The sequence below is a fragment of the Pandoraea eparura genome (assembly GCF_902459725.1).
In the GTDB taxonomy this organism is placed as follows: domain Bacteria; phylum Pseudomonadota; class Gammaproteobacteria; order Burkholderiales; family Burkholderiaceae; genus Pandoraea; species Pandoraea eparura.
The window spans coordinates 115,344-230,686 of the sequence record NZ_CABPSH010000003.1 but is presented as its reverse complement, the minus strand read 5'-3'; the positions used below and the strand labels follow the sequence as shown (position 1 = coordinate 230,686).

Annotated in this window: 89 protein-coding genes, 2 tRNA genes and 4 pseudogenes (2 of these 95 cut by a window edge); 47 read left to right on the top strand and 48 right to left on the bottom strand. The window is 62.4% G+C overall.

Translation table 11 applies throughout. The features are described 5' to 3' along the window. The 3 genes from PEP31012_RS09005 to PEP31012_RS08995 all read left to right on the top strand — a co-directional run. Nucleotides 1–920, top strand: partial view of a CaiB/BaiF CoA transferase family protein gene (locus PEP31012_RS09005; RefSeq protein ID WP_150589017.1) — the 3' portion only. The gene continues 277 nt to the left of window position 1, outside the view; 920 of the gene's 1,197 nt are visible here — the last part of the coding sequence; the start codon falls outside the window, past its left edge; it ends in the stop codon at nucleotides 918–920. A gap of 77 nt (nucleotides 921–997) precedes the next feature. After that, nucleotides 998–1,960, top strand: coding sequence for a hydroxymethylglutaryl-CoA lyase (locus tag PEP31012_RS09000; RefSeq protein ID WP_150589016.1), 963 nt, complete (start codon nucleotides 998–1,000; stop codon nucleotides 1,958–1,960). Between the two features lie 60 nt (nucleotides 1,961–2,020). Beyond that, nucleotides 2,021–3,001, top strand: coding sequence for a D-2-hydroxyacid dehydrogenase (locus PEP31012_RS08995; RefSeq protein ID WP_150589015.1), 981 nt, complete (start codon nucleotides 2,021–2,023; stop codon nucleotides 2,999–3,001). A 64-nt stretch (nucleotides 3,002–3,065) separates the two neighbouring features. Here the strand turns inward: PEP31012_RS08995 and PEP31012_RS08990 are convergent. Both PEP31012_RS08990 and PEP31012_RS08985 read right to left on the bottom strand, forming a co-directional pair. Beyond that, nucleotides 3,066–3,248, bottom strand: a pseudogene (locus tag PEP31012_RS08990) (IS3 family transposase); the annotation flags it as partial. 170 nt (nucleotides 3,249–3,418) lie between these two features. Beyond that, nucleotides 3,419–4,519: an NADH:flavin oxidoreductase gene (locus tag PEP31012_RS08985; protein WP_150589014.1), complete on the bottom strand. Its 1,101-nt coding sequence runs from the start codon at nucleotides 4,517–4,519 to the stop codon at nucleotides 3,419–3,421. A gap of 103 nt (nucleotides 4,520–4,622) precedes the next feature. On the opposite strand from PEP31012_RS08985, the gene PEP31012_RS08980 reads away from it, so the two are divergent. After that, nucleotides 4,623–5,519 (top strand): LysR family transcriptional regulator, encoded by an 897-nt coding sequence (locus tag PEP31012_RS08980; RefSeq protein WP_150589013.1) that lies wholly within the window; start codon nucleotides 4,623–4,625, stop codon nucleotides 5,517–5,519. 73 nt (nucleotides 5,520–5,592) lie between these two features. On the opposite strand, the gene PEP31012_RS24205 is transcribed toward PEP31012_RS08980, so the two are convergent. From PEP31012_RS24205 to PEP31012_RS23950, 3 genes and pseudogenes are all read right to left on the bottom strand, one after another. Continuing rightward, nucleotides 5,593–5,940, bottom strand: coding sequence for a hypothetical protein (locus PEP31012_RS24205; protein WP_343039895.1), 348 nt, complete (start codon nucleotides 5,938–5,940; stop codon nucleotides 5,593–5,595). A 162-nt stretch (nucleotides 5,941–6,102) separates the two neighbouring features. Then, nucleotides 6,103–6,576, bottom strand: a complete 474-nt coding sequence (locus PEP31012_RS08970; protein WP_246171235.1) for a GntR family transcriptional regulator — start codon at nucleotides 6,574–6,576, stop codon at nucleotides 6,103–6,105. A 15-nt stretch (nucleotides 6,577–6,591) separates the two neighbouring features. Continuing rightward, nucleotides 6,592–6,801: pseudogene (locus tag PEP31012_RS23950) on the bottom strand (GntR family transcriptional regulator); the annotation flags it as partial. 240 nt (nucleotides 6,802–7,041) lie between these two features. On the opposite strand from PEP31012_RS23950, the gene PEP31012_RS08965 reads away from it, so the two are divergent. The 6 genes from PEP31012_RS08965 (at nucleotide 7,042) to PEP31012_RS08940 (ending at nucleotide 13,367) form a co-directional block, all read left to right on the top strand. After that, complete coding sequence (locus PEP31012_RS08965) at nucleotides 7,042–7,431, top strand: carboxymuconolactone decarboxylase family protein (RefSeq protein ID WP_150589011.1); 390 nt, start codon at nucleotides 7,042–7,044, stop codon at nucleotides 7,429–7,431. Then, on the top strand, nucleotides 7,428–8,339 hold the full coding sequence (locus tag PEP31012_RS08960; RefSeq protein WP_246171209.1) for an NAD(P)-dependent oxidoreductase: 912 nt from the start codon (nucleotides 7,428–7,430) through the stop codon (nucleotides 8,337–8,339). The genes PEP31012_RS08965 and PEP31012_RS08960 overlap by 4 nt, the downstream gene beginning before the upstream one ends. Nucleotides 8,340–8,579: 240 nt before the next feature. Beyond that, nucleotides 8,580–10,256 carry an MFS transporter gene (locus PEP31012_RS08955; RefSeq protein ID WP_150589010.1) on the top strand — a complete coding sequence of 559 codons (1,677 nt, stop codon included), beginning with the start codon at nucleotides 8,580–8,582 and terminating at the stop codon, nucleotides 10,254–10,256. 92 nt (nucleotides 10,257–10,348) lie between these two features. Then, nucleotides 10,349–10,963, top strand: a complete 615-nt coding sequence (locus PEP31012_RS08950; RefSeq protein WP_150589009.1) for a nitrile hydratase subunit alpha — start codon at nucleotides 10,349–10,351, stop codon at nucleotides 10,961–10,963. Nucleotides 10,964–10,973: 10 nt separating this feature from the next. Continuing rightward, complete coding sequence (gene nthB, locus PEP31012_RS08945) at nucleotides 10,974–11,597, top strand: nitrile hydratase subunit beta (RefSeq protein ID WP_150589008.1); 624 nt, start codon at nucleotides 10,974–10,976, stop codon at nucleotides 11,595–11,597. Between the two features lie 363 nt (nucleotides 11,598–11,960). Next, nucleotides 11,961–13,367 (top strand): amidase, encoded by a 1,407-nt coding sequence (locus tag PEP31012_RS08940; RefSeq protein WP_150589007.1) that lies wholly within the window; start codon nucleotides 11,961–11,963, stop codon nucleotides 13,365–13,367. Nucleotides 13,368–13,513: 146 nt separating this feature from the next. On the opposite strand, the gene pyk is transcribed toward PEP31012_RS08940, so the two are convergent. The 4 genes from pyk to PEP31012_RS08920 all read right to left on the bottom strand — a co-directional run bounded on the left by pyk (nucleotide 13,514) and on the right by PEP31012_RS08920 (nucleotide 19,365). After that, nucleotides 13,514–14,944 carry a pyruvate kinase gene (gene pyk / locus PEP31012_RS08935; RefSeq protein ID WP_174978193.1) on the bottom strand — a complete coding sequence of 477 codons (1,431 nt, stop codon included), beginning with the start codon at nucleotides 14,942–14,944 and terminating at the stop codon, nucleotides 13,514–13,516. A gap of 418 nt (nucleotides 14,945–15,362) precedes the next feature. After that, on the bottom strand, nucleotides 15,363–16,316 hold the full coding sequence (locus PEP31012_RS08930) for a D-2-hydroxyacid dehydrogenase (RefSeq protein WP_150589005.1): 954 nt from the start codon (nucleotides 16,314–16,316) through the stop codon (nucleotides 15,363–15,365). A 2-nt stretch (nucleotides 16,317–16,318) separates the two neighbouring features. Next, on the bottom strand, nucleotides 16,319–18,316 hold the full coding sequence (gene tkt / locus PEP31012_RS08925) for a transketolase (RefSeq protein WP_150589004.1): 1,998 nt from the start codon (nucleotides 18,314–18,316) through the stop codon (nucleotides 16,319–16,321). 161 nt (nucleotides 18,317–18,477) lie between these two features. After that, nucleotides 18,478–19,365 carry a LysR substrate-binding domain-containing protein gene (locus PEP31012_RS08920; RefSeq protein ID WP_150589306.1) on the bottom strand — a complete coding sequence of 296 codons (888 nt, stop codon included), beginning with the start codon at nucleotides 19,363–19,365 and terminating at the stop codon, nucleotides 18,478–18,480. A 179-nt stretch (nucleotides 19,366–19,544) separates the two neighbouring features. On the opposite strand from PEP31012_RS08920, the pseudogene PEP31012_RS23945 reads away from it, so the two are divergent. Continuing rightward, nucleotides 19,545–19,676 (top strand): annotated as a pseudogene (locus PEP31012_RS23945) (glycerate kinase); the annotation flags it as partial. 59 nt (nucleotides 19,677–19,735) lie between these two features. Here PEP31012_RS23945 and PEP31012_RS08910 read toward each other — a convergent pair. Next, nucleotides 19,736–20,626 carry a LysR substrate-binding domain-containing protein gene (locus tag PEP31012_RS08910; protein ID WP_246171208.1) on the bottom strand — a complete coding sequence of 297 codons (891 nt, stop codon included), beginning with the start codon at nucleotides 20,624–20,626 and terminating at the stop codon, nucleotides 19,736–19,738. Between the two features lie 745 nt (nucleotides 20,627–21,371). Between PEP31012_RS08910 and PEP31012_RS08905 the strand changes: the two genes are divergently transcribed. The 4 genes from PEP31012_RS08905 (at nucleotide 21,372) to PEP31012_RS08890 (ending at nucleotide 26,393) form a co-directional block, all read left to right on the top strand. Further along, entirely contained in the window at nucleotides 21,372–22,217 is an 846-nt protein-coding gene (locus PEP31012_RS08905) for an alpha/beta fold hydrolase (RefSeq protein ID WP_150589002.1), read from the top strand. A 46-nt stretch (nucleotides 22,218–22,263) separates the two neighbouring features. Next, nucleotides 22,264–23,280 (top strand): TRAP transporter substrate-binding protein, encoded by a 1,017-nt coding sequence (locus PEP31012_RS08900; RefSeq protein ID WP_150589001.1) that lies wholly within the window; start codon nucleotides 22,264–22,266, stop codon nucleotides 23,278–23,280. Nucleotides 23,281–23,302: 22 nt separating this feature from the next. Further along, nucleotides 23,303–25,162: a TRAP transporter large permease gene (locus PEP31012_RS08895; RefSeq protein ID WP_150589000.1), complete on the top strand. Its 1,860-nt coding sequence runs from the start codon at nucleotides 23,303–23,305 to the stop codon at nucleotides 25,160–25,162. Nucleotides 25,163–25,293: 131 nt separating this feature from the next. Beyond that, a protein-coding gene (locus PEP31012_RS08890; protein ID WP_425494941.1) for an IS3 family transposase occupies nucleotides 25,294–26,393 on the top strand; the annotation gives its coding sequence in 2 pieces (ribosomal slippage) (nucleotides 25,294–25,549 and nucleotides 25,549–26,393; 1,101 coding nt in all). Nucleotides 26,394–26,566: 173 nt separating this feature from the next. Here PEP31012_RS08890 and PEP31012_RS08885 read toward each other — a convergent pair. The 10 genes and pseudogenes from PEP31012_RS08885 to PEP31012_RS08840 form a co-directional block, all read right to left on the bottom strand. Then, entirely contained in the window at nucleotides 26,567–27,571 is a 1,005-nt protein-coding gene (locus tag PEP31012_RS08885; protein ID WP_150588998.1) for an aldo/keto reductase, read from the bottom strand. A 170-nt stretch (nucleotides 27,572–27,741) separates the two neighbouring features. Then, the gene (locus PEP31012_RS08880) at nucleotides 27,742–29,064 is read right to left on the bottom strand and encodes an MFS transporter (protein WP_150588997.1); all 1,323 of its coding nucleotides are present in this window, start codon (nucleotides 29,062–29,064) and stop codon (nucleotides 27,742–27,744) included. Between the two features lie 115 nt (nucleotides 29,065–29,179). Further along, nucleotides 29,180–30,028, bottom strand: coding sequence for an NAD(P)-dependent oxidoreductase (locus PEP31012_RS08875; protein WP_150588996.1), 849 nt, complete (start codon nucleotides 30,026–30,028; stop codon nucleotides 29,180–29,182). A 13-nt stretch (nucleotides 30,029–30,041) separates the two neighbouring features. Further along, a complete protein-coding gene (locus PEP31012_RS08870) occupies nucleotides 30,042–31,073 on the bottom strand; it encodes a transketolase family protein (protein ID WP_150588995.1) in 1,032 nt (343 codons plus the stop codon). Next, nucleotides 31,070–31,957, bottom strand: a complete 888-nt coding sequence (locus tag PEP31012_RS08865; protein WP_150588994.1) for a transketolase — start codon at nucleotides 31,955–31,957, stop codon at nucleotides 31,070–31,072. The genes PEP31012_RS08870 and PEP31012_RS08865 overlap by 4 nt, the downstream gene beginning before the upstream one ends. 551 nt (nucleotides 31,958–32,508) lie before the next feature. After that, the gene (locus PEP31012_RS08860) at nucleotides 32,509–34,011 is read right to left on the bottom strand and encodes an AAA family ATPase (RefSeq protein ID WP_174978174.1); all 1,503 of its coding nucleotides are present in this window, start codon (nucleotides 34,009–34,011) and stop codon (nucleotides 32,509–32,511) included. A 1,132-nt stretch (nucleotides 34,012–35,143) separates the two neighbouring features. Continuing rightward, nucleotides 35,144–35,389: a hypothetical protein gene (locus tag PEP31012_RS08855; RefSeq protein WP_150588992.1), complete on the bottom strand. Its 246-nt coding sequence runs from the start codon at nucleotides 35,387–35,389 to the stop codon at nucleotides 35,144–35,146. A 431-nt stretch (nucleotides 35,390–35,820) separates the two neighbouring features. Continuing rightward, complete coding sequence (locus tag PEP31012_RS08850) at nucleotides 35,821–36,123, bottom strand: addiction module antidote protein (protein WP_150550072.1); 303 nt, start codon at nucleotides 36,121–36,123, stop codon at nucleotides 35,821–35,823. A gap of 5 nt (nucleotides 36,124–36,128) precedes the next feature. Then, nucleotides 36,129–36,329, bottom strand: a pseudogene (locus PEP31012_RS08845) (type II toxin-antitoxin system RelE/ParE family toxin); the annotation flags it as partial. Between the two features lie 136 nt (nucleotides 36,330–36,465). Further along, nucleotides 36,466–38,145, bottom strand: a complete 1,680-nt coding sequence (locus tag PEP31012_RS08840; RefSeq protein WP_150588990.1) for an ABC-F family ATP-binding cassette domain-containing protein — start codon at nucleotides 38,143–38,145, stop codon at nucleotides 36,466–36,468. A 549-nt stretch (nucleotides 38,146–38,694) separates the two neighbouring features. On the opposite strand from PEP31012_RS08840, the gene PEP31012_RS08835 reads away from it, so the two are divergent. Then, nucleotides 38,695–38,949 carry a ParD-like family protein gene (locus PEP31012_RS08835; RefSeq protein WP_150588989.1) on the top strand — a complete coding sequence of 85 codons (255 nt, stop codon included), beginning with the start codon at nucleotides 38,695–38,697 and terminating at the stop codon, nucleotides 38,947–38,949. After that, nucleotides 38,949–39,797, top strand: a complete 849-nt coding sequence (gene map / locus PEP31012_RS08830; protein WP_150588988.1) for a type I methionyl aminopeptidase — start codon at nucleotides 38,949–38,951, stop codon at nucleotides 39,795–39,797. The genes PEP31012_RS08835 and map overlap by 1 nt, the downstream gene beginning before the upstream one ends. Nucleotides 39,798–39,838: 41 nt before the next feature. On the opposite strand, the gene PEP31012_RS08825 is transcribed toward map, so the two are convergent. The 6 genes from PEP31012_RS08825 to PEP31012_RS08800 all read right to left on the bottom strand — a co-directional run bounded on the left by PEP31012_RS08825 (nucleotide 39,839) and on the right by PEP31012_RS08800 (nucleotide 49,862). Then, nucleotides 39,839–40,666, bottom strand: a complete 828-nt coding sequence (locus tag PEP31012_RS08825) for a hypothetical protein (protein ID WP_150588987.1) — start codon at nucleotides 40,664–40,666, stop codon at nucleotides 39,839–39,841. 301 nt (nucleotides 40,667–40,967) lie between these two features. Beyond that, the gene (locus PEP31012_RS08820) at nucleotides 40,968–42,089 is read right to left on the bottom strand and encodes an HPP family protein (protein WP_150588986.1); all 1,122 of its coding nucleotides are present in this window, start codon (nucleotides 42,087–42,089) and stop codon (nucleotides 40,968–40,970) included. 588 nt (nucleotides 42,090–42,677) lie between these two features. Then, nucleotides 42,678–44,303, bottom strand: coding sequence for an efflux transporter outer membrane subunit (locus PEP31012_RS08815; protein ID WP_150588985.1), 1,626 nt, complete (start codon nucleotides 44,301–44,303; stop codon nucleotides 42,678–42,680). A 12-nt stretch (nucleotides 44,304–44,315) separates the two neighbouring features. Then, nucleotides 44,316–47,501, bottom strand: coding sequence for an efflux RND transporter permease subunit (locus PEP31012_RS08810; RefSeq protein WP_150588984.1), 3,186 nt, complete (start codon nucleotides 47,499–47,501; stop codon nucleotides 44,316–44,318). 64 nt (nucleotides 47,502–47,565) lie between these two features. Then, nucleotides 47,566–48,924 (bottom strand): efflux RND transporter periplasmic adaptor subunit, encoded by a 1,359-nt coding sequence (locus PEP31012_RS08805; protein WP_150588983.1) that lies wholly within the window; start codon nucleotides 48,922–48,924, stop codon nucleotides 47,566–47,568. 29 nt (nucleotides 48,925–48,953) lie between these two features. After that, nucleotides 48,954–49,862, bottom strand: a complete 909-nt coding sequence (locus PEP31012_RS08800; RefSeq protein WP_150588982.1) for an alpha/beta hydrolase — start codon at nucleotides 49,860–49,862, stop codon at nucleotides 48,954–48,956. Between the two features lie 240 nt (nucleotides 49,863–50,102). Between PEP31012_RS08800 and PEP31012_RS08795 the strand changes: the two genes are divergently transcribed. The 6 genes from PEP31012_RS08795 (at nucleotide 50,103) to PEP31012_RS08765 (ending at nucleotide 55,799) form a co-directional block, all read left to right on the top strand. Then, the gene (locus PEP31012_RS08795) at nucleotides 50,103–51,116 is read left to right on the top strand and encodes a LysR family transcriptional regulator (protein WP_150588981.1); all 1,014 of its coding nucleotides are present in this window, start codon (nucleotides 50,103–50,105) and stop codon (nucleotides 51,114–51,116) included. A 392-nt stretch (nucleotides 51,117–51,508) separates the two neighbouring features. Next, entirely contained in the window at nucleotides 51,509–52,354 is an 846-nt protein-coding gene (locus PEP31012_RS24140; protein ID WP_281355425.1) for a collagen-like domain-containing protein, read from the top strand. 151 nt (nucleotides 52,355–52,505) lie between these two features. Then, the gene (locus PEP31012_RS08785) at nucleotides 52,506–53,648 is read left to right on the top strand and encodes an adenine nucleotide alpha hydrolase family protein (protein ID WP_246171207.1); all 1,143 of its coding nucleotides are present in this window, start codon (nucleotides 52,506–52,508) and stop codon (nucleotides 53,646–53,648) included. A 5-nt stretch (nucleotides 53,649–53,653) separates the two neighbouring features. After that, entirely contained in the window at nucleotides 53,654–54,211 is a 558-nt protein-coding gene (locus PEP31012_RS08775; RefSeq protein ID WP_150588980.1) for a DUF6445 family protein, read from the top strand. A 33-nt stretch (nucleotides 54,212–54,244) separates the two neighbouring features. Continuing rightward, the gene (locus tag PEP31012_RS08770) at nucleotides 54,245–54,607 is read left to right on the top strand and encodes a hypothetical protein (RefSeq protein WP_150588979.1); all 363 of its coding nucleotides are present in this window, start codon (nucleotides 54,245–54,247) and stop codon (nucleotides 54,605–54,607) included. A gap of 25 nt (nucleotides 54,608–54,632) precedes the next feature. Beyond that, complete coding sequence (locus PEP31012_RS08765; protein ID WP_150588978.1) at nucleotides 54,633–55,799, top strand: radical SAM protein; 1,167 nt, start codon at nucleotides 54,633–54,635, stop codon at nucleotides 55,797–55,799. A gap of 109 nt (nucleotides 55,800–55,908) precedes the next feature. Here the strand turns inward: PEP31012_RS08765 and cphA (PEP31012_RS08760) are convergent, their stop codons facing one another. Further along, a complete protein-coding gene (gene cphA / locus PEP31012_RS08760; RefSeq protein WP_150588977.1) occupies nucleotides 55,909–58,485 on the bottom strand; it encodes a cyanophycin synthetase in 2,577 nt (858 codons plus the stop codon). A gap of 152 nt (nucleotides 58,486–58,637) precedes the next feature. Next, the gene (gene cphA, locus PEP31012_RS08755; RefSeq protein ID WP_150588976.1) at nucleotides 58,638–61,268 is read right to left on the bottom strand and encodes a cyanophycin synthetase; all 2,631 of its coding nucleotides are present in this window, start codon (nucleotides 61,266–61,268) and stop codon (nucleotides 58,638–58,640) included. A gap of 297 nt (nucleotides 61,269–61,565) precedes the next feature. Between cphA (PEP31012_RS08755) and PEP31012_RS08750 the strand changes: the two genes are divergently transcribed. From PEP31012_RS08750 to PEP31012_RS08740, 3 genes are all read left to right on the top strand, one after another. Beyond that, nucleotides 61,566–64,004 carry a cyanophycin metabolism-associated ABC transporter gene (locus PEP31012_RS08750; RefSeq protein ID WP_150588975.1) on the top strand — a complete coding sequence of 813 codons (2,439 nt, stop codon included), beginning with the start codon at nucleotides 61,566–61,568 and terminating at the stop codon, nucleotides 64,002–64,004. 18 nt (nucleotides 64,005–64,022) lie between these two features. After that, nucleotides 64,023–64,490 carry a cyanophycin metabolism-associated DUF1854 family protein gene (locus tag PEP31012_RS08745; protein ID WP_150588974.1) on the top strand — a complete coding sequence of 156 codons (468 nt, stop codon included), beginning with the start codon at nucleotides 64,023–64,025 and terminating at the stop codon, nucleotides 64,488–64,490. 78 nt (nucleotides 64,491–64,568) lie between these two features. Further along, entirely contained in the window at nucleotides 64,569–65,477 is a 909-nt protein-coding gene (locus PEP31012_RS08740; RefSeq protein ID WP_150588973.1) for a recombination-associated protein RdgC, read from the top strand. Between the two features lie 97 nt (nucleotides 65,478–65,574). Here PEP31012_RS08740 and PEP31012_RS08735 read toward each other — a convergent pair whose 3' ends face one another. Further along, complete coding sequence (locus PEP31012_RS08735) at nucleotides 65,575–66,279, bottom strand: SDR family oxidoreductase (protein ID WP_150588972.1); 705 nt, start codon at nucleotides 66,277–66,279, stop codon at nucleotides 65,575–65,577. Between the two features lie 224 nt (nucleotides 66,280–66,503). Here PEP31012_RS08735 and PEP31012_RS08730 point away from each other — a divergent pair, with 224 nt between their 5' ends. Beyond that, complete coding sequence (locus tag PEP31012_RS08730) at nucleotides 66,504–67,106, top strand: TetR/AcrR family transcriptional regulator (protein WP_150588971.1); 603 nt, start codon at nucleotides 66,504–66,506, stop codon at nucleotides 67,104–67,106. A 60-nt stretch (nucleotides 67,107–67,166) separates the two neighbouring features. Here PEP31012_RS08730 and PEP31012_RS08725 read toward each other — a convergent pair whose 3' ends face one another. Next, nucleotides 67,167–68,072: a LysR family transcriptional regulator gene (locus PEP31012_RS08725; RefSeq protein ID WP_150588970.1), complete on the bottom strand. Its 906-nt coding sequence runs from the start codon at nucleotides 68,070–68,072 to the stop codon at nucleotides 67,167–67,169. Between the two features lie 184 nt (nucleotides 68,073–68,256). On the opposite strand from PEP31012_RS08725, the gene PEP31012_RS08720 reads away from it, so the two are divergent. Then, nucleotides 68,257–68,970, top strand: a complete 714-nt coding sequence (locus PEP31012_RS08720) for an SDR family oxidoreductase (RefSeq protein WP_150588969.1) — start codon at nucleotides 68,257–68,259, stop codon at nucleotides 68,968–68,970. Nucleotides 68,971–69,444: 474 nt separating this feature from the next. Here PEP31012_RS08720 and PEP31012_RS08715 read toward each other — a convergent pair whose 3' ends face one another. After that, a complete protein-coding gene (locus PEP31012_RS08715; RefSeq protein WP_017234163.1) occupies nucleotides 69,445–69,633 on the bottom strand; it encodes a hypothetical protein in 189 nt (62 codons plus the stop codon). Between the two features lie 350 nt (nucleotides 69,634–69,983). On the opposite strand from PEP31012_RS08715, the gene minC reads away from it, so the two are divergent. Genes minC through minE form a run of 3 tightly spaced genes read left to right on the top strand, consistent with a single transcriptional unit; the run spans nucleotide 69,984 to nucleotide 71,872 of the window. Further along, the gene (gene minC / locus PEP31012_RS08710; protein WP_150588968.1) at nucleotides 69,984–70,745 is read left to right on the top strand and encodes a septum site-determining protein MinC; all 762 of its coding nucleotides are present in this window, start codon (nucleotides 69,984–69,986) and stop codon (nucleotides 70,743–70,745) included. Nucleotides 70,746–70,788: 43 nt separating this feature from the next. Then, nucleotides 70,789–71,604 (top strand): septum site-determining protein MinD, encoded by an 816-nt coding sequence (minD, locus tag PEP31012_RS08705; protein WP_150588967.1) that lies wholly within the window; start codon nucleotides 70,789–70,791, stop codon nucleotides 71,602–71,604. A 13-nt stretch (nucleotides 71,605–71,617) separates the two neighbouring features. Beyond that, nucleotides 71,618–71,872 (top strand): cell division topological specificity factor MinE, encoded by a 255-nt coding sequence (gene minE / locus PEP31012_RS08700; protein WP_010808102.1) that lies wholly within the window; start codon nucleotides 71,618–71,620, stop codon nucleotides 71,870–71,872. A gap of 192 nt (nucleotides 71,873–72,064) precedes the next feature. Here the strand turns inward: minE and PEP31012_RS08695 are convergent, their stop codons facing one another. The 7 genes from PEP31012_RS08695 to PEP31012_RS08665 all read right to left on the bottom strand — a co-directional run bounded on the left by PEP31012_RS08695 (nucleotide 72,065) and on the right by PEP31012_RS08665 (nucleotide 82,293). Then, complete coding sequence (locus tag PEP31012_RS08695) at nucleotides 72,065–73,117, bottom strand: DUF1571 domain-containing protein (RefSeq protein ID WP_150588966.1); 1,053 nt, start codon at nucleotides 73,115–73,117, stop codon at nucleotides 72,065–72,067. Nucleotides 73,118–73,131: 14 nt separating this feature from the next. Beyond that, the gene (locus tag PEP31012_RS08690) at nucleotides 73,132–74,847 is read right to left on the bottom strand and encodes an AMP-binding protein (protein WP_150588965.1); all 1,716 of its coding nucleotides are present in this window, start codon (nucleotides 74,845–74,847) and stop codon (nucleotides 73,132–73,134) included. A 117-nt stretch (nucleotides 74,848–74,964) separates the two neighbouring features. Further along, complete coding sequence (locus PEP31012_RS08685; protein WP_150588964.1) at nucleotides 74,965–76,284, bottom strand: acetyl-CoA C-acetyltransferase; 1,320 nt, start codon at nucleotides 76,282–76,284, stop codon at nucleotides 74,965–74,967. Next, nucleotides 76,281–77,264: a MaoC/PaaZ C-terminal domain-containing protein gene (locus tag PEP31012_RS24135; RefSeq protein ID WP_150588963.1), complete on the bottom strand. Its 984-nt coding sequence runs from the start codon at nucleotides 77,262–77,264 to the stop codon at nucleotides 76,281–76,283. The genes PEP31012_RS08685 and PEP31012_RS24135 overlap by 4 nt, the downstream gene beginning before the upstream one ends. Before the next feature lie 2 nt (nucleotides 77,265–77,266). Continuing rightward, nucleotides 77,267–78,706, bottom strand: coding sequence for a 3-oxoacyl-ACP reductase (locus PEP31012_RS08675; RefSeq protein ID WP_150588962.1), 1,440 nt, complete (start codon nucleotides 78,704–78,706; stop codon nucleotides 77,267–77,269). 48 nt (nucleotides 78,707–78,754) lie between these two features. Continuing rightward, nucleotides 78,755–81,253: an acyl-CoA dehydrogenase gene (locus tag PEP31012_RS08670; RefSeq protein ID WP_425494945.1), complete on the bottom strand. Its 2,499-nt coding sequence runs from the start codon at nucleotides 81,251–81,253 to the stop codon at nucleotides 78,755–78,757. Between the two features lie 209 nt (nucleotides 81,254–81,462). Next, a complete protein-coding gene (locus tag PEP31012_RS08665) occupies nucleotides 81,463–82,293 on the bottom strand; it encodes a TetR/AcrR family transcriptional regulator (protein WP_150588960.1) in 831 nt (276 codons plus the stop codon). A 451-nt stretch (nucleotides 82,294–82,744) separates the two neighbouring features. On the opposite strand from PEP31012_RS08665, the gene tig reads away from it, so the two are divergent. The 8 genes from tig (at nucleotide 82,745) to PEP31012_RS08625 (ending at nucleotide 91,801) form a co-directional block, all read left to right on the top strand. Beyond that, the gene (tig, locus tag PEP31012_RS08660) at nucleotides 82,745–84,085 is read left to right on the top strand and encodes a trigger factor (RefSeq protein ID WP_150588959.1); all 1,341 of its coding nucleotides are present in this window, start codon (nucleotides 82,745–82,747) and stop codon (nucleotides 84,083–84,085) included. A 126-nt stretch (nucleotides 84,086–84,211) separates the two neighbouring features. Next, nucleotides 84,212–84,865, top strand: coding sequence for an ATP-dependent Clp endopeptidase proteolytic subunit ClpP (gene clpP, locus PEP31012_RS08655; RefSeq protein WP_150585583.1), 654 nt, complete (start codon nucleotides 84,212–84,214; stop codon nucleotides 84,863–84,865). A gap of 236 nt (nucleotides 84,866–85,101) precedes the next feature. Further along, complete coding sequence (gene clpX / locus PEP31012_RS08650; protein WP_150588958.1) at nucleotides 85,102–86,382, top strand: ATP-dependent Clp protease ATP-binding subunit ClpX; 1,281 nt, start codon at nucleotides 85,102–85,104, stop codon at nucleotides 86,380–86,382. 195 nt (nucleotides 86,383–86,577) lie between these two features. Then, nucleotides 86,578–88,998, top strand: a complete 2,421-nt coding sequence (lon, locus tag PEP31012_RS08645; protein WP_150588957.1) for an endopeptidase La — start codon at nucleotides 86,578–86,580, stop codon at nucleotides 88,996–88,998. 302 nt (nucleotides 88,999–89,300) lie between these two features. Next, nucleotides 89,301–89,573, top strand: a complete 273-nt coding sequence (locus PEP31012_RS08640) for an HU family DNA-binding protein (protein ID WP_150588956.1) — start codon at nucleotides 89,301–89,303, stop codon at nucleotides 89,571–89,573. A 56-nt stretch (nucleotides 89,574–89,629) separates the two neighbouring features. Further along, nucleotides 89,630–89,705, top strand: a tRNA-Val gene (locus PEP31012_RS08635). 14 nt (nucleotides 89,706–89,719) lie between these two features. After that, nucleotides 89,720–89,796 (top strand) — tRNA-Asp (locus PEP31012_RS08630). Nucleotides 89,797–89,878: 82 nt separating this feature from the next. Next, a complete protein-coding gene (locus PEP31012_RS08625; protein ID WP_150588955.1) occupies nucleotides 89,879–91,801 on the top strand; it encodes a SurA N-terminal domain-containing protein in 1,923 nt (640 codons plus the stop codon). Nucleotides 91,802–91,857: 56 nt separating this feature from the next. Here the strand turns inward: PEP31012_RS08625 and PEP31012_RS08620 are convergent, their stop codons facing one another. Next, nucleotides 91,858–92,502: an arylesterase gene (locus PEP31012_RS08620; RefSeq protein ID WP_174978173.1), complete on the bottom strand. Its 645-nt coding sequence runs from the start codon at nucleotides 92,500–92,502 to the stop codon at nucleotides 91,858–91,860. Nucleotides 92,503–92,554: 52 nt separating this feature from the next. Here PEP31012_RS08620 and PEP31012_RS08615 point away from each other — a divergent pair, with 52 nt between their 5' ends. Further along, nucleotides 92,555–93,313 (top strand): ABC transporter ATP-binding protein, encoded by a 759-nt coding sequence (locus PEP31012_RS08615; RefSeq protein WP_246171206.1) that lies wholly within the window; start codon nucleotides 92,555–92,557, stop codon nucleotides 93,311–93,313. Nucleotides 93,314–93,338: 25 nt separating this feature from the next. Here PEP31012_RS08615 and pgi read toward each other — a convergent pair whose 3' ends face one another. The 3 genes from pgi to PEP31012_RS08600 form a co-directional block, all read right to left on the bottom strand. After that, nucleotides 93,339–95,006 (bottom strand): glucose-6-phosphate isomerase, encoded by a 1,668-nt coding sequence (gene pgi / locus PEP31012_RS08610; RefSeq protein WP_150588953.1) that lies wholly within the window; start codon nucleotides 95,004–95,006, stop codon nucleotides 93,339–93,341. A 114-nt stretch (nucleotides 95,007–95,120) separates the two neighbouring features. Further along, on the bottom strand, nucleotides 95,121–96,731 hold the full coding sequence (locus PEP31012_RS08605; RefSeq protein WP_425494944.1) for an NAD(P)H-hydrate dehydratase: 1,611 nt from the start codon (nucleotides 96,729–96,731) through the stop codon (nucleotides 95,121–95,123). A gap of 513 nt (nucleotides 96,732–97,244) precedes the next feature. Continuing rightward, entirely contained in the window at nucleotides 97,245–98,519 is a 1,275-nt protein-coding gene (locus tag PEP31012_RS08600) for a D-amino acid dehydrogenase (RefSeq protein WP_150588951.1), read from the bottom strand. A gap of 253 nt (nucleotides 98,520–98,772) precedes the next feature. Between PEP31012_RS08600 and purL the strand changes: the two genes are divergently transcribed. Next, nucleotides 98,773–102,804, top strand: a complete 4,032-nt coding sequence (gene purL / locus PEP31012_RS08595) for a phosphoribosylformylglycinamidine synthase (RefSeq protein ID WP_150588950.1) — start codon at nucleotides 98,773–98,775, stop codon at nucleotides 102,802–102,804. Nucleotides 102,805–102,912: 108 nt separating this feature from the next. On the opposite strand, the gene PEP31012_RS08590 is transcribed toward purL, so the two are convergent. The 6 genes from PEP31012_RS08590 to PEP31012_RS08565 all read right to left on the bottom strand — a co-directional run bounded on the left by PEP31012_RS08590 (nucleotide 102,913) and on the right by PEP31012_RS08565 (nucleotide 107,644). Further along, nucleotides 102,913–103,707: a peptidylprolyl isomerase gene (locus tag PEP31012_RS08590; RefSeq protein WP_150588949.1), complete on the bottom strand. Its 795-nt coding sequence runs from the start codon at nucleotides 103,705–103,707 to the stop codon at nucleotides 102,913–102,915. 62 nt (nucleotides 103,708–103,769) lie between these two features. After that, the gene (locus tag PEP31012_RS08585) at nucleotides 103,770–104,033 is read right to left on the bottom strand and encodes a BolA family protein (protein ID WP_150588948.1); all 264 of its coding nucleotides are present in this window, start codon (nucleotides 104,031–104,033) and stop codon (nucleotides 103,770–103,772) included. A 22-nt stretch (nucleotides 104,034–104,055) separates the two neighbouring features. After that, complete coding sequence (locus tag PEP31012_RS08580; protein ID WP_150588947.1) at nucleotides 104,056–104,589, bottom strand: septation protein A; 534 nt, start codon at nucleotides 104,587–104,589, stop codon at nucleotides 104,056–104,058. Nucleotides 104,590–104,781: 192 nt separating this feature from the next. Then, nucleotides 104,782–105,201 carry a YgiW/YdeI family stress tolerance OB fold protein gene (locus tag PEP31012_RS08575; protein ID WP_150588946.1) on the bottom strand — a complete coding sequence of 140 codons (420 nt, stop codon included), beginning with the start codon at nucleotides 105,199–105,201 and terminating at the stop codon, nucleotides 104,782–104,784. A gap of 337 nt (nucleotides 105,202–105,538) precedes the next feature. Further along, entirely contained in the window at nucleotides 105,539–105,961 is a 423-nt protein-coding gene (msrB, locus tag PEP31012_RS08570) for a peptide-methionine (R)-S-oxide reductase MsrB (protein ID WP_150588945.1), read from the bottom strand. A 153-nt stretch (nucleotides 105,962–106,114) separates the two neighbouring features. Further along, complete coding sequence (locus PEP31012_RS08565; protein WP_150588944.1) at nucleotides 106,115–107,644, bottom strand: protein adenylyltransferase SelO; 1,530 nt, start codon at nucleotides 107,642–107,644, stop codon at nucleotides 106,115–106,117. 359 nt (nucleotides 107,645–108,003) lie between these two features. Between PEP31012_RS08565 and PEP31012_RS08560 the strand changes: the two genes are divergently transcribed. From PEP31012_RS08560 to PEP31012_RS08535, 6 genes are all read left to right on the top strand, one after another. Then, nucleotides 108,004–109,632 (top strand): 3-(methylthio)propionyl-CoA ligase, encoded by a 1,629-nt coding sequence (locus PEP31012_RS08560; RefSeq protein ID WP_150588943.1) that lies wholly within the window; start codon nucleotides 108,004–108,006, stop codon nucleotides 109,630–109,632. 248 nt (nucleotides 109,633–109,880) lie between these two features. After that, on the top strand, nucleotides 109,881–110,873 hold the full coding sequence (locus PEP31012_RS08555) for a branched-chain amino acid ABC transporter permease (RefSeq protein ID WP_150588942.1): 993 nt from the start codon (nucleotides 109,881–109,883) through the stop codon (nucleotides 110,871–110,873). After that, nucleotides 110,873–112,153 (top strand): branched-chain amino acid ABC transporter permease, encoded by a 1,281-nt coding sequence (locus tag PEP31012_RS08550; RefSeq protein WP_150588941.1) that lies wholly within the window; start codon nucleotides 110,873–110,875, stop codon nucleotides 112,151–112,153. The genes PEP31012_RS08555 and PEP31012_RS08550 overlap by 1 nt, the downstream gene beginning before the upstream one ends. 5 nt (nucleotides 112,154–112,158) lie before the next feature. Continuing rightward, on the top strand, nucleotides 112,159–112,995 hold the full coding sequence (locus PEP31012_RS08545; RefSeq protein WP_246171204.1) for an ABC transporter ATP-binding protein: 837 nt from the start codon (nucleotides 112,159–112,161) through the stop codon (nucleotides 112,993–112,995). Continuing rightward, complete coding sequence (locus PEP31012_RS08540; RefSeq protein ID WP_150589304.1) at nucleotides 112,988–113,710, top strand: ABC transporter ATP-binding protein; 723 nt, start codon at nucleotides 112,988–112,990, stop codon at nucleotides 113,708–113,710. Before PEP31012_RS08545 ends, PEP31012_RS08540 begins: the two co-directional genes overlap by 8 nt. 115 nt (nucleotides 113,711–113,825) lie before the next feature. Continuing rightward, nucleotides 113,826–115,343: the 5' portion of a 3-hydroxyacyl-CoA dehydrogenase NAD-binding domain-containing protein gene (locus PEP31012_RS08535; protein WP_150588940.1), read on the top strand. 579 nt of this gene lie beyond the right edge of the window; the window shows 1,518 of its 2,097 coding nt (coding positions 1–1,518); it begins with the start codon at nucleotides 113,826–113,828; its stop codon lies off the right edge, out of view.

Here is a 115,343-nt window from a genome sequence, read left to right as displayed (position 1 = left end):
TAATTGAAAATTTCAGACCTGGGACTCTGGAAAAGTGGGGCTTAGGTTGGGACGTGCTTCATCGATTGAATCCGCGGCTGATTATGCTTCGGGTGTCTGGCTATGGCCAAAGCGGTCCCAAACGTGACGAGCCTGGCTTCGGCGCGGTAGGTGAGGCTATGGGGGGATTGCGATACATCACGGGCGAATCGGGCCGTCCTCCTGTACGTGCTGGCGTGTCCTTGGGGGACACTTTGGCTGGATTGCATGGCGCGTTGGGCGTGCTCCTCGCTCTTTACCAGCGGGACGCTAAGGGTGGCGAAGGGCAAATGATCGACGTAGCCCTTTATGAGTCCGTCTTCAATATGACCGAGAGCTTGTTGCCCGAATACTCGGCATTCGGCGTATCACGTGCACCAGCGGGTGGGGCGTTGCCGGGAATCGCACCGTCGAACGCGTACCCATGCGCAAATGGGGAGTACATCCTGATCGCAGGTAATGGCGACTCAATTTTCAGGCGCCTTATGCAGTTGATTGACCGAGTTGATCTTGGAGATGCTCCGGACCTTGCCGGGAACGATGGCCGAGTGGCGCGTGCCGAAGAGCTCGATGCCGCAATTGGTGCTTGGACGGCTCGCCTTATGCCTGATGAAGCACTGACTCGCTTGAAGGAGGCAGGTGTGCCGGGAGGCCGGATCTATAACGCGCAGGATATTGCGGAAGATCCGCACTATCGTGCGCGGGGCATCATCGAACGCGTACGTGATGCGGATGGACTCGAAGTAGACGTCCCCGGAGTTGTTCCAAAACTTTCGGCGAATCCGGGACGTATCCGTTTTCGGGCGCCGGCGCTAGGAGAGCATACCGAGTCCGCAATGCGACGAATGGGGCTGACGAGCGAGGACATCAACCGCTTGCGAGGCGAACGCGTCATCGCCTAAATGGCGCGCCGGAATCTGAAGGGAACCCGATGCCGCACGGAACACATATTTGCGTTCCTGATGAAATGGAGAAAACTATGAAGTATCCGAAAGATCGAGTCTACATCCATGAAGTCGTGACCCGCGACGGCTTTCAGAACGAGGCGACCTTCATTCCCACGGATGAGAAGATCTCGTTGATCAACCGGCTCGGTCGGTGCGGCGTTGCCAAAATCGAAGTGACGTCTTTTACGTCGCCGAAAGCGATTCCCGCGCTAAGAGATGCTGAAGCAGTGATGCAGCAAATCGAGAGAAGCCCTGATGTTGTCTACACAGTGCTTGTTCCAAACATTCGGGGTGCGGAGCGGGCATTATCATGTCAGCCGAATGAAGTCAATCTTGTGATGTCGACAAGTGAGTCACACAACTTGGCAAATTTGCGCATGGGGCGAGACGCATCTTTTTCTCAGCTAGCCGATGTCATTCGCTTGGTCCGGCAGACGTCTGTTGCCATCAATGTGTCGCTGTCGACAGCCTTCGGTTGCCCGATGGAGGGCGACGTCTCCCCTGCGGAAGTGTGCAAATGGGCTGAACGGTTTGCTGACTTGGGGGTGCAGGGCCTCACCATTTGCGACACGACCGGGATGGCGTATCCCGCGCAAGTATCGCACTTACTCGGTGATATGCGTCATCGGTTCCCCTCGCTTGAGCTGACGGCTCACTTTCACAATACCCGCGGGATGGCTCTGGCGAATTCAATTGCTGCCATGGAGGTAGGCATCCGCCGATTTGACGCTTCGCTTGGAGGGCTTGGTGGATGTCCGTATGCGCCTGGGGCGACGGGCAATGTGTGCACAGAGGACTTGGTGCATATGTTTGAGCTCAATGGCGCGAACACGGGGGTCGACCAGCATGCATTGCTTGACGTCGCAGGTATGCTGCGGGCCATCGTGATGCGGGACACACCTGGTCAAGTGCTTAAGGCAGGAATGCGACTCGATTTGCATCCGCTGCCAGCGCATGTTGCGCAAGCCTTAGCTTTGCGTCGTGAGCACCTCTGATTGCACGCCATCGTCTGCACGCTAGCGGATCCCATTTGCTTTATTGAAATTTTATTCATCATGGAAGAAGTTCGCCCACTGAGGGTGGTCTTTCTCGATAGCGACAGTATTGCGGGCCGCATCAATCTGTTGCAACTGGCCTTCCCTCATGACCTCGTCGTACACGGGCACACGTCGCCGAGTGAGGTGGCTGCTAGGGTTGAACATGCCGATATCGTAATCACGAACAAGGTTCGCCTCGATACCACAGCCATCACCGCGGCGACGCGTCTGAAATTGATAGCAGTCGCTGCGACCGGCACAGATGTACTTGATCTCCAGGCGTGCTTTCACCGTGGCGTTCAGGTTTCGAACATTCGCAACTATGCCGCATGCACGGTGCCGGAGCATACTTTTGCACTGATCTTCGCTTTACGTCGCAGTCTGCTGTCCTATCGTGACGCTGTTAGAGCTGGACGATGGCAAGAGGTTGGGCGTTTCTGCTTCTTTGATTTCCCCATCCGAGATCTACACGGTTCGACCATCGGAATCATTGGTGACGGTGTTTTAGGACAAGCGGTTGCGGCGATCGCGCGCGCCTTGGGAATGTGTGTTTTGCGTTCCGAGCGGAAGGGAGCCACTCGTCTTCGTGATGGTTTTACGCCCTTTGATGAGATGCTGTCGCGCAGTGAAATTATTTCGCTTCACTGCCCGTTGCTGCCCGCAACCTTCAACATGATTGGCGCCCCAGAGTTTGCAAGAATGGAGCAAAAGCCACTCCTGATAAACACGGCACGCGGTGGGTTGGTTAACGAATTGGCGTTAGTGGAAGCAATCAAGTCTGGAGTTTTGACCGGAGCTGCGTTTGACGTGGCGACGGAAGAGCCGCCATCGCCAACGCATCCGTTCCAAGAGTTACGAGATTACAGTAACTTCATTCTGACGCCGCACATTGCATGGGCAAGTGAGCAAGCCATCGAGGGATTGATAAGGCAATTGAGTGAGAACATCTCGTCTTTCGTTGCAGGCAAGCCTCGCAATCTCGTGGCGCTCTCACGCTAGGACGATATGTAATAGGTGGTGATCTGACCTTGCCCCTGTTTCACGAATCCCATAGCTGAAGTCATCAGGCCGCTTGCCCTCGTTGAGCGGCGCCCCAATTCTTCTCGAACATCATGGGACTGACGTAGTTCAATGTCGAATGCAGCCGGCGGGCACCGGCGAAACCAAGTCCGTCGACGATTTCACCCATCGCAGCATGCCGCGTCGCGAAGTGCCGACCTTGCAGTCGTGCCACCTTCAGCAAACCCCTTGCTGCAAAAGGTCAGTTTGCCAAAAAACTCGCATCGCGGCTGGTCCGGATTTAGCCGAGCAGATCAGTTCCCACCGGCGTTGGAAGACGATGCTCTTGTGATCCCACTGACATGATGCTCGGTCGCATGGCAGCTCAAGGCAAACATCGTCCATGATCTGCGTCGCTTACACGACTTCGGCAGCTTTGATGTCAGCAATCGGAGCCAGCAAATCCCGATCGAACGTGGATAGTGCCATGTCTCCAGACACGCGGTGAGGCCAATCCGGATTGCTCAGTGCTCCGCGTCCGAGCGCGATTACATCTGCACCATCGCCCAGCATCTCGAGCGCACGAACTGGATCGTGCAGGTTGCCGTTTGCAATGATCGCAACGCCGGGTGCATATTTTCGAGCAAGCGATACGAGGCTATGGCCTTCTTCGCCGAATGCCGGCTTCCAAGCTTCGAACTCCGTGACGTGGATGTAATCGACACCGGCTTGCGCAAGCGTCCCGAAGATCAGTTCGGCGCCAGCTTCCGTTTCGCTCCAGCGGTGCATGAAGTCGTTCACCTTACCTTGCGAGATACGAATGCCAACCGGGGTTTGCTCGCCCACCGCGCACCTGACCGATTTCGCCACTTCTACGCTTACTGAAAGGCGTCCCTCGACATTCCCCCCCCACCGATCATGTCTCAGGTTGGTGTAATCCGTCAGGAATTGGTCAAGCAGGTACCCGTTGGCGCCGTGAATTTCAACACCGTCGAATCCACCATTCTTGATCGCGAGCGCAGCGGCTCGCCCAAAGCTGTTGATGACGTCAATGATTTCTTCGTCGGACATTTGGCGCGGCGTCGGATACGGGCCTTCGCCGCGATAGAAGTTCATCTGCTCGCCCCTAGGCTGGACGGCAGACGGTGCGATCGTTCCGTCACGATACCGGTTGCCTTGTGAAAGAGCCCCGGCATGCTGAATTTGCGCGACAGCCCGCGCGCCATATGCATGGATCGCATCGACAATCGGGCTCCAACCCGTTGCCTGTTCAACATTGGCCAGGCCTGGCTGATACGCGTAGGTCTGAGAGAACTTCTCGTCGATGAAGCTTCCCTCTGTGATGACCAACCCAAATCCACCACGCGAGAAGCGCTCGTAATAGCGTCGCATTGTTTCCGTGGGCACACCCTCCTGAGTGGCGGTCACGCGCGTCATAGGTGCGACTGCCAAGGTGTTGGGGAGCGTTAGATTTCCGATCTTTGCGGGCGAGAAAAGACTTGGGTATTCGTTCGGCATGAGGCGTCTCGTCGATAACAACGAAACAAAATATAATTCTAGAAGGATTTAGCGTGTAGCCTTCCATTCTGGGATGCCGGAATAACGATTTTCGTTTCAATCTATGGATATCAAGGACATTGCTGTGTTCGTCGCAGCCAACGCGGGCGGAAGCCTTGCTGGAGCTGCTCGGCAACTTGGATTGACGGCAATGGCCGCCTCGCGAAGGCTCGCCGCGCTAGAGGCAGATCTTGGTGTGCGTCTAATGCACCGCACAACGCGCGCGGTTGCCCTCACCCCGGAAGGCGAGGAGTTTCTGACGTACGCTCGTACGATGTTGGAAGCCTCAGAAGAGGCGCGCACGCTACTGGCACCCGCCACTCATGGCGCAAGAGGCCTATTGCGTGTGACCGCCCCTGCAGCATTCGGCAGGATCGAGGTGATGCCGGTAATTCCAAAGTTGCTACACGAGAACCCCGAGCTTCGCATCGAGCTGCAAATGAGTGATGCAATCGTCGATATCGTGGCCAGTGGTTTCGACGTGGCAATTCGAGTGGCTCCGCTGCGCGACTCAGAACTCGTCGCTAGATCGATCGCGCCGAATCCGCGAGTCCTTTGTGCTTCACCGGGCTACATCTCAGCGAACGGCAAACCGTTGACGCTGGAAGACCTGGGCAGTCACGAGTGCTTGTCCCTTGCCAATATGGCGTCGTGGCCCTTTCGCGTGGACGAAGCGGTCCGGAATTTCAGACCAAAAGGTCGGTTTGTTTGCAGTAGTGTCGAGGGGCTTAGAACCGCGTGCGTCGACGGCATGGGGATCACCATGTTGACGTATTGGGACGTGCGTGAGGAACTCGCCAGCGGGGCGCTTGAGGTGCTGCCCCTCGTCGACGCATTGCCGGAAGACCTGAGCATCTGGGCCGTACTTCCGACGCGTAAGTATGTCCCGATGCACGTGAGGTTATTTCTGGATGCATTGGAGAAGAGGCTTTCTAAGTGCGCTCCGTTGGTCCGCCCCTAGGCCGGCTCCGACAGCATGAGCTTGCCCCCGAAAAACGAATTAGGCTGGCAGGCTCGCAAGCGGCCAACCGGCTTCAGACCGAGGATTCAGGCCTTGCCATCGGTGGCGACGTCGAAGCGACAACGGGGTTGTCTTCACGAGTCGAGCCTACACGGCCCTGGTACGCGGTTACGGACTGCGCCAGGAATTCATCACGCCACACTGACCACAACAGAACGGTATGGTCGAGCGCGTGATTCGCACGCTCAAGGAGCAATGCGTACATCGTCACCGCTTCGAAACGCTGTAACACGCCAACCGTGTGATCGGCGACTGGATCCAGTTCTACAACCATCGACAGCCGCACCAAGCGCTGAAGATGACGACGCCGGCCGAGGCCTTTGCTTTGGCCGCCTGACCTGAGCAGATTCCGCTGGGTCATTACAATTCCGTCTACGAGGCTCCTCGAACAGTTGCCAATTGGCGCGCAGTGGATTTCCGTCACAAGAGAGTCGAGCGCTGTCTTGTGCAACGATGGACTGTGAGTCAGAAAACACTCGACGCGTAGGCGAGAACAACCCGAGCCTATTAGATATCTTCGATGCTAAGTCTGTCCGTTTGGGATCGCGGCGGCTTGGCTATCCCTCGCTCGGAGAATGTCAATCGCGATGTCGGCAGCTGCCTGAACATGCGAGCGGCATGCCGCCGCCGCCGCCACTGGATCACGCCGGTCGATGGCATCCATAATTTGGGCTAATTCTCCGATTGTGGCCGGCAAACGGTTGCTGCTGGAGAGTGATGTTGCCCGCAACTGGGCGTTGCGCGTCAGCAATTGATCTAGCATTCGCGCAACCAGCGTGTTGCGGCATCCCTTAGTCATGATTTCGTAGAAGCGTCGCTTTATATCGAGTAGACCCTCTCGGGTGACCTCCGAACCGACACGTCGCAATTCGTCAAACACTGCATGCAGTTCTGCGCGTTCCGCGTCATCCGCGCGAATGGCAAACCCTTCTCCAGCCAGAGCCTCAAGCGCTGCACGGACCTCATAAATTTCGGTGGCTTCTTCGATCGAGAGCATCGCTACGAATGGACCTCGATTGGCGTGCACCGTCACCAACCCCTCGGCCTCAAGGCGCCTGACCGCCTCGCGAACAACGCTACGGCTGGTGCCAAACACCTCACACAGAACTCGATCGGGCAAGTGCTCACCAGGGGGGAATCTTCCTGAGACGATTGCTGCCCTGAGTCCATCTTCTACTTGGCGCCGCACAGATTGCGGGACGACTTTTAGTGAGTTGCTCATAAGTGGGGTGAGGTTAGTGGACGGCGCATTTTACATCACAGTCGTAAAAATGTCGGATTGACGGACAATTATTTTAATGTCATATTGTCTGACAATTTTTCCGTAAGGCGAAATTTACCTCTATCTGGGACAGTCGTTTCCGCCGTTCGATGTGTTATCTCATTGATTTTTGATGAGCGTCGGCAAGCGGGCTTGTGCGGTTGCTTACCCAGAGGAACCACTATTAAGGAGATTTTGAATATGTCTGAAGATAATGCGCTGTTCGAAAAGGGCATGCCTATCCGACGCGAAGTCCTGGGGCCCGAATATGTCGATGCCTCGATGCAGAAGGCTGATCCGTTCATGATGTCCTTTCAGCGGGCCACGACGGCATGGGCTTGGGGCTGGGCCTGGGGTGACGAGACCTTGGATCGCAAGACGCGTAGCTTGATTAACCTCGCAATGCTTACCGTCACAAGCCATTCCGATGAACTGAAGCTGCACGTGAAAGGTGCGCTCAACAACGGTGTGACCGTCGATGAGATCAAGGCAGCACTACTGCACGCCACTGCGTACTCCGGGATCCCTTGTGGTCTGACGGCGTTCAAGGCGGCGCATGAAGTCCTCGTAAAAGAGGGGGTGCTGTCGTGAGCGCCGACGGGTTCAACAAGGTAGCTTTCATTGGTATCGGGAATATGGGCTGGCCCATGGCAGCGCGCCTTGTGGAGGCGGGTTTTCATTTGTCCGTCTACGACGTCACTCCGGACCGAGCCAAGACATTTTCCAGTGATGTTGGCGGGGTGGCGGCCGAGACGCTTGAGCACGCGGTGGCGGGTGCGAACGCTGTCATCACGATGTTGCCGACCAGCAAGCATGTGGTCGAAGCGCTTGAATCAGTCCGATCCTCGCTTTCGGTAGGGGCCTTGGTCATCGATATGACTTCAGGCATGCCGAGCATTACCAAAGACGCTGCGTCGTCCCTGCGCGCCGATGGTATTTGCATGATCGACGCTCCGGTTTCTGGTGGTGTTTCGAAGGCAAAGACCGGTGAGCTTGCCATCATGACCGGAGGCGCTCCTGAAGACCTCGCGCGCGCGAGGCCCTTGCTCCAAGCGATGGGGACCGCCATCACAGAGGTGGGCTCTATTGGTGCGGGCCAAGCTATGAAAGCGCTCAATAATCTCGTCTCTGCCGGCGGTTTTCTAATCGGTATCGAAGCGCTTCTCATCGGTCAGAAATTTGGGCTAGACGCGGGCAAGATGGTCGACGTGATCAACGCGTCGACAGGTGTGAACAACAGCACGCAGAAAAAGTTTCGACAGTTCGTTCTCTCGCGCGCGTTCGACAGCAATTTCGGCCTTGATTTGATGGTGAAGGACATTGGCATCGCGCTGGAAGTGGCGAATGAAGGTGGGGTCGTCACGCCGTTCTCCGCACTGTGCCGGGAACTATGGAGCGGGGCAGCAAAGACTCTGGGGCATGGCCGCGATCACACTGAAATCGCGCGCTTCTGCGAAGCGTTGACCGATATGAGGCTAGGAGAGGACTCCATCCAGTAGGTCGGACGCCCACCTATGGGCTAAATTTTTGATCAAACAGTCGGTCGTTCGCATGGATCCTTTCGTAAAGAACGAATTCACGGCTTTCTGTTTGGTCGTTCATCGATTGCCGCTCTCAAATTTCGGCTGCGTCGCCAATATAGAGATTGTCCCTAGCTAGCCATTTGTATTTGACATTGCGATACTTATACAACATTATCAAATCTATGGCGGCGTTCAGCCAGGACAATTCTCCCCATCATGAACTCATCTCCGGTACACCTTCCTCCTCTGGCAGAGAATCAAGAACTGAGCCGCACTGAGGAGCGGCAAATTGTGCTCGCCTCGACGCTGGGCACCCTGTTCGAGTGGTATGACTTCTTTATTTATGGTTCGCTCGCCGTCTTCATGAGCGCGATCATATTTCCACCTGATAATCCGATGGTCTCGCTGCTGGGAGCACTTGCTGCGCTCGCGGTTGGCTTTGTCATCCGGCCCCTTGGCGGAGCAATCTTTGGATATCTCGGTGACCGTTTCGGTCGCAAGTACATGTTTCTCGTCACAGTCGTCATGATGGGGGCCAGTACGGTCTTGCTCGGTTGCCTGCCTAGCTATTCGGCTGCAGGTAATCTTTCCTGGATTTTGCTTCTGGTGCTGCGTGTTATTCAGGGACTTGCTGTAGGGGGCGAGTACGGTGGGGCAGTGGTGTATATCTCGGAACACTGTTCGCCCAAACGCCGAGGCCTATTGACCAGTTGGCTTCAGTCCACCTGCATGCTCGGGCTTCTCGCTTGTACTGTTGTGATCGTACTTTGCAGGACGGCTATAGGCCCCGATGCCTTCAAGGCATGGGGCTGGCGTGTTCCGTTTCTCGCTTCGATCGTTCTGTTGAGTATCTCTGTGTACATCCGTGCGCGTCTTCATGAGTCGCCGGTTTTCTCTCGGATGAAGTCGCAAGGGCGCTTGTCGAAGAATCCGTTGCGCGAAGCACTGTCGCAATGGTCGAACTTGAAGCTCATTCTGATTGCTCTTTTCAGCATCAATGCGGGGACCGTTGCATCGTTCTATACAGGGCAGTTTTACGTCGTCATTTTTCTGCAGCAAGCCGTGGCTGTTGACCAGTCGCTGGTGTACAACCTATTGTCGATTGCCTTTTTGATTGGTGTCCCGACATACGTATTTCTCGGGTGGCTCTCGGACAGGATTGGGCGAAAATGGATCATGATTGCGGGGATCTTTCTTACCGCACTTACGTTCCGACCGATGTTCGAAAGCCTTATTAGTGCGGGCAATCCTGCGTTGGTAGAGGCCACGATCGCGAAGCCCGTGACGCTGCACGCATCAACAAATTCCGAGGACTGCTCGTTCAGTCTTGGCGCCGCGCTATTGAGCAGTCATCCAGACAACAAAAAAGCGTGTGTGAAGGCAAAACAGTATTTGGTGCAGCATGGCGTGAACTTCACGTATGTACCGCCCGTCAACGGGCTGCCGGTTGCGATGTCCGTCAACGGACAGACAATCTCGGGATTTGATGCGAAGGCATATGGCGCTGCACTGCAAAGTGCGGGCTACCCCGAGAAGGCTGATCCGGCGCGAATCAATCGCACGAAAATCCTGCTCATCCTAATCGCTATGACCGTCATAGCGGCTATGACCTACGCCTCTCTTGCTGCATATCTAGTTGAGCTCTTTCCGGCGCGGATTCGGTACACGGCGATTTCGTTTCCCTATCACATTGGAGCGGGGATTTTTGGTGGGCTGCTGCCTTTTATCGCGACCTACCTCACTTTGTCTGTAGGCGACGTGCTTGCAGGACTTTGGTATCCGATTGGCCTGAGCGTAATTTGTGGCATCGTCGGGACGATTTTCCTTCCGAGCGGACCTCGGACTAGCGCGGCAACGAGTGCTGCGGACGCCAATACGCCCACGGCCCAGTAGGTTCGAGTACCGACTCCACCCTTCCGCGGTCAACGAGCAAGCCGCTAAGTAACTTGGAACGTTGACCGCCCCTTCACTTCAGGAGGAAGAAAATGAATATCGATATGTCTCGCCAGGTTGATGCGTTGGGTTCGCTGCTCAAGGAGAAAGGTCTGTTTGATGATCAGACACATGCTGATTACGAACACAAGGTGACCGAAGAGTGGCTGCCAAAAAACGGGGCTAAGCTGTGTGCCAAGGCGTGGACCGACCCAGCATTCAAGGCATTTCTATTGGCCGACGGCAAAGCGGCAGCGGCGTCGCTGGGTTTCATGATGCCCGAGCATCATGGAAGCCTGGTGGTGAAGGAGAACACCGCATCGTTGCAAAACGTTATCTGTTGCACGTTGTGTTCTTGCACCGCGTTTACGATCATCGGCATGGCTCCAGGCTGGTACAAGGACCTCGACTATCGCGCTCGAATTGTGCGCGAAGCACGCAAAGTGCTCTCGGAAATGGGGCTAACGTTGCCTGAGCGCATTGACATCAAAGTGTGGGATACCACTACGGACACGCGTTACATGATTTTGCCGATGCGTCCGCCGCAAACGGAAGGCTGGACGGAAGAGCAACTGGCCAGCCTGATTACTAAAGACTCACTAATCGGTGTAACCCGCCTAGAGCCACCGTTCTCCCAGCTTCCCAGTCTCAACGACGTGTCTAAATAACAGGAGTGTAATGATGGACGGATTTCACGACTTGGGCGGGCGCCAGGGATTTGGTCGGGTCACCAAAGACGGTAAGGCCGACCCATTTCATGAGGCGTGGGAAATTAAGGTGAGCGCTATCACCGGTGCCTTGGTGGGGCGACATCTGTATAACATGGACGAGTTCCGTCACGGCATCGAACGAATGGATCCCCGGCATTACATTGGTGCGTCCTACTTCGAGCGAACCTTTGCGGCAGTCGCCACGTTGTGTATCGAGAAAGGTATCTTTACCTACGAAGAGCTATGTGCAGCAGTGGGAGAAGAGGTTCGTCTGTCCCTTCCCAGCAAAGGCGGCCGCATTGCGGCCGATCCGCTGCCGCAACTCGATATTGGGGATGTGGTTCGCGTAAAGGCAGACTTCGTACCTGGTCATATTCGCCTGCCGGCATACATCCGCGGTAAGAAAGGAACTATCGTTGGTGTCTCGCCGGAGTATCCGTTTGCGGACGCGGCAGCGCATGGATTGGAGTCTCCCAAGCAGCGTAGCTACGACGTCAGCTTCAAGACTAGTGACATTTGGCCCAAGGATTCTGGAAGCCACGAGGTCCATGTCGGAGTATTTCACAGTTATCTCGAAAAAGTGATCGAGTAACGCCATTTCAAGACGTCGCTCCAACGCGTTGGAGCGACCGATTGTCACCGTACGTTAGGTGCCATAAAGGCCGAGATCCATGCCTCAGCGCTCTCAAGTATCGGCCTGTACGCTTTTTAGCCGCTCCTACGCGGACGTGGGTAGCTACGTATTCGCGCATCTGCGAAAGTTCATGAAACCACTGAGTGCTCCATTTGTCCTTGAGGCCTTTGCTATATCGGGTCTGACACCGTCACTACCGCCAGAAGTTATCTCAAACGCGGTGGCTCCGATGCTCGTAGCCGCGGAGGCAGAGTTTGCTTTGCTTCCGTTTAGCTTGATGCCCGGGGAGTTTGAGGCTTTGCTTGTGAAGGGGGACACGTAATGTCCGTATTGCAGATGTCTCTGCGAGAAGTCTCTTTGGCACTGACGGACCGAGAGATCTCGAGTGCCGAATTGATGGATGTTGTTTTGGATCGAGCGGAAGAAGTAGGCACCAAGCTCAACGCTTTCCTTCATATAGATCGCTCCGCGGCGTGCGCTGCAGCTCGGGTAGCCGATGCTGACCGTTTCGCGGGCCGAATCAAGGGGCCGCTGCATGGCGTTCCTATGGCCCACAAGGACATGTTTTTCCGGGCGGGGGTACGTTCGTCATGTGGATCTGCGATCCCGATGCCGTTGGCAGACCGCACTGCAACGGTGCTCTCTCGGCTTGATGCTGCGGGAGCAATACAATTCGGCGTTCTGAACATGGCGGAGTTTGCCGTCGGTGGGTCAGGGCATAACAAAACATTTGGACATTGCCGCAATCCCTGGAACGCCGAACGGATTTCCGGGGGGTCTTCGAGTGGGTCTGCTGCGTCCGTCGCTGCTAGAGCAAATTTTGCGGCGTTGGGCTCAGATACGGGGGGGTCGATTCGAACGCCGGCGTCCGTTTGCGGCATCACTGGGCTACGCCCTTCCTTTGGCAGGGTAAGCCGTGCAGGCGTAATGGGACTCTCTTCGACGCTCGATACGGTGGGGCCTCTAGCGCGAACCGCCTATGACTGCGCGATGGTGATGAACGCAATTGCCGGCATAGACGCGGACGACCCTACTACCGCGGCGGCGTTTTCCACAGATTTCCTTCATGGCATTGATGACTCGATTCGCGGTTTGCGGATCGGCGTGCCTACCAACTATTACTCGGACGCAGTTGATCCTGCCATAAGCCATATCCTGGATGAGTCGCTGCGGGTGCTTCAGGAATTGAATTGTGTCGTCACACCGATTGAACTGCCCGACGTCAAGGCAATAGATGCGGCTGCCGCAATCGTATTCGCATCCGAGGGGGCGGCACTTCATGCTGCTCAATTGAGAGCGCATGGTGAAATGTATTCAGAGCAAGTCGTTGCGCGGCTAGAGCGAGGGTTCGTGATCCCAGCCCCGACATATCTCAATGCAGTTCGTTACAGAGCGGTGGCCGCGAAGGAGTTCTTGCAGCGAGTCTTTTCGCAAGTCGACGTGATCCACATTCCAGTACTCCCGATTCCAACGCCGACCATTACAGAAACGGACGTTCGGGACGGAGACAAGATCGACGACATGCTGGGAAAATTGGTCGGATTAACTCGCCCCATAAGTTATCTGGGTTTTCCCGCTTTGTCGGTTCCAGCTGGCTTCACTGAGGATGGAATGCCAGTCGGAATGCAACTCGTAGGACGCCCAAATGCGGAAGCAACTTTGCTTCGAATTGGACACTCGTTTCAGGGGGCCACGGACTGGCACAAGCGGGCGCCAAATATTCTGTGATGTGTACGATTGCGCTCATTGCTTGACGAGAAAGAAGCTGGTGGGCGCCGCGTAGACGGTTGCTACGCGAGCGCCACGCCCATCATTTGCATTCAGCTGTCCGTCCGCAGGCCAGGCTTTTGAGTCATAGTTTGCCGACGGCAGCGTTACTTCGAGGCGCTTTGCGTAGGGAGCACGAATCGCAGAAAGTTCGTGGAACCCGGCGTTCCAAACGGCATCCCGGCCACAATCGCGAATGGCCGAGATTCCGGTTCGAATCCTTCCGCACGAACGACCTCGGTGGCATGCTGAACCATGTCCTCGACGCTCTTGGCGTCATCGCCAAGGACAGCATGAACACCCCACACAACCGCCAACCGGCGCGCGGTCCCGATTTTAGGAGTCATGCCCACGATGGGCACGTTGGGGCGTTCGTGGGCAACGCGCAGAGCGCTGGAGCCGGACAGCGTGTATGTCACGCAAGCCGACAGTGGCAGGATTTCTGCTGCTGTGCGAATGGCCGCTCCAATCGCATCGGTCGCGTCAGCGTGCCGAGTTGCAGCAATGGCGCCCATGGTGTCTCGCTGCAGCCGGTCCCGTTCGGTGTTTCGGATGATTCGAGACATCATCTGGACTGCCTCAACAGGATACTCTCCGCTGGCCGACTCGGCAGACAGCATCACCGCATCAACGCCGTCGTACACAGCTGTTGCGACGTCAGATGCTTCGGCGCGGGTAGGCGCCGGCGAACTCACCATCGAATCGAGCATCTGCGTCGCTACAACGACGGGCTTGCCAGCTTCGCGACAGAGTCGGGTCAGACGCTTCTGAATTGCCGGTACTTCTTCCGGCGGCATTTCGACCCCCAAGTCGCCACGTGCGACCATAATCGCGTCGGTCGCAGCAACAATTGCCTCGATGTCGGTCATGGCGGCAGGCTTTTCAATCTTCGCCATAATCCCGACGCTTGAACCGACAATTTCCCGGAGTTCTTCGATGTCGCGAGCCGTCTGAACAAAGGACAATGCCACCCAGTCGACGCCGAGTTGGAGCCCGAACTTTAGGTCTCGATGGTCCTTCTCCGTCAACGCCGAGAGTTGCAGAGCGCAGTCAGGGACATTCACGCCCTTTCTGTCGGAAACCTTGCCGCCCGTTTCAACTACCGTCTCAGCGGAATCCGGCCCGCACGAGGTCACCCTAAGGCGCACGCGGCCGTCATCAATGAGAAGTGCGTTCCCTGGCGACAGTGCCTCGAAGATTTCGGGATGGGGTAGCTGTGCGACTTGCCAGTTGCCAACCACAGGAGCCAGTTGCAGTCGAAATTCTTGCCCGGCCGTGAGCTTTACGGGGCCGTCGGCAAACGTCCCAAGCCGCAACTTCGGTCCCTGCAAGTCCAACAGCACGCCGATAGGCCGGCCGACGACAGACTCTACTTCCCGAATTAATTTAAGGCGCGCGGCATGGTCTTCATGCGAGCCATGGCTGAAGTTCAGGCGAAACGTATCCGCTCCTGCTTGGACCAGTTGCAGAATCTTTTCTGCAACTGACGAAGCAGGACCCAAAGTTGCCACAATTTTTGTATGACGCTCGCGGCGCAGGCTCATGAAAATCTCCGATGCTGATACTGCAACGCCCAGTTTTCAGGGCGAAAAGGTCCGGCCTACGTTGCCCCCTCTGAGTGCATCTATTTGAAGAGGCGGCGAAGTAGGAGTTGACAGGAGTAGGATGGCGAAGAATCAGCAACGCACGTCCAACTAATAAATTGTGGACGTGGCCGGAGTTGGGGCGCACGTCCGAAGCCACCGAGCAAAAGGAACCAGGAGGAGAACCTTTGCGCGGCGCGGAGTTTGAGAAAATTCAATGATGGTCTAATGGCATGATGCGTAAACCGATACAACAAGAGGCGTTTGATTGGGGTTGTCCCGCTTCTTGTTGGGGTTGTGGTAACAGGCCCGTCGAACCGGCGAGGTCGCGCGTCCGCTTGCGGAGTGTGCCTACGGACGCGTGCTGTATTGGTCAGCCCACTTGATTGACGGGCTTGCCGGCGAAAAACGATTCAATGTTGTCCACGAGCTGGTCAGCCAGACCTTGGGTTGCTTCTTCGCTTGCCCAGGCCACGTGCGGGGTGAGGATGAAGTCTGGACGTTCCAGCAAGGCATTGAAAGGATGATTCGGCGGGGGCGGTTCCACACTGACCACATCGAATGCTGCGCCGGAGATGAGGCCGGCATCGAGCGCGGGTCCGACAGCTGACTCATCAACGAGACCGCCACGAGCCGTATTAATCAGGAGCGGCTTGCGCGACATAATTGCAAACTCGTTGGCACCAATCAGGTTGCGAGTCGACGGCATCAGCGGACAGTGAAGCGTGACAATGTCCGACTTAGCGAGGACTTCTTCGAATGGGGTGTACAAGGGCCCCATGTCGTTCCGACCCTTGTACGTCGAGAAGAGGACCTTCATGCCCAATGCCCGGCCCATCGTGGCGACCGATTGCCCAAGCACGCCATCGCCAATGATGCCGAGCGTCGAGCCGGCCAGGTCGCGGATGGGGTAGTCGAAGAAGCAGAACTGGCCCGACTCCTGCCACCGTCCCTTTCGGACCGCATCCTGGTATGCAGTGATGCTACGACGAAGAGCAAAAATCAGCGCGAAGGTGTGCTCGGGCACCGTGTTAATCGCGTAGTTTCGAATGTTGCTGACAACGATGCCCCGCGCGGAACAGGCAGGCACATCCACGTTGTCGTAGCCGGTTGCTGCCACGGCAACGAGTTTCAGTCGCGGCGCATCTGCGATGGCGCTTGCGTTCAGCTTTGACTTGTTTAGGATAACGATGTCGGCATCTGCAATGCGGGCCGGGACGTCCTCTGGCGCCGTGTATTCGAACACCTGGAGGGTGTGCGGGAAGTTCGGCGTCCGTAGGATGGTTTTCGGGGGAAGCGTCGCGCTGTCGAGAAAAACGATTTTCATGATTACTTGGCTCCAGCAGTTTCAAGGAGACGCTGGGCTTCAAGAACCACTGCGTCAGGCGTGATGTTGAAAAGGCGATAGAGAGCGTCAGCTGGGCCAGGCGCTCCAAAGCCCTTCATCCCGACAAATCCACCTTCAATCCCCAGATATTGGTCCCAGCCATACCTCACCGCGGCTTCGATACCAATCCGCACTCCGTCCCTGCCAAGGACAGTAGCCTTGTACGCGGCGTCCTGAGCATCGAAGAGTTCCCAGCAAGGCAGCGAAACGACTGCTGTGGCGATGCCGAGCGCTTCCAGTCGCTTCTGCGCTTCGAGCGCCATCGCTACTTCGGAGCCAGTTGCCAAAAGCGTGACCTGGCGCTTGCTGCTCGACGCCTCGGAGAGTACGTACCCGCCTTTCCGGCTGAGATTTTCTTCAGTGTGGGCTTGTCGCACGCGTGGCAGCTTCTGGCGCGCAAACACCATGCTGACCGGGCCAGTACGATGCGCCATCGCAACCTCCCAGCACTCCACGGCTTCGGTCGCGTCGGCGGGACGCATGACAAGCATGTTTGGCATGGCTCGCAGCGAGGCGAGAATCTCCACCGGCTGGTGAGTGGGGCCGTTCTTGCCGATGCCGATTGAGTCGTGACTGAAAACGAACTTCACCGGCAGGCCCATGAGCGCGGCCATCCGCATTGCGGGTCGCTCATAGTCAGAGAAGGCTAGGTACGTGACGCTGAGCGGCACAACGCCACCATGCGCGGCCATGCCGTTTGCCATGGAGCCCATCAGATGCTCCCGGACGCCACAATGGACATACGAGCCGCTCCGATTGGTAGCTGTGAACGCCTGCAGCAGTCCCTTATGGCCTGTCGGCGCTTCCAAGTCTGCACATCCAACCATGCGCTCGGGCATGACTTCGGCAAGCGCTTGATTGATTGCTCCGGAAATCTGGATGCCGCCAGGGAAATCGTCGGAATCGAAACACTTGCGCTTGAAGTCGTGCAGGACTTGTTCCCAACCCGCAGGCAGTCTGCCGCGCATAATGCGTTCGAACTCGGCCCGCTTTTCCGCCGGAAGAGCCGCCACGCGGGCCTTCCAGTCCTCATAGGTGCTCTGGTTGCGTGCACCGAAGCCGCGCCAACCCGAGAGGATGTCTTCCGGAATTTCGAACTGGCCATGCGGCCAATTGAGCAGCTCGCGAGCGGCCTTGGCGTCCTCTTCGTACAGGCGAGCACTGTGGCCGCCGCGTTGGCCCTGCACGCGCGGAATGCCTTTGCCAATGACCGTACGGCACGCAATCATCGAAGGGCGCGGGTCAGCGTTGGCCAGCTCAAGCGCTTCGGAAACTTCAGCGATGTTATGTCCGTCGACTTCAATGACTTGCCAGCCGGCGACTCGGAACCGTTCTGCGACGTTCTCGCTAATAGAGAGTTCAGTCTTGCCGTCGTCCGTAATCTGGTTGTCGTCCCACAGCAGCGTGAGCTTCGACAACTTCAGGTGACCGGCCAGCGAAATCATTTCTTGGCCGATGCCCTCTTGCAGGCAACCGTCGCCGACGAAGGCGTAGGTGCGGTGGTTGACGAGGTCATCACCGAAGCGGGCATTAAGGAAGGCTTCAGCGACGGCCATACCAAAGGCATTCGCGATGCCTTGGCCGAGAGGTCCAGTGGTGACCTCGATACCAAGCTTGGGGTCGTACTCGGGATGGCCGGCGCAGTGGGACCCGAGTTCGCGGAAGCTTTTCACCTGGTCAAGTGTGATGTGCTCGTAGCCGGTCAGATACAGCAGCGAGTAAAGCAGCATGGAACCGTGGCCGTTAGAGAGAACGACGCGGTCGCGGTCCCACCAAGTGGGGTCTTGCGGGTTGAATTTAAGTTGCTTGCCGTAGAGAGCAGTGGCAATCTCGGCCATACCTAGGGGAACGCCTTGGTGCCCCTCAGTTGCGCGGACAATCGCGTCGATGGAAAGAAAGCGAATGGCATGCGCCAGTGGCTGAAGTTCATGTGCGGTCATAGCGGTATGCACGCCGAGCGGACTTACTCGGCCGCTTTGTCTCCGTTGTAGTTTGTCGGAAGAGGACTTAATTCTTCGCGACAGTATCTACGTGAGGCAAGCGATGAAAATTCAGGGATTATTGAATATCTGTCATGTAAGAAGTCTGTGGCGGAGGAAAGTCATTCAACGCCAGTGAGACGACTTTCCTCCCGCAACCATTCGAGGAAGCAAACCACCTCCGGGCGTGCGGCGTGCCGAGCAGGATAGACGACATGGTGCTGCACGATATCGAGACCAAGCTCCTCGTCAAATACGCGGCAAAGGCGACCGGCCTTAATGTGCGCTGCAGCTAGCTTTGTGCTTTCAAGCGCAATTCCGAGGCCTTGGACTGCCGCATCAATACTCATCATTGAGCGGTCAAAGCGAAGCGGAATCCTCTCAGCATGCAGGTCCGGAGCGTAGTCCGCGAACCACGCCGGCCACTGTACGAGACTAATACGGGAGTGAATGAGGGGAGCTTGGACCAAGTCTTCGGGAGCCTGGACCGGGTGTCGGCTGAGGAAATCCGGGCTGGCAAGGGGGACAACCCGCTCCGAGAACACCGGCTCAATTTCCAAATCAGGCCAGTTAGGCAAACCATAACGAATGTCGATATCAACCTGCCCAATTTCGAAGTCCGAGTGCTCGGGAGACGCCGATAGTCCTAGCGAGATTTCTGGATGGCGACGCGCAAAGTTGGCGATTCTGGGCATCAGCCATAGGCTGGCAAAGCTAGGACTGGAGTGAATGTAGAGCGAGTCCTCGACACCGTGTCGCAAGTCTTCGGTCGCGGAATTAATGGCGCCAAGCGCACCGGCGACGCGTGAGAGATAGGTTTGCCCCGCAGGCGTCAGCTCTACGCCCCGCGTGGAGCGCTCGAAAAGCCTGAGTCCAATCAGCTTTTCCAACCGAGCCACCTGATGACTAACTGCCGACGGCGTCAGATGCAGTTCTGTCGCGGCAAGGGCAAAGCTCTTGCGGCGTGCAATGGCTTCAAAAGCGAGTAGAGACGTCAGCGGAGGAATCATGGCAGCCAACTGGTAAAGGCAGTGTTGCGATGCAACATGCGGGGGGCGTAAAGAATGCATGACATTTTATCGTTTGCCGGGCGGATTGCTGTAACCCAGAATCACTGCGCTCGCAGCCAGATTTCCTTCAATCGGCATATTGGCGTTGCCGCGCTTGGTGGCGCCAGTTCGCCTGGTAGTCGCGCGTTGTTGGGACGGTGCATGCAGCGCTTGCACGTGCCGTCTCCAAACGAGGTGAACTCCTCTCACTGCCCTGCGTAATTCTGTCGGGAGGCGAGACCACAGTCACCGTGCGTCCTCGAGAGTCGGGACAGGTCTGATGTCTCTTCTCTGACCTGAAGTTGAGCTAGGGCCGGCGACGCGTCGAGCATCAGTCATTATTCAGACTCGGACTCTCCGCCAGTGCTTGCATTAGCCACTCCCGGAACAGACGCATTTTCGGGAGGTGGCCGCGACTGGAGAGATAGTTAAGGCTATGGCATTCGATGCGAGGGCCCTCTTTGCCGAAGGGAAGTACTAGCACGCCCGATGCAAGCTGCCGCTCCACCAACAGCATGCTTTCCAAGCACACGCCCAAGCTATCGATTGCAGCAAAAATCGACATGAACGAGCGGTCGAAGCGGGGCCCCCGCTCTAGGTTCAGTTGCACACCAGGATGGTCTGCTTCCCAGTTTCGCCACGTGTAAAGATTTACCTCCGAATGGATAAGCATCTGATGTGAGAGGTCCGTGGGGGTGCGAAGGCATGGGTTTCCTTCAACCAGATTCGGTGAGCAAAGAGCCACGATAGGCTCGGGCGGAAACATCTCTGTCTCTATCCCTGCTCGTGCCAGTCCCGCCCCATAGCGAATATCGAAGTCCACCATGCCGTCCTCGAGGTCAACCTTTTCGCCCGAGGCGGTAATCCGCACGTCCACATCTGGGTACATCGTCGTGAAGCGCGCGATTCTTGGCATTAACCACTGGGCGCCAAGGCTGGGTACAACGTGCACATTAATAAGGTCACTCTTTCCGGCCCGGGAAATCTCTTGAACGCCTGATTCGATTTGACCAAAGGCATCTCCGACGTTCCTTGCAAACTTCCGGCCCGCGTCGGTGAGGATGACAGAGCGGTGAATTCGATGGAAAAGTTGAATGCCGAGAAGCCGCTCCAGTTCCCGAATACGGTGACTCACGGCGGACGGCGTCAAATGTAGCTCTTCCGCGGCGCGGATGAACGAGCCCAAGCGCGACGCCGCTTCAAAGGCTTGGAGGGTTGCCAACGGGGGGATTTTGCGCACAATAAGAATGAACTCATATCACCGATTAAACCTTTTAAAGCTGTTCCCTGCATGCGTCAAGGCGAATTGCGAAGTGCGGCGCACCTACGGGTAAACGCTTGCTCTCTACCGAGGTACGGTCCTGGATACACGGCCGCCGGCGGATATCACTTTCACCGCCCCTTCAATTTGCACTTTTTTTGAGCACAATTGCTTGGCATGTCGCCTAACCCAAGGGCGTTAGGGCTCTAGATGGCCACGAAGCGTATGAAGCAGAGCATTTCCTTTGGTTTGGTCCCGGTTACCAATCAAGTCTCCCGTTGGTCGGCGAAACGGTGAACACAGCTCACTCATAATCGATTTTTATTCTCTTGACCGCATCATTTCTGTAAACCAACATACCATCAAGAGGCCAGACAACGCCCTATAAATGGAAGCACGTCCACCGCCGTCGTGCTCTGGAGACAACATGAAAACGTCGAAATTCTTTTCAAAATTTCTAGCGCGAAATTGAGCTTTATTTAAAGCGAAATATTCAGGCGCGAAGTCAATCTCTTATATTTTCTGAGCCATCGCTGGTAAGCGGCGCGCCGCAAGAAGTTCGCGGTGCTGCTTTTCTGGTTGCCTTTATGTCTTCCCTGCTGTCAGTGGCCAGGGCAAGGGGCGATGAGATGGCTCTGCAGTTCTGTGTCACTTCGCGGCTGTGCCAGACGTCAACGCCCAGCCCGCTGCCTTCTAAGGAAATAAAATGACCCAAGTTTCAAGTCACTACGCCGACCTAGATGATGTCACCCTGCACTACCTCAAGGCAGGCGAGGGGTTCCCCGTGGTACTGCTGCACGGCATTCCGCAGACTTCGTACGAATGGCGCTTCATTATTCCGGAGCTCACCAAGAAGTACTCCGTGATTGCTCCCGACCTGCGTGGACTCGGCGATTCCTCCAGGCCTGGCTCCGGCTACGACAAGAAGACGGTCGCCAACGACGTCTGGCAATTGCTGCAAAAGCTCAACATCAAGGAATTCTTCCTTGTTGGTCACGACTGGGGCGGTCCTACGGCATTCTCGCTGGCCGCTCAGCATCGGGAGGCGGTGCGCAAACTCGCAATTCTCGACGTCGCGATTCCGGGCGACGGGCACGATTTCTCACAGAACGGCCGGCGTTGGCACCACGCGCTTTTCCGCACCCCCGACTTTCCTGAGGCGCTGTTCCACGACCGCGAACACCTGATTCTCAACTGGCTGTTTGAAAACTACGGTCATCGCCCGACTTGCATTTCCGAGGAAGACAAGAGGGAATACCTGCGCACCTACGCCAAGCCCGGTGCCATGCGCGCGATGTACTCGTTCTATCGCGCGTTGCCCCAAGATAATGAAGACAACAAGGCAATGCTGGAAGCCAACGGCAAGCTCAGGATGCCTGTCCTCGCTCTGGGAGGAAGCAAAAGCTTCGGCCGCGGTATGGACACGATTGATTCCGTGAAGCGCGTTGCAGAGGACGTCCGTGGCGGCTTGATTCCGGACTGCGGTCACTGGGTCACTGAGGAACAGCCGGAATTCATCTCGCAGCAATTGATGGAGTTCTTTGGCGAGTGAAGGTCACGGTTAGGTAAAACGATATTAAACGAATTAAGGAGACAACATGGTCAATTCCACCCGTCGCAGGCTCGTGCTCACTGGAGCAGCGGCCGCCGGTGCCTCAATGGCTTTCCCGGGCCTCGTTTTCGGCCAAGCAAAGTTCAAGCTGAAGTGCGCGAACATCATGCCGACCGACCATCCTCTGAACGTTCGCCTGCGAGAGGCGAGCGCGAAAATCAAGGAGCAGACCAACGGTGCGGTAGACATCCAAGTCTTCCCATCAAGTCAGTTGGGAACCGATTCGGATATGCTCGCGCAGTTGCGCGCGGGTGGCATTGACCTATTCGTCCAGACCGGACTCGTCCTGGCGACGCTCGTCCCTGTTGCGTCCATCAATGGCATCGGATTCGCCTTCTCCGACTACAGCAAGGTATGGGCTGCAATGGACGGTGCATTAGGCAAGCACGTCATCAATGCCTTCTCTAAGGTGAACCTTATCGCCTTCGACAAGATGTGGGACAACGGCTTCCGCCAGACCCTTTCCTCGAACAAGGCAATTCGCACGCCGGACGACATCAAAGCCTTCAAGATTCGCGTTCCCCCGAGCCCCCTGTGGACATCCATGTTTAAAGACATTGGCGCCTCACCGGTTTCCATTCCTTGGGGCGAGACGTATTCCGCGCTTCAAACGAAAGTCGCCGACGGGTTGGAGAACCCTCTCGCCGGCATCTACTTCGCGAAGATGTATGAGGTGGGCAAGTACATCTCGAACACCAACCACATGTGGGATGGCTTCTGGATGGTCGCCAATCGACGCTCCTTCGAGGCTATGCCGGCCGCGACGCGAGACATCATCTCAAAGGTAATGAATGACAGCGCGTTGCAGCAACGCGCCGACGTGGAGAAACTGAACAAGGAACTCAAGACCAATCTGACGGCGAAGGGAATCCAATTTTCTGACGTTGATACCAACGCATTCCGAACCAAGTTACAGCAATCCGGCTTCTACGCTGAATGGCGCAAGCGGATGGGCGACGAAGCGTGGGGGTTGCTCGAAGCAACGGTTGGCAAGTTGGCGTAATCCGCCAAAAGTGAGGCTTGTGATGGAAACTTTATCTTCGACGCTGCCTATGGGACGTCGAACCTTTGCAGATTCGTGTGAGCATGTTCTTCTGCGCGTCGTAGAAATCGTGGCATCGATTATTCTCGTTGGGGAAATCAGCATTCTCGCCACCGGCGTGATTGCGCGCTATGTTCTCGACACACCGATTACGTGGTCCGACGAGTTAGCATCAATTCTCTTCATTTGGCTATCGATGCTAGGGGCGGCCATCGCGTTCCAGCGCGGACAACACATGCGTATGACAGCGTTGGTCGGGCGCTCGAACTCCAGCAATCGACGAATACTCGAAACCATTGCACTGGCTGTGCCCTTAGCGTTTATGGTTGCGATTCTGCTCCCGGCGATTGACTACGCCATGGAAGAGGCCATTGTAACGACGCCTGCGTTGGAAATTTCCAACCTATGGCGTTCCGCAGCGCTGCCCACTGGCGTCGCCCTCATGATTGTCTTCGCCGCCTTCAGGATTCTTAAGGAGAGGATGTTTCGCAGCATCCTCATCGCTGCAGTCGTTGCGATAGCGGTCTACGGGTTGCTGACGGTGGCCAAGCCAATCTTTGCTGACTTGGGAAATTGGAATTTGTTGATTTTCTTTGTTGGGATGATTGGCCTGGGTGTAGCTCTCGGGGTGCCAATCGCGTTTGTGTTCGCACTGTCGGCCGTTGCGTATGTCTTCACCTCAACGTCGACACCGACAATGGTTCTCGCGGGCCGACTCGATGAGGGGATGAGCCACCTTATTTTGCTGGCGGTGCCTCTCTTCGTCTTCCTAGGGTTGCAGATTGAGTCGAATGGGATGGCGCGAGCTATGGTGGCCTTTCTCGCAACGCTGCTTGGACATGTCCGGGGAGGCTTGTCGTACGTGCTGATTGGGGCCATGTATCTGGTTTCCGGCATCTCGGGGTCGAAGACTGCGGATATGGCTGCCGTTGCGCCGGCGCTCTTCCCGGAGATGCAGCAGCGTGGTGCCAAGCCCGGTGACCTCATAGCGCTATTGGCTGCAACAGGCGCGCAGACCGAAACGGTTCCTCCGAGCATCGTGCTGATTACGATTGGTTCTGTGACGGGGGTTTCAATTTCAGCCTTGTTCACCGGTGGTTTATTGCCAAGCGTTGTTCTCGGTATCACGTTGTGCTCTGTGGTGTGGTGGCGTTACAAAAACGAAGACCTGTCCTCGGTCAAGAAAACGCCAAAGGCTAAGATTGCAAAGGCTTTCATAGTGGCACTGCCAGCTCTTGCACTCCCGTTCGTAATTCGAGCGGCCGTGGTGGAGGGGATGGCCACTGCAACCGAAGTCTCGACAATTGGCATCATCTATTCGCTGGTTGTGGGCGCGATTGTGTATCGCCATTTCGACATCAAGCGGTTGGGCCAGATGCTGGTAGAGACTGTTTCGCTATCCGGCGCAATCCTTTTCATCATCGGCGCGGCTACTACAGTCGCTTGGTCGCTGACGCAGTCGGGCTTCTCGCAAGACTTGGCGGCACTGATGAGCAGCCTTCCGGGTGGACCGGCCATGTTCATCGCGGTCTCCATCGTCGCCTTTGTGATTCTTGGCAGCGTGCTGGAAGGTATTCCGGCGATTGTCCTGTTTGCCCCGCTCGTTTTCCCAATCGCGAAAAACCTCGGTGTGAATGAAGTTCACTATGCAATGATTGTCGTGCTGTCGATGGGCATGGGTTTGTTCATGCCACCAGTCGGCGTTGGATACTACGCTGCCTGTGCGGTGGGGCGGGTGGAGCCAAGTGAAGGACTTCGGCCCATCTGGGGCTACATGATTGCCCTTTTCGTGGGTCTTGTGCTGGTCGCAATGATTCCTTGGCTGTCGATTGGCTTCCTCTAAACCATGTTGTCTCCGTTCGGGCCTCTGGACCGGTCAGCCTTTCGTAGGCATGACCTCCCCCCGAAAAACCGTAGCATCCAAAACTAGAGATTTCTGGCAAATTTGAAGCCCTGACGGGCAGGGGATTTGCAATGAAAAGATCGAAGTACACCGAAGAGCAGATTGCGTTCGCGCTGAAGCAAGCCGAAGTGGGTACCACGGTGGCAGAAGTGTGCCGGAAGATGGGTATTTCGGAAGCCACGTTCTACAACTGGAAGAAAAAGTACGGCGGCCTCGGCGTTTCCGAGCTGCGGCGGCTGAAACAGCTGGAAGAGGAAAACGCACGGCTCAAGCGCATGGTGGCCGACCTCAGTCTGGACAAGCAGATGCTGCAGGAGGTGGTGCAAAAAAAGCTGTGAAGCCGGCCCGTAAGCGCGAGCTGGCTGACTTTTTGATGCAGGCGTATCGGGTGAGCATTCGGCGCGCTACGGCGGTGCTGCAGTTGCGTCAGGCCACGTATTTTTATCAACCTCACCCGCGCGATGACCGTGCTGAGCGACGACGTATCCGGGAGATCGCCCAGACGCGAATACGTTATGGCGCGGAGCGCATTCATGTCCTGCTGCGACGCGAAGGCTGGCTTATCAATCACAAGAAGACGTACCGGATCTACTGCGAGGAAGGGCTGAATCTGCGGCGTAAGCGACCACGCCGTCGTGTTGCCGCAGCACATCGCATGGAGCGCCCTGAAATCTCTACCGTGAATGCCTGTTGGAGCATGGATTTCGTGGCCGATCAGCTGTTCAACGGGCAGAAAATCCGGGCCTTAACTGTGGTCGATAATTTTAGTCGGGAGAGCTTGGCGATTACCGTCGATTACGCCTTGAAGGCGGCAGATGTGGTGGCCACGATGGGGCATCTGAAAGCGCTGCGCGGTACACCGAAACGCATACAGGTCGATAACGGAAGCGAATTCATTTCGCATGTGCTAGATCACTGGGCGTATGAAAATGGCGTAACCTTGGATTTCTCTCGGCCAGGCAAACCCACGGACAATCCGTTCATCGAGTCGTTCAATGGCAGTTTCCGGGATGAATGCCTGAACGTGCATTGGTTCCTGTCATTGGACGACGCTCGTGAAAAGATCGAGGACTGGCGACAGGACTACAACGACTTCAGACCGCATAGCTCGCTAGGCGATTTGACTCCGGGCGAGTTCCGACTCGCACACCTTGACGCCGGAAATCTCTAGGTCGAGGTGCTCGGTTAAGCGGGGGGAGGTCAATTAACCCCCGGACTCTAAAGCCTGATGCTACTGAATACGGGGGGACGTCGCACCTATTCCTTGTGCCTGTGCACGTTCCTGTAGCGGCACGCTTGCGTGGCGCAGGTATTGATGGAGGAATATTATGGATGTCGGAAGTGTTACTGATGGCCCGCTATCTCGTGCGGCACATACTCGACTTCGAGGCTAAGCTTTTCCTCGTTCGAGAGCTCCAGGGACAGTGCGCTTATAGAGTCAGTCAACTGTGATGCCTTCGAGACACCGATGATGGGGGCGGAGACGCTACGTTTCGCCAGCACCCAAGCCAGCGCGACCTGTGCCATCGGAACTCCGCGCGCAGCGGCTATCCGCTCTACAGCATCGACGACCTTCCTGTCCGCTTCTTTGGTTTGGTCGTACAGAGCTGTGCCGACGCTGTCTTTCTCAATCCGACTTGTTTGAGCACCAAACGGCCGAGTCAATCGGCCGCGAGCAAGAGGACTCCATGGCATTAGCCCGACGCCAAGGTCTTGGCACAACGGAATCATCTCTCGTTCCTCCTCGCGATATAGCAGGTTCACGTGGTTCTGCATGGACACAAACTTCGTCCAACCGTTCCGAGAGGCAATTTCCTGAGCCTTGGCGAACTGCCAGGCAAACATCGACGACGCGCCGATGTAGCGCGCCTTTCCCGCCTTGACGACGTCGTGCAGCGCTTCCATCGTTTCTGCGATTGGGGTGTTGTAGTCCCACCGATGTATCTGGTAGAGGTCAACGTAATCAGTGCCAAGACGCGCAAGACTCGCATCAATGGCGCTCATGATGGCCTTTCGGGACAGGCCTTTGTCGTTTGGCTTAGTTTCTCCAGAGGATGACCCGCCACCGCTGAGCGGGAAATATACCTTCGTTGCCAGGACGATTTCATCACGATTGGCAAATTCGCGAATGAACTTTCCGACAATTGCTTCTGACGTACCTGCCGAATAACTGTTGGCCGTGTCGATGAAGTTGATTCCCTGCTCAATTGCGCTTCGGAATATGGGGCGTGAATCCGCTTCGCCGAGCGTCCAGGGATGCGCGCCGGCGTCAGGGTCACCGAATGTCATGCAACCCAAACAAAGACGAGAGATGTCCAGGCCAGTTGAGCCAAGTTTTGTGTATTCCATATCGTAGCTATCGATAACAACGGGTCTCTGAATTTTTCCTCACTGCTTTGAGGAAGCGCACATCGGGTGGGCGGCCACAACATGTCCAGTCTGTTGGGCTGCAGTCGAATACAAAAAAGCAAAAGACCCGCCACGGATGAGCGGGACGGGCCTTCACAACTACAAAGACTTTAGTGCAAGGCAGGTTGTCGCGTTTCGTGCGAAGCCGCTTTCATGCCTACGACAGCAGGTGCGGTCTCACGCATCGTCAATGCGCACAGTGTGGAGATGATGCCCAGCAGAGAAAACAGAACCGCTGGACCAATCCAACCGACGATGCCATAGAGACCCGTAGCGACAAAGGGAATCAGACCAGCCACCAGGGAAGCACCGTTGTAGCCCAGCGAGATACCCGACGACCGGACGTTGGCGGGGAACTGTTCCGAGAACCAGGATGGCTCCACCGCGAAGATAGGGTCGTGGCTCAGCAGCAGCGACAGCGAGATGGCAGTTACAACCATGATGCCGGCACCAGTGTTGATAAGCATGAACATCGGGATGCCGAACAGAATGGTGAAGACCGCGCCGAGCATGTACACAGGACGGCGGCCGACACGGTCACTCCACGCGCCGTAGAGAAGATGGCTGACGAGACCGATGGCGGAGCCAATCATCGTGCCCCACAGTACATTCTCTTTGGTAGTGATGTTCGCCAGAACCACGTATGACAGCATGAAGCTGGTTGTAACGTAGTAGCCGCCGGTCTCCGCCAAGCGCAGGCCGATGATACGCAGCACCTTGCGCCAGTCGTTTCGCAGCACGTCCAGAGCGGGTTGCTTGACAATGGTGTTTTTCGCTTTCATGGCCTCGAAATCAGGCGATTCTTTGACGCTCAGACGTATGAAGAGACCGATGCCAACCATGACGACAGAGACAAGGAACGGCACACGCCAGACCCAGTCGCCCTCGAAGAGGGCAGCCGACATGAGGAACGCACCGTTCGCCATCAGCAACCCTAGCGGGATACCAACTTGCGGCACGGCACCGAAGAAGCCACGCCGCTCCGGTGGCGAATGCTCACACGCCATGAGTACAGCGCCGCCCCATTCTGCGCCGAAGCCCACGCCCTGAATCATACGAAGCAGAATGAGGAGAATGGGAGCGAGCACGCCAGCCTGTTCATAGGTCGGTAGAGCGCCAATTAATACGGTGGCGCCGCCCATGGCAAGCAAGGACCAGAACAGCACGGCCTTGCGACCGAGTCGGTCACCGTAATGGCCGGCGAGATAGCCTCCCAGTGGGCGCATCAGGAAGCCGACCGCCAGGGTTGCGAAAGACGCGAGAATGCCGACGATAGGTTCGGTGGTGTGGAAGAAGATTTTCCCGAACCATCCAGCAGCAGCCGTACCGTAGATGAAGAAGTCGTAGCTCTCAACGGCCGAGCCAATCATGGACGCGATGGATACCTTGACCGCGCCGTCTTTTTTCGGCGCATTAGTCGTGGCAGATGTCATATTGCCTTTGTCTCCAGATGTTTATTGTCCTGTCTATTGCTGCACGGGCCCCTTTGGGACCACGTCCAGCCTGAAGATGCCTGCGCAGGGCCGTCCGTACCTACCGCTTGACGAATTACTGCTGAAAGGTCTCGATGACTCTGCTATCGTCGCGCTGACCAAGCCCGACCTCGGCAGCCTGACAGTACCGCGCATGCGATATGTCGAGCAGTGGGACTTGAGCTCCACAGCCTTGAGCGGCTTCAACCACCAGACCGCTGTCCTTCACGAAGATGTTGATGGAGCTCGTCACCTCGACGTCCGTGCCCTTGAGCATGCGGGGGCCACGGTCCGACAGCATCCAGGAGCCGGCCGCGCCTTTTTCAATCAGGCCCAGGACCTGTGCCGAGTCCAGGCCGAGCGAGCGAGCCAAGTTCAATGCCTCAGCGGCAGCGACGATATGGACCGAGCAGAGGTGCTGGTTGACGACCTTGATAGCCTGCCCGTCGCCAAGCTTTTCGCCCGTGATGCGGACTTCGCCCATGGCCTGGAGTACCTGGCGTACTGTCTCGATGTCGGCGGCGTCGCCGGCAGCAAAGATGACCAGTTGACCGGTCCGGGCACGAGCGACTCCACCGGTGACCGGGGCATCTACCACGCGCACGCCTGCGGCACGCAAACGCTCGCCTTGTTCGCGCACGCTGGCGGGGCCGACGGTGGACATGATGACCCAAGTACGGGCGATGGGCTTACCAACGGCGTCATCAACGAGCTTTGCTAGCTGGCCTGGCGTGGCGACCATCACGACGGCGACGTCCGCCATCGGAAGGTCCGAAACGCGGTTGACGGCCGCAATGCCCTGCGCTTGTGCGTTGTCACAAGCAGCGGGTACTACATCGAAGCCGCCGACGGTGTGACCCGCATTGCGAATCTGGAGAGCCATCGGCAGTCCGATGGCGCCCAAGCCGATGAAATTGACGTTCATTTTGACCTTCCCCTTACTTAAGCCATTCTTTGATGCGCTCGACGATGACTTCCGTCGAGATGCCGTACCGGTCATGCAGCGTCGGCAGCGCGCCGGCGTCAAGGAACTGGTCTGGCAGGGCCACCACTTCGAGGGCGGGGTAGACGCGTGCCTGCATTAGCGTCATGGCGACAGCTTCGCTGAGGCCCCCCACAGTGCTGTGGTTCTCGGCTACCACGACCAGTCGACCGCTGCGGCGGCACTGCTCAACGATGGTGGCCACGTCCAGCGGCTTGATGGTTGGCACGTGCAGCACACCCACGTCGGCGGTGCCGCCGGCCATGGCCTGAGCGACTTCCAGCGCGCGCATCGTCATGAGACCTGACGAAATAATCAGCACGTCACGGCCGTCGCGCAGCAGCTTGGCCTTGCCGAGCTCGAACTTGTAGTTGTATTCGTCTAGCACCAGCGGCACCTTGCCACGCAGCAGGCGCATGTAGACCGGCCCCTTGTACTCGGCGATGGCGGCGACGGCCTGCTCGGTATCGAGGGCGTCGCAGGGGTCGATGACGGTCATACCCGGGATGGCGCGCATCAGCGCCAAGTCCTCGGCTGCCTGGTGGCTCGGGCCGTAGCCGGTGGTCAGCCCGGGCAGAGCAGCGCAAATCTTGACGTTGAGGTTTTCTTCGGCGATGACTTGGTGGATGAAGTCATATGCGCGGCGGGTGGCGAACACAGCATAGGTGGTCGCGAAGGGCGTGAAGCCTTCCTTCGCCATGCCACCGGCGGCGGCCATCAGCAACTGCTCGGCCATACCCATCTGGAGGAAGCGCTCGGGGAACGCTTGACCGAAGATGTGCAGATCAGTGTACTTCGATAGGTCGGCGGTCATGCCGACGATTTCAGGGCGCTTCTCGGCCTCGGCGACCAGCGCATGGCCAAACGGGGCAGCGGTGGTGCGCTGGCCTTCTGCTGCGATGGAGGCAATCATCGCCGAAGTGGTCAGGCGAGGCTTGGCGGGCGCTTGGGACTGGGTCGGAGTCTTGTTCTCGACAGCGGTGCTCATTGCTCGGCTCCGTAGGATTGGGTGGCGGCGTAGTTGGCGTCCAGAACCGAAATGGCGTGCTGCCATTCATCAGCTTCAACACGGATGAAGTGGTTCTTCTCGCGGGTTTCGAGGAAGGGGACGCCCTTGCCCATCAGCGTGTCGAACAGAATCACGCGAGGCACCGGCTCCTTCAAATTGCGGGCGCGGTCGAACGCCTCAATCACGGCAGGCAGGTCGTTGCCATTCACGCGCTGCGTGTACCAGCCGAAGCTCTGCCACTTGTCCGGTAGCGGCTCAAAGCCGAGTACTTCGTGCGACACGCCGTCAGCCTGCTGGCGGTTGACGTCGACCAGGCAAATCAGGTTGCTGAGCTTATGGTGCGAGGCCGACAGGGCGGCTTCCCAGGTGGAGCCTTCATCCAGTTCGCCGTCAGACATCGAGTTGTAGACGAAGGCCGAGCTGCCCTTCATCTTGAGACCCAGCGCCATGCCCACTCCAATGGGGAGGCCTTGGCCCAGCGAGCCGCCCGAGATTTCCATGCCCGGCGTGTAAGTCGCCATACCCGACATCGGCAGGCGGCTATCATCGGAGCCGTAGGTTTCCAGTTCCGTCTCATCGATGATGCCGGCTTCAATCAGGGCGGCGTACAGCGCAATGGCGTAGTGACCATGCGACAGCAAGAATCGGTCGCGGCCTTCCCACTCCGGTTCACCCGGGCGGATATTCATGGCATGGCAGTATGCCGTGGCCAACACATCGGCATAGCCGAGCGCCTGGCCGATATAGCCTTGTCCCTGCACTTCGCCCATGCGAAGTGCGAACCGCCGGATGCGCCACGCATGGTGGGCCACAGCGGCTTGCGGCGAAATCTTGCTCGCCTCTTGTGCCGGATTTGCAGTCATCGTCTCCATTCCTATCTGGCAGAACACGTTTGTTGCCCTTCCGCCTAGGGTGCAACGTGAAAAAACGCTCACGTATGCCCCGATACAGCAGGGATGAACAAAGGCTATCACCTCGTTTCGGAGACCACAAAAGAAACATTTGCCTTTATAGATGAGGTGAAATCACCTATCGAGCTTGGGTATGTTTGCTCTCATTTGGCGCGCGTTATGGGGCTGCATAACGCGCCAACTCAGCGGCGACCGATGAACCGAGAATCACGTCAGTGATTCAATGCTCAGGGATGGTGTGCGGCGCGGCGCCGTGCGCACTCCGTGAGCTTGTGCTTTGATAGACCCGAGGGGCCGTTGCCGCAGTAAGGGGCGCGCGAGAGTGCCACGCACGGCGCCCAAAGTGCTCACGCCTGTCCTGCCGTAGGCCGAAGCGTACCCAGTCCATCGATGAACTGTGATCTGCTGCCCGCTACTTTCCCGGCCACCGGAGGGCGTCGACCGCCGCACGTCGTGCGACAGTGAATCGAGGATCGCACGAGCAGGAGGAATTCGACCCGGTTTCAGATCGGGCGCTCCGTGGCGCCAACGCCGAGTGCCCGGGCGGCGGCGCGCATGTCCGTAAGGCTCAGAAAGGGCCGATCCTCTTCTTCCCAACCGTCAAGAAACCGGACCGCGCTCAGGTTGATAGCCTCGGCAACGAGCGCCTCCGCATCGGCAATTGGCCGTCCGGCCAGCAACTGTGCAGCCAGCTCTTCTGTGCCGCCCTCCATCGCAAAGTCCAGCCGTATCTGTCTGTCAGACAGTGTGGACTTAACCCATGCGAGCATGTCATCCGCCTCGGGCACATCAAAACGTACCTGCATCGCGAAGCGCCCGCCACGCAACACGGCCGGATCGAGCACGTCCGGATGATTGGTGGCTGCAATGTAGACGACATCCGGTATCCGTCCGCCGGTGCCATCCACCGTGGCCAGGATCCGATTGGTGAGGGCAGAGACGTTCGAGCCACGTCTATTAGCAAGAATTGAGTCGGCCTCGTCGATAAACACGATTGCCGGGCGCTGGTCGTTCGCCTTGCGCACGAGCTTTTCCCATTCATCGGGACGGGAAATCAGGTCGGTGCCGGTGGTCGACAGGAACAGCCAGTCTGACGCCTTTGCAAGCGACATCGCTGCCATGGTCTTGCCGGTGCCGGGCGGGCCGTAAAACAGGATCCCTCGCGGCAGGGTGCCACCGAGCTGGGTGAAGTCGTAGATGTTGCGAAGCCGGTCTCCGATACTCGTCAACATCCCACGGGAGTCTTTAGGCATGACAATCTCCTCAAGCCTAACCACATGCTGTGGAAACGCGCTGCGCTGACCTTGGATGATGCGCATAGCCCGCGTGACGAGCTCGAAGGTGATGGGGCCATCGAATTCGTTGTCGCGCTTCATGTCGCGCAGTTGCGGTCCGAGGGCTGCCAGTCGTGCGGCGCTGAAACCGTTCCAGCGGCGCGCAAGGTCATTGACGATGGCAACGTCGATCGCTTCTCTTCCGAGACACCGTACGATGTTTGCCCAGATCAGGTTGCGGCGGGCCTGGAAGTCAGGAGCGGGTACTTCGATGTGGACGTCAAAGCGCCCGGAGCGGATCGCGGCACGGTCGAGCTGTTCAATGTAGTTAGTCGCTACGACCAGCACAACCCGGGCATCGCGCAGCTCCACAATTTCCCTGAGCAAGGTATTGACCACGTCCCGATCCATCGAGTGGCTCATGCCGGAGCCGTCGCGGGGCTTGAGGAACGAATCGACCTCGTCGATAAAGAGTACGCAGGGCGCACAGCGACGCGCGGTACGAAAGAGGCCGCGAAGTCTCTCAGGTGTCTCGTTGATCCACTTCGAGGCCATGTCGCCGAAAGCTACCGGCAGGAGCGGTATTCCCAACTCGCCGGCCAATGCCTCGGCGAACATCGTCTTTCCGTTGCCAGGTTCGCCAAAGAGCAGGATGCCGTTGCGCGGCTCGCCATCCAGACCGGCTAGGATGTCCTGCCCGGCACGCAGCAGGCGGCGTTTGGTGTCGACCATTCCGGCGAGGTGTTTGAACGAACCCCGGGCGCGACGGACAAGGTCGCTGCAATCGTGGGGAATCGCATCTGTCTTAATGCGCGTTGGGGATTCCGAGCGCTCAACGGGGCGGAGTGCCGGTGACGGGCTCATCGGTATGGCAGGGGGTGTCGAGGAAACAAGTGTGGCCGACGCAACAGCGGTTGTAGCCGGAGCCGCCAGCGCGGGTAAGGCTCCTGGTGCGACTTCAGGAGAAGCGTGAACCGTTGCCCCTGCTACGCAACGGGAGCGGGTGATCTTGTGACGCATGGGAATCCACGCGCGGGAGCCTTCAACGAAGAACTTGGACTTACGGCCGGGAAACGGCTTCTGAATGGCGGAGTGTCGCATGTTGACCTCGTGAGTGTATAGACCGGAAGGCTCCGATCCGTTCTGATGCCGCGGTTCGTTGCGGAAGTCGGGATCAGGTTCTCACGACGTTTGGCAGATGCAAGGCAATGCCGGGACGGGTTTCAAACGGATTTTTTGCACAAATCGTCGGCAAGGCCAAGTGAATCGAGGTCTCGGTAAGGCGTCGGAAAGGGCGCCCCAACGGGCATGCGCCACGTAAGGCGGGTGCCATCACATGAGGCATTGCCTCCTACCGCTCAAAACGCCGATGACCCGACGACGCCTGCTTGCCACGCTTTGCGCAATCCCATCCCAGTACGGAGCTGGGCGGCGGAGGGTCCACGACAAGGCACAACGGCGGCGACGGTTCGACGGATTGGCGTCACTGACCATAGCTGGCATTCATTGATGTCTGCTACGGGGCAGTGCGGTTAAGTGCCAGCATTTTGCCGGCGTACTGGCTGAGAGCCTTGTCCAATAAGGATTGTGCGGGGGTTCGAGTCCCCTTCCTCGCACCAACTCCCCGTTTTGGCATCGGTTACGTAGGTCTCACTTCTTCCCGGAAAATCTCGCAAACGCTCGCCGAATAAGGCGGGGCGGGGTTTTCGTGGATTCTGATTGTTCGTTGTCGGCGAAGAATCTCACCTCTTCAAACTTAAAATCGATGCGTCGGCCCAATCGGGGGCCCGTGGTGACTTGCGCGCTATATGCCGAGTGCTTCAGATCGATTTGGCGTGCGGGGGGCCAATTGGGGGAAGAAAATTTACGACGCCGGCGCGGCTTGCGGCAGGAGATAACTTAGATCTTCATCGAGTCGATGGCACAGGTTGTACACCTCGCTGGAAAGGTCGCTCATCTGATCAAAATAGGCTTCGTTGAATTGCTCGGGGATGGCGGTGGGGCGCTGATTCGCTCCGACCATCGAGAGTGCGACGAGCCGTTCGGACAGCTCGTTCAGACGGTCTAGTGTGTCGCGAGAAGGGATAGGAAGGTGCTGATGGGGTGTCATGCGGGGTTCCTCGTGCTTACCGTTTGAATCCCACCACCCGCTGCACATAGCAGGGGTGGGTGGGCATTGAACTGGGTTAGCAGACCGCGACGGGTATGGTTCAGCGGCACGCCCGAAGGCGTCCCAATCCAAGCCCACCCATAGTATGGGTGCACGAAGCGTGTTGCACACGAAGACCGCGATGCAACGCGGCCGTGTGCCCATAAACTCGTCATCAGGCTGCTAAACCCGGTCACGCTTGGGACGTGACGAGGGACAGCTTAGGAGAACTTGGCGAGTGCGGCAATGGGCGGCAACCGTGATCCTACACGCATCGCCATAATTCGGAAGTCGCCCAAATCCACTTTGGGACTTTATAGATGAGGTTGCCGACGTTTCATCGCGGCGAAAGGGAGCCGGCTGGATGTCGCGAGAGATAATCCTCGCTCGTATCAGGCGTGAATAGCTCGATCCGGGATCGTCGACAGCTTGATGCCCAGCGCATGCATGACTCGCAGTATCGTGGAGAAACGAGGCTGTGCGTTTGGGGCTAGCGCCTTGTAGAGACTCTCTCGGCCGAGCCCTGCTGCGGTTGCGACTTGCGTCATGCCTTTCGCTTTGGCAACGTCTGCAATCGCGGACAGAAAGATCGCTGGGTCATTCTCTTCGAGCGCGGCGTTGAGGTATTCGGCGATCATTTCGTCACTGTCCAAATACTCGGAAGCATCAAAGCGTGTGATGTCGGCTTTACTCATTTCGATCACTCCTTCGTGATGGTTTCCCACAATGCCCTGGCCCGCGCGATATCGCCTTGCTGAGTCGACTTATTCCCTCCGCACAAAAGCAGGTAAGTGATCTCACCAGCTTGCCCGTAATACACGTGGTATCCCGGACCAAAGTCGATTCTCATTTCCCAAAGCCCAGCCCCAAGCGATTTCGAATCGCCAAAGTTGCCGAGCTCTGCGCGCTTAAAACCCGATGCAAGACCAGAAGCTTAAAAAGTGCCAACGCCGCTGAGGTTACAGGCGGGCAAATGGTAGCGGGTCAGGTGCCTGCTTCGCCTCCCCTGCCACGTCCACCGCCCACCTGGGGGGAGCTCAGGCGATGACCGGCTGCTCCGCGGCAGCCTGCTCGCGCATGAGACGGGCTTCGTCGCGCAGGAACTGCTGGTAATCGTCCAGATCGCCGTCGAAGGGCTCGACGCCGCCCTTGGTGACCAGCCAGAACTCATCACATACGGCGCGCAGGAGCGCCCGGTCGTGACTGACCAGCATCACCGTGCCCTCGAATTCGTTGAGCGCCACGGCTAGCGCTTCGCGTGTGGCCAAGTCGAGGTGGTTGGTAGGCTCGTCCAACAGCAGCAGGTTGGGGCGCTGCCACACGATCATGCACAACACGAGCCGCGCCTTTTCGCCGCCGCTCATCGTGCTGACCCTCTGATGGACCATGTCACCACTGAAGTTGAAGGTGCCGAGGAAGGTGCGAAGCGATTGTTCGGTGCCACTCTGGCCCGGCGCGCGCATGTGCGCCGGCGTGTCCCTGGCAAGGCGAATCATGTGTTCCATCGGCGTGTCGAGCGGGCGCAGCACGTCGAGTTCCTGCTGTGCAAAGTAGCCGATGTTCAGCCCCTTGCCTTCGCTGATTTCGCCGGCAATCGGCACCAGCGCATGCGCCACCGTCTTCACCAGCGTGGACTTGCCTTGGCCGTTGGCGCCAAGAATGCCGATGCGCTGCCCGGCCAGTACGGAACGGTTGATGCCCCGCACGATGACCGTGGGCGGCGTGCCCGGCAGCGCGTCGGTCGGCGCCGGGTAGCCGAAGCTCGCGTCCAGCATCGACAACAGCGGGTTCGGGACGTTGAGGGGCTCCTTGAACTCGAAGTTGAACTCCGCATCGGCAAGCACCGGTGCGATTTTCTCCATGCGCTCGAGCGCCTTGACCCGGCTCTGCGCCTGTTTCGCCTTCGAGGCCTGCGCCTTGAAACGGTCGATGAATTTCTGCAGGTGGGCGATTTTTTCCACCTGCTTGGCCATCGCGGCCTGCTGCAAGACGAGCTGCTCAGCACGCATGTCTTCGAACTTGCTGTAGTTGCCGCCGTAACGCACGAGCTTGGCGTTGTCGACGTGCACCGTCACCTGCGTCACTGCGTCGAGGAATTCGCGGTCGTGGCTGATCACGACAAGGGTTCCCTGGTAGCGTTTGAGCCACGTTTCCAGCCAGACCAGCGCGTCGAGGTCCAGGTGATTGGTCGGCTCGTCGAGCAGCAAAAGATCGGACGGGCACATGAGTGCGCGCGCCAACTGCAGTCTCATGCGCCAGCCACCGGAGAAACTGTTGACCGGCTGGCTAAGCTGCGCAGCACTGAAGCCAAGGCCAAGGATCAGCGCTTGCGCGCGTGCGCAGGCGTCATGAGCCCCGGCGTCGTGCAGGCTCATATAGGCGTGCGCCATACGCATGCCGTCGTCGCTGGCCTCGGCGGCGGCGACCTCCGCCTGTGCGGCCAGCAACACGGTGTCACCCTCGACGACGAAGTCGGTTGCGCTCTGCTCCGTCTCCGGCATCTCCTGCGCGACCTGGCCCATCTTCCATGAAGCGGGAATCGAGAACTCGCCGCTATCTTCGTGCAGCGTGCCGTTGAGAAGACCGAAGAAGGACGACTTGCCGGCACCATTGCGGCCGACAAGACCAATCTTTTCGCCAGGGGTGAAGGTGACGGACGCGCGGTCAAGCACGACATTAATGCCGCGACGCAGCGTGAGATTACGGACGGAAATCATAAGGGGCGACTTCGGAGAGGATTGGCATGATACCTTTTTATGCGAGGGCGACACCCGAATGGGAATCTTGTGTACGCGGACACGTCCTTGCAAACCGCGGTGACGTTTCGTCAGCTCCGGTAATACCTTTCGCGCAAAAGACAGTGCAGTCCGGCGGCATGGCCAACCGGCTCAACGGCGCCGCGTTTGGGGCTGGTGCTGGTGGAGAGCCGCCGACGTTTCTCGCGCTTACTGAGAACGCAGGGGATGTGATTGCGAAATTGGCCAAAATGCCAACCGATGACATCGCTTCGTGCCGCTCGTGGTGGGGCTCGGTTGAGACTTGCGCCGCCGTGGCCCTCATCACACATCGACATCCAGGCGCAGGTCGTCAACCGTTGAATGGGACGCCATGCCCTTCTCGCGGGGAGTGGAAGAGGGCGATCCTGTGTCGGATTCGCGGCGGCACCGCGCGCCTCATGTATCGCGGCCCGCGTTCAAGCGCGACAACGGGCTGCCGCTCTGATAATATACGTTTCGTAGCTATTTCGTATATAAGAGGTCCGCAACATGGGTATCGTCAAGATATCGGAGCAGATGCATGCGGCGTTGCGCAACACGAGCGGCGCGCTCAGCCGTTCGATCAACGCCCAAGCCGAGCATTGGTTGCGCGTCGGCATGCTCTCCGAACTCAATCCCACGCTGAGCTACGGCGACATCTGCCGCAAGCTCATCGAATCCGAGGGGGGCCAGGCCGGTGAGGCCGAGGTCGCCGTGTCTCCCGCAACCGGTGCCCCCGTCACCGCATTCAATAAGGTGGCGTAATGGTGCGCGAACGCGTTGTCATCCGATCCAAAGAAGAAATCGCACTGTCGCGCCGCGCCGGGGATTTGGCCGCGCAGGTGCTCGCGATGATTGGCGAGCACGTCAAACCCGGCGTCACGACCGATGCGCTCGATCGCCTGTGTCACGACTTCATCGTCGACGAGCTGAAGGCGATTCCCGCCAATATCGGCTATCACGGGTATCCGAAGACCGTGTGTGCGTCGGTGAATCACGTCGTCTGTCATGGCATCCCTGGCGAGAAGACGCTGCACGACGGCGACATCGTCAACATCGACGTCGCCCTCATCAAGGACGGCTGGTTCGGTGACACGAGCCGCATGTATTACGCGGGCAAGCCGAGCATTCTTGCCAAGCGCCTGGTCGATACGACCTTCGAAGCGATGCTCGCGGGCATTCGTGCCGTGCGTCCGGGCGCAACCCTGGGCGACGTCGGCTACGCCATCCAGACGGTGGCGCATCGCGAAGGCTTCAGCATCGTGCGCGACTACTGCGGGCACGGCATCGGCACGACTTATCACGATGATCCGCAGGTGTTGCACTATGGGCGTCCGGGCACGGGGCTCACGCTGCGCCCCGGGATGATCTTCACCATCGAACCGATGGTCAACGCCGGCAAGCCGGACACGAAGCAGTTGGCGGATGGCTGGACGGTCGTGACACGCGACCGTTCGTTGTCCGCCCAGTGGGAGCACATGGTCGCCGTGACGGAGACCGGCTTCGAGGTCCTCACGCAATGGCCGGACGGCCTTGGCGAGTATGCCCGCTTCGGAAGCTTCGGCAACCTCGGTACGCTGGACGGCAGCGCGGGAACCGCCAACGCCGCCTGATGACGGGGCAGTGACAACGCCTGGGGCGCGCGATGCACGCCTCAGACGTCGTCCGGTGCGTCGTCGAGCGTCAGCAGTTCACTGGCGAAGCGGCGGTAAAGCCATGCGGAAGTGCCCGTCGAGACCGCGATCCACATCACGGACAACACCGTCTGCAGCACCAGCATGCCAAGCGCTGCCGTCTTGGCCGCCGGCATGACGTGCAGCAGCGCTGCGAACAGGGCTGACACGACACCGCCCGCGATCATCAACGGCAGCACGGTCCCGATCATGGTGCCGAACATCGACCAGAAGTGTCCACGTGAATCCCGCCAGGCGGCGCGCCAGCGCTTGCTGCGTCCCGCGCCAATCTGCGCAAAGATCAGCGATACGCGCACCAGCACGTAGGCCAGCGCACAAATCAACAGCACGCAAAACGTGGCGAGTCCCGCATACGAATTGCTGTGTCCGGTCGCCCGCAGTGCCAGCGCCGCACCCAGGGCGATGACCAGCCACACCCCAGCAAAGGCGACGAAGATCTGGGTCGACGCCCAGAGATAGCGCCAGAGATCGCGTCCATACCAACGGCCTTGCCGGGCGGCTTCCGGGCCGAGAATCGTGTACCGAAAGACGTGGATGACGAGCACCGAGAACGCCACGAGGTTGGCGAAAAAGACGCCGAACGACATGAGTGCGATACGCAGCCGGTAGATGGCCGGTTCGCCGGTTTGTGAGGCAGTGCGCGCGAGTTGATCGAGCGAAATGCTAAGTCCCGCCGTCACGAGGAAGACAACGGCAATCGCCAGGCACAGCCATGGCCGTTGGCGCAACGCGTTGAAGCCGTCGCGCCAGGCGCCCTTGAAACACTGTTTGAACGTGATCGGATCCATGCTCTCCCTCGAGCGAATTTCGCTTCGTTAAACGAAGCGTTACGACGTTGGTGCGCCGCGCCGCCGCCATTCTTGCAGATCGGCTCAGGGCTGACAATTGCACGCAGAGAGGGGAGAGGCCCGGTGTCGGCAGCAACACGACGGGGGGCTAGGGAGACGGCGAGGGTGAGGTGAGGTGAGGGCGAGGATGAGGATGAGGATGAGGATGAGGATGAGGATGATGCAGGGGGAACTGACGCCCGCGATGCTCGCCGCACCACAGGCGCAGGGGCCTGACGTTCCGTGCCTGGTGCCTAATGTGTCATGCGGCCATGACCTTGCGCAGCACTTCGGCGTGCGTGACAACGCCCACCAGCCGGGCCGCCTCGTCGAGCACGGGCAGCGTGCCATGACGTTGCGCCATGAGCAATGGCACCAGCTCGGAGAGGGGCATGCCGGTCGTGGCCGACTTCGGCTGCACTTGCATGACATCGCGAACCGCCGGGCGCTGCCCGCTGCCGATCGATACGCCAAAGCGCGGCCACTGCTGACGACGTGCTCTGCGCGTATGCAGGTCGTGACGCGTCACCAGGCCGATCACGCGCGCATCGCCATCGACGACCGGCAGGGCGTCCAGGCCGTGACGCTGCAGCAGACGCCACGCCGCCGGCGCTTCGTCGTGTGCCTGAACCTTCGCCAGAGGCGGCGTCATGACGTCGGCACAGGTCAATTCGCGTGCGCGTCGCGCATAAGCCTCGCGCTGGGTGTCGCGAAGCAGGCTGGCCAGATCGTCAGGGGAAATGTCGAGAAGTTCGCTACGGCGGGCGAGGGCCTTCTCGGCGTCGGCCGTCGTGACCGGTATGGCCGAAGCGTTGACCGGACGCACCGGTGCCTGCGCACGCGTGGCGTGCGGATAGCGGTGGCCGGTAAGCGCGTGATAACCAATAGCGGCCGCAAGCAGCACGACGGACTGCGCGGCAATCGGTTCGAGGACGAATCCGTACCCGAGGGCGTGGACGGCCGGGCCGCCGAGCACGGCCGTGAGCGCAACGGCGCCTGAGGGCGGGTGCACGCAGCGCAGCGTGAACATCAACGCGATGGAAACGCCGACCGCCGTGGCCGCCGCGGCGATAGGCGACGCAATGTGCATCGCACAGGTGACGCCGACGATCGCGGCGACCAGATTGCCGCCGAGAATCGACCAGGGCTGGGCGAGCGGACTGGCCGGAACGCCGAAGAGCAGCACGGCGGAAGCCCCCATCGGCGCAACGAGCCAGGGGATATAGGTGGCGGGGCCGAGCGTCCAGAGCATCAGGCCGCCGGTCAGCGCAATCCCGCAAAGCGCGCCGAAGCCTGCGCGAACGCGCTCGCGCCAGTGCACGGCCACCACGGCAGGCAGAAAACCTGCCAGCCAATCTCTCACGTCACGTCGTGTCATTGCCATGTCGTCCCGCTCCACCATCTGCACCCGTTTAGGGCGGCGCTTTGATATTTTGTGCATGATATATCGTATATCGATGGATTGGGAGGGGATGAGCGCGTGATTTTAATGCTGCGGTGCAGCGAAATCATCGATGAGAATCGGTTGCCACGAGAGCGGTGCACCAAAATCAGGAAAACGAGACGCATAAGGCGTGAACCTTGCGGGTAACGGTAGCCGAGGGCAGGGGTACGGGCAGCGGTAGGGGCAGCGGGGACGCGAAAGATGTGAGGTGAGGTGGGCGAAGCGAGGTCAGGCGAGCCGGGCGGGTGGACGGGAATCGTCGCGCAAAAAAGGCCCGGGCACGCCGACTGTCGATTGACTGACGGCACGCACCGGGTAAGCAGGGACGCAGGGAAGAAACTTGTTTCCAGACGGAATGACAGGAAATCGGGGCATCGAAACCGGCGGCGCGCCTGACACGCGTCGGGGGCGGGTCGGCGTGCCAATCGTCTTGGGGGGACGAGCGCGGCCGCCGGTTCGATGCTTCCGATTCAGGCGACGGCCGGCCCGATGCGCCGGGCCGCTACGCCTGCGTGACCGAGATACGAACTACCGCGCCGCCACGGTGGCATCGGTGACGTCGCTGGCGTTGGGATGACGAGCCGCGGATGCTGTGCCATTGGTTGCCACGTCGGGCGCCGCAGGCGACCCAAGTGAGGCAGGCGACGTCGATGTCGTGGACTTCGCTGGAGCATCCGCCGTCGGCACATCACCCCATCCACCGCCGAGGGCGCGGATCAGGTTGACGGTCGATACGGCCTGCGCGCCGGCGAGCTGAACCGCACTGCGCTGCGTCTGCAGCACCGTGCGTTCGGCATCGATGACGTCGAGATACGCAATCGAGCCTTCCTGATACTGCATGCGCGAGAGCTGGGCGGCACGGTTCGACGCTGCCACCGCGTCGCTCTGCGCCCGCGTTTGCGCGGCGAGCAGGCGCAGGTTCGACAGGTTGTCCTCGACCTCCTGGAACGCGACGAGCACTTGCTGGCGGTAGTTCGCGACATCTTCCTCATAGCGCGCCCGCGCCCGCGACAGATTGCCGCTGCGCGCGCCGCCATCGAAGATCGGCATCGAGAGCAGCCCGCCCACCACCGGGCCGAGCAGGAAGGTGCGGCTCGACCAATTGAACAGGTCGCCCAGCGTGGCCGCTTCGAAGCCCCCGGCGCCAGTCAGCGACAGCGACGGGAAGAACGCGGCTTTCGCCACCCCGATGCGCGCGTTGGCGGCCGCCATGGCGTGCTCGGCCGCGGCAATGTCCGGCCGCCGTTCGAGCAGCGCCGACGGCAGGCCCGCCGGGATGTGCACCGCCACCGGCACCAGCGGCGACGGCGCGAAGGTGAATTCTGCCGGCGCCTTGCCAAGCAGAATTGCAAGGCTATGCTCCGACGCCGCTCGCAGACGCGCCACCGCCAGCGCATCCGATTGCGCCGTGGCCAGCTCCGCCTTGGCGCGGGCCACGTCCAGCTCGCCGATATCGCCTTCGGTAAAGCGTCGTTGCACCAGCTTGAGCGCCGCTTCGCGCAACGTCACCGTTTGCGTGTACAGCGCCTGTTCGGCGTCAAGTTCGCGCAGGCTGAAGTAGTTCTGTGCGACATCGGCTTGCAGCGCGAGCTGCACCGAGCGATACAGCGCTTCGCTCTGTTCGGCGTCTGCACGGGCCGCGGCGACGCTGTCCGACACGCGCCCGAACAGATCGACTTCATAACCGACGCTCGCTTGCGCGCGCCACAGCGTGTACGGCGCGATGTTCGTGCCGTCCGGTTGCATCTGCGAGGCGGGCGAGAGCTTCTGCCGCGTCGGACCGAACCCGGCGTCGAGCGTCGGGAACAGCGCCGCACGCGCCTGACGTTGCACCCCTCGCGCTTCCTGCACGCGGGCGGCAGCCGCCTTCAAGTTCTGGTTCGCGGCCAGCGCGTCGTCCTCGAGCGTATCGAGCGTGGCGTCGCCGAACACTTTCCACCATTGACCGCGCGCCATCGCCTCGGCGGGCTCGGCGGGCTTCCACGTCCCGGCCTCGCCGGCCGGCAGCGACGCTTCCTTGAACGCCGTCGGCGTCCCCGTGTCAGTCACCGTCGGCACCTGATAAGTGGGGGCCATCGAGCAGCCCGCCACCACCAGCAGCGCGCCAAGCAGACCCGAGACACCCAGACTACGTTTGATCCATTGCGATTGCATGATTGGCATCCTTCAGACTTCGGCCTTGACGTTGGTGGGCAGGGTCGACGCGTGGGCGCTGTGCAGCGGCTTCTTGCCCGCCAGGGTGCGCAGCAGCACGTAGAACACCGGCGTCATCATCAGACCGAAACCGGTCACGCCGATCATGCCGAAGAACACGGCGACCCCCATCGCGTGACGCATTTCCGAACCGGCGCCGGTCGATGTCACCAGCGGCACCACGCCCATGATGAACGCGATGGACGTCATCAGAATCGGGCGCAGACGCAGCCGACTTGCCTCGATCGCCGCGGCCACGGGGCTGCGGCCCTGCATTTCCAACTCGCGTGCGAACTCCACGATCAGGATCGCGTTCTTCGCGGACAGCCCCACCAGCACCATCAGGCCGATCTGCGTGAAGATGTTGTTATCGCCCCCGGTCAGCCACACGCCGAACAGCGCAGACAGAATGCTCATCGGCACGATCATGATGACGGCGAGCGGCAGCGTCAGGCTTTCGTACTGCGCGGCGAGTACCAGGAACACCAGCAGCACCGAGATCGGGAACACCCACAGCGCCGAGTTGCCCGCGAGAATCTGCTGATACGTCAGATCCGTCCATTCGAACTTCACCCCGCGCGGCAGCGTCTCGGCGGCGATGCGCTCCACGGCGGCCTGCGCCTGGCCCGACGAATACCCCGGGGCCGGACCGCCGTTCACATCGGCGGCGGTGTAGCCGTTGTAACGCACCACCATTTCCGGACCGAACGTCGGCGACACTTTGACCAGCGACGACAGTGGCACCATCTCGCCATTGCTGTTGCGGGTCTTGAGCAGCCCGATGTCGTCGGCATGGGCGCGGAACGGCGCATCGGCCTGGACACGCACCTGGTACACGCGCCCGAACTTGTTGAAGTCGTTCACGTACAGCGAGCCGAGATAGATCTGCATGGTGTCGAACACGTCGGTGATCGGCACGCCCAACTGCTTTGCCTTCACGCGGTCGAGATCCACGTTCAGTTGCGGCACGTTGATCTGGTACGACGAGAACATCGGGCCCAGTTCCTTCGCCTGCGACGCCTTCTTGATGAACGCTTGCGTGGCGTCGTTCAAGGCGGCATAGCCGAGCGCGCCGCGATCTTCGATCTGCAGCTTGAAGCCGCCGAGCGTTCCCAAACCCAGCACCGGCGGGGGCGGGAAGACGGCGATGAACGAGTCCTTCATCTTCGAGTAGACGCCGTTGAGCTGTCCGGCAATGGCGGCGGCCGAGAGCGTCTTGCCGTGACGCTCGGCGAACGGCTTGAGTGTCACGAACACGATACCGGCCGACGACGAGTTGGTGAATCCGTTGACCGACAACCCCGGGAAGGCCACGGCGCTCTGCACGCCGGGTGTCTTCAGGGCGACGTCGGTCATGTCGCGGATCACCTTCTCGGTGCGGTCGAGCGATGCGCCGTTGGGCAACTGGGCAAACGCCACCAGATACTCCTTGTCCTGCGCCGGCACGAAGCCGCCGGGGACGACCTTGCCCAGCAGGATCGTGGCGCCGAGCAGCACCGCGAAGATCGCCATCATGATCGCCTTGCGGCCGATCACACGGGTGACGCCCTGACCGTATTTTTCCGAACCGCGATGGAACACACGGTTGAACGCGTTGAAGAAGCCGGCCAGGTATCGGTTCATCTGCCGCGTCAGCCAGTCGGGCTCGGCGTGATGGTCCTTGAGCAGCAGCGCGGCCATGGCCGGCGACAGCGTGAGCGAGTTGAAGGCCGAGATCACCGTCGAGATGGCGATGGTCATCGCGAACTGCTTGTAGAACTGCCCCGTCAGGCCCGACATGAAGGCGAGCGGTACGAACACGGCCACCAGCGTGAGGGCGATCGCGATGATCGGGCCACTCACTTCACGCATGGCCTGATAGGTCGCCTCCTTCGGCGAGAGTCCCGCCGCGATATTGCGCTCCACGTTCTCGACCACCACGATGGCGTCGTCCACCACGATACCGATGGCGAGCACCATCCCGAACAGTGACAACGCGTTGATCGAGTAGCCGAAGCCGAGCAGCAGGGCGAACGTCCCCACAATCGATACCGGCACGGCGAGCAGCGGAATGATCGACGCGCGCCACGTCTGCAGGAATACGATCACCACCAGCACCACGAGCGCGATGGCTTCGAGCAACGTGTGTACCACGGCCTTGATCGACGAGCGCACGAACTGCGTCGGGTCATAGACGATGCGGTATTCGACGCCCGGGGGCATGTCCTTTTGCAGTTCCGCCATCGCTTCGCGGACCTGATCCGAGATCTGCAGCGAGTTCGCGCCCGGCGACTGGTTGATGGCCAGCGCTACGGCGGGCTGGTTGTCGAGCAACGAACGCAGGCTGTATTGCGAGGCGTCGAGCTGCACGCGGGCCACGTCGCCCAGGTGCGTGACGGCACCGTCCGGCGAGGTTTTCAGGATGATGTCGCGGAACTCGTCTTCCGTGTTCAGTCGGCCACGCGCGTTCACGTTGAGTTGCAGCGGCGTGTTCGGGCCGGACGGCGACGCGCCGATGACCCCGGCGGCGACCTGCACGTTCTGCTCACGAATGGCCTTCACCACATCCGAGGCGGTCAGGCCACGCTGAGCCACCTTCGCCGGATCGAGCCAGACACGCATCGAGTAATCACCCGCGCCCCACAGCTGCACCTCCCCCACGCCCTGGATGCGCGAGAGGCGATCCTTGACGTTGATGAGCGCGTAGTTGCGCAGGTAGGTCATGTCGTAGCGCTGGTTGGGAGAGAGCAGGTGGACCACCATGGTGAGCGTGGGCGACGACTTGATCGTCGTCACGCCCAGACGCTGCACGTCGTCCGGCAGGCGCGGCAGCGCTTGCGAGACGCGGTTCTGCACGAGCTGCTGCGCCTTGTCCGGGTCGGTGCCCAGACGGAAGGTCACGGTCGTGGTGAGGTTGCCGTCGCTGTTGGCCTGCGACTGCATGTACAGCATGTTCTCCACGCCGTTGATCTGCTCTTCGAGCGGCGCGGCAACGGTCTCGGCGATCACCTTCGGGTTGGCGCCGGGGTATTGGGCATGCACGACGACCGACGGCGGAACCACTTCCGGGTACTCCGAAATCGGCAACTGGAACACGGCGATCAGGCCGGCCAGCAGCGTGATGACCGAGAGCACCCCCGCGAAGATGGGCCGGTCGATAAAGAATTTTGAGATGTTCATGACGAGACTCTTGGGGGTCGTTCAGGGCGCGGTTCGTGCGTGCGCAAGTGTGCCTGGGCGCATTTCACGAACGCGTCGCCGTGGTGGCCGTCGCGACCGTGCGGGCCGTCGCCGGCTTCGCGCTCGCGCTGTCCTTGCGGCCGTGCTGAGGGGGCTGGCTTGCGGTGCTGGCGTCGGTGCTAACGGCGGAGGGTTGGGCGTCGTTGCGGGCGCCGGTGTCGACGGCGTTCTTGGCCATGGCCGGCGCGACGATGTCGTGCCCGTCGCCCGTGTCACCGGCCATCTTCACGGCCTTCGGCGTGACCGGATCGCCCGGACGCACGCGCTGCAGGCCGTTGACGACGATGCGCTCGCCGTCCTTCAGGCCGCCGGCGATCTCGATGAGGCCGCCATGGCGCTCACCCAACTGCACTTCGCGGTACTGCACCTTGTTCTGCGCATCGACCACTAGCACGAACTTCTTGCTCTGGTCGGTGCCGATCGCCGCCTCGTCGACGAGCAGCGCCGGATGCGGCTCGCCGCCGCCCACGCGAACGCGGGCATACAGACCCGGCAAGAGGGTGCCGTCGGCGTTATCGAAGCGCGCGCGCACGCGGATCGTGCCCGACGTCGTATCGAAGCGGTTGTCGACCGAATACACGGTGCCCTTGCGTGAGTAACCGGACTCGTTGGCCAGCCCCAGGTCGACGGGAACCCCCAACGTGTTCGCGGTATCGCGCGCGAGATAGCGCAGATAGGTCTGCTCGTCGACGTCGAACGCGGCGTAGATTGGCGAAACCGATACCACCGTCGTCAGCGCGGGCGATTGCGCGCCGGCCGAGACCGTGTTGCCCAGGGTGATTTCCGCGCGCGAGACGCGCCCGGCAATCGGCGCCACGATCTGTGTGTACCCGAGGTTGATGCGGGCGGTTTCCAGCGCGGCGCGCGCCGCCTTGACGTTGGCGACGGCTTCGCGCGCGGCGTTTTCCTTCTGGTCGAAGTCTTTCTTCGCGATGGCGTTGTCCGCGATCAGGCGCTGCGCACGTGCCAGGTCGGTGCTGGTGAAGACCTCACGCGCCTGCGCCGAAGCCAGTTGCGCCGCCGCGCGGTCGACTTCGGCGGCATACGGGCGCGGGTCGATGGTGAAGAGGGCATCGCCCTTTTTCACGAGCTGTCCGTCCTTGAAATGCACCGCGGTGATGGTGCCCGACACGAGCGGTTTGATATCGACGCGATCCACGGCGTCGAGCCGGCCCGAGTAACTTTGCCAGTCGGTCACGGTGCGCGAGATCACGTTGGCCACGTCCACTTCGACGCTCGGCATGACCTGAGCGGTAGGGGGCGTGCTGGCGTCGACGCGCACGACGGTGAGCGTGCCCAGGGCCACGAGCGCTACCGTGGCAGCGGCGGCAATGAGGACGGGTTTGCGAGCGAGGGTGGTCATTTTTTTAAGATCTCCGGAATCGGATGGACTCACTGGGTGGCACCGGTGGCGGGTGGCGCCAGCCGGCGTGTCAGGAACGCGGCCACTTCCCGCAGTGCGGCGGGCAGGGCGGCCAGGCCGTGGTGGGACGCGCTGCGATGGCGCGTGACCTGCGTCGGCACGCCTGCCGCGATCAGCTCGGCCGCGTATTTTTCGGCTTCGACGTGCAGCAGGTCGTGTTCGGCGGACGCAATCAAGGTGGGCGGCAAGCCCGCGAGGCGCCGCGATTCGAGCGGCGCGGCGTACGGATGCAGACGCTGCGTTGCGTGCGGCAGATACGCGCGATAGCAGCGGGCGCACTCGCTCGCTTCGATATCGCTCGGCGTGCGGCCATCGGCCAGGCGCGTCATGCTGGGGTCGAGCAGCGGGGCCAGCAGCACTTGTGCCGAGATCGTCGCTTCACCGCGATCGCGCGCCATCATCGTCAGCGCCGCGGCAATATTGCCGCCGGCGTCGTGACCGGCCACGGCGAGACGGCGCGCGCTCGCGCCGTAGCGGCGGGCGTGACGTTGCAGCCACAGCGCGGCGCACCATGCATCTTCGGGCGCCGCCGGGAACGGGTGTGCCGGGGCGAGCGAATACCCGACTGACACCACCAGCGCCGGGACATGCGAGGCGAGATAGCGGGCCGCCGCGTCGCCGTCGTCGAGCGAGCCGTGGCAAAAGCCGCCGCCGTGGAAGTACAGCACCGCGGGCAAATGCGCTTCGAGCGGTACCACCACGCCAGGCGCCTCGGTGTGCGCGTGGGCCGCCGAGACGGTGGGGCCGGCAGGGCGGTACAGGCGCAACGTGACCGGACCGGCATGCCCGGCGATGCTCACTTCGTCGATGCGCAGTCCGTCGTCGGTGCGGCGGGTTTGGCCTGGGCGTCCCGAGGGCGACTTGGCGTTGGCAGACATATGACGTTGGGCTCGCGAACGCGATACCCCTCTGATGACATTCGATGGAACGAAGTTTAGAGGCCACGCACATCGGGATAAACGCCTATAATTTGGCAACACTGTTCGGTCAGATCGACTAATCGATGTGGGTCTTGCCGATGTTGGCCTGTCTCGCCGACCAATGGGCTCGGGGACGGGCGACGGGGCAAAAATAGTCGGATCGACGGGTACAACCGCGTTTTCGAATGGGGAAATGTCATGGATCGCTTGCAAGCGATGCAGGTCTTCACGCGAGTCGTCGAGGCAAACAGCTTTTCACGCGCGGCCGACAACCTCGGTTTGCCGCGCACCTCGGTGACCACGATTATTCAAAACCTTGAGTCGCATCTCGGCACGCGGCTGTTGCAACGTACGACCCGGCGGCTCAATCTGACGCCCGACGGGGCCGCGTACTACGAGCGATGCCTGCGCATTCTCGCGGATATCGAGGAAACCGAGTCGTCGTTCCGGGAGAGCAGTCAGCGCGTGCGCGGCAAGTTGCGCATCGATATGCCGGGCTCGCTCGGCAAGCTGGTGGTGTTGCCGGCGCTGTGCGAATTCCACGATCGATATCCGGAAGTGGAACTCATGGTCGGCATGGGCGACAAGCCGGTCGATCTGATTCAGGAAGGCGTCGATTGCGTCTTGCGCGTCGGCACGCTTCAGGATTCGAGCCTCGTCGCACGGCGTGTAGGACTGTTCCAAAGCGTGACGTGCGCGTCGCCGGCTTATCTGGAGCGCATGGGCATGCCGCACTCGCTCGACGATCTGCAACGGCACACGGCGGTGCATTACTTCTCGAGCCGCACGGGGCGTGTGGTCGACGAGCAGTTCCTCGTGGACGGCAAGGAAGTCGAGATTCATATGCCGGGGGCGGTCGCCGTCAACGATGCCGAGGCGTATCTGCAACTGGGACTCGCGGGGTTCGGGACGGTGCAGCTCGCGCGGTTCATGGCGCTGCCTTACCTGCAATCGGGCCATTTGGTCGAGATCCTGCACCAGTGGAAGCCGCCGCCCATGCCGATTTCGGCCGTGTATCCGCATAACCGGCACCTATCGCCCAAGGTTCGTGTGTTTGTCGACTTCATCGCCGAACTCTTTGAACGTTGCCCGTTGCTGCAAGGGCTCGATGAGACCGCCGGCGAGTGCAAGCCGACGGTGGCGGCCGAGGGGGCAGACGCTCGCTGGGCCTCGTACGGTACGGAAATGGCCCCGCAGGACGTCGTGGTCTGACGGCGCGGCCGGCCGTACCGGCCACCTCGCAACGCCGGAAGTCGCGCCCGCGCAACCGCTCACCGAGCGCCGCGCGGGCGCTTTTTTTCGTGGCGACGCCTAGCGCACCGCACTTGGGAAAATTCTTAATAAAAAATGCCCAAACGTGATGGGGCCGGACGGACGGCTTGCCGCGCTGGCGACCCGGTGTGGCGCTTCGTCAGGCGATAAGACGCCAGCACTGACGCGGGTGCGCGGCGATCTGTCGTGCGCAGCGGGTGTGGCTTCCTTGAGTTGAGTCGATGGTGCTCGCAGTGCGTTTGCGCACCGACACGCCGATTGGGCTTGCCGGAATTCATCAGAATCGCTTTCGCAGGCGTCCGAAGTTCAATTGATTCAAGGAGCGAAGCACCATGAACGAAAACGATCTGGAACTGCAACTCAACGAAGACCAAATCCGACACATTCAAGCGATCACCGGGCAGCGCATCGGCGCTATCCGAGTCATGTCGAGCTTCCCCGAGCTTCGCGGCGTCTTTGGCGGGCAAGGAGCGGGGGTGCAAGGCCATCTGAACGGTCAGGGGCTGCAAGGCGTGCAGGGCATGCAAGGCCCGCAAGGTGTGCAAGGCGCTCAAGGCGTGCAGGGCATGCAGGGTCCGCAGGGTGTGCAAGGCGCTCAAGGCGTGCAGGGCATGCAGGGTCCGCAGGGTGTGCAAGGCGTGCAGGGCCCGCAAGGTGCGCAGGGCGTCCAGGGCATGCAGGGTCCGCAGGGTATGCAAGGCGTCCAGGGCATGCAGGGTCCGCAGGGTGTGCAAGGCGTGCAGGGCATGCAAGGTCCGCAGGGTGTGCAAGGTGTGCAGGGCATGCAAGGTCCGCAGGGTGTGCAGGGCGTCCAGGGCATGCAAGGTCCGCAGGGTGTGCAGGGCGTGCAGGGCATGCAAGGTCCGCAGGGTGTGCAGGGCGTCCAGGGCATGCAAGGTCCGCAGGGTGTGCAAGGCGTCCAGGGGTATCAGCACGCGCAGGGCTTGCAGGGCGTTCAAGGGGTGCAGGGGCCACAGGGTGTGCAAGGCATGCAAGGTGCGCAGGGTATGCAAGGCGTGCAGGGCATGCAGGGTCCGCAGGGTATGCAAGGTGCCCAGGGCATGCAGGGACCGCAGGGTATGCAAGGTGCCCAGGGCGTGCAAGGCGCTCAGGGCGTCCAAGGTCCGCAAGGCATGCAGGGCGTCCAAGGTGCTCAAGGTTCGCAAGGACTGCACTGATTCGGCGTGGCACCTTGGTCGGACACGGGCGCGCCATGGTGCGTGTCATCTGCGGCTCGTGTCTATTGCGTGTGATGCGGCTCGACCCAGCACGGCGTCGAGCCGCGAACTCCGGGTGCCCTGGCAGGTACCCGGGATGGGAGCCGCGGTCATGTCGTCAACTCTCTTACCCTTGTCAGCCGAACAGCGCTCGCAGTTGTTCCACGCGACCGGCGCGCCGTTGCGCCGACTCCGTGTCGAGTCGTCCACGGGCATCGGCGTTGCCGTCGATCGCCACTGTGCGCGGTGCCTGCTCACCGAAGACTTGCCGGGCGTGCACATTGAAGCCGATGGCATTTGTCAGGCCTGTCACGCGTTCGCGGCGGAGGCCGCGCGTGGCGACTACACGCAGCGCCGGCTCCTGGACGTTGTGCAGTCCTGTCGCGGCGAAGGCACGCCGGATGCCGTGGTGGCCTACTCCGGTGGCAAGGACAGCGCGCTCACATTGCTGCTTGCCGTGAAGGAATTGAAGTTGCGCCCGATCGCCGTGCTCGTCGACAACGGCTTCATTCCCGATGAGGTCAAGGACAACGCGCGGACTTTCTGTGCGCGTTTCGGCGTCGAACTGGTGATCGAGACGATCGATATTCGTCAGGTGGCCCGGGAATCGCTCACGTCCGGTTCCGGCAAGATTCCGTGCACCTCATGTATCGGTGGGGTATTTGCGGCGATGGCGAAGACGTGTCGAACCTACGGCATACGACTCATTCTCAGCGGACACCGATTTCCGCCACTGGCGTATCCGGTGAGCGGATTCACGAAGCGTGAAGCCGACAACCACTTCTTCTGTGCCTCGCCCCTGCTCGCGCGAGGTCTGAGCGAGGCCGAGCAAATGCAATGGATCCGGGACGCCGGTTGGCAGCCCACCGCCATGGCAGGCAACACGTCGAACTGCAAGCTGATCGGCGTGGTGGAGCAGCATCTCTATGACGTGCAAGGCTTCAACCCCCATATCTACGAGGTGTCGAAGGAGATCCGGGCCGGCTTCTACGACCGCAGCACGGGGTTCGGCAAAGTCGATCGTCCGGAAATTTCGCCCGAGCACCTGCAATGGGTTCGCGAGCGGTTGTTGCCGGATGCGCCCGACGAGGCATCGTCGCCCAATGCCGACAGAGCCGACAGAGCCGACAGAGCCGACGGAGCCGACGGAGCCAACGAAGCCCGCGGGGCCAACGATGGCAACCGTGCCGAACGTGCCCCGGGCGAGGCCGTTGGCCGCGAGCGGCAGCGTGACAAACCAGCTACCGCAAAGTGAGCGCCATGCACGACTCCATCATCGTGACCGATAACTTCTATCGTGATGCCCTCGACGTGCGCGACTTTGCACTGAGACAAACCTTCGCGGTCAAGGGGAACTATCCCGGCGCGCGCACAGAGGCATTTCTGCATGACGGCGTCACGACGGCGATCCAGGACATCGTGAAGGCCCCGATCACCTATTGGCCGACCGACACTTACAACGGCGCATTTCAATACAGCGTGCAACGCGATATCACGTGGGTGCACGCCGACCATACGACGGTGTGGTCCGGCGTGGTCTATCTCACCCCCGACGCGCCCGCTACCGCGGGAACGGCCTTCTTTCAGCATATCGAAACCGGCTTCGACCTCTATCCCGACGACGACGACCAGCGGCAACGTTGCGACGCCGACGCCGCCGCATGGGAGCGCTGGGAGATGACCGACCGCATCGCGAATCGCTTCAATCGCCTCATCCTGTTCCGTGGCAGACGGTTCCACGCGAGCCAGGGACATTTCGGCGACTGCAAGGAGAACGGGCGTCTGTTTCAGACGTTCTTTTTCAACACCCAATATTGACGTTCCCCATTCCTTTCGAACGGAGGTACTTTCATGACGGCTTCGGAGCTCTTTTTCCCGGTGGGATCGCTCGATCTGAGCGAAGCGCAATCGGCAGAAATCAAATCGGCATTTGGGCACGAGATGGCGGCCGTGCCACTTTATCGCGTGGTGCCGGTGTCGTCCGGTGACCGATATGTCCCGTTGCAGGGCGTACCGGGGTTGCCGGGGGTTCTGGTGCACTATCGCGACGACGACCCCGCGCAAGGCGGACAGATCATCGCGTCGGTCATGGCGGAAATGGCGCGCGGACCGGACGATTCCGCTGTCTTCGCGGCACACACGAAGCTGATGGCGCCGCGTGCCGAGCGCGAGTCCGACAAGAATGGCCCGCCTGCGGCCGGCAAGCGCAAATGAGCGGCGCCGTGCGTCGTCACGCACCATGCTGACGTCCTCCGGCGCGATGGCGCGCGGCAACGCCAACGGCGATCTGTTGGTCATGGTCAAGGTCGCCGAGCGATGCAATATCGATTGCAGCTATTGCTATATGTATCATGGCGTCGATCAGGGCTGGCGTGAGCGGCCGAAGCGGTTGCACGCGTCCCACCTCGACGCGCTGGTCACGCGTCTGGCGGAGCATCGCAACGCGTTCCCGTCGGCGCGCATGACGCTGGAGATTCATGGCGGCGAGCCGTTGCTGCTCGGCAAAGCCCGTACCGAGCGCTTCTTCTCCGACTTGCGGCGGCGCTTGCCGGCGTCCGATCTGACTATCATCACGCAGAGCAACGGCGTGCTGATCGACGATGACTGGCTGGATCTGTACGCGCGCTACGACGCGAGCCTGGGCATCAGCTGCGATGGGCCGCCCGACATGCACGACCGGCACCGGTACGACTTCGCGCGACAGGGCACGGGCGAGCGCGTCGAGCAAGCGATTCGGCGATGCCTTGCGCATCCTGCATCGCCGCGGGTCTTCAACGGCGTGCTGGCCGTGATCGATCCGAATCATGATCCGGTGCGCATGCTCGATTACTTCCGGTCGCTCGGGCTGACGGCTATCGACTTGCTGCTGCCCGACGCCAACTTCGCCGCACCGCCGCGCCACATCCAGGCCTACACGCACGCCCGGCTGCTCAGTTTCCTGTGCCGAGGTTTCGATGCCTGGCTCGCCATCGACGATCCGGGCTTCAGCGTGCGCATCTTCGAGACGTTCATTCGCGGCGTGCTCGGTCGTCGCTCGGAACTCGATGCCTTTGGTGGGGCGCTCGCGCCGATCGTCGTGGTGGAGAGCGATGGCAGTTATCGCCTGCTCGACGTGCTCGCCATCTGCGAGGCGGGCGCAACGCACACCGGGTTCGACCTCGCGTCGCACCCGTTGCACGCCTGCAGCGATTACGCGCGCACTCGCTACCCCGAACCCCATGAGACTTGCCTGCAATGCGAGGCATTTGCGGCGTGCGGCGGGGGATACGTCGCGCATCGATTCGACGGACGCAGTTACGACAACCCCAGCTTCTATTGCCACGCGCTACTGGGTTTTTATCGCCACGTCAGGGCTCGGGTGCGGGAAGTGGCGCCACAGGGGGCAGCGATATCGGCGCGCCAGTGAAGCGCGGCGGCGGTTGCGTCAGCGACCTCGCCGAGCGCCAATAAAAAGGGCTGAGGTCCGTGAAACCACGGACCTCAGCCCTGACAGGCTCAACAGACCCCAAGCGGGTTCAGGAACCCGACTGTGCCACGCGTTGCGAGAGATGCGCGAGAGCGTCGTCGACCTGATCAATGAGAATCAGGCACAGATCGCCCGGTTGCAACCGCGCCAGCGCCGTGTCGATCGCCACGAACTCACCGTGAATCTCTTCGATATGGCTGACGCGCCGCGCACCGACCAGACCATCACGCAACAGCCCGAGCACTTCACCGTCTTCGCGGCCGCGCTGGCACTGGTCCTGATAGAGCAGCACGTCGTCGAACGCGTCGCCGAGGATCTGCGTCTGACGGCGGATGTCCTCGTCACGACGATCGCCCGCGCCAGAGATCACAACCGAGCGGCGTCGCGCCGGCATCGTTTCCACGGCCTGGGTCAGGGCGGCAATGGCGTCTGGATTGTGACCGTAGTCGGCAATCACGGTGGCGCCGCGGTAGTCGAACACATTGAAGCGTCCCGGCGCGGTGCCCGCGTCGTTCACGAAGGTGGCCAGTCCGGCCCGGACCGTCGCCGGATCGAGCTTCAGCGCCCAGGCCGCACCGATGGCGGCCATCGCGTTCTCGACCTGGAAACCGATGGTGCCGCCGCGCGTGAGCGGAATGGCCGCCATCGCGTAGCGGGTCTCGTTGCCGCCTTGGCACGTCACGATACTGCCGCCGTCGACGTACACCACGCGCTTGCCCTTCGCGCGATGCGTGGCGAGCACCGGATGCGCGGCGTCCATGGCGAAGTAGGTGACGTCTCCCGGGCAGGCATCGGCCATGCGCGCGACCATCGGATCGGCGGCATTGAGCACGGCCATGCCGCGTGGCGCCACATTGCGCACGATCACGCTCTTGAGCACGGCGAGATCTTCCACGGTGTTGATGTAAGACAGACCCAGGTGATCGCCCATGCCGATGTTGGTCACCACCGCCACATCGCAGCGGTCGTAGGCCAGCCCTTCGCGCAACAGGCCACCGCGCGCGGTTTCGAACACGGCGGCGTCCACGTCCGGATGCATCAGTACGTTGCGTGCGCTGCGCGGGCCGCTGCAATCGCCGGTGTCGATACGCTGGCCGCTGATATAGATGCCGTCGGTGCCGGTCATGCCCACCCGCAGCCCTTGCTGGCCGATAAGGTGGGCAATCAGGCGCACGGTAGTGGTCTTGCCGTTCGTGCCGGAGACGGCCACGAGCGGAATGCGGCCATCGTCACCATCCTCGAACATCGTCGAGACGATGGCTTCACCGACCGCACGGCCCTTGCCGTATGACGGCTGCAAGTGCATGCGCAGGCCGGGCGCGGCGTTGACTTCCACGATGCCGCCCGCTTGATCTTCGAACGGCTTGATGACGGTCTCGCACACCGCGTCGACACCGGCGATGTCCAGCCCCACCTGCTGCGCGGCGGCGATGGCGCGCGCGGCGATTTCCGGGTGGACGTCGTCCGTCACGTCGGTGGCCGTGCCGCCCGTCGACAGATTGGCGTTGTTGCGCAGAACGACGCGCGCCCCGGCGGCCGGCACGGAGTCGGCGTTCAACCCCTGCTTGGCAAGCGTGGCGAGCGCGATGTCGTCGAAACGAATCTTGGTGAGCGAGGTCGCATGGCCTTCGCCACGGCGCGGGTCGGCATTGACCGCTTCGACCAACTGGCGCACGGTGTGCACGCCGTCGCCGGTCACTTGCGGCGGGTCGCGGCGCGCTGCCGCCACCAGCTTGTTGCCGATCACGAGCAGACGAAAATCGTGTCCCGGAATGTAGCGCTCGATGATGACGTCGCGGCTGATGTCCTGCGCGGCTTCGAACGCCTTTTCGATTTCCTCGCGCGTGCGCAGACGCACGGCCACGCCCTTGCCCTGGTTGCCGTCGCGCGGTTTGACGACGACCGGCGCGTCGATCTCCTGCACCAGCTTCCAGGCGTCTTCGATATCGCGCACGGTGCCGCCCAGCGGTACCGGCACACCCGCGGCGTGCAGCAACGTCTTGGTCAGGTCCTTGTCTTGGGCAATCGACTCGGCCACGGCCGAGGTGCGGTCGGTCTCGGCCGCCTGAATGCGGCGTTGCTTGCTGCCCCAGCCGAATTGCACCATCGAGCCTTCCGTCAGGCGGCGGTACGGAACGCCGCGTGCGACAGCCGCATCCACGATCGAACCGGTCGACGGGCCGAGACGGACGTCTTCATCGAGATCGCGCAGGCGATACAGGGTGTCCGCCAGATCGAACGGGCTGTCGTCGAGCGCTGCGTGGATCAATTGCTGGGCCAGCTCGAAGGCGAGACGCCCGACCGGCTCTTCGCTGTACTGCACCACGACCTGGAACGTGCCCGGTTCGATGGTCTGCGTCGTTTGGCTGAACGTCACCGGACAACCGGCGGCGGCTTGCAGATGCAATGCCGTGGTTGCGAGGGCGTCGGCCAGCGACACCGGACGCTCCTCGGCGTCGGGCGTGAGCGCAGGCAGCTCGGGAAAGCGCGCACGCAGGCGAGCCTCGAAACCGGCCAGATTGCCGATCGAGTATTCCAGATCGGTGCACGACACGATCGCCTCGATGGCGGTGTGACGGCTCCAGAGGTTGGGACCGCGCAATGCGCGGATACGGGAGACTTCCATAAATTGCAATCCCTGTCTGTCCACTTCGCGCCCCTGTATGGCGGTTGGTTGGCGAGAAAAACGACGGTGGCTTGGGTATTTGTGATTGGCCGGAGAGGGCGGCCGCAGCAAGGGCTGCGCGCCGCCGCCCGCCGCGGACTTGCGCTCAGCCCTCAGGCCGCCAGTGCGCGCATCGGCTGGCCCATCCACTGATGTACCAAATCGAGCATCGCGGCAGCGCCGCCTTCGTCGGCCTGCAACACGAGCAGATCGCCGCTCGCGAGCTGGGCCAGCGCGGCTTCGGCCGCTGCTCGTCGCTCGCCGGCGTCGGTCACGGGAATCTTGCGTTCGGCATCGATGCCCGCGCGCAGTTGGGCGCGCGACTCGGCCAGCGCACGCTTGCGCGCGACGCTCAGGTCGTCGCACAGCACCACGCGATCGAACGTCTGCGCCAGCAGCTTGCCCTCGGCTTGCAGGTCGTCGTCCATCCGGTCGACGCCGGGGCCATACACCGCAATGCGCCGCTCGGCAGGCAGGGTGGCCAATGCCGCAGCCAGCGCCGTCAGCGCCGGCGCGTTATGGGCGTCGTCGACGACGACCGTCGCGCCGTGCTTTTCGAACATCGTGAACCGGCCCGGGGCATCCACCTGACCGACATCGAACGTGGTCACGCCCGCGCGCAGAACGTCGAGCGTCACGCCCATCGACCAGGCGGCCGCGACGGCCGCGAGCACGTTCTCGATCTGGAAGCCGACGCGACCGTCATACGTCAGCGGCATGTTGGCCGTCGCACCGAGGGTGATTTCCTCGTCGCCGGTGGCCAGCAGCACGTCGCCGTTGCGCACGAAGACCGTTCGCTTGCCCATCGCGCGATGGGCCACGATGGCCGGCAGTTGTTCATCCAGACCGAAGAAGATCACGTCGCCGTCGCACAGCTCGGCCATCTCCACGACGAGCGGATCGCGCGCGTTGAGCACGGCCACGCCGTCGGGCAAGACCACGTCGATCTGCGTGCGCAACACACTGAACATGCGCTCGACATCTTCAACGAAATACTGACCCAGATGATCCGGACGATCGATGTTCGTCACGATGCCGACCTGGCAGCGGTCGTACGCGAGGCCTTCCGAGAGGATGGCGGTGTTGTCGTTCTCGAAGACGGCTGCCGTCACGCTCGCGTTCATCAGCACACGGTGCGCGGCATCCCAGTTGGCACGGTCGCCGGCTTGCACCAGGCGCTTGTCGAGGAACAGGCCGTCGCTGCAGGCGAGGCCGGTGCGCTCACCCGCGAGTTGCAGCAGGTGCGTGAGCAGGCGTGCGGTCACGGTCTTGCCGTTCGTGCCGGTAATGCCGACGACCGGAATGCGCCCGGCGTCGCCATCGGGGAACAGATGGTCGACGATGGCGCGACCGACCGGGCGCGGTACGCCATCGGCCGGCTTCAGATGCATGAGCAGGCCGGGGCCGGCGTTGACTTCGACGATGGCGCCACGCTGTTCGGCCAACGGGCGCGAAATGTCTTGCGCCACCAGATCGACGCCGGCAATGTCCAGACCCACGATGCGCGCCGCCAGCGACGCATGCGCCGCCACGCTCGGATGCACGCGGTCCGTGACATCGAACGCAACGTTGCCGTTGCGCTGGATCAGTACGTTCTTGCCCTCGGGGGGCACGGCATCGGCGTCGAAGCCCTGGCGCTTGAGTTCCAGGCGGGCCGACGAGTCGATGCGCACGCGGTTGAGCGGCTGATCTTCGGCGCTGCCGCGACGCGGGTCGCTGTTGATCTGCAACTCGATGAGCTCCGAAACCGTGTGCGTGCCGTCGCCGACCACCGAGGCCGTCTCGCCCATTGCCGCGGCCACGACACGACCGCCCACAACCAGCAGGCGATGTTCCAGACCCGGCACGAACCGCTCGACGATCACGCCGTTGCCTTCTTCGAGGGCGACCTCGAATGCCGTGGTGACTTCGTCGCGCGTGGTGAGATTGATGAACACGCCACGGCCGTGGTTGCCATCGTAAGGCTTCACGACGACCGGCAGGCCGATGTCTTCGGCGGCTTCCCACGCGTCGTCGGCGCTTTCAACCAGACGACCTTCCGGCACGGGCACGCCGCACGATTCGAGCAGTTGCTTGGTCAGGTCCTTGTCGCGCGAGATGCTCTCGGCGATGGCGGGGGTGCGATCCGTCTCGGCGGTCCAGATGCGACGGGCGGCCGCGCCGTAACCCAGTTGCACCAGATTGCCGTCGGACAGGCGGATGTGGGGGATGTCGCGGTCGTCGGCGGCATCGACGATGCACGCCGTGCTCGGGCCGAGGCAGTGTCTGTCGACCAGGCCGCGCAGGGTTTCCACGGCGGCGTCAACGTCGTAAGGGCGGTCTTCGATGGCCGCCATGACCAGATCGCGGGCCGCGAACAGCGCAGCGCGCGTCACGTCTTCGTGCCAGGCCCGCACGATCACTTTATAGACACCGGAGATCGGGGTTTCACGCGCCTTGCCGAAGCCGCCGGGCATGCCGGCGAGGTTTTGCAGTTCCAGCGTGACGTGTTCGAGAATATGGCCGGGCCAGGTGCCGTCGCGCAGGCGCTGAAGGAAACCGCCGCGCTCGCCGATGCTGCAACGGTGCTCGACGAGCGTGGGCAGCCATGTCGACAGCCGCTCGGGAAATCCGGGGATCTTGTTGGACGGGAACTCCTCGAGTTCGCCGATATCGACCCATGCCTCAAGCACCGGCCGATATGTCCACATATTCGGGCCGCGCAGCGACAGGACATCGAAAATCTCAATGTCTTTCTTTTTCATACTCAAGGCAAATTCACGCGTCAAGGCTGGGTTCGGAGGCGCTGGCAAGGCCGCCGTCAGGCGGCATGGCGGCTTGCGCTCGCGCAGTTAACTGGTTACTTAACGTAAGAATCCGTAAACGGTTGACCGTCGCAACAATATTTCCATGCTGCACCGTGTCATCGCGGAACTCCGCGCCGCAAAAAGCGTCGCTGTGGTTATACTTGCGGCAATTTCGCGGACTGACAGGGAAAGTCCGCCTCGATTTTTCCTCGTTTGCCTCGATGTCCGCCCCTTGAGGACACGTCTGCCGCAGCAATGACCGACACCCCCACTCCGACGGCGCCGTCCGCCGCCGCCCCGACTGCGGCTTCCGAGCGCGCCCCCTCCGGCTCCGCCGCGTCTGCGTTATCCGCGGCCGGCCGACAGGCCGCTGCCGAGCCCTGGTATCCCGAGGTCGCGGCGCAACTGGCCGACGGCGAGACCGTACTGGCGTGGCTGACGCTCGATCTCGACGCACAGCTGCATTTCGCGCCTGGCGTGGTCGTGGCGACCGAAGACCGGATCCTCGCGCGCGAAGCGCGTCGCGACGCGTATGATCCAGCGAGCACCGGGCAGCACTGGCAGTCGTGGCCGTACCGCGCCGACCTCTCGCTCACGCATACCGATCATGCGGGCGTGGGCGCCCTGGAGTTGTGCGACGCGCACAAGAAGCTGGCGAACTGGCGCTACACCCTGGGCCACAACCCGGCAGCGCTGGCGCTGTTGGACACCGTCGTGCGCCAGCGCGACGCGAGAGTGGCGGGCCACGCCGCCAGCCAGGTACCGGACGAGGTCGGCACCTGCCCGATCTGTCAGGCAGAACTGCCGCCAGGCGCCGATGAATGCCCCCAATGCCATCCGGAAGTCGAAACCCCACCCTCGACGTGGGCATTGCTGCGCCTGTGGCGATTCGCGCGTCCGTATCGTTTCGAGTTGCTGGCGGGCTTCCTGCTCACGCTCTGCGCGACGGGCGCCACGTTGATCCCGCCGTATCTCACGATGCCGCTCATGGACAACGTGCTGATTCCATTCCAGAACGGCAAGCCGATCGATTACCACCTGGTGGGAATTTATTTGTCCGGCCTGCTGGGCGCCGGCGTGGTCGCCTGGATACTGGGCTGGGCGCGTACCTATCTGCTGGCCAAGGTGTCGGAGCGCATTGGCGCCGATTTGCGCACCGCGACGTACTCGCATCTGCTGCGCCTTTCGCTGGAATACTTCGGCGGCAAGCGCACGGGCGACCTGATGGCGCGCATCGGCTCGGAGAGCGACCGCATCTGTGTGTTCCTCTCGCTGCACCTGCTCGACTTCGCCACGGACGTGCTGATGATCGTTATGACCTCGGTGATTCTGGTGTCGATCAACCCGTGGCTGGCGGCCGTCACGCTGTTGCCGCTGCCGTTCATCGCCTGGCTGATCCATCTGGTGCGCGACCGCTTGCGTCATGGCTTCGAGAAGGTGGACCGGATCTGGTCGGAAATCACCAACGTGCTGGCCGATACCATTCCGGGCATTCGTGTGGTCAAGGCGTTTGCGCAGGAAAACCGCGAGGTCGCGCGCTTCAAGGAAGCCAACCGTCACAACCTCGTGGTGAACGACCGCGTGAACAAGGTCTGGTCGCTGTTTTCGCCGACGGTCACGTTCCTCACCGAGGTGGGGCTGCTCGTCGTGTGGATCTTCGGGATCTGGCAGGTCTCGAAGCATGAGATCACCGTCGGTGTGCTCACCGCGTTCCTCACCTACATCAGCCGCTTCTACACGCGTCTCGATTCCATGAGCCGTATTGTCTCGGTCACGCAGAAGGCCGCGGCCGGCGCGAAGCGCATCTTCGACATTCTCGATCACGTCTCGAACGTGCCCGAACCGGTCAACCCGGTGCACCTGAAGGAAGTGAAGGGCGCCATTGACTTGCGCGACATCGGCTTCCGTTACGGCAACCGCGCGGTGATCCGGGGGATGGATTTGCGCATCGCGCCGGGTGAGATGATCGGTCTGGTGGGGCACAGCGGGTCGGGCAAGAGCACGCTGGTCAACCTGATCTGCCGTTTCTACGATGTGGCTGAGGGCTCGATCCAGATCGACGGGGTGGACATTCGCGCGTTGCCGGTGTCGGATTTTCGTCGCAACGTCGGCCTGGTGCTGCAGGAGCCGTTCCTGTTCTTCGGCACGATTGCCGAGAATATCGCTTACGGCAAACCGGAAGCGACGCGCGCCGAGATCGTGGCGGCGGCGCGCGCGGCACACGCGCACGAGTTCATCCTGCGTCTGCCGCACGGTTACGATTCGCTCGTCGGCGAGCGCGGGCAGGCCCTCTCGGGGGGCGAGCGTCAACGCATTTCCATCGCGCGTGCGCTGCTGATCGATCCGCGCATTCTGATTCTCGACGAGGCGACGTCATCGGTGGACACGGCGACCGAGAAGGAAATCCAGAAGGCGCTCGACAACCTCGTCAAGGGCCGTACGACGATCGCCATCGCGCACCGGTTGTCGACGCTGCGCAAGGCCGACCGGCTGGTGGTGCTCGATCGCGGCAAGATCGTCGAAGTGGGCAACCACGACGCGCTGATGGCCCGCGAAGGGGCCTACTACCGGCTGTACCAGGCCCAGCAGCGCAATGTCGATACGGATCTCGACGCGGTGATCGAGACCGCCGAGGCGGCCGCCGCGGTGGCAGCCGTGAGCGCGGCACCGGCCCAGCCGCTATCCGTCAACTGAACGTTCGCGAAGAGACTCATGCAGATTGATTTCACCTTGTCGCGTAACGCGTTCGGCCGTCTGGTGCTGACCGACGCGGCGGGCGTCGCCCATGAGGGCGTGGTGCCCGTGCGCGCGTTTCCGATTGCGGCGCCGCACGAGGGCCTTGCGCTGGTGAGTACGGAGGGGCGCGAGCTGGTCTGGCTCGACTCGCTCGACGTGCTGCCCGCCGCGATGCGCACGCTCTTGCAGGAAGAACTCGCGGCGCGCGAATTCATGCCCGAGGTGCTGTGCATCAAGCGCGTCTCGACGTATGCGACGCCCAGCACCTGGACTGTCGAGACGAACCGCGGCGAGGCTTCGTTCGTGTTGCGTGGCGAAGAAGACATTCGGCGCCTGGGCGGCCCGACGTTGCTCATCACCGACAGCCACGGCATCCACTTCCTGATCCGGGACACTGGCGCGCTCGACAAGCCGAGCCGCAAGATCCTCGATCGTTTCCTCTGACACGATTCGCGTCGCCGAATTTCGCCGTGCCGTCGGGCACTGGTAAAATCTCTGCTTTTGCTTTTTGCGGTGATGTCGATGTGGTTCAAGAATCTTCAGTTGCACCGAATTCCTGCCGGTTGGTCCATGAGCGTCGCGCAAATGGAAGCGGCGTTGGAGAAGCATGCCTTCTGCGAGGGCGGTAGCCTCGAGATGCAAGTGCAAGGCTGGGCGCCGCCGCGCGAAGGCGGAGAACTGGTGCACAGCATCAACCGTCAGTTCCTGCTCGCCTATCGTGCCGAGAAGAAGCTGCTGCCGTCCACCGTCGTGAATCAGGTCACGCGCGCCAAGGCGGCCGAGCTCGAAGAGCAGCAAGGCTTCAAGCCCGGGCGCAAGCAGATGCGCGAACTCAAGGAGCAGGTCACCGACGAACTGCTGCCGCGCGCGTTCGGCATTCGTCGCGACACGCGTGTGTGGATCGATCCGGCCAATCGCTGGCTGGTGATCGACGCCGCGTCGCCCGCCAAGGCCGACGAAGTGCGCAGCCTGTTGCTCAAGACGCTCGATATCACGCTCGAGAACGTGGAGCTCAACGAAGCGCCCGTGGCGGTGATGACGTCGTGGCTCGCGGGCAACGACGCGCCGGGCGGCTTCACCGTCGATCAGGACGTGGAACTGCGCTCGAATACCGACGAGAAGGCGGCCGTGCGCTATGTGCGTCACCCGCTCGACGGGGCGGATGTCCGTCAGCACATCGAGGCTGGCAAGCGCTGCACCAAGCTGGCGATGACGTGGAACGACCGCATCTCCTTCGTGCTGACCGACGCGTTCGTCATCAAGCGTGTGACGCCGCTCGACATCATCAAGGATGCCGCCGACCCGACCGCGGAAGGCGAAGCCGAGAAGTTCGACGCCGACGTCGCGCTCATGACCGGCGAACTCGCCCGCATGCTCGACGATCTGGTCGAGGCGGTGGGTGGCGAGCGTCAGATGGACAAGGCGGCCTGACGCCCCTTCGCCTGTCGCCGTGGTAACACGAACGCCGCGATGCCCCGGGAGGGCGTCGCGGCGTTTTTGCGTTGGGTGCCTGGTCGGGCGGTAGCGGCTATGCCGCCGGTGCCTGCAGGTAGACGCCCAGCGACAGTGCTTGCTTGACCTGTCGCGTGCCTTCGTCGACGCAGACTTCCTCTTCGCCTGCCTCGATGGCGTCGTAAGCCTGACGCACCACGTCGGCCGGGTCGAGCTTGTCGGCGTCAAACCCCCGAGTCAGGTCGGTATCGATGTAACCCGCGTGCAAACCAACCACCTGCGTATTTTGGGGGCGCAACGCGTTGCGCAAGCCATTGGTCAGCGACCACGCGGCCGACTTCGTGATCGAGTATTCAGGCAGCGCGTCTGAACTGAACCAACTCACGATCGACAGGACATTGAGCAGTGCGCCACCGCCGTTGCGTCCCAGGGCCGGGGCGAACGCCTGCGTCATGCCGAGTACGCCGAACAGGTTCGTCTCCAGCGTCTCGCGCAGCAGCTCGGTGGCGCCCGGGCCGGTCAGCCCTTCCGTGAGGCGTGCAATCCCCGCGTTGTTGATGAGCAGCGTGACGTCGCCGGCCAGACTTGCCGCGGCCGCCACCGCTTCCGGGTCGTTGACGTCGAGCTTGACCGGGATGACACCCGGCAGTGTGACCTTCGACGGATCGCGCGACCCGACGTACACCTTCTTCGCGCCACGTTCGAGCGCCTGTTTCGCAAACGCCAATCCCAGGCCACGGTTGGCGCCGGTCACGAATACGACAGCATCTTTGATCTTCATTTCAGAACTCCAGCAGGGTCATCGAGTCACGTCGACCCTGCGGAAGACGTGAGCGGTGGGTTATACTTCGTGACGATTGTGATCGCAATCGTCATCGTTGACGCATTGTGCCGAGTCTGGCATTGAAATGTCAATGGTGATCATCATTGTCTTTATCGATGACGACGATAGTTCGATGGTGTGAACGCGTCTGGACGAGCGTTGCGAGTCCTGAGGAGCGGGGGATGGGAATTTCAAGAGAGCAGGCTGCGGAAAACCGCGAAGCGATCGTCGCGGCGGCGGAACGGCTGTTTCGTGAGCACGGCGTCGACGCCGTGGGGCTGACGGCGCTGATGAAGGCCGCGGGGTTCACGCAGGGGGGCTTCTACAACCACTTCAAGTCGAAGGACGCACTGGTTGCGGCCGTGATGTCGCGCGCGGTGGCGGCGAGCAACGGGCTGTTGGCAGGCGGCGACGCGGCGGCGGAGGCGGTGTTGTCGCCGACGGCGCGCGTCGAGCGGTATCTGTCGACGGCGCACCGCGATGACGTGGCGTGTGGCTGCCCGATGGCCGGATTTGCGGGGGATGCCCCGCGCATCGGCGACGAAGCGCAAGCATGGTATGCGAAGGGGCTGGCCGACATGATCGAGCGAATGACCCAGGCCGGTATCGAGCGAGGCCTGAGTCGGACGCGCGCGAATCGGGCGGCAATGGCGCGCTTCGCGCAAATGGTGGGCACGCTCGTGCTGTCGCGCGCGGTCGTCAGCGCAGATCCGGCGCTCTCGGAGGCATTGCTGGCCGCTGGACGTGACGCGCTCAACGGGCGCGATACCGTCGGCGACAAGTGAAAGCCGCGAGGCAGCGCGCCGTGGGGGAGACACGCCAGACGCTGCGCAAGGTGTGAATCCCTAGTGCTGGGGCCAGCGCCATGTGGCGCGCAACCCGTCCCGTAGAAAGTCAACGAAGGCGCGTGTGCGCGGTGCGAGATGCCGGCTGTGCGGATACACGGCATGCAGCGGCGACGCCGGCATTTGCAGCGAGGGCAATACGCGGGCAAGGCGTCCCGCCTCGATATCGTCACCCACGTCCCAGATGGATTTCTGCGTGATGCCCGCACCGTGCAGCGCCAATTCGTGCGCGGTATCCCCGTCGTCGACAACGTAGGTATCGCGGACCTGGATGCGCAACGTTTCGGATTGCCACACGAATCGCCAGTCGCCGTGCGGCGCGTGGCCGAACAGAATGCAGTCATGCTGTTGCAGATCGCCAGCGTCCTGCGGCGTACCACGCCGCGCCAGATAGCTCGGAGACGCGACCAGCACGCGGTAGTTCGGGGCGAGTTCCTGCGCGACGAGGCTGGAATCGGGCAGGGTGCCGACGCGGATGGCCACGTCGATGCCGTGCGCGACCAGATCGACCCATAGGTCGCTGAGTTCGAGATGCACTTTCAGGGCTGGATGCCGTTCGCGAAACGCGACCAACAGAGGCGCCAGGTGACGACGGCCGAAGGCCCGTGGTGCGTTGATGCGAAGCACGCCCCCGACGGTGCCCGCCTGTCGCGTCATCAGCCGCTCGGTCTCGGCAATCTCCGCGAGGATTCGCTGGCAGCATGTATGAAACACCTGCCCTTCGTCCGTGAGCGCCTGTTTGCGGGTGGTGCGGTTGAGCAGGCGAACTCCGAGGCGCTGTTCGAGAAGTCCGAGCCGCTTGCTCACGACGGCAAGTGAGAGCCCCATCTCGCGTGCGGCGGCTGACATGCTGCCCGCGGCAACGATCCGGTCGAATAAGGTGAGATCCAGTGTCTGGTCGATCATTGCGAGGCAATTATCAATAGATTGGAGAGAGTGATTCAGTTTTTCAAGGGATTATCGTTTTTATCGATGAGGATCACAATGGCTTCGTGACGTCGAGTGCTGGTGCCGGACGTTCAGTCAGCCACCAGCCGTCGACGGGTACCGCGTTTCCTCCCTTGTTTCGATCGCTTTCAGGAGTCTCAGCATGTTCAATTTCGAAGGTCAGCGTGTGTTGGTCATCGGCGGCAGCTCCGGCATTGGCCGCGCCGCAGCCCAGGCGTTTGCCAAGGCCGGTGCGGCCGTAACCATTGCCTCGCGCAGTCAGGCGAAGCTCGATGACGCGCTCGCCACACTCGGCTCGACCGCGCGTGCCCTGGTGCTCGACACCGGTGACGCGGCCGCTGTCGAACGCTGTTTCGCCGAACACGCCCCGTGGCATCACGTGGTCGTCTCGGCGGCGCAAACCCCGACCGGGCAAGTGCGCAAGCTCTCGCTGGACGATGCGCATGCCGCCTTTGACAGCAAGTTCTGGGGCACCTACCACGTGGCTCGGTATGCGCGCATCGAAGACGGCGGCTCGCTCACGCTCACGTCAGGCTTTCTGAGCGTGCGGCCGAATACCTCGTCTGTCGTGCAGGGGGCCATCAACGCGGCAGTCGAGGCGCTGGGGCGCGGGCTGGCGCTGGAGCTGTCACCGGTGCGTGTGAATACCGTCTCGCCGGGGCTGACGGTCACGCCCCTGTGGAACAAACTCGCTGAAGCCGATCGCGAGGCGATGTATCGCAACGCGGCCGAACGTTTGCCTGCGCGGCGCGTGGTCGCTGCCGAGGATGTGGCCAACGCGATGCTTTATCTGGCAGGTACACCGAGCGCGACTGGCTCGACCGTACTGATCGACGCGGGCGGCGCAATCGCCTGACGCCGAGCATTCTCGCGGCGCATCCCGCCTCTGACGTTCTCGAGATACGGCCGTCGGATAGCGGGTCGGATACTGCATCGCAGCAAACTCGCGATAGGGCGATGTCGAGGCGCTTTAGGTCACGCAAACGCGGTATACCCGAATCACTTTCGGGTACCTATTTCGATAGGGATTGCCTAGAATGGAATCGTGCCATCCCGCCATGTCGAAGTTAGGAGGCCGCTATGTTGACAGGGAGCTTGATTGCAATGTTGGTGATTGCGCTGGTCGTCGGCGCGGCTGTCGCTTGGCTCGTCGATCGCAACTGGTGCCGGGAGCATCCGGGGGCGCGCCGCACGTGGCGCCGTCACGCTCGGAACGTCCGGCACGGTTGATGTGCGTTGGTATCGCGGGGCATGCCTCCCCGCACAATGAAAAGCCCGCCTTCCGGCGGGCTTTTGCGTACTACGGACACCTCAACAGCAGGCTGGGCGCTCAGGCAACGGCCTGAAGGACGTACTTGCCCTGGACGGTCAGTCGCGGGGACTTCTCACCCGACGCCAACTCTTCCCATTCGATCAATTTGCTTTCAAGCAATGACTCGAGGTCCAGGCGATCATGCTCCACTTGCTCAGGAGCGTCCTTGACCAGCATCAGGGTGGCAAATTCATGATGACTCAGCATCGTCGTCTCCCGGTTTGCGGTTCCACAGGGGGTCCCTCGTCAGGGACTTTAAGGATAGGTCACGAATATGGCGCTTGCGCGACAAAATTCGCATTTTCGATGCTGCTTCGCAGCACGTCTCTGATGGGACTTTCCCAGCGCCAGCATAGACGTGCACCATGACATTCGGATGTCAATCGCCACGCGAACCGCGCGCTTGAAAGGGTTTGTCAATGGCATGCGTTGTTGCGATGCAATAATGATGCGAATCCGATAAATGACGGTCATCCCCCATTGATTTGCGGTTTGCGGGTCGCCAAGGGGCGGTAGAATGGCCCAATTTGCCAGCAATTCGCGCACAAGAACCTGACATGCCGCAAAAGAAAACGCCGTACTTCGAGTTACGCAGTGGGGCCGTTGATACCCTGCATTTCGTTGTCAAGACGCCGCAACTGGACACGCTGCGCACCGAATTGGCGCAGCGTTTCGAAGCGACCCCGGCGTTTTTTGCCGGTGACACGGTCGCCATCGACGTACGGCGTCTGGCCGGTGACGAGCGCATTGCCGTGCCCGCCTTGGCCGAAATGCTGGTGGAATTCCGCATGAAGCCGATCGGCGTGGTCGCCAACACCGAGCAAGCCGATTGGGCGGTGGTGGACGGTCTGCCACGATTGGACAGCCACGAGCGGCGCGTGTCGCGCCCGGCGAGGGACAGTGAGGCACCGACCGAGGGGGGCGAGGCGCTGGCCGCGCCCGCGCAGGCATCACCGGCACCGGTCGTGCCTGAGGCCGTTGCCGTCCCCTCGACCATCATCGACAAGCCCTTGCGTTCGGGCCAGCAGGTCTACGCGAAGGGCGATCTGATCATCCTCGATCTGGTCAGTTACGGGGCCGAGGTGATCGCGGAAGGTAATATCCACATTTATGCACCGCTGCGGGGGCGGGCACTGGCAGGCGTGAAGGGCAAGCTCGATGCGCGGATCTTCTGTACCTGCCTGGAGCCCGAGCTGATTTCCATCGCCGGTATTTACCGGACCGGCGAATATGCGCTGCCGCCTGATGTGCAGGGGCGTTCGGTGCAGGTGCGGCTGGTAGACGACAAACTGATTTTCGAGCCCCTCGGGCTCAAGTGATTCGTAGCTAAATTCATCCTCAAGTTTGGGAAGGCATCGACAGATGGCAAAAGTGATTGTGGTGACCTCTGGCAAGGGTGGCGTCGGCAAGACGACGACCAGCGCCAGCTTTTCCGCCGGCCTCGCCTTGCAGGGGCACAAGACGGCAGTCATCGATTTCGACGTCGGCCTGCGCAATCTCGACCTCATCATGGGTTGCGAGCGCCGCGTCGTGTACGACCTGATCAATGTGATCCAGGGCGAAGCGAACCTCAATCAGGCGCTCATCAAGGACAAGTCCTGCGAGAACTTGTTCATCCTGCCCGCGTCGCAGACGCGCGACAAGGACGCCCTCACGCAAGCCGGCGTCGAGAAGGTCATCAAGGACCTGGCCGACATGGGCTTCGAGTACATCGTGTGCGATTCGCCGGCGGGTATCGAATCGGGCGCGCTGCTCGCCATGCACTTCGCCGACGAGGCGCTCGTGGTGACGAACCCCGAAGTGTCGTCGGTGCGCGATTCGGACCGCATTCTGGGCATTCTCTCGTCGAAGACGAAGCGCGCCATCGAAGGCAGCGAGCCGATCAAGGAGCACCTGCTCATCACGCGCTACAACCCGAAGCGTGTCAACGACGGCCAGATGTTGTCGCTCGAAGACATTCAGGAAATTCTACGAATCAAGCTGATCGGCGTGATTCCGGAGTCGGAGTCGGTGTTGCATGCCTCGAACCAGGGTACGCCGGCGATTCATCTCGACGGCACCGACGTGGCCAACGCCTATCGCGACGTGGTGAGCCGTTTCAAGGGCGAAGACAAGCCGATGCGCTTTACCGACTATCAAAAGCCGGGGCTGTTGCAGCGCATTTTCGGCTCGAAGTAAGGAGCGCGCGCCCATGTCCTTCCTGTCTTTCCTCCTGGGGGAGAAGAAAAAGACCGCCGCCGTTGCCAAAGAGCGCCTGCAGATCATTCTGGCGCACGAACGCGCGGGCTCGTCGCCGCCGGCCGATTACTTGCCGGCGTTGCAGCGCGAGCTGGTCGCCGTCATCTCCAAGTACGTCAAGATCGCACAAGACGACATCAAGGTCAGCGTCGAGCATCAGGACAACCTGGAAGTGCTCGAAGTGAAGATCGAACTGCCACAGACCTGAACGGTCCTGGCCAGCCGGTATCGTCGCGCCATGGCTGTGTCGCGATGGCACCGGCACGTGATGTGCCCATGGGCGAAGGCCCGCCACCTCCCTTGCGGGGTGGCGGGCCTTCGTCGCTGGTTTGTCGTGGCGCGTCAGGCTGACGCCACGCGTCGGTGTCGGTCACACGCGACGGCCATCGGGGCGTCGGCGTCAGAACTTGTAATCGGGATTCTTCGGATCGAACGTCGCGTCGGTCCACGACGCCTTGCGCACCTTCTCGAAGCGCATTTCCTCAAGCTTTTGTCCCGCCGCGTCCCACGCTTCGATGCCGCGCGGCAATCCGGTCTTCAAGTCGAGCAGCACGCGCGACTTGTACGCATAATGCTGCGGCGGGCCCGCGGGGGCATCCCACTCCAGCGCGAGCACGCGCACACCGTTCGATTCGGATACCGAAATTCTAGCCGGCGTTTCTGGCAGTCCGGCTGCGCGAAAGCTTCGGCCATCGTGCGCAATCTGCTCCGCAATGAATGCGAAGCCGAGATCGCGCACGGTGTGATTGGATTGTGAGCGCGCTAGCGTGCCGTCGATACGGCTCCAGATCGATACGAAGCCAAAAATGCCGCCGAGGTGGCCATACATCTCCTTGGGTCGCTTCGTCTCGTCGTAGAGGATTTCCTGCCCCGCGTGGGCGCCACCGGGCAGCCATTTCACGTAGATCTGGCGCGGCGTCTCGCGAATCTTCACGAGCATACGGTCAGGCGTGGTCTGCCACTGGTTGTTGATGCGCTCGTGGCGCGTCAGCTCGTACTGGTATTCGGGCAACGCGGCCGACTCGGCTTTCAGGAACCGCACGAGCGCATCGGCCTGAATCACCCGCATGTGGGCGACGATCCGCGCATCGCTCAGCTTGACCCACTCGCCGCCCTTGATGGTGCGCGACAACCATTCGGCTTGCGCGGCGGCCGGCATCGCCGCCAGTTTGGCGACTTCGGCATCGACCGTGGCGGCGTCTCCCGTCACATCGGCGGCGGGGGGCGCGACAGGGGAGACGGGGGAGACGGGGGAGACGGGGGCGGCCGATGTCGCCGGAATGGCGGACGCGGCCGACGCAGCGTCCACACTCGCCGCGGCGCGGGGTGGGGCGAGCAGATTCGATGCACTTTGCGCGTAGGCAACGAGCGTTATGGGCAGCAGTGCGAGGGCCAGGGCAACGCGGCGGACGCCACGAATGAGGGGGGTGTGAACATTGAGGTACTTGGGCATGTTGTTTGTCTCCCTCACGCGTTGCCCTGCGGCTCGCGCAGTTCGCGCCGCAGGATCTTGCCGACGGTGGTCTTGGGCAGTTCGCCCTGACGGAACTCGACGATTCGCGGCACCTTGTACGCGGTCAGGTGCTCGCGGCAATGGGCGAGCAGCGTGTCGGCGTTCAACTGTGAATCTTTGGCGACGACAACGAGCTTCACGCGCTCGCCGGCCACCGGATCCGGCACGCCGACCACCGCCGCCTCCCGAACTCCGGGGTGGAGCATCACGACGTCTTCGATCTCGTTCGGGTACACGTTGAAGCCCGAGACGAGAATCATGTCCTTCTTGCGGTCGATGAGCCGCACGTAACCGCGCGCGTCCATCACCCCGATGTCGCCTGTCATCAGCCAGCCGTCGGCGTCGAATGCGTTGGCGGTATCCGCCGGGCGCTGCCAGTAGCCGCGCATGACCTGGGGGCCGCGCACGCACAACTCCCCCGGCTCGCCGAGCGCAGCCCAGGTGCCGTCCTCGCGCTTGAAGCGCACGTCGGTCGATGGGGCGGGCAGGCCGATTGAGCCCGTGAAATCGACGTCGTTCATATGCGCGAGATCGACCGGGTTCATCGTGACGATCGGCGAGCATTCGGTGAGGCCGTAGCCTTCGATGATTGGTTTGCCGGTGACCTGCTTCCACCGCTCGGCAATGGCGCGCTGTGTGGCCATGCCGCCGGCGAGCGAGAGTTTCAGACGGGAGAAGTCGCGGGCACAGAAGGCCTCGTTTTCGAGCAGGCCGTTGAACAGCGTGTTCACGCCCGTGACGCCGGTGAATGTCTCGTTGCGAATGATGTAGACGACCTTCTTCACATCGCGAGGGTTGGCGATCAGGATGTTGCGCCCGCCCAGGCTCATGAACACCAGGCAGTTCACCGTGAGCGACAGCACGTGATACATCGGCAGCAGCGATAGGTTCACCTCGATGTCGCCGTCGAGCTGCCCAGCGGCCCAGGCCTCGGTTTGCAACAGGTTGGCGAGCACGTTCCCGTGCGAAAGCATGGCGCCCTTGGCGACGCCTGTCGTCCCGCCCGTGTATTGAAGGAAGGCCAGATCGTCGCGCATGAGCGGCACCGGCGCGAGCGTTTGCCGTGCGCCTTCGGCGAGCGCCCGGCACAACGGTATCGCCTGCGGCAGATCATAGGGTGGCACCTGCTTCGCGACGCGTCGCATGAGCAGGTTGACGAGGCGTCCCTTGAGGTTGGCGCCCGGGCCGAGCAGGTCGCCGATCTGGGTGACCAGCACGTGGCGCACCTCGGTGCCGGGGATCGCGTCCTGCACGGTTTTCGCGAAGTTCTCGAACGCGACGATCGTGCGCGCGCCGCTGTCGTGCAGTTGATGTTTCAACTCGCGAACGGTGTACAGGGGATTGACGTTGACGACCACGGCCCCGGCGATGAGCGTACCGAACAGGCAGATCGGATACTGGAAGCAATTGGGCATCATGAGGGCGACGCGTTCGCCCTTCTGAACGCCGTGTGCCTGCAGCCACGCGGCGAAGGCACGCGCCTTGCGGGCGACCTCCGCGTAAGTGATTTCGCTTCCCAGGCTCACGAACGCGACGCGTTCCCGGTACTTGTCGATCCATTCGTCGAACGCCTGCACGAGCGACGTGTAGCGTGTCACGTCGATGTCGGCGGGAACGCCGGCGGGATAGGCGTTGAGCCACACGCGTTCGTGCGGAACCGCTGGGTCCATGGTTGTCTCCCTCGAGGTCTTGGGGCACGGGCTCCCGGAATCAAGCGGTCGCTCTGATGGCAACTCACCTTCGCCGGTGGGGCCGTGCTTGTGGCTGCCCCTGTAACGTCTGCTGCGCTATCGCTCCAACATCGCGACCACGCCTTGTCCGCCGGCCGCGCAAATCGAAATGAGGCCACGTCCGCCGCCACGCTCGGCGAGCAGTTTGGCGAGCGTGGCAAGAATACGCGCGCCGGTCGCCGCGAACGGATGCCCGCAGGCGAGCGAACTGCCGTTCACGTTCAGCCGCTGCCGGTCGATGCTGCCCAGTGGCGCGGCGCGTCCCAGCCTGTCGCGGCAGTACTGCGGGTCTTCCCACGCCTTCAACGTGCAGAGCACCTGCGCCGCGAACGCCTCGTGAATTTCGTAGAAATCGAAATCCTGCAGCGTGAGACCGGCCTGGGCGAGTAGGCGCGGCACGGCATAGGCGGGCGCCATGAGCAGGCCTTCGCGGCGGGTCTCGTCGGGATGGAAGAAGTCGACCGCCGCCGTTTGCGAGTAAGTCAGATAGGCGAGTACCGGAATGCCGTTGGCGCGCGCCCAGTCTTCGCTCGCGAGCAGCACGCATGAGGCGCCGTCCGTCAGTGGCGTCGAATTGCCGGCCGTGAGCGTGCCCGTGACGCTGCGATCGAACGCCGGCTTCAGAGCGCCCAACGTCTCGAGCGTGAGGTCGGCGCGCAGGTTGTTGTCACGTTGCAGGCTGCGAAACGGCGTCATCAGATCGAGAAAGAACCCGCGTTCGTAAGCCGCGGCCAGGTGTCGATGGCTCGCGAGCGTGAGTTCGTCCTGTGCGGCGCGCTCGATTTGCCAGCGCTTGGCCATCTGCTCGCAATGTTCCCCCATCGAGAGACCGGTGCGCGGTTCGCCGATGCGCGGCAACGCCGGCTTGAACAACATGCCGGGACGCGCCTTCGCGAGCGCACCGAGCTTGCCTGCGGGGCTGCGCTGGCGGTTGGCCTCCAGCAGAATCCTGCGCAGTGTCTCGTTCACGGCGATGGGGGCGTCCGAGGCCGTGTCGACCCCGCCGGCGATCGCCACGTCAATCTGGCCGAGCGCAATTTTGTTGCCGGTCAGGATCGCTGCCTCCAGGCCCGTGCCGCAGGCTTGCTGGACATCGTAGGCTGGCGTTTGCGGAGCGAGCGTTGTCGACAGGACGGATTCGCGCGTCAGATTGAAGTCGCGCGCGTGTTTGAGAACCGCCCCGGCGGCGACTTCCCCGAGACACTGATCGTGCAGCGCGAATCGGTCGACGAGGCCCTGGATTGCCGCGGTGAGCATGTCCTGATTCGACGCCGTGGCGTAGGCCGCGTTCGAACGCGCAAACGGGATGCGGTTGCCGCCGAGGATCGCCACGCGGCGCAAGGCAGGGGAGGGCGCGGTGGGGGTGAAGGCGCTCATGAACGGTCCGGATCGAGGGAAGCAGGCGACGTGGTCGACGTGGTCGATGCGGTCGATGTGGTTGAATCGGTCGGCGCGCGTTGCCACCGTCCGCGCAGATGCGGCACCGCCCCCGCCGCGTCGCGCAGTTCGAAGGCGCCGCCGCGAGGATCGCACCAAAGCGTGACGTCTCCCGGCAGCGGCAGCGGTCGTTTGAACTCGACGCGCAGATCCAGCGTTGGCACGCCGGTCGGTAGCACGGCGGCAAGGCTTCGCGCAAAGCTCCACATGCCGTGAATGATGGGGCGCGGGAAGCCGAACCATCTGGCCGTGATCGGCCACAGATGGATCGGGTTGTAATCGCCGGATACGCGCGCGTACTGGCGACCGAGGTCGGCCGGCACCTGCCATGCGAAGGTCTTCGCGAGCGACGGGGCGGCGCTCAACGCGGCGCGATAGGGGGCGCCGAGCGGGTCGGGCACGCCGGTACGCAGGTAGCCACTCTCTCCCGTCCATATGACCACGCCGCCGCGTCGCGCCGTGGTGAGAACCGTGAACACTTGTCCCTTGTCGTGCGCGAACAGCGGGCCACACCGGACGTCGATGTCGAGCCGGTCTCCGGGCGCGAGCGCCGCGTGTTGAAGAATGCGATTGTCCAGATGCACCATGCCGAGCATGGCGAACGGAAAGGCGCGGTCGGTCATCAGCAGCATATGCAGCGGGAAGGCGAGCAGATGCGGCCATGTCGGCGGCACACCGTGCGCCGCCGTGAAGCCGCACAGGCGCGCATAACGGGCGATCTCGCCTGCGTCGAGTGTGACGTTGCGGCGCGCGAACGCCAGCGGCGGGAGCGGCTGCGCGTGCGCCGGTTTGCGAAACGACAGCAGCGCCCGCAGAAACAGCGGGAGCGGGGAGGGCAGGCGCGTGATGTCGAGCGGCGCGGACTCGGCGGCGGTAGGCGACGCTTGGCCGGATGGATCGCGAGGGCGGTCGTTTGGCATCGTCATGCGCCGAGCAGGCTTTGGCCGCACACGCGCACGACCTGTCCGGTCAATGCGCCGGACGCCGGGTGCGCCAGCCAGGCAATGGCCTGGGCCACGTCGACCGGCTGGCCGCCCTGGCCGAGCGAGTTCATGCGGCGTCCGGCTTCGCGAATGGCGAATGGCACGGCGGCGGTCATCTGCGTTTCGATGAATCCCGGCGCGACCGCGTTGATGCTGATCTGGCGCTCGGCGAGCACCGGCGACCAGGCTTCGACCATGCCGATCACCGCGGCCTTCGACGCGGCGTAGTTCGTCTGGCCCCGATTGCCCGCGATGCCACTGATCGACGCCACGCCGACGATCCGACTGTTGGCGCGCAGTACGCCGGCGTCGAGCAGCGCCTGGTTAAGACGTTGCGGCGCACCGACATTGATGTCGAGCACGCTCTGCCATTGGGCTTCGCTCATGCGCACGAGCGTCTTGTCGCGCGTGATGCCGGCGTTGTGGACGAGGATGTCGAGGCCATGTGGCGCTTGCTTGGCCAGATGGGCGAGCAGCGCCGCCCCCGCTTCTGGGGCGGCAATGTCGCACGTGAGCGCACTGCCTTCGAGACGGCTTGCCACGGCGTCGAGCGGGCCCTGTGCGGCCGCGATGTCGACGCATACGACATGCGCGCCGTCGTGGGCGAGCACGGTAGCGATCGCTTCGCCGATGCCGCGTGCCGCGCCCGTCACGACCGCGACTTGGCCGGCCAGCGGACGCCGGTCCTGTATCGGGGGTGGTTCGAACACCGGCGCTTGCAGCGTGATGGCCTGACCGCTCACGTAGGCGGCGCGCGGCGAGAGAAAGAAGCGCAGCGTGGAGTGCAGGGATGCCCGGGCCTGCGGCGAGACGTAGAGCAACTGCGCCGTGGCGCCGCGCTTGAGTTCCTTGGCGAGCGATCGCACGAAGCCCTCCAGCGCGCGCTGCGCCACGCTCGCCTGTGGCGTCGACGCGAGCGTGGGCGGCACGCCCAGCACGAGCACGCGGGCGCATCGGTCGAGGCAGGCGAGCGTGTCGTGGAAGAACGTGTAGAGCGTGCTCAGGTCGTCGGTGCTGGCAATGGCGCTCGCGTCGAACAGCAACGCCTTGGGACGTACGCCTTCGCTGGGGTTGAATCGTCCGCTCATCGTGCCCGCCTGATTGGCGAGCGAGATCCAGTCGAGCCGCTCGGCATGGGCGAGGCTAGGCATGCCGAGCCGATGCAGCTCACGCGCGAGGTCAGGCAACAGCGGGGCGTCCCCGGCGCCGCCCACGACCGCGAGCGAGACGGGCATTGCGCGTGCGTCGGCCATGGCGTCGGTGTTGTCGACGCACGGCATCCGCTCGAGCGGCACGGGGCGAGGCAACCCCAGTGCATTGGCCAGGCGGCTGCCCACGGCGGAGTTGGCGAAAGCCAGATATCGGTCGGACGTCGTCACGGCGCGGAAATCCTCACGGAGAAGAGCCTTGGCGAGCGGCGGGCGGGCTCACAACGTGAGCGCTTCGTCGGCCGCTTCGGCGTGTTGGGCGTGCTGCATGTCGGCCAGGCGACCGAAGTCGGGCGGAAAGTCATCCACGGCCACGGCCCGCGCCGCATAGTCGGCGTACTGCGCGAGCGCCTGACGCTCGCCGTCGCTCACGAGATGCAGCGTCGCGGCGTGTTCCACCCACGCCGAGAATTCGGGCAGACTTTGCGGCATCGTCGGCAGACGGCCTTCCTTGACCGCCATGCGCAGACGCTGCTCGATCGCGGTGACCTGCGGCGTCATCTGGAACACAAGTTCGCCGTACGCAAGCCCGTCGATTTCAGGGCGCGGCGAGTAGCTGCCGGCGATCAGGCGCTCGCGGGCGTCGCCCGGGGTCTGCATCAACTCGGCAACCTGGGTCGCCAGTGCGTCGGACGGTTTGGCATAAGGCAAGCCCAACGGCGTGAGTTTCCAGCGCATCCACCACGCAACCACGCGCGACGGATAATTCGCCAGCACGCCTTCGAACGCTTCGCGTGCCTGCCAGAGCGCGTCTTGCGCGGCCCAGTGCACCAGCGGCAGATCGGCGGCGGGACGGCCTTCGTCCTCGTAACGCTTGAGGGTGGCCGTGAGCAGGAACAATTGCGAGAGCATGTCGCCCAACCGTCCGGTGAGGCGCTCGCGGCGTTTGAGCGAGCCGCCGAGCACCGCCATCGAGACGTCGGCTGCAATGGCGAGAAGCGTCGAGAGGCGATTCGCCGCACGATAGTACGCGAGCAGTTCGGGCGCGGCGTTCGAGGGCACCGCCGAAAATCGGGCGTGCGTGACGCCGTGCAACGCACCGCGCACGATGTTGCTCGTCACGAAACTCAGGTGGCCGAAGAGGGCGTCGTCGAACGCGCGCACGGCCGTCGCGCGATCCGCCGTTTGCGCGGCGGCAAGTTCCTTGAGCACATAAGGGTGGCAGCGGATCGCGCCCTGGCCGAAGATCATCAGGCAGCGCGTCATGATGTTGGCGCCTTCCACCGTAATGGAGACCGGAATCTGCTGATAGGCGCGCGCAAGGAAGTTGTTCGGGCCCATGCAGATGCCTTTGCCCGCCACGACATCCATGCCGTCGTTCACCACTTTGCGCGCGCGTTCGGTCACGTGGTATTTCGCGATGGCCGAGATCACCGAGGGCTTCTCGCCAAGATCGACGGCAAGCGCTGCCATGCGACGGGCGGCGTCCATCGTGTACAGATTGCCCGCCATGCGCGCGAGCGCCTCCTGGACGCCTTCGAACTTCCCGATGGGCGTACGGAATTGACGCCGTACGGCTGCGTAAGCCCCCGTGGCGCGCACGGCGATCTTCGAGTAGCCGACGTTCGACGACGGCAACGAAATCGCGCGGCCGGCCGCGAGGCATTCCATCAGCATGCGCCAACCTTGGCCCACCTGCGCCCGCCCGCCGATCACCCAGTCGAGCGGAATGAAGACGTCCTTGCCGGAATTCGGGCCATTCTGGAAGACGGCATTCAGCGGCCAGTGACGGCGTCCGATCACCACGCCCGGGTGGTTCGTCGGAATCAGCGCGCAGGTGATGCCGGGGGTGCCGTCGTCACCGAGCAGATGGTCGGGATCGAGGGCGCGAAAGGCGAGGCCGAGCACGGTCGCGATAGGGCCCAGGGTGATGTAGCGCTTGCTCCACGTCACGCGAAAACCCAGCATCTCGCGGCCCTCGTGGATACCCCGACAGACAATGCCGATGTCGGGGATGGCGGCGGCGTCCGAGCCTGCGTAGGGGCTCGTGAGCGCAAAGCAGGGAATCTCGTCGCCCTTCGCGAGACGCGGCAGATAGTAGTCCTTCTGCGCCTCGGTGCCATAGTGCAGCAGTAGTTCAGCCGGGCCGAGCGAGTTCGGCACCATGACCGACACGGCGGCCGCCGAACAACGCGACGCCAGCTTCATCACCACCTGGGAATGTGCGTACGCGGAGAATTCGAGGCCGCCGTAGCGCTTGGGGATGATCATTCCGAGGAAGCCGGCGTCTTTCGCGTATTGCCATGCCTTTGGTGGCAGGTCCTGCCAGACCTGAGTGCTTTCCCAGTCGTTGGACAGGTCGCACAGATGCTCGACCTCGTTGTCCAGGAAGGCTTGTTCGTCAGCGGATAGCGCCGGCGCGGGCAGCGCCGTGAATTTCTGCCAGTCGGGACGACCGGAAAACAGATCGGCCTCCCACCAGACAGTGCCCGCTTCGATGGCATCTTTCTCCGTCTCCGACATCTCCGGCATGATCGTGCGGAATTTGGCGAGCATCGGCGCGGTAATCCACGCGCGCCGCAGCGGGCCGAGACTCAACATCAGTGCCGGTAAGACGAAAACGACTGCGAGCAGCACCGTCGCGGCAGTGCCGGTCACCCCGCTCACCGCGCCGGCGCCCACCCACACCAGGCTCGCCGTAAGCCACTGCCAGGCGTGTGCGCGATAGAAGAGCAGGGCGCTCACGCCCGAGACCCACGCAAGTATCCATAGCGTCATCATGTTGTCCTCCCTTGCGGTGTGCCATCCGCCCGAGTGCCCGTAGCAACGGTAGCTGCGGTAGCTGCGGTTGGAGGCGCCTCAGCGCCGAATCGGCCGCTCGTCCCGGTCGGCTTGCCGGCGCCATGTCGGCGCCTTGTCGGGTTTGGGCTGCGTGTTGGATCGTCCCGAACCCGCTCGGGCGGTCTCAGGCCTTCCGTTATTTTTGTTCAGGCATTCGCGAGCGAGCGGTCGTCGGCGCCGGGCATGCGCCCCACGCCGTCCGCTTGCGCGGCGGCGACGAGCGGTTCAGCGGCCTGTCCGGCTTCGCGCGGTGGCGTAATGTCCGCGTCCTTCGCCAGCGCAAAGACGGCGGCAAAGCTCGCCAGTTGTTCGTCTCCCGGCATCGGCGCCCGGAGCGCGGCAACCATGAGGGCCGTGAGCCTGGCTACGACCTGCAGGTCGCCCATCGCCTCGCCTTGCGCGAACGTGTCGATCAGACGCGACGTATCGCTGCTGGCGAGCACGCCGGACAGCGCTTGAAGGGCAAAGTGAAGGCGCCAGCCCAGCTCCTGGCGCGGCAGTTCGGGCAGCGCGCGCGCGAAGGCGTCGAAGAAGCGCTCGAAGACGGGGGCGTAATGCTGCTGCAAATAGTCGCGGATGAACGGTGACGGATCCGCATACACGCGCCCGAGCAGGCGCAGAAACGCGGGGCCGCCGATATCGCGATGATGCGAAATGGCCAGGGCAGGGATGAACATTGCACCCAGCACGTGTTCGCACGTGAGGTGCGGCGCGGGCCACGCGGCTTCGGCGCGCGTGAGCAGCGCCAGTCGCTCATCGTTGAGCCGATCGAGTCGACGCGAAAGCATGGCCTGCAGCAACGTCTCCTTGCTGCCGAAGTGATAGTTGACGGCGGCCAGATTGACCTCGGCGCGCGACGTGATCTGGCGCAAGGACATGGCTTCGTAGCCGTATTCGATGAACAGGTCCTCCGCGGCATCGAGGATGCGCAGCTTGGTATCGCCGGCTTGCCGGCCGACAGAAAGTCGTGGGCTCACTAAGCACCTCCTGTGTGATGCGGCGCAATGCCGCGTCAGCGTAACAGCGTAATGAACCGATGTTTCATTCGAACGTTTGATTGAATCCTATGACGTCTGAAGCGGGGTGTCCAAGATTTTTTTCTGGATGTGGCCCTCTAAATCGGTGTTCGAGTCGGCGCTGACGGACCGGGAGGGGATCGACGCGGCGCAGAGGCCGGGAAGGTAAGCGAAGGCAAAATGGCCCGATTTCCCTGATTTCCGGGCGGAAAGTCGGGAGGCGGGACAATAGTTTGCTAAAATGTCCCGCTTTGTGTTCAAAACCGTTTTGGCGCTACCCCGACTGTCGGGGGCGGAGGGAAGCCGGCGTCGCGACGTCGGTTCCGGCCCAAGGTTGATTAACTGACAGGGTCCGCTTGCGGCATTCCCTCGCTGCAACATAGAACGACCCTCTGGAAGGACGAATATCCTCATGACTATCGCTGTTGAAAACCTCGGCAAGCTCGAGCGTCGCTTTACCATCGCCCTGCCCAAGCAGGAAGTCGAAAAAGAAGTTGCGGCACGTATTCAGAAGCTGTCGAAGACGGTGCGCATGCCGGGCTTCCGCCCGGGCAAGGTGCCTCTGAAGATGGTCACCCAGCAGTACGGTGGTCAGGTCGAAGCCGAAGTCGTGAGCGACAAGGTCGGCCAGCAATTCTTCGATATCAGCAAGGAACAGGATCTGCGCGTCGCCGGTCAGCCGCGCTTCGCACCGAAGGCTGACGCTGGCGAGGCCGAGTACGCATTCGACGCCACCTTCGAGATCTACCCGGAAGTCAAGATCGGTGACCTGGCCACGGCCGAGGTGAGCCGCACCACGACGGACGTCTCGGAAGCCGAGATCGACCGCACCATCGACATCCTGCGCAAGCAGCGCGTGCACTATCACGTGCGCGGCGAAGCCGGCGCCCACGGCGACGGCGGCTCGGTTGAAGCCAAGGACGGCGACCGCGTGACGGTCGACTTCGTCGGCAAGATCGACGGTGAAGCATTTGCCGGCGGCAGCGCCGAAGACTTCGTGTTCGTGCTGGGCGAAGGCCGCATGCTGCCCGAGTTCGAGACGGCGACGCTGGGCCTGAAGGTCGGCGAGTCGAAGGATTTCGAACTGAAGTTCCCGGACGAGTACCACGGCAAGGAAGTCGCGGGCAAGACCGCCACGTTCACCGTGACGCTCAAGAAGGTTGAGTGGGCGCATCTGCCGGAAGTTGACGACGAGTTCGCCAAGTCGCTCGGCATCGCTGACGGCAGCATGGAAAAGATGCGCGCCGACATCAAGGAAAACCTGTCGCGCGAAGTGAAGCGTCGCACGCAGGCCCTGCTCAAGGATCAGGTGATGAACGCGCTGATCTCGGTGTCGGAACTCGACGTGCCGAACGCACTGGTCGCACAGGACCAGGAGCGCCTCGTGGCGATGGCCCGTCAGGACCTGACGCAACGCGGTGTGCCGAACGCTGCTAACGTGCCGATCCCGGCAGAGATGTTCAAGGAACAAGCCGAGCGTCGCGTGAAGCTGGGTTTGATCCTGGCCGAGTTGGTCAAGCAAAATGACCTGCAGGCGAAGCCGGAGCAGATCAAGGCCGAAGTCGAAGAGTTCGCGAAGAGCTACGAAGACCCGCAGGAAGTCGTCCGCTGGTACTATGGCGATCAGCAGCGCATGGCGGAAATGGAAGGTTTCGTCGTCGAGAACAACGTGGTCGAATTCGTCCTGGGTAAGGCCAAGGTCACCGACAAGCAAGTCAGCTTCGAAGAACTGGCTGGCAACTCGCAAGCCTGATCGCGATCGACACGACCGATTGAACCGCCGCGGCCGCAAGGCCGTGGCGGTTCTTTTCCAAATGGCCCTCGGGCCTCCTCCCTGCGGCGCGCAAAACCATCTCGATAGAAGGGTCGAACCGATATGATTACCCGTTCCGAATTGCTCGCCCAACTCGCCTCCCCGACGCACAACTCCGCCCTTGAGACGCAAGGCCTTGGCCTCGTGCCGATGGTCGTCGAGCAAAGTGGTCGTGGCGAGCGCGCTTACGATATTTATTCGCGACTCCTCAAGGAGCGCATCATTTTCCTGGTGGGCGAGGTCAACGACCAGAGCGCCAACCTCGTCGTTGCCCAGTTGCTGTTCCTCGAGAGCGAAAATCCGGACAAGGAAATCTCGATGTACATCAACTCGCCCGGCGGCTCCGTCTCGGCGGGTCTGGCGATTTACGACACGATGAAGTTCGTGAAGCCGGCGGTCTCGACGCTGTGTCTGGGCATGGCGGCCAGCATGGGGGCATTCCTGCTGGCGGCGGGCGAGAAGGGCAAGCGTTTCGCGCTGCCGAACGCGCGCATCATGATTCACCAACCGTTGGGCGGCGCCCGCGGCCAGGCCTCGGACATCGAGATCCACGCCCGGGAAATCCTGCTGCTCAAGGATCGGTTGAATCGACTGCTGGCGGATAACACCGGCCAGTCGCTCGAAGTCATCGCGCGCGACACTGATCGCGACAACTTCAAGTCGGCGGCCGATGCCGTCGAGTATGGGTTGATCGATCGGGTGCTCGAAAAGCGTCCCTGATTCGGTCTCGACTTCAGGGCGCCCGACGACACAAGGTTGGCGCGACACTGGGTGACTTCGTTATCGAAGGTCCGCGTGTTCGCGCCAAGTCTTTGTCGTCAAAGGGAATTTCTTGCCGTTGCGGGTGGGTCACACGCTCGCGCGGCATGGCGTTACAATGGGATTCACGTATGCCGCGTTTGCCGCCCCCGGCGGGGGACGACCGGGGCGCAAATTGCTAGCAGGCTGACACACATATGGTGGATAAAAAAAGCACTTCCAACGGCGAAAAGCTGCTCTACTGCTCGTTCTGCGGAAAGAGTCAGCACGAGGTCAAGAAGCTCATCGCGGGCCCGTCGGTGTTCATCTGCGACGAGTGCATCGATCTGTGCAATGAGATCATCCGCGACGAGGCCGCTGCGGCCGAAGACGAGAGTGGCAGCGGTGGCAAGTCCGACCTGCCGTCGCCGCAGGAAATCCGCGAGAGTCTCGATCAATACGTGATCGGTCAGGACCGCGCCAAGAAGATCCTGGCCGTGGCGGTCTACAACCACTACAAGCGATTGAAGCACCTCGGCGACAAGCGCGACGAGGTCGAACTCTCCAAGAGCAACATCCTGCTCATCGGGCCGACCGGCTCGGGCAAGACGCTGCTCGCGCAGACGCTCGCGCGTCTGCTCAACGTGCCCTTCGTGATTGCCGACGCCACCACGCTGACCGAAGCCGGTTATGTGGGGGAAGACGTCGAAAACATCATCCAGAAGCTGCTGCAGAACTGCAACTACGAGATCGAGCAGGCGCAGAAGGGCATCGTCTATATTGATGAAATCGACAAGATCAGCCGCAAGTCGGACAATCCGTCGATTACCCGTGACGTATCGGGCGAGGGGGTGCAACAGGCGCTGCTCAAGCTGGTCGAAGGCACGATGGCGTCGGTGCCGCCGCAAGGGGGCCGCAAGCACCCGAACCAGGATTTCATCCAGGTCGATACGACGAACATCCTGTTCATCTGCGGCGGTGCGTTCGATGGTCTCGAGAAGATCATCATGAACCGTACCGAAAAGACTGGGATCGGCTTCGGCGCGACGGTCAAGACGGGCGAAGAGCGTGACGCAGGGGAGTTGCTGCGTGACGTCGAGCCGGAAGACCTGATCAAGTTCGGCTTGATTCCCGAGCTGATCGGCCGTCTGCCGGTGGTTGCCACGTTGGGTAAGCTTGACGAAGACGCGCTGGTGACCATCCTCATCGAGCCGAAGAACGCGCTGGTCAAGCAATACCAGCGCCTGTTCGCGATGGAGGGTGTGGAGCTGGAGATCCGACCGGCCGCAATGCATGCCGTCGCGCGCAAGGCCATCAAGCGCAAGACGGGCGCGCGCGGCTTGCGCTCGATCATCGAACAGGCCTTGCTCGAAGTGATGTACGAACTGCCGTCGCTCAAGGGCGTCGCCAAGGTGATCCTCGACGAAAACGCGATCAGCGGCGACGGGAAACCACTTTTGATTTACCAGGAGTCGCCCAAGGTTGCCGGCTCCAATTGAACGGTCAACTCAGCGCTACCCGAAGCCGTTCATGGAAACATGGACGGCTTTTTTTCCTTCATACTAGTGCCACGGGCAATGAAACCCCGAGTGGTGCAACTTACCGGCGAAAGGGCTGTTCCATCCCCCTTGTAATTCCCGTCGGCGGCCTCAATTAGCTGGAACACAACGGTATCGTTAAATATGGGGAACGAGATGTCAGGCACCCAAATCCTCCCGCCCGAAGCGATTCAACTGCCCCTGTTGCCTTTGCGCGACGTGGTCGTGTTTCCGCACATGGTGATTCCCCTTTTCGTGGGGCGTCCAAAATCGATCAAAGCGCTTGAAACCGCCATGGAAGGCGGCAAGCACATCATGCTCGTCGCCCAGAAGGCGGCGGCCAAGGATGAGCCCACGTCCAAGGATCTCTACGAGATCGGCTGCGTGGCGAACATCCTGCAAATGCTCAAATTGCCCGATGGCACCGTCAAGGTGCTGGTCGAAGGGATTCAGCGCGCCCGCACTCTGAGTGTGGACGAAGAGGAAACCCAGTTCACGTCGGAAGTGATGCCGCTCGAACCGGACGACGGCAACTCCCCGGAATCCGAGGCGCTGCGCCGCGCGATCGTGGCCCAGTTCGATCAATACGTGAAGCTCAACAAGAAGATTCCGCCGGAGATCCTGACGTCGTTGTCGGGCATCGACGAGGCGGGTCGTCTGGCGGATACCATCGCCGCGCATCTGCCGCTCAAGCTGGAGCAGAAGCAGAAGATCCTGGAGATGTTCCCGGTCATCGAGCGTCTGGAGCACCTGCTCGCGCAGCTCGAGAGCGAGATCGACATTCTTCAGGTCGAAAAGCGTATCCGTGGGCGCGTGAAGCGCCAGATGGAGAAGAGCCAGCGCGAGTATTACCTGAACGAACAGGTCAAGGCGATTCAGAAGGAGCTGGGCGAAGGCGAAGAAGGCGCGGATCTCGAAGAACTCGAGAAGCGAATCAAGGCCGCGCATCTGCCGAAGGACGCCAAGAAGAAGGCTGACGCCGAACTCAAGAAGCTCAAGCTGATGTCGCCGATGTCGGCCGAAGCGACCGTCGTGCGCAACTATATCGACACGCTGGTCGGCTTGCCGTGGCGCAAGAAGAGCAAGGTCAACAACGATCTGTCGAACGCCGAGAAGGTGCTTGACGAGGATCACTTCGGCCTGGAGAAGGTCAAGGAACGTATTCTTGAGTATCTTGCCGTGCAACAGCGCGTCGAGAAGGTCAAGGCGCCGATCCTGTGCCTGGTCGGGCCCCCCGGCGTGGGCAAGACCTCGCTCGGTCAGTCGATCGCGCGTGCGACGAACCGCAAGTTCGTGCGCATGGCGTTGGGCGGCGTGCGAGACGAGGCAGAGATTCGCGGCCACCGTCGTACCTACATCGGGTCAATGCCGGGCAAGATCCTGCAGAGCCTGTCGAAGGTCGCCGTGCGCAATCCGCTGTTCCTGCTCGACGAAGTGGACAAGATGGGCATGGACTTCCGAGGAGACCCGAGTTCGGCGCTGCTCGAAGTGCTCGATCCCGAGCAGAACCACACGTTCTCGGATCACTACGTCGAAGTCGACTTCGATCTGTCGGATGTGATGTTCGTGGCCACCTCGAACTCGCTGAACATCCCGGCGCCGTTGCTCGATCGTATGGAAGTGATTCGCCTGTCGGGCTACACGGAAGACGAGAAGGTCAACATCGCCCAGCGTTATCTGCTGCCGAAGCAGAAGAAGAACAATGGGCTCAAGGAAGGCGAGATCGATCTGACGGAAGCCGCGATTCGCGACATCATCCGCTACTACACGCGTGAGGCAGGTGTGCGCTCGCTCGAGCGCGAGATCTCCAAGATCTGCCGCAAGGTCGTGAAGATGTTGTTGCTCAAGAAGGTCGATGGCGCGTCGATCAAGGTCGATGCGGGCAATCTCGACAACTTCCTGGGCGTGCGCAAGTTCGATTTCGGTCTGGCCATGAAGGAGAATCAGGTCGGCCAGGTCACGGGTCTGGCGTGGACAGAAGTGGGCGGCGATCTGCTGACCATTGAAGCCGCGCTGATGCCGGGCAAGGGCAACATCATCCGCACGGGTTCGCTCGGCGACGTGATGAAGGAGTCGGTCGAGGCCGCTCGCTCGGTGGTGCGTTCGCGTGCGCGCCGCCTCGGGGTGACGGATGAGCAATTCGAGAAGAAGGACATCCACATCCACGTGCCCGAAGGTGCGACACCGAAGGATGGTCCGTCTGCCGGTATCGCCATGACGACGGCGCTGGTCTCGGTGCTCACCGGAATTCCGGTGCGTGCGGACGTGGCGATGACCGGCGAGATCACGCTGCGCGGCGAAGTGCTGCCGATCGGTGGTCTCAAGGAGAAGTTGCTGGCGGCACACCGTGGCGGCATCAAGCTCGTGTTGATTCCGGAAGAGAACGTGAAGGATCTCGCGGAGATTCCCGATACGGTCAAGAATGCGCTGGAGATCGTTCCGGTGCGCTGGATCGACAAGGTGCTCGAGTTGGCACTGGAACATGCACCGACGCCACTGCCTGACGAAGAAGCGAAGGCTGCGCCTGTCACGCCGAATGCGGAGGCAAGTGGCAAGCAGGAAGTTATCAAGCACTGACGGTCATTTTTCGTGGGATGGGCAACGGGCGGCTTCGCCGTTGCCAGCTTCACGGGAAACTGCGTAAAAGGCTCGGGGTTTTCCCCGGGCTTTTTTTATTCACGCAACGTGTTCGAAAGTGACACCGGGAAAGTGCAGATTCAGGAGTGCTTCGTATGCCGCCAAAAGGGCGCAAAACGGCTTGACATCAGGGTTTACGGCTTGTCTAATGGCAAAGCCGACGGACCTAACAGATCAAAGTCAAGGCGCGCAAAGAGCGCCTCCGCGGCGCAATCGCCTACTATCCTTGCAAGGGGGTTACAGTGAACAAGACGGAACTGATCGATCATATCGCGGGTGAAGCAGACATCTCGAAAGCGGCTGCCGGTCGGGCACTTGATGCATTGGTGGGTGCGGTAAAGAAAGCGCTGAAAAAGGGTGATGACGTGACGCTGGTCGGCTTTGGCACGTTCCACGTGGCCAAGCGCGCGGCGCGCACCGGGCGGAATCCGCGCACGGGCGACTCGATCAAGATCAAGGCCGCGAAGGTTCCGAAATTTCGCCCTGGCAAAGGTCTGAAAGATACGTTAAACTAGCCAGCTTCCCTGTTTCGGCGGGGAGCAGCAGCAAGAACAACACTTGAATCGGGAACGGGTGCTTAGCTCAGCTGGTAGAGCGGCGCCCTTACAAGGCGTAGGTCGGGGGTTCGAACCCCTCAGCACCCACCAGTTCCAGATCTTGGGGAGCGGTAGTTCAGTTGGTTAGAATACCGGCCTGTCACGCCGGGGGTCGCGGGTTCGAGCCCCGTCCGCTCCGCCAAATTGTGAAAAGGCGAACTTCGGTTCGCCTTTTTTGCCATATGGCGTCGTAAGACGCATCCAGACGACTTTTCCGATTTCGTATGTTCGACTTCATCCGCCGGCATCAACGATTGGTTCTCATTTTCCTGACGGTGTTGATCGTGCCGTCGTTCGTGGTGTTCGGCGTTCATGGCTGGCAAGAATACGCCGCGGACGCAGGCACGATCGCCAAGGTCGGTGACCAGACGGTGACGCGCCAGGAATACGACAGCGTGCTTCGTGCGCAGACCGAGCGTATGCAACAGATGTTCGGTGGCGCCGTCGATGCCAGCCAGATCAACACGCCCGAAATGCGCGGCGCCGTGCTGGATAACCTGATCCAGCAGAAGCTCCTGACGCAGGAAACGCTCAAGAAGCACCTGTCGGTGCCCGACGCGCAGGTGCGAGAGGCGCTGCTCGCCATTCCGGCGATTGCGCAGTTGCGCCGCCCGGATGGTTCCATCGACGAAGCGAAGTACGAGCAATTGCTGTCCGCACAGAACCTGACGCCGCAGCGCCTCGAAGCGCAAATTCGTTTCGAGCTGGCGTCGAACCAGTTGCCGTCGAGCGTGCAGGCGAGCGCCATGTTGCCCAAGTCGGTGCTCGAGCGTTTCGCGCAACTGCGTGCCCAGCAGCGCGAGGTCTCGGTGCTGAGCTTCCCGGTTGCAGACTACGCCGGCAAGATCGTGCCGACGCAGGCGCAGATCCAGGCGTACTACGATGCGCACAAGGCGGCCTTCCAGACGCCGGAATCGGCCGAGATCCAGTACGTGGTGCTCGATCCGAAGGCGATGCCGGCGTCGGCGCAGACGCCCCCGAGCGACGACGTGCTGCGCAAGATGTACCAGGACAACCTCAAGCAGTACACGACGCAGGAACAGCGGCGTGCGTCGCACATCCTGATCGCATCGCCTGCCGACGCCTCGCCGGCCGATCACGCCAAGGCGAAGGCCAAGGCGGACGCATTGCTCGAGCAGGTCAGGAAGCACCCGGACGACTTTGCCAAGCTCGCCAGCGCAAACTCGGAAGACCCGGGCTCGAAGGCCAATGGCGGCGATCTGGGCTTTTTCACGCGCGATGCGATGGTCAAGCCGTTTGCCGATGCCACGTTTGCGCTCAAGCACGAGGGTGACGTGAGCGATGTCGTGAAGAGCGATTTCGGTTATCACATCATCAAGCTGACAGGTATCAAGCCGGAGCAAACGAAGTCGTTCGATGAAGTGAAGGCGCAGCTCGCCGATCAGTATCGCCAGCAGGAGTCGGCGAAGGCATATGCGAAGCTGGCCGACCAGTTCACCAACGCGGTGTACGAGCAACCTGACAGCGTGCAGCCGGCGGCCGACAAGCTCAACCTGAAGGTGCAGACGGCCACGGTCACGCGCACGCCGGATCCGGCGCAGGCCAAGAGCCCGATCGGCAACGAGAAGCTGCTCAAGGCCGTGTTTGGCGATGAAGCCCTCAAGAACAAGCGCAATACCGAGGCGGTGGATGTCGGTCAGGGCGTGCTGGTGTCGGCACACGTGGTGAACTACCATCCTGCCGCCACGCCGCCGCTCGCGCAGATCGAAGCGCAGGTCAAAGCGAAGGTGATCGCCGATCTGGCCGAGCAGGCTGCGAAGTCGGCCGGCGAGGCCAAGCTCGAAGCGCTCAAGAAGGGGGGCGACGCCGCATTCGGTGCCGCGCAAACGGTTTCACGAGACAATCCGGGCAAGCTGCCGGCGACGGCATTGAGCGCGATCTTCAGCGCCGATACGACCCACTTGCCAGCGTATGTCGGTGTGGCGTTGGGCGAAGATCAGGGCTACGCGGTGTATCGCATCGGTAAGGTCACGCAGCCGGCAGAGCAGGACGCACAGCGTCTTGCCGCGCAGGCACAGCAACTCAACCAATTGGCGGCTCAGGCCGAGTGGAACGCCTGGCTGGGCGACCTGCGTGCGCGCTCGAAGGTGAAGATCGTCAACGATGTCACCAAGTCGGGGGCCTGATCCGGCGACGGCTGTCGGTGGATGAGAGAAAAACGCGGCTGACCGGCCGCGTTTTTTTATGCGCCGGATTTCGGCGATCGTGGGCGAGGCGGACTCGTAGGGGATTTGCCGGCGGGCTTGAGCAGCGGTTTCACGGTCGGCCAGACGTTCTGCAGGATTTGCGGATGCGCCTTGGCAAGCGGGTGAATCTGATCCTGCTGGAACCAGTCGGGATGTTCGATCACGCCAGCGAGCAGAAACGGCACGTAGCCGGTCTTTTCCTGCTTGGCCAAAACGGAAAACATGGTGAAGAACTGCTCGCTGTAGTCGAGCCCGTAATTCGGCGGAATGCGCATGCCGACAACGATCACGCGGCTGCCCGCCTTGCGCGCCGCGGCGATCATCTCGCGCAGATTGCTGCGCGTGAGGTCGAGGGGAATGCCGCGCAGCGCGTCGTTCCCGCCGAGTTCCAGGATGGTGATGGCGGGGTGATATCGGTCTAGCAGCGGTGCGAGACGCGAGCGTCCACCGCTCGTCGTGTCGCCGCTGATACTCGCATTCACGACGTTATAATCGAAGCCGCTTTGCGTGATCGTCTGCTGCATCAGATTGACCCAGCCGGTGCCGCGCGCGATGCCATATTCCGCCGAGAGGCTGTCGCCGACGACCAAAATCGTCGGCGCCGCCGAACTTGTCGCGTTCGCCGGGGTCCCTGACAGCATGCACCCGCCGATGAGCGCTGAGGCGGCCAATTTCAAGAACTCTCTTCTTGCCATGTCGTTTTCCGAAAACGTGATTGAGGTGCGCGGGCTGGGCAAACGGTTGCGTGACGCGACCGGCGATCTGGTCATTTTGCAGGATATCGACGTCACCGTCGCCAAAGGCGAGAGCGTGGCCATCGTCGGCGCGTCGGGGTCCGGGAAGTCTACGCTGCTGGGCCTGATGGCCGGGCTCGACACCGCGACCGACGGCAGCATCACGCTGCTTGGCAAGTCGCTCGGCGATCTCGACGAGGAGGGCCGGGCCGCGCTGCGACGTGGTGCCGTCGGTTTCGTCTTCCAGTCGTTTCAACTGATGCCGCATCTGACCGCGCTCGAGAATGTAATGCTGCCGCTCGAACTGCTGGGTGAGACACGCAACGTGGCCGATCGTGCCATTCAATTGCTGGAACAAGTGGGGCTGGGGTCGCGCTTGGCGCATTATCCGAAGCAGCTCTCCGGCGGCGAGCAACAGCGTGTGGCGCTGGCGCGCGCCTTCGTCACTCACCCCACCGTGCTGTTTGCCGACGAACCGACGGGCAGTCTCGATACGGCGACGGGGGAACGGGTGATCGACCTGATGTTCTCGCTCAACAAGGCGAGTGGCGCGACGCTGGTGCTTGTGACGCACGATCTGGCGATTGCGCAACGTTGCGACACGACGGTGCAGCTCGCCGGTGGACGACGGGTCGATGGCGCGTCTGACGTACAAGGCGTACAAGGCGCGCAGCGCGCACAAGACGCACAGGGCGCAGGGTCGACAACGCCGCAGTGATGTGAGACTGCGGCGATCCTTCGCGTCAGGGCTTCGCTTTCAGCGCGTTTCCCGCCAGTCGTATCAACGAGGTTGTCGAGGCATCGTGCGCGTCGGGGGTGAGCAAATCCGGGTCGGCGAGTTCGGGCTCGATCGCGCGGCTCAGCGTTTTGCCCAATTCAACGCCCCATTGGTCGAACGGATTGATGTTCCAGATGGCGGCCTGCACGAACACCTTGTGCTCATAGAGCGCGATCAGTGCCCCCAGACGCTCGGGTGACAACTGATCGATCACAAGCGTGTTGCTCGGACGATTGCCGTCGAAGCGGCGTTGCGCCCCCAGCGGTCCCGCGACCTGCTCGGCTGTTGCCATCGAGCCGCCTTTCAGCAACGCTTCGCTTTGCGCGAAACAGTTGGCGAGCAGCTTGCGGTGGTGATCGAGATAGGCTGGCGCATCGTATTGCGGATTCAGGACTGCGATGAAATCCACCGGTACCAGCGTGGTGCCCTGGTGCAGCATCTGGAAGTAGGCGTGCTGGCCGTTGGTGCCCGGCTCGCCCCAGAGGATCGGAGCGGTTTGCCAGGCGACCGGCGTCCCGTCGATCTGTACCGACTTGCCGTTGCTCTCCATGTCCAGTTGCTGCAGATATGGGGGCAGCTTCTGTAGCGCGTCGGTGTATGGCGCGATGGAGAGCGTCTGGGCGTCGAAGAAATTTCGGTACCAGATGCCGAGCAGCCCAAGCAGCACCGGCATGTTGGACTCGAGCGGCGCGCTGCGGAAGTGCTCGTCCATCGCGTGGGCCCCGGCGAGTAGCGCGTCAAAATGGCGTGCGCCGAGATAGAGCATGATGATGAGCCCGATCGACGACCATAGCGAATACCGTCCGCCTACCCATTCGCCAAACTCGAACACGTTCTCGCGGCGAATGCCGAATCGCATCGCTTCCTCGGCGTTGGTCGATACAGCCACGAAATGCTTGCCGAGTTCGCCTTCCGGAATGCCATGCGAGATGAACCAGGCGCGAATCGTACGCGCGTTGGTCATGGTCTCGAGCGTGGTGAAGGTCTTCGAGCACACCACCACCAGCGTGCTCTCCGGGTCGAGCGACGGGAGCGTGCGCGCCAGTTCGGTGGGATCGATGTTGGCAATGAAGTGCGCGCTCAGATCGCGTCGTCCATAGACGGCGAGCGCGTCGCACACCATGCGCGGGCCGAGATCCGACCCGCCGATACCGACGTTGATCAGATGGCGGATGCGCTTGCCCGTGGCACCGACCCAACGCCCGTCGCGCACCCTTTCACTGAAGGCGCGCATGCGCGTGAGGGTATCGTGCACGCCGTGGCTGACGTCGCCAGCGGCGTCGTGAAAGGTCATGCCCTGCGGCGCGCGCAGCGCAACGTGCAACGCTGCGCGATTTTCGGTGACGTTCACCGCGTCGCCGGCCCACATCGCGTCTCGCTTGGCCGGCAGGCCGCATTCGCGGGCAAGTTGCGCGAGCAGCGTGCGTGTGGTTTCGGTAATGCGGTTCTTCGAGTAATCGAGGTACAGGCCGGCCGCACGCAGCGAGAATTGTTCGACGCGTGCATGGGCACCGGTGCCCGAGAACCAGTCGCGCATGTGCTGCGAGGCGATCGCGTCGCGGTGCGTGAGCAGGGTACGCCAGGCAGGGAGTTGATCCAGACGTGGGGATGGCGCGGATGGCTTGTACGGCATGTGCGATAAGGACATTTCGACTAAGCGCAGTATAACGGGTGTCGCCGCGAAATCGCGGTGAAATGCTCGGTTAGACGGCGTTGAAGTTAGCGCGAATCCGACTTGCGCAAGCGCTCAGGGCGAACTGCCCGACGTCGTGCGAAGCGCGTGAACGCATCGCCCCGCGCGCGCGGCCTCGTTGAGCCAGTCGGCGAGTTCGGCACGCATGGCGGGCAACAGTTCGGAGGCGGTCAGCCCGGCAGGGCCAGCGCCTGCGTCGACGCAGCGTTCGGCAGCCCGGCCGTGCAGCCAGACGGCGGCCAGCGCGGCTTGGGTTGCGGGCATGCCCTGCGCGAGCAGCGCACCGATCGCGCCGGTGAGCACGTCGCCCGTGCCCGCCGTGGCCAGCCCGGCATTGCCGGTGGTATTGATCCAGGCGCGCGTACCGTCGTCAATGACGGTACCCGACCCCTTGAGCACGATCGTTGCCCCGAAATGTTGCGCGAGTGCACGGGCGCTCGCCAGCCGATCCGACTGAATGCGCGTGACGTCGCTACCCGCCAGGCGAGCGGCTTCGAGGGGGTGCGGCGTCAGGACCGTGGGCCCATTACGGCGGCGCACGCGCTCCGCGAGCGCGGGCTCGGTGGCCAGCAGATTGAGGGCGTCGGCATCGATGACCAGGGGCGTGTCGTCCAGTGCGAGTGCCCGCGACAGGCACGCGGCCGATGCGGCGGAGGTTCCGAGCCCGGGGCCGACGGACACGGCCTGCATCGTCGTGAGGTCGAGGTTCTCCGCATGGCGCAGCATCAGTTCGGGATGCTGTGGATCCCAGGCGGGTGCATCGTGGGCGACGAAGCCGACATAGACGCGTCCCGCGCCGGTCATCAGTCCGGCTCGCGCGCAGAGCAGCGGCGCACCCACCATGCCTTCGTGGCCGCCAAGCACCGCCAGCGACCCATAGCTGCCCTTGTGGGTCGCGTGATGACGCTGCGGCAACTGCGCAAGGAACGCGGCAGGCGCGCTCGTCGTAATGACCGTGCCGTCCGGCGGTCCGGAGCGCGCGGCAGCCAGCATCTCGTCCGTTCCCAACGTGGCCACCAGCACTTCACCTGCAACGTCGCGTCCCGTCGCCGTGAACAGCCCGGGACTGGCGCCGAGCATGGCCATGGTGACGTCGGCGCGGATGACAGGGCCATTGACGACCCCGGTCGCCGCCGCCAGCCCGCTCGGAATGTCGATGGCGAGCACCGGCGTGCCCTGAGCCTGAGCGTCGACGACGCGCTCGACGAGTGCCGCGGCGGTGCCTTCGAGCGGGCGCGTCAGGCCGATGCCGAAGAGGCCGTCGACGATCCACGCGTAAGCCAACCGCTGCGGCCAGATGGCCGGGACAGGCGCAACGGGCACGCCCGCGGCGAGCGCTTCGGCGTGTGCCCAACGCGCGTCATCGGTGGACGGCGATCCAAGCTGCCAGACGTCGACGCGCAGCCCGCGCCGATGCAATTCGCGCGCGGCGACGTAAGCGTCGCCCCCATTGTTGCCCGGCCCGGCGAGCAGCAACACCGGCTGGTGGCCTGCACTGGCGAGGGCTGGCAAGCGACCGGAGAGCCACTCGGCGACGGCAGCGCCGGCGCGGGCCATGAGCGTGTGTGCAGGGAGTTTGGCGGCGGCGGCTCGCTCGACCCCGCGCAGCGTGCCCGGAAGCCACAAGTCGAGCGCGTTGCGCGCGCAGGCACTTGTCGAGCCGATAGAGCGTGCAAGGGGGGCCGCGCTGGCAGGTGCGGCAGGTGCGGCAGGTGCGGCAGGTGCGGCAGGTGCGGCAGGTGCGGCGGGTGCAGCGGGTGCAGGGGGTGCAGCGGGTGCGGCAGGTGCGGCAGGTACAACGGATGCGGGCGGGGCGGCAGGTGCACCAGGTGCAGCAGGTGCACCAGGGGCGGCGGGGACGTTGGCGCGCGATGAGTCGGACATGACAGGCGAAACTCCCGGGATCGAGGGGCGGCGAACGTTGCACGGCGCCGCATGCTTGCTTCGACGGCGCGGGCGCGGCAAGTTCTGCGTGCCAATCTTGAGATTATGCCTTCACCGTATCGTTGTGCCTGCCGGCGTGAATCTGAATACGGTGTCGGTTTTCACCGACAGGGCCCTGCCGAGCCTGGATTTGCGACCGACGATGCTGGCGCGCAGGCGCCCTTGCGAGCGTCGGATCGGGCCGGTCCCTGTCACGGAGCGGCCCGTTTCCATCCGCTCTAGGCGCGGCGCATCTTAGCTTGCGTAACGAGCGAGTGTCAGGCCATTCAGATCGATTTCCGGCGTTTGTCCGGAGATGACGTCGGCGAGCACGCGGCCCGAGCCGCAGGCCATCGCCCAGCCGGTCGAGCCGTGGCCCACGTTCAGGAAGATGCCGGGCAGCGGCGTCGCGCCGAGCAGGGGCGGGCCGTCGGGGAGCATCGGACGGGCACCGACCCAGGCGCGTGCCTCGCGGTACTTGCCCGCGCCGGGGAACCAGTCCGTCGCCACTTTGTACAGCGTAGCGATGGCGCGTTCGCGCAGCACGAGCTCGGTATCGCCCAGCTCGGCCGTCCCGGCAATGCGCAGACGGTTGCCTTGCGGGGTGATGGCGGTCTTGTACGACTCGTCCATGACGGCGATGCGCGGGCTGAACAGTTCGGTCTTGACCGGCACCGTGATCGAGTACCCCTTGATCGGCCAGAGCGGCAGGTCAATACCCAGTGGGCGCAGCATTGTCGCACTCGCCACGCCTGCCGCGATCACGACGGCATCGGCCTCGAGCGTCGCGCGTTGGGCGAGCTGCGCAGTGCTGGCCGTCTCGACCGTGACCCCGGAGCGCCCCATGTTCGGGCGCACCGACAACACGGTCGTTTCGGTGGCAAGCGTTACCCCCATCTCGCGGGCAATCTGGGCGAGACGCTTGGTAAAGAGCGGGCAGTTGCCGGTCTCGTCGCGGGGCAGGTGCAGGCCGCCCGCCAGTTGGGCATCGGTCGAAATCGCCGGTTCGAGCTTGCGGCACTCGTCGGCCGTGAGCAGGCGGTGCGGCACTTCGTTCTCGGCGAGCATGGCGCGCGCCGGTTCGCTCATCTTGATGTCGCGATCGGTGCGAAACAGTTGTAAATAGCCTTGCGTCTGTTCGTATTCGAAGACGTGCGTCTCGCGCAGCGCATGCAGGCAACGCTGGCTATAGAACGCGAGTCGCTGCATCCGCTCGCGATTGGCGCGGTAGCGTTCAAGCTTGCACTCGCGCAGCCAGCGAGCCGCCCAGCGCCAGGTGCCGGCCGACAGGCCGGGCCGGAAGATGAGCGGGCTGGCCGAACTGAACAGGTGGCCGAACAGCTTGCGCGGCATGCCCGGCGCGGCCCACGGCGTGACGTAGCCGGGCGCGATGACGCCCGCATTGCCGAAGCTGCTTTCCTGAGCCACCGTGCTGTTGCGCTCGACGAGCGTGACCGTATGCCCCGCGGCGGCCAGATAGTAGGCGGTACACGTGCCAATGACCCCGCCGCCGATAACGATGACCTTCATTCCCAACCGTCTGGTGTGTGGCGAACGCCCGTACGTTCGCTTGTTAGTGTCGTTGTGTCACGCGCCGCGCCCGGTCGCCGGTTTCGCGGCCCGTGCTGATGACGGGGCGCATAGGTTACCAGAGAGACGCCCTCACAGGGCGGTAGGCTCCCCAGAATGCGTGTGGCGCACTCGGGTATAACCCGGGGTAAGCAGGGTATAATCTCGCTTTGTCGTTCCCCCGCGTTTTGAACGCCTCGCCTTCCGTCCTTCCATGACTCACATTGCCTGCTTCGCCGGCGCCTTGGCGCTCTCCGAATTCCGCCAGCAACGTCTTCTGCAGACCCTGCAAGCCATCGACAGTTCGATCGTGCGTGTCGACGCCCGCTACGTGCATCTCGTGGCCAGCGCCGAACCGCTGTCGAGCGAAGACGTGGCCCGCGTCGCCGGTCTGCTCACCTATGGTGAGCCGGTGCGCGAAGAACCGGTGGGCGACCAGTTGCTGGTGATCCCGCGTCTGGGCACGATTTCCCCCTGGGCGAGCAAGGCGACGGACATCGCGCGCAACTGCGGCATCGATCACGTGCGCCGTATCGAGCGCGCCGTCGAATACACGATCGGCGTGAAGTCCGGCCTGCTGGGCGGCAAGAAGGCGCTGCCGGCGGATGCGCTCGCGCGGGTCGCCGCGGTGTTGCACGACCGCATGACCGAGACGGTCGTGGCCACGCGCCATGACGCCGAGGCGCTCTTCGTCGAACTGCCGGCCAAACCGCTGCAGACGATCGACGTGATCGGCGTGGGCCGCAGCGCCCTCGAAACCGCCAACCGCGACCTGGGCCTGGCGCTGGCCGACGACGAAATCGACTATCTGGTCGACGCCTTCACGAGTCTGAAGCGCAACCCGACCGACGTCGAATTGATGATGTTCGCGCAGGCCAACAGCGAGCATTGCCGCCACAAGATTTTCAATGCGCAATGGACCATCGACGGACAGGCGCAGGACAAGTCGCTGTTCCAGATGATCAAGAACACGCATCAACTGCACCCGCAGGGGACGGTGGTGGCGTATTCGGACAATGCCTCGGTGATGGAAGGCGCGGAAGTCGAGCGCTGGTATCCGCGCGGCGCCGACGGCCAGTACGGCCGCAGCGTCGAACTCACGCACACGCTGATGAAGGTTGAGACGCACAACCACCCGACGGCGATCTCGCCGTTCCCGGGGGCGTCGACGGGGGCGGGCGGCGAGATTCGCGACGAGGGCGCGACCGGCCGCGGCTCCACGCCGAAGTCGGGCCTGACCGGCTTCACCGTGTCGAATCTGGCGCTGCCGGACGCGCGCGAGTCGTGGGAGAACGACCGTGACGTGGCGGTGCCGCCGTCGCTGCGCAAGCCCGACGACACCAGTGCCGACTACGGCCGCCCGGATCGCATTGCGTCGCCGCTGCAGATCATGGTCGATGGCCCGCTGGGCGGCGCCGCGTTCAACAACGAATTCGGCCGTCCGATCCTCGGCGGCTATTTCCGGACGTACGAGCAGAACGTGGCTGGCCGCGTGCGCGGTTATCACAAGCCGATCATGATCGCGGGCGGTATGGGCAACATCGCCGCACAACACACGCACAAGCACAATCTGCCGGCCGGCACGCTGCTCATCCAGATCGGCGGCCCGGGTATGCGCATCGGCATGGGCGGCGGTGCCGCCAGCTCGATGGCCACCGGCACGAACACGGCCGAACTCGACTTTGACTCGGTGCAGCGCGGCAACCCGGAAATCGAGCGTCGCGCGCAGGAAGTCATCAACGCGTGCTGGCGTCAGGGCGAGGCCAACCCCATCCTGTCGATTCACGACGTGGGCGCGGGCGGCCTGTCGAATGCGTTCCCGGAACTGGTCGACGGCGCCGACAAGGGCGCGCGCTTCGACCTGCGTCAGGTTCAGCTCGAAGAGTCGGGCATGTCCCCGGCCGAAATCTGGAGTAACGAAGCGCAGGAGCGCTACGTGCTGGCCATCGCGCCGGACAGCTTCCCGGCCTTCCAGGCGATCTGCCAACGCGAGCGCTGCCCGGTCGCCGTGGTCGGTATCGCCACCGACGAGCGTCAACTCAAGCTGGTCGACGCGATGCATCCGGAGTCGCCGGATCCGGTCGACATGCCGATGGACGTGTTGCTCGGCAAGCCGCCGCGTATGCACCGCGACGTCAAGCGTGTGAAGGCCGAACTTCCGCCGGTGGACGTGACGGGTCTGTCGCTCGACGATGTGGCGCGCGCCGTACTGCGCCACCCGACCGTGGCCAGCAAGTCATTCCTCATCACGATCGGCGACCGTACCGTGGGCGGCCTGACGGCACGCGACCAGATGGTTGGCCCGTGGCAGGTGCCGGTGGCCGACTGCGCCATTTCGCTGATGGACTACACGGGCTATCGTGGCGAAGCCATGACGATGGGCGAGCGCACGCCGCTGGCCGTGATCGACGCGCCGGCATCGGGCCGCATGGCGGTCGGCGAAGCCATCACCAATATTGCGGCGGCGCCGATTGCGTCGCTCGACCAGATCAAGCTGTCGGCCAACTGGATGGCCGCGTGCGGCACTGACGGAGAAGACGCCGCGCTGTTCGACACGGTCAAGGCGGTCGGCATGGAACTGTGCCCGGCGCTGGGCCTGTCGATCCCCGTCGGCAAGGATTCGCTGTCGATGCGCACCAAGTGGGAAGACGCCGGCCGAAGCAAGGACGTGGTCGCGCCGGTGTCGCTGATCGTATCGGCCTTCGCGCCGGTCGAGGACGTGCGAGGCCATCTCACGCCGCAACTGCGCTCCCTCGCACAAGCGGGCGAGACGGTGCTGATCGCCATCGATCTGGGACGCAACAAGCACCGTCTGGGCGGCAGTATTCTCGCGCAGGTCACGCAGCAGATCGGTGACGTGGCGCCGGACCTGGACGATCCGGCCGACCTTCAGCGCTTCTTCGACGCCATCCAGACACTGAACCGCGACGGCAAGCTCCTCGCCTATCACGATCGTTCGGACGGCGGTCTCTTTGCCACCGTGGCGGAAATGGCCTTCGCCGGCCACGTCGGCGTGTCGCTCAATGTCGACATGCTCACGCTCGACGACGGTTTCGAATCCGATTACGGCGACGCCAAGGATTGGGCCAAGCAGACGGTGGGCCGTCGCGAGGACAAGACGCTGCGCGCGCTCTTCTCGGAGGAACTCGGCGGTGTGATCCAGGTGCGCGCCTCGGAGCGCGACGCCGTGTTGCAGACATTGCGGGAAGCCGGTTTGTCCGCGTGCACGCACGTGATCGGCAAGCCGAACACGAACGACGTCATCGAGATCTATCGCGACGCGAAGAAGGTGTTCGGCGCGCCGCGCGCGGCGCTGCAACGTGAGTGGTCGGAAGTGAGCTGGCGCATTGCGCGTCTGCGCGACAACCCGGCGGCTGCCGACGCCGAATACGATGCACTGAACGACACGAGCGATCCGGGCCTCTCGCCGAAGCTGACGTTCGATGCCAGCGAAGACGTCGCTGCGCCGTTCATCGCGACGGGTGTGCGTCCGAAGATGGCCATCCTGCGTGAGCAGGGCGTGAATTCACACCTGGAAATGGCCTATGTGCTGGACAAGGCCGGCTTCGACACCTACGACGTGCACATGAGCGATTTGCTCGCGGGCCGTCACTCGCTGGAGGCGTTCAAGGGCTTCATCGCCTGCGGCGGGTTCTCGTACGGCGACACCCTGGGGGCGGGCGAGGGCTGGGCGAAGACGATTCTGTTCAATCCGGCGCTGGCCGAGCAGTTCGCGGGCTTCTTCAACCGTGCCGATACATTTGCGCTGGGCGTGTGCAATGGTTGCCAGATGATGAGCAACCTGTCGAACCTGATTCCGGGCGCGGCGGCGTGGCCGAAGTTCACGTACAACCAGTCGAAGTACGAGGCGCGTCTCACGCAGGTGGAAGTGCTCGATTCGCCATCGCTGTTCTTCAAGGACATGGCCGGCTCGCAACTGCCGATCGTGATCGCGCACGGCGAGGGCTTTGCCAACTTCGGTCAGCAAGGCAATATTGATCAGGCGCTGGCCGCCATGCGTTTCGTCGACCATCGGGGACAGCCGACCGAGCAGTATCCGTTCAACCCGAACGGTTCACCGCGCGGTCTGACGGCGGTGACCACGGGCGACGGCCGCTTCACGGTGATGATGCCGCACCCGGAGCGCGTGTTCCGCACGGTGCAGATGAGCTGGGCGCCCGAGCAGTGGGGTGAAGACAGCCCGTGGATGCGCATGTTCCGCAACGCGCGCCGCTGGGTGGCTTAAGCGACAATATTCCGCACGTTGGCGCGTGCGGAATATCGCGTTGGAAACAAAAATCCCGCCGGAAGGCGGGATTTTTGCTTTTCATGCCGAACGCGACGCCGGCAACGCTTACTGGATTTTGGCCTTCTTCTCGAGGCCATCGATGAAGCCTTGCAGCTTCTCTTCCTGCATTTGCTGCACGAGTTGCGGCTTGACGTCGTTAAGCGCCGGAATCTGTGCATCGCGCACGTCGTCCAGTTCGATCACGTGGTAGCCGAACTGCGTTTTGACCGGCGTCTGCGAGTACTGACCCTTTTGCAGCTTTTGCAGGGCGTCGGAGAACTCGGGCACGTAGGCGTTGGCCGGCGACCAGTCGAGATCGCCGCCGTTCTGTGCCGAACCCGGATCCTTCGAGTACTGCTTGGCGAGGTCGGCGAACTTCGCGCCGCCCTTGAGCTTCGCGATGATGTCCTTGGCCGTGTCTTCGCTCGGCACCAGGATGTGGCGGGCGTGATATTCCTTGTCGCCGAACTGCTTCTTCAACTGGTCATATCGTGCCTGGACTTCGGCGTCGGTGACCGGCGAGGTCTTCTGGAAGTCGGCGATCAGGGCGCGGATCAGCACGCCTTGCTCGGCCAGCTTGAGCTGCGCCTTGACGTCCGACTGCGTGGCCAGACCCTTGCTGACGGCGGCCTGCGCGAGGACTTCGCGCTTGACCAGTTCTTCGCGCACTTGCTGCTGCAGTTGCGGCGAGTTCGGCTGACCCTGGCGAACCATTTCGCGCACCATGGCGTCGGCGCGGGCCACGGGCACCGGCGTGCCGTTCACGACGGCGACGTTCTGAGCGAGCGCGGGGAGGGAGACGGCGGTCAGCGACACGGCGGCGCCGAGCGCCAGCGCCGTGCGGGCGAATTTCAATGCCATGCTGTTTTTCCTAACGAATGACGAAGGCAAGGTTAATCGACGGGGGATGCGTCGCATGCGAGTTACGCTTCGCCAGGGGCGAGCGCAACGATGGCGAGGGCGTGAATGCCGTTTTGCATCAAATCGGCTAGCGCATCATACACCAGGCGGTGACGCGCCACGCGGTTACGCCCGGTAAACGCGGCGGAGACGATTCGGACATTGTAATGACCGCCCGACGCGGCCCCCGCATGGCCGGCATGACGGGCGCTGTCGTTCTCGAGGGAGAATTCGAGCGGGGCGAGCGCCGCGCTGAGGCGCGCTTCGATTTGCTGTTCCATGGACATGGCAGTGACTTCCTGACGGACGTTATTCGTCCTGCTTGATGTACTTCGCGAGCCAGAGGCTCTGCACGACGATGAACACGACCATCAGGCCCATGCCACCGAAGAGCTTGAAGTCGACCCACGTGTCGGTCGAGAAATGGTAGGCGATGACCAGATTCAACGCGCCCATCGCAAGGAAGAACAGCGCCCAACTGAAATTCACCGCCCGCCACAGGGGCTCGGGCAGCGCCATCTGCTTTTCCATCATGGCGCGAATCAGGTTCTTGTCGAAGATGAGTTCGGCCACGAACAGCGTGATCGCGAAGAGCCAGTACAGCGCCGTGGGCTTCCACTTGATGAAGGTCTCGTCGTGCAGCAGCATGGTCGCACCGCCGAACACCACGATGATCGCGAGGCTCACCCACTGCATGGGCTCGACCTTGCGGTGGCGCAGCCACATCCAGATGACTTGCGCAATCGTCGTCGCGATCGCGATGCCGGTGGCGACATAGATGCCGGCAAACTTGAAAGCGACGAAAAACAAGATGACCGGTAACAGGTCGAAAAAGAATTTCATGAAGTCTCGGCTTGGGGGCTTCGGGGGAAATCGCCCCCGGGCAAATGGCGCCGGGGGCAAACCCGCATTATATTTCAAAGGCCCGCCGCGGGACGTGGTGAATCGCTCGATGGGCGTCGCGGTATCCGTGCCGCCCCACTGCCCCGGATCGCCGCATCGCTTCACGAGAACGCAGGACGCCGGCCGCTTGCCTTACGGCAGGATGTCGATGCGCTTGACGTCGATATCGTTCGCGCGAAGGTGATGGCGGTCCACTTCGCCGGTGATGCGCACCCGCGTCTTGTCGTTGATCTGGTGGCCGGGCGGGAGGTATTTGTCGTCGAGCTCGATGACGAGCGTTCTGCCTGTGTCGTCACGGAACGTGTAGTGCTCGTGCTTGAGCCGGTTGACGAGATAGCCCTCGATGACGGCCATCGCATCGTCGGGGGCGGCCAACGCCTGAGCGACGCTCGTGACATGCGGCATGGCCGATGGCACGACCACGCTGCCGGACGTCGCGACACTGGCCGCCGGCCCCGTGTATTGCGCAATGGCCGGCGCCGCATTCAGGGTGCCGAACGATGCGGCGGCCGAGAAAAGCAGGGGGGCGATGCGAAGGGGCGGACGGGTCATGAGCGACGTTTCCTGTGTTCCATTGAGGGAGCGCCAGCTTAGCAGACAGACGAATCACGTCGGGGCGCCCATCCGCGAGGGATGTCCCAAAAGGCTCGGTGCCCGACGCCAATGAGATCGAGCTCACCGGTCGAGCGCGCGTATCGACCGAACGCATCGACGGTACTCATTGACCGCGCCCATCGGCCGCGCGCCTAATCCGCCCTCATCGGCCGCCCTCATCGGCCGCCTTCATCGGCCGCACGCATAGGTCGCCAGCATCGCCCGTCCTCATCGACCGCAATCATCAGCCGCGCCCATCGACCGCACTGACGGGCGCGCCGTGAGCGCTTTCCGATCAGTCGTCAACCGGCTTGTCGGACGGGCCGTCCTTGCCCTCGAAGTCGAGCGATGCGGAATTGATGCAATAGCGCAGTCCGGTCGGTTGCGGGCCGTCTTCGAACACGTGTCCGAGGTGGGCGTCGCAGTTGTGGCAACGCACTTCCACGCGCACCATGCCGTGGCTGTAGTCCATCACCTCGTCGATACCGGACTTGTCGATGGGCTTCGCGTAGCTCGGCCAGCCGCAACCCGCATCGAACTTCTCCGTCGATTCGAACAGCGGCGCGCCGCAACAGATGCAACGGTAGGTGCCGTCTTGCCAATGATCCCAGTAACGGCCGGTGAAGGCGCGTTCGGTGGCGGCATGACGCGTGACCTGGTATTCGACGTCGTCGAGTTGGGCACGCCAGTCGGCGTCGCTTTTTTCCACTTTGCTCATGAATGAGAGTCTCCTGATGGGCGGCGGCTCCGAGGGTGCCGCCGCGCGTCGTCTATCGTCAGACCAGGCTCAGATGGGGGCGACGCGCCGTTTTGCAATGCATGAGGCCATGCTGACGCTCGCGCTCCCGTCGATACCGGTCCGTGCCGTCGATCAGGACGAGCAACTGACCTCGAGCTGCCCGGCCCAGTCAGGCGGCAGCTCGGCGTAACGCGCAAATTCGGGCTGTTCGTCGTAGGGATGCGAGAGCACCTTGAGCAACGTGTCGACTTCCGAAAAGTCCTTCTCACGCGCACGCCGGATCGCAATTTCCGCCAGATGATTGCGCAGGATGAACTTTGGATTGACGAGCCGCATCGCGACCGCACGCTTCACATCCGTGCTGGCCTCATGGCGCAGACGCGCACGGTAATCGACGGCCCAGGCATCGAAGCCGGCGCGATCGATGAACATGTCGCGCAGCGGGGCGTCGGCGGCGGGGTTCTCCAGCTCAAGCGTGGCCAGCGTGCGGAACAGGTGCGTGAAATCGACACGCCCCTCGTGCATCAGTTTGAACAGCCGGTTGATGAGCGCTTCGTCGTCGGCATGCGATTCGCGCAATCCGAGCTTCGCGCGCATGCGCAGATCGATTTCCTCGGCGAAGCGGGTCTTGAACACGGGCAGCACCGACTGTGCCTGCTCGATCGCCGCGTCGCCATCGCCGAACAGCGGCAGCAGGGCCTGGGCGAGACAGAAGAGGTTCCAGTACGCCACGTTCGGCTGCGCCTGATAGGCGTAGCGTCCCTGCGCATCCGAGTGATTGCAGATGTGATGCGCGTTGAAGCCGTCGAGAAAGCCGAAGGGGCCGTAATCGATCGTCAGGCCGAGGATCGACATGTTGTCGGTGTTCATCACGCCATGACAGAAGCCCACGGCCTGCCAGTGCGCGACCAGCTCGGCGGTCGCATCGCACACGGCGCTGAGCAGGGCGAGGTACGGGTTGGCCTCGTCGCGGCAGTGCGGGTAGTGATGATCGATCGTGAAGTCCGCGAGCTGACGCAGTGCGCCGTGCTGATCGCCTGCCCAGAAGTGCTCGAAATGTCCGAAGCGGATAAAGCTCGGCGACAGGCGCGTGACCACGGCCGCCGTCTCGACGGTTTCGCGACGCACGGGGGCATCGGAGCCGATCACACACAGGGCGCGCGTGGTCGGCACACCGAGATGGAACATGGCTTCCGAGCCGAGGAACTCGCGGATCGACGAGCGCAGCACGGCGCGTCCGTCGCCCATGCGCGAATAGGGCGTGAGTCCGCCGCCTTTGATCTGGATTTCCCAGCGCCCGCCGGGGCCGTCCGACTCACCGAGCAGCAGCGCGCGGCCGTCGCCCAGTTGGCCGGCCCACACGCCGAACTGGTGGCCGGAATAGACGCTGGCGAGCGGGTCGCCGCCGGGCAGCGGGGCATTGCCGGCGAACGTGGACACGAATTCCGGATCGTGCGCAGCCTCGGACGACCAGCCGAGCAGGCGAGCCGCGTCGGCGGAAAAACCGACCAGGTAGGGCGCCGGCAACGCCTGTGGCGCCAGGCGCGTGTAGAAATCGGGGCCGAGTGCCGCAAACCGATTCGCCAACGGCAGCGGTCCGTAGGGCTTGAGTGAGGCGGAAGCAGCGGCGGAAATAGCGGCGGAGCGGTCGGTGGCCGGCATTGAGGACGTTCCTGAAGGTGAACAAACATTCTACTTGAGGTGTCCGTCGCGTGCTGCCGGCTCGCGGGCGCGGAGCACTCGCCCCATCTGTTGCGCCGCACAAGCGATGAGCGTTGACCCGACGCGCGCGCGCGTCAAGAATGATTCTGCGTGATTCGGCGATGTGGTGCCGCGGTGGCGCGATCACACGGTGCCGTGTGTGAGACGGCAGGCCGCCTTCACGTCCACGGAAGCACCTCGGCGGCCCGACTGCAGTTCCCCCGTGTTGTCACGTCGTCCCGCTGTCCCGTTGTCACATTGTTCCGTCATTCCGTCATTCCGGCTTTCCGGCTTTCCCGACTTTTCTGGAGATTCGACGCATGGCAACACCGCTTCTCGGCCAGATGATGGCTGCGCCGCTCCTGATTTCCTCGTTGCTCGCCCATGCCGCCCGTCACCATGGCGACACCGAGATCGTGTCGCGCCGTATCGAGGGCGACATCCACCGCTATACCTGGCGTGACGCCGAGCACCGTTCCCGTCAACTCGCGCAGGCCCTGCGCCGGTTGGGCGTGGGCGACGGCGAGCGCGTGGGCACGCTGGCGTGGAATGGCTATCGTCACCTCGAGCTTTATTACGCCATCTCAGGCATGGGCAGCGTGGTGCATACGGTGAACCCGCGCCTGTTTCCGGAGCAGATCGCCTATATCGTCAATCACGCCGAAGATCGCTATGTGGCCTTCGACATCAACTTCCTTGCGTTGGTCGAGACCCTTGCGCCGCAGTGTCCGGGCGTGCAGGGCTGGATTGCGATGACCGATCGCGCGCATCTGCCGACATCACATCTGCCGCTGTTGTGCTACGAAGATCTTGTCGGCGCTGAAGATGGCAACTTCTCGTGGCCGTCGATGGACGAAAACACGGCCTCCGGCCTTTGCTATACGTCGGGCACGACGGGCCATCCGAAAGGGGTGCTCTACAGTCATCGCTCGACGGTACTGCATGCGTTCGGTGCAGCGCTGCCCGACGCCATGGCCATGTCGGCACGCGACGCCGTCTTGCCCGTGGTGCCGATGTTTCATGTGAACGCGTGGGGCCTGCCGTATTCGAGCGCGCTGGTGGGGGCGAAGCTGGTCTTCCCCGGCAAGGATCTGGACGGCAAGTCGCTGTACGAGCTTTTCGAAACCGAGGGCGTGACGTTCTCCGCCGGGGTGCCGACGGTCTGGCTTGGGCTGCTGACTTACGTGAAATCGATCGGCGCGCGCTTCTCGACGCTGGAGCGCACGGTGATCGGCGGGTCGGCGTGTCCGCCGGCCATGCTGCAGACGTTCGAGAAAGACTACGGCGTACGCGTCATCCATGCGTGGGGCATGAGCGAGATGTCGCCGCTGGGCACGCTGTGCCATCTGCGCAAGCATCATCGCGACCTGCCGCCCGAGGCGCAGCAGCATGTTCTGGAGAAGCAGGGGACGGCGATCTACGGCGTCGACCTGAAAATCGTCGGCCCCGACGGCGAGGAGCTCCCGTGGGACGGCAAGGCATTCGGCGACCTCTATGCGCGTGGACCGTGGGTGCTCGATCGCTACTTCCGCGCCGATACGTCGCCGCTGGTCGACGGGTGGTTTCCGACGGGCGATGTGGCCACCATCGACCCGGAAGGCTACGTGCAGATCACGGATCGCAGCAAGGACGTCATCAAGTCGGGGGGCGAGTGGATCAGCTCAATCGATGTGGAGAACGTCGCGATGGCGCATCCCGAGATCCACGAGGCGGCGTGCATTGCCATTCGTCACCCGAAATGGGAGGAGCGGCCGTTGCTGGTGGTCGTTCGCAAGCCCGGCTCGACGCTCACGCGCGAGGACGTGCTGGCGTTCTACCAGGGGCGCGTCGTGAAATGGTGGATTCCCGACGACGTGGTCTTCGTCGACGAGATTCCGCATACGGCGACCGGCAAGATGCTCAAGCTCAAATTGCGCGAAGCGTTCCGCGATTATCAGGCGGCGTCGTAGGGGCGCGCCGCTCGCATCCGGGTCGCCGGCGTTGATGGCGTCCCGGATGTCGACGGCACTCGCCGTGAACCTGCCCGGAACCGTCTGAACCGATCTTCGGATGGCACCTGAAATCCAGCAGTGACGCCATTTTTCGGGCCATCGCGCACGGCTCGGGCCGCACGTCCCCTCTATAATGGCAGCCTGAATTTCTCCCGGATGCGGCAACCTCTGCCGCATCGTTCGTTGCGCTTTCCGAAGGAGACGCCGTGCATCTGCTGAGTGCCACCGCCGGCCTCGTGCTTGTGAACGGCGTGAGCTATGGCTTGCTGCTGTTCATGCTGTCGAGCGGGCTCACGCTGATTTTCAGCATGCTGGGCGTGCTGAACTTCGCGCATGCGAGCTTCTACATGCTCGGGGCGTATTTCGCCTACACGTTCTCGGCCGCCGTCGGGTTCTGGCCGGCACTGATCGCCGCGCCGTTGATCGTGGGGGCGATCGGTGCCGGGTTCGAGCGTGGCGTGTTGCGGCGTTTGCGTGCGCGCGGCGCGCTGGCGGAACTGCTGGCGACGTTCGGGCTCGCCTATATCGTGGTGGAGCTGGTCCAGCTCGCATGGGGGCGCGGTCCGGTCGATTATGGTGTGCCGGCAGTCTTCGAAGGCGTGCTTGTCCCTGTCGCGGGCATTGCCGTGCCCGCTTACCGGTTGTTTCTGATGGGGCTGGCATGTGCGATTGCCCTGATCGTGTGGGCGGTGTTTCGTGCAACGCGGGCGGGATGGATATTGCAGGCCGCGCTCGCGCAGCCGGCAATGACCCAGGCGCTTGGTTACGACGTGCCCGCGCTTTACACGGGCGTATTTGCCTGTGGTGCCGCGTTGGCGGCGCTGGCCGGGGCGGCGGGCGGCAATGTGCTGGTGACGGAGCCGGGCATGGCGGCAACGGTCGGCAGTGTGGTCTTTGTCGTGGTCGTCGTCGGGGGGCTGGGCTCGCTGGGCGGGGCGTTCGCGGCGTCATTGCTGATCGGCCTGCTCCAGACATGGGCCGTGACAAGTGATGCGAGCCTTGCGCAGTGGTGGCCCCAGAGCGTGGCGGGTGCTAACGGCGCCGTGGGCCCTTTGGGAACGATGGGCGCTGTGCGAGCGGCGGTCGCGCCGTTGTTGCACCTTAGCGTCGCGCAACTCGCGCCGGCGGTGCCTTATCTGCTGATGGTGTCGGTGCTGCTGTGGCGTGCGCGCGGGCTGTCCGGCGTGCGGGAGGGGTAATGGACAACGTGATCGCCGGTTCGCCAGGGGCGGCGCCCGTGTCGTGGCGCCGCCGGGTGGCAGTGTGGTTGGCGTTTGCCGCCATCCTCGGCCTGGCCCCGTGGTGCTTTCCTTCCGACGCGGCGCTGACCCTGATGACGCAGATGGGGACTGCGGCCATTCTCGCGCTGTCCTTCAATCTGCTGCTCGGTTCCACCGGCCTGTTGAGCTTCTGTCACGCGACGTATGCGGGCATTGGGGCGTACGCGGGCGTATGGTGCATGAATCGTATCGGTGCGCAGGGGCTGGCGGTGTCGATGGCGGTCGTGCCGCTCGCCGGCGCGTTGGCGGCCGGGGCGGCGGGCGCTACGCTCGGCTTCGTCACGACACGCCGTGCGGGTATGACCTTCGCGATGATTACGCTGGGCGTGGCCGAGCTTGTCTGGGTCTTGGCTGCGATGTTGCCCGAGTGGTTCGGCGGCGAGCGGGGCATTCCGACCGACCGTACGCTTGGCGCCGCATGGTTCGGCGTGACGTTCGCGACGCAGCGCGAGATCTATGGGCTCGTCGCCGTGTGGATGTTCGTCTGCACCGCGTTGATGTACGGCATCACGCGCACGCCGCTGGGGTTCCTCGCGCGCGCCGTTCGCGACAATGCGGTGCGGGTTGCCTTCCTTGGACCGTCGCCTTCAGCGGTGCGCTATCGCATGCAGATTCTGGCGGCCGCATTCGCAGGAGTGGCGGGCGCGCTGGGGGCATTGAATTTCGAACTGGTCAGTGCCGACGCGTTCAGTCTGGAGCGCTCCGGTGTCGTGCTGGTGTTCACGGTACTGGGCGGCACGACGTATTTCGCGGGGCCGATCGTGGGCGCTGTCGTCGGCGTGTTCGTGACGGTGATGCTGGCGACACTCACGCGCGCCTGGCAGCTCTATCTCGGATTGGGCTTTCTTGCCGTCGTGCTGTTCGCGCCGGGCGGTATTGCCGGATTGATCGCGGTACACGGGCGCGCGTGGCGCACGGGCATGGCGCGAACGTTGTGGCGGCCCTATGCGGTGGCGTGTGCTGGCCTGGCGATGGGCATTGGCGGGCTGATTGCCATTGTCGAAATGACTTACGCCGTACGTCTGGCGAGCGGCGCCGGGCAGGTGGCGGCGAGCGGCTTGCGCGCGCAAGCAGGACCGGGTACGTGGGGGATGGCGGGCGTGGCGGTCATCGTGGGGTGGATCATCGTCGTGCGCGCCGGGCGTCAGTTGCGACGTTTGGCGGCGGGTGCCATACACGCGACGGAGGACCGGCGATGAGGGCAATGACGGCGAAGACGCCGATGAGACAGGCAGCGATCGCTTCGCATCCGTCTGGCCCGGCACTCAGCGTGCAGGGCGTGCGCAAATCCTTCGGGCCAACGCAGGTGTTGTGCGGTATCGATCTGACGCTTGTGCACGGTGAGCGGCTCGCCATCATCGGGCCGAACGGCGCCGGCAAGAGCACGCTGTTCGACGTCGTCACGGGCAGGACACGGCCCGACGGCGGACGTGTCCTGATGAATGCGCGAGATGTCACCGGCCGGGCGCCGCATGTCATCAGCCGGCTCGGCCTGTCACGCAGTTTCCAGACGTCGCAGTTGTTCGATCACATGAGCGTGATCGACCACCTGCGTTGCGCCGGGCTCTGGCCGGGGGGGCATCGCTACACGTTCTGGCGCCGAATGCATGGGCTGGACGACGTGACACGGCGTAGCGAGCGGTGGTTGACGCGTCTTGGCCTGTCGGACAGACGCGACGTGCCGGCCGGGGCCCTGAGCTATGCGGAGCAACGTGTGCTGGAAGTCGGACTGTGCGCGGCGTCGGCAGGCAGCGTCATGTTGCTCGACGAGCCGACGGCGGGGATGAGTCAGTCCGAGTCTGCGCGTATGGTGGCGCTGATTGCCGACCTTAGCCAGGGACGCTCGCTGTTGATGATCGAGCATGACATGCACGTGGTCTTTTCGCTGGCCGACCGGATTGCCGTGATGGCGCGCGGCGCGATCATCGCCTGCGATACGCCCGCGCGGATTCGGGCGCATCCCGACGTGCGTACGGCGTATCTCGGCGACTATGCAGATGCCTTCGGCGAGACGCATGACGGGGACGCGCGCGATGCTTGAGTTGATCGACGTGCGGGCTGGTTATGGCGGCAGCCGGGTGCTGCATGGGGTGACGATGCGCGTTGCACCCGGCGAGATCGTGGCCGTGCTTGGGCGCAATGGGGCGGGGCGCTCCACGCTTGCCCGCGCGATCATGGGGCAGTTGCCGCGCGAGGGGGAGATTCGCTGGCAGGGGCAATCGCTCACGTCGCTGGCACCGCATCAGATCGCGCGCTTGGGCATCGGCTACGTGCCGGAGACGCGCGATGTCTTCGGGCCGCTGACCGTCATGCAGAATCTATGGCTTGGGCAGCGGGCAGGCAAGGCGCGCACCGCGCGGCCACCGTCCGCCGCCGATCGCGCGCTTACGCTTGCCCAGGCGTTCGAGCGCTTCGAGGAGTTGGCGCCGCGCCGCGATGCGCCGGCGGCATCGCTGTCCGGTGGCGAGCAGCAACTGCTGTCGCTATGCCGGGCGATGATGGCGGGCCCCGATCTGCTGATTGTCGATGAGCCGACCGAAGGCCTCGCACCGCGCGTGGTCGCGCGCATTGGCCGGATCCTGACCGATTTGCGGGCGAGCGGTGTCGCCATCCTGCTCATCGAGCAGAAGCTGTCGCTCGCGCTCAGTTGCGCACAGCGAATCGCCGTGATGGGACGGGGCACGCTCGTGTTCGAGGGTGCCCCCGATGCACTGGCGGGCGCGTCTGCGATTCGCCGTGAATGGCTTGAGGTGTAGCGCTGCGCTAGAATCGAGCGATCGCCTTGCCGCTGCCGGCGCATATGCGGCGCCCCCAAAACGACGCACGGCATCCCTGCACACAGCCCCCAAGAAAATAAGGAACGAGACAAGCATGAGCACGGTTTATGAGGTTCGTGACGGCGTGGCCGTCATCACGCTGGACAATCCCCCGGTAAACGGCTTGGGACACGCGACGCGCGCAGGCATCGCCGAGGGGCTCGCGAAAGCCCAGGGCGACGATCAGGTGCGCGCCGTGGTGCTGATCGGCGCAGGCAAGGCGTTTTCCGGCGGGGCCGACATCCGCGAATTCAATACGCCGAAGGCAACGCAAAGTCCGCTGCTGGTTGACGTGATCACCGCGCTCGATGCGTGCACCAAACCCGTCGTCGCGGCCATTCACGCGGTGGCGATGGGGGGTGGTCTCGAATTGGCCCTCGCCTGCCACTATCGGGTGGGATTGCCCGGCGCGCAGATCGCGCTGCCCGAGGTCAAGTTGGGCCTGTTGCCGGGCGCGGGCGGCACGCAGCGTCTGCCGCGCGCCATCGGTGTCGCGCGTGCGCTCGACATGGTGGTCACCGGCCGTGTGGTGAAGTCAGAGGCGCTTGTCGGCACGCTCTTCTCGACGATCTTCGAAGGCAACCGCGACGACCTTCTGACGGGTGCCATCGCCTTCGCCCGCAATATCGCCTCACAAGGCGGAGCGTTGCCGCGATTGCGCGACGTGGCGATCGACGACGCGGACGGCTCGGCGCAGGCCGCGATCGATGCCGCGCGTGAGAAGGTGCAACGCGAGCAACCTCACTTCCCAGCACCGCAAAAATGCGTGGCGGCCGTTGAGGCGGCGTTGCAACGTCCGTTCGATGACGGCGTGAAATTCGAACGCGAGTGTTTTGTGGCGTTGGTCAGTTCGCCGGAGTCGAAGGCGCTGCGTCATGCGTTTCTTGGCGAGCGCGCAGCCGCCAAGATCGCGGACGTGCCGGACGATACGCCGATGCGCACCATTGAGCGCGTGGCCGTCATCGGGGCCGGGACGATGGGGAGCGGTATCGCGATGACCTTTGCCAACGCCGGGATTCCGGTGACGTTGGTCGACACGACCGATGCGGCGCTTTCCCGCGGCATCGAATCGATGCGAGGCAACTACGCTCGTGCAGTGACGCGTGGAAAACTGTCGGCGGACGAGGCGAAGAAGCGGCAGGGGCGTATTCATGGCAGTACCGACTTCGCTGCGGTGGCCGACGCCGACCTGATCGTCGAGGCCGTATTCGAGGAGATGGCGATCAAGCAGGTCGTGTTCCGTGAGCTCGACAAGGTGGCCAAGCCGGGCGCGATTCTGGCGTCGAACACGTCGACGCTCGACCTCGACGCATTGGCCGCGACCACGTCGCGGGCGCAGGACGTCATCGGCATGCACTTCTTCAGTCCGGCCAATGTCATGCGCTTGCTCGAGGTGGTGCGCGGTGCGCAAACGGGCAAGGACGTGCTGGCAACGGTCATGAAGCTGGCCAAACGCATCGGCAAGCTCGCTGTGGTGGCACGTGTCTGCGACGGGTTTATCGGCAACCGCATGCTCGAGCCGTATTTCAAGCAGTCGCAATGGATGGTCGAGCAGGGCGCGTCGCCCGCGCAG

What these genes read in the sequence shown, in the direction of transcription:
- PEP31012_RS08955 (WP_150589010.1), top strand. Translation starts at nt 8,580, where the DNA reads ATGAACTCATCTCCGGTACACCTTCCTCCTCTGGCAGAGAATCAAGAA.
- PEP31012_RS08740 (WP_150588973.1), top strand. Translation starts at nt 64,569, where the DNA reads ATGTGGTTCAAGAATCTTCAGTTGCACCGAATTCCTGCCGGTTGGTCC.
- PEP31012_RS08965 (WP_150589011.1), top strand. Translation starts at nt 7,042, where the DNA reads ATGTCTGAAGATAATGCGCTGTTCGAAAAGGGCATGCCTATCCGACGC.
- PEP31012_RS08940 (WP_150589007.1), top strand. Translation starts at nt 11,961, where the DNA reads ATGTCCGTATTGCAGATGTCTCTGCGAGAAGTCTCTTTGGCACTGACG.
- PEP31012_RS08870 (WP_150588995.1), bottom strand. Translation starts at nt 31,073, where the DNA reads ATGAGCACCGCTGTCGAGAACAAGACTCCGACCCAGTCCCAAGCGCCC.
- PEP31012_RS08885 (WP_150588998.1), bottom strand. Translation starts at nt 27,571, where the DNA reads ATGGAATACACAAAACTTGGCTCAACTGGCCTGGACATCTCTCGTCTT.
- PEP31012_RS08970 (WP_246171235.1), bottom strand. Translation starts at nt 6,576, where the DNA reads ATGCTCTCGATCGAAGAAGCCACCGAAATTTATGAGGTCCGTGCAGCG.
- PEP31012_RS08920 (WP_150589306.1), bottom strand. Translation starts at nt 19,365, where the DNA reads ATGATTCCTCCGCTGACGTCTCTACTCGCTTTTGAAGCCATTGCACGC.
- PEP31012_RS24135 (WP_150588963.1), bottom strand. Translation starts at nt 77,264, where the DNA reads ATGCCAAACGACCGCCCTCGCGATCCATCCGGCCAAGCGTCGCCTACC.
- PEP31012_RS08725 (WP_150588970.1), bottom strand. Translation starts at nt 68,072, where the DNA reads ATGATCGACCAGACACTGGATCTCACCTTATTCGACCGGATCGTTGCC.
- PEP31012_RS08550 (WP_150588941.1), top strand. Translation starts at nt 110,873, where the DNA reads ATGGACAACGTGATCGCCGGTTCGCCAGGGGCGGCGCCCGTGTCGTGG.
- PEP31012_RS08625 (WP_150588955.1), top strand. Translation starts at nt 89,879, where the DNA reads ATGTTCGACTTCATCCGCCGGCATCAACGATTGGTTCTCATTTTCCTG.
- clpX (WP_150588958.1), top strand. Translation starts at nt 85,102, where the DNA reads ATGGTGGATAAAAAAAGCACTTCCAACGGCGAAAAGCTGCTCTACTGC.
- PEP31012_RS24205 (WP_343039895.1), bottom strand. Translation starts at nt 5,940, where the DNA reads ATGACCCAGCGGAATCTGCTCAGGTCAGGCGGCCAAAGCAAAGGCCTC.
- PEP31012_RS08950 (WP_150589009.1), top strand. Translation starts at nt 10,349, where the DNA reads ATGAATATCGATATGTCTCGCCAGGTTGATGCGTTGGGTTCGCTGCTC.
- PEP31012_RS08750 (WP_150588975.1), top strand. Translation starts at nt 61,566, where the DNA reads ATGACCGACACCCCCACTCCGACGGCGCCGTCCGCCGCCGCCCCGACT.
- PEP31012_RS08715 (WP_017234163.1), bottom strand. Translation starts at nt 69,633, where the DNA reads ATGCTGAGTCATCATGAATTTGCCACCCTGATGCTGGTCAAGGACGCT.
- PEP31012_RS08820 (WP_150588986.1), bottom strand. Translation starts at nt 42,089, where the DNA reads ATGGCAATGACACGACGTGACGTGAGAGATTGGCTGGCAGGTTTTCTG.
- PEP31012_RS08730 (WP_150588971.1), top strand. Translation starts at nt 66,504, where the DNA reads ATGGGAATTTCAAGAGAGCAGGCTGCGGAAAACCGCGAAGCGATCGTC.
- PEP31012_RS08545 (WP_246171204.1), top strand. Translation starts at nt 112,159, where the DNA reads ATGACGGCGAAGACGCCGATGAGACAGGCAGCGATCGCTTCGCATCCG.
- pgi (WP_150588953.1), bottom strand. Translation starts at nt 95,006, where the DNA reads ATGCCGTACAAGCCATCCGCGCCATCCCCACGTCTGGATCAACTCCCT.
- msrB (WP_150588945.1), bottom strand. Translation starts at nt 105,961, where the DNA reads ATGAGCAAAGTGGAAAAAAGCGACGCCGACTGGCGTGCCCAACTCGAC.
- lon (WP_150588957.1), top strand. Translation starts at nt 86,578, where the DNA reads ATGTCAGGCACCCAAATCCTCCCGCCCGAAGCGATTCAACTGCCCCTG.
- PEP31012_RS08670 (WP_425494945.1), bottom strand. Translation starts at nt 81,253, where the DNA reads ATGACGCTATGGATACTTGCGTGGGTCTCGGGCGTGAGCGCCCTGCTC.
- PEP31012_RS08875 (WP_150588996.1), bottom strand. Translation starts at nt 30,028, where the DNA reads ATGAACGTCAATTTCATCGGCTTGGGCGCCATCGGACTGCCGATGGCT.
- minE (WP_010808102.1), top strand. Translation starts at nt 71,618, where the DNA reads ATGTCCTTCCTGTCTTTCCTCCTGGGGGAGAAGAAAAAGACCGCCGCC.
- cphA (WP_150588976.1), bottom strand. Translation starts at nt 61,268, where the DNA reads ATGAAAAAGAAAGACATTGAGATTTTCGATGTCCTGTCGCTGCGCGGC.
- PEP31012_RS08690 (WP_150588965.1), bottom strand. Translation starts at nt 74,847, where the DNA reads ATGGACCCAGCGGTTCCGCACGAACGCGTGTGGCTCAACGCCTATCCC.
- PEP31012_RS08980 (WP_150589013.1), top strand. Translation starts at nt 4,623, where the DNA reads ATGGATATCAAGGACATTGCTGTGTTCGTCGCAGCCAACGCGGGCGGA.
- nthB (WP_150589008.1), top strand. Translation starts at nt 10,974, where the DNA reads ATGATGGACGGATTTCACGACTTGGGCGGGCGCCAGGGATTTGGTCGG.
- PEP31012_RS08810 (WP_150588984.1), bottom strand. Translation starts at nt 47,501, where the DNA reads ATGAACATCTCAAAATTCTTTATCGACCGGCCCATCTTCGCGGGGGTG.
- purL (WP_150588950.1), top strand. Translation starts at nt 98,773, where the DNA reads ATGACTCACATTGCCTGCTTCGCCGGCGCCTTGGCGCTCTCCGAATTC.
- PEP31012_RS08850 (WP_150550072.1), bottom strand. Translation starts at nt 36,123, where the DNA reads ATGAGTAAAGCCGACATCACACGCTTTGATGCTTCCGAGTATTTGGAC.
- PEP31012_RS08695 (WP_150588966.1), bottom strand. Translation starts at nt 73,117, where the DNA reads ATGCCCAAGTACCTCAATGTTCACACCCCCCTCATTCGTGGCGTCCGC.
- minD (WP_150588967.1), top strand. Translation starts at nt 70,789, where the DNA reads ATGGCAAAAGTGATTGTGGTGACCTCTGGCAAGGGTGGCGTCGGCAAG.
- tkt (WP_150589004.1), bottom strand. Translation starts at nt 18,316, where the DNA reads ATGACCGCACATGAACTTCAGCCACTGGCGCATGCCATTCGCTTTCTT.
- PEP31012_RS08855 (WP_150588992.1), bottom strand. Translation starts at nt 35,389, where the DNA reads ATGACACCCCATCAGCACCTTCCTATCCCTTCTCGCGACACACTAGAC.
- map (WP_150588988.1), top strand. Translation starts at nt 38,949, where the DNA reads ATGGTGCGCGAACGCGTTGTCATCCGATCCAAAGAAGAAATCGCACTG.
- PEP31012_RS08895 (WP_150589000.1), top strand. Translation starts at nt 23,303, where the DNA reads ATGGAAACTTTATCTTCGACGCTGCCTATGGGACGTCGAACCTTTGCA.
- PEP31012_RS08600 (WP_150588951.1), bottom strand. Translation starts at nt 98,519, where the DNA reads ATGAAGGTCATCGTTATCGGCGGCGGGGTCATTGGCACGTGTACCGCC.
- cphA (WP_150588977.1), bottom strand. Translation starts at nt 58,485, where the DNA reads ATGGAAGTCTCCCGTATCCGCGCATTGCGCGGTCCCAACCTCTGGAGC.
- PEP31012_RS08795 (WP_150588981.1), top strand. Translation starts at nt 50,103, where the DNA reads ATGGATCGCTTGCAAGCGATGCAGGTCTTCACGCGAGTCGTCGAGGCA.
- PEP31012_RS08685 (WP_150588964.1), bottom strand. Translation starts at nt 76,284, where the DNA reads ATGAGCGCCTTCACCCCCACCGCGCCCTCCCCTGCCTTGCGCCGCGTG.
- PEP31012_RS08560 (WP_150588943.1), top strand. Translation starts at nt 108,004, where the DNA reads ATGGCAACACCGCTTCTCGGCCAGATGATGGCTGCGCCGCTCCTGATT.
- PEP31012_RS24140 (WP_281355425.1), top strand. Translation starts at nt 51,509, where the DNA reads ATGAACGAAAACGATCTGGAACTGCAACTCAACGAAGACCAAATCCGA.
- PEP31012_RS08580 (WP_150588947.1), bottom strand. Translation starts at nt 104,589, where the DNA reads ATGAAATTCTTTTTCGACCTGTTACCGGTCATCTTGTTTTTCGTCGCT.
- PEP31012_RS08585 (WP_150588948.1), bottom strand. Translation starts at nt 104,033, where the DNA reads ATGTCCATGGAACAGCAAATCGAAGCGCGCCTCAGCGCGGCGCTCGCC.
- PEP31012_RS08590 (WP_150588949.1), bottom strand. Translation starts at nt 103,707, where the DNA reads ATGGCATTGAAATTCGCCCGCACGGCGCTGGCGCTCGGCGCCGCCGTG.
- PEP31012_RS08905 (WP_150589002.1), top strand. Translation starts at nt 21,372, where the DNA reads ATGACCCAAGTTTCAAGTCACTACGCCGACCTAGATGATGTCACCCTG.
- PEP31012_RS08985 (WP_150589014.1), bottom strand. Translation starts at nt 4,519, where the DNA reads ATGCCGAACGAATACCCAAGTCTTTTCTCGCCCGCAAAGATCGGAAAT.
- PEP31012_RS08775 (WP_150588980.1), top strand. Translation starts at nt 53,654, where the DNA reads ATGCACGACTCCATCATCGTGACCGATAACTTCTATCGTGATGCCCTC.
- PEP31012_RS08565 (WP_150588944.1), bottom strand. Translation starts at nt 107,644, where the DNA reads ATGCCGGCCACCGACCGCTCCGCCGCTATTTCCGCCGCTGCTTCCGCC.
- PEP31012_RS08720 (WP_150588969.1), top strand. Translation starts at nt 68,257, where the DNA reads ATGTTCAATTTCGAAGGTCAGCGTGTGTTGGTCATCGGCGGCAGCTCC.
- PEP31012_RS08815 (WP_150588985.1), bottom strand. Translation starts at nt 44,303, where the DNA reads ATGCAATCGCAATGGATCAAACGTAGTCTGGGTGTCTCGGGTCTGCTT.
- PEP31012_RS08995 (WP_150589015.1), top strand. Translation starts at nt 2,021, where the DNA reads ATGGAAGAAGTTCGCCCACTGAGGGTGGTCTTTCTCGATAGCGACAGT.
- PEP31012_RS08805 (WP_150588983.1), bottom strand. Translation starts at nt 48,924, where the DNA reads ATGACCACCCTCGCTCGCAAACCCGTCCTCATTGCCGCCGCTGCCACG.
- PEP31012_RS08615 (WP_246171206.1), top strand. Translation starts at nt 92,555, where the DNA reads ATGTCGTTTTCCGAAAACGTGATTGAGGTGCGCGGGCTGGGCAAACGG.
- PEP31012_RS08540 (WP_150589304.1), top strand. Translation starts at nt 112,988, where the DNA reads ATGCTTGAGTTGATCGACGTGCGGGCTGGTTATGGCGGCAGCCGGGTG.
- PEP31012_RS08745 (WP_150588974.1), top strand. Translation starts at nt 64,023, where the DNA reads ATGCAGATTGATTTCACCTTGTCGCGTAACGCGTTCGGCCGTCTGGTG.
- PEP31012_RS08880 (WP_150588997.1), bottom strand. Translation starts at nt 29,064, where the DNA reads ATGACATCTGCCACGACTAATGCGCCGAAAAAAGACGGCGCGGTCAAG.
- PEP31012_RS08930 (WP_150589005.1), bottom strand. Translation starts at nt 16,316, where the DNA reads ATGAAAATCGTTTTTCTCGACAGCGCGACGCTTCCCCCGAAAACCATC.
- PEP31012_RS08575 (WP_150588946.1), bottom strand. Translation starts at nt 105,201, where the DNA reads ATGACCCGTCCGCCCCTTCGCATCGCCCCCCTGCTTTTCTCGGCCGCC.
- PEP31012_RS08900 (WP_150589001.1), top strand. Translation starts at nt 22,264, where the DNA reads ATGGTCAATTCCACCCGTCGCAGGCTCGTGCTCACTGGAGCAGCGGCC.
- PEP31012_RS08860 (WP_174978174.1), bottom strand. Translation starts at nt 34,011, where the DNA reads ATGGTCGACACCAAACGCCGCCTGCTGCGTGCCGGGCAGGACATCCTA.
- PEP31012_RS08825 (WP_150588987.1), bottom strand. Translation starts at nt 40,666, where the DNA reads ATGGATCCGATCACGTTCAAACAGTGTTTCAAGGGCGCCTGGCGCGAC.
- PEP31012_RS08835 (WP_150588989.1), top strand. Translation starts at nt 38,695, where the DNA reads ATGGGTATCGTCAAGATATCGGAGCAGATGCATGCGGCGTTGCGCAAC.
- PEP31012_RS09000 (WP_150589016.1), top strand. Translation starts at nt 998, where the DNA reads ATGAAGTATCCGAAAGATCGAGTCTACATCCATGAAGTCGTGACCCGC.
- PEP31012_RS08735 (WP_150588972.1), bottom strand. Translation starts at nt 66,279, where the DNA reads ATGAAGATCAAAGATGCTGTCGTATTCGTGACCGGCGCCAACCGTGGC.
- PEP31012_RS08770 (WP_150588979.1), top strand. Translation starts at nt 54,245, where the DNA reads ATGACGGCTTCGGAGCTCTTTTTCCCGGTGGGATCGCTCGATCTGAGC.
- PEP31012_RS08620 (WP_174978173.1), bottom strand. Translation starts at nt 92,502, where the DNA reads ATGCTGTCAGGGACCCCGGCGAACGCGACAAGTTCGGCGGCGCCGACG.
- PEP31012_RS08785 (WP_246171207.1), top strand. Translation starts at nt 52,506, where the DNA reads ATGTCGTCAACTCTCTTACCCTTGTCAGCCGAACAGCGCTCGCAGTTG.
- tig (WP_150588959.1), top strand. Translation starts at nt 82,745, where the DNA reads ATGACTATCGCTGTTGAAAACCTCGGCAAGCTCGAGCGTCGCTTTACC.
- PEP31012_RS08765 (WP_150588978.1), top strand. Translation starts at nt 54,633, where the DNA reads ATGCTGACGTCCTCCGGCGCGATGGCGCGCGGCAACGCCAACGGCGAT.
- PEP31012_RS08865 (WP_150588994.1), bottom strand. Translation starts at nt 31,957, where the DNA reads ATGACTGCAAATCCGGCACAAGAGGCGAGCAAGATTTCGCCGCAAGCC.
- minC (WP_150588968.1), top strand. Translation starts at nt 69,984, where the DNA reads ATGCCGCAAAAGAAAACGCCGTACTTCGAGTTACGCAGTGGGGCCGTT.
- PEP31012_RS08800 (WP_150588982.1), bottom strand. Translation starts at nt 49,862, where the DNA reads ATGTCTGCCAACGCCAAGTCGCCCTCGGGACGCCCAGGCCAAACCCGC.
- PEP31012_RS08840 (WP_150588990.1), bottom strand. Translation starts at nt 38,145, where the DNA reads ATGATTTCCGTCCGTAATCTCACGCTGCGTCGCGGCATTAATGTCGTG.